At 64.4% G+C, this 111,682-nt stretch carries 105 protein-coding genes, 1 tRNA gene, 3 pseudogenes and 1 riboswitch (1 of these 110 cut by a window edge); of the genes and pseudogenes, 55 read left to right on the forward strand and 54 right to left on the reverse strand.

Annotation, left to right across the window (positions count from 1 at the left end):
* Nucleotides 1–98: 98 nt before the first annotated feature.
* Nucleotides 99–923, reverse strand: a complete 825-nt coding sequence (locus AC3WLX_RS30375; RefSeq protein ID WP_492338709.1) for an ArdC family protein — start codon at nt 921–923, stop codon at nt 99–101.
* Between the two features lie 517 nt (nt 924–1,440).
* Complete coding sequence (gene ku / locus AC3WLX_RS30380) at nt 1,441–2,367, reverse strand: non-homologous end joining protein Ku (protein ID WP_061020554.1); 927 nt, start codon at nt 2,365–2,367, stop codon at nt 1,441–1,443.
* A gap of 147 nt (nt 2,368–2,514) precedes the next feature.
* Between ku and AC3WLX_RS30385 the strand changes: the two genes are divergently transcribed.
* The 6 genes from AC3WLX_RS30385 (at nt 2,515) to AC3WLX_RS30410 (ending at nt 10,328) form a co-directional block, all read left to right on the forward strand.
* Nucleotides 2,515–2,910, forward strand: a complete 396-nt coding sequence (locus tag AC3WLX_RS30385; RefSeq protein WP_245325053.1) for a hypothetical protein — start codon at nt 2,515–2,517, stop codon at nt 2,908–2,910.
* Between the two features lie 46 nt (nt 2,911–2,956).
* Entirely contained in the window at nt 2,957–3,406 is a 450-nt protein-coding gene (locus tag AC3WLX_RS30390) for a hypothetical protein (RefSeq protein ID WP_061020552.1), read from the forward strand.
* Between the two features lie 3 nt (nt 3,407–3,409).
* Nucleotides 3,410–4,135 (forward strand): SOS response-associated peptidase, encoded by a 726-nt coding sequence (locus AC3WLX_RS30395; RefSeq protein WP_061020551.1) that lies wholly within the window; start codon nt 3,410–3,412, stop codon nt 4,133–4,135.
* Nucleotides 4,136–4,320: 185 nt separating this feature from the next.
* Nucleotides 4,321–7,779 (forward strand): DEAD/DEAH box helicase, encoded by a 3,459-nt coding sequence (locus AC3WLX_RS30400; RefSeq protein ID WP_082770329.1) that lies wholly within the window; start codon nt 4,321–4,323, stop codon nt 7,777–7,779.
* Nucleotides 7,776–9,515, forward strand: a complete 1,740-nt coding sequence (locus AC3WLX_RS30405) for a phospholipase D-like domain-containing protein (RefSeq protein WP_061020550.1) — start codon at nt 7,776–7,778, stop codon at nt 9,513–9,515. Before AC3WLX_RS30400 ends, AC3WLX_RS30405 begins: the two co-directional genes overlap by 4 nt.
* 129 nt (nt 9,516–9,644) lie before the next feature.
* On the forward strand, nt 9,645–10,328 hold the full coding sequence (locus tag AC3WLX_RS30410; protein WP_492338710.1) for a hypothetical protein: 684 nt from the start codon (nt 9,645–9,647) through the stop codon (nt 10,326–10,328).
* Between the two features lie 139 nt (nt 10,329–10,467).
* Here the strand turns inward: AC3WLX_RS30410 and AC3WLX_RS30415 are convergent, their stop codons facing one another.
* The 3 genes from AC3WLX_RS30415 to AC3WLX_RS30425 all read right to left on the reverse strand — a co-directional run bounded on the left by AC3WLX_RS30415 (nt 10,468) and on the right by AC3WLX_RS30425 (nt 13,318).
* Entirely contained in the window at nt 10,468–12,390 is a 1,923-nt protein-coding gene (locus AC3WLX_RS30415) for a hypothetical protein (RefSeq protein ID WP_061020548.1), read from the reverse strand.
* Nucleotides 12,391–12,473: 83 nt separating this feature from the next.
* Nucleotides 12,474–12,980, reverse strand: coding sequence for a type II toxin-antitoxin system YhaV family toxin (locus AC3WLX_RS30420; RefSeq protein ID WP_061020547.1), 507 nt, complete (start codon nt 12,978–12,980; stop codon nt 12,474–12,476).
* The gene (locus AC3WLX_RS30425) at nt 12,977–13,318 is read right to left on the reverse strand and encodes a type II toxin-antitoxin system PrlF family antitoxin (protein WP_061020546.1); all 342 of its coding nucleotides are present in this window, start codon (nt 13,316–13,318) and stop codon (nt 12,977–12,979) included. Before AC3WLX_RS30425 ends, AC3WLX_RS30420 begins: the two co-directional genes overlap by 4 nt.
* Before the next feature lie 160 nt (nt 13,319–13,478).
* Here AC3WLX_RS30425 and AC3WLX_RS30430 point away from each other — a divergent pair, with 160 nt between their 5' ends.
* Both AC3WLX_RS30430 and AC3WLX_RS30435 read left to right on the forward strand, forming a co-directional pair.
* Nucleotides 13,479–15,197: an ATP-dependent nuclease gene (locus tag AC3WLX_RS30430; RefSeq protein WP_061020545.1), complete on the forward strand. Its 1,719-nt coding sequence runs from the start codon at nt 13,479–13,481 to the stop codon at nt 15,195–15,197.
* Nucleotides 15,184–16,602 (forward strand): UvrD-helicase domain-containing protein, encoded by a 1,419-nt coding sequence (locus tag AC3WLX_RS30435; RefSeq protein ID WP_061020544.1) that lies wholly within the window; start codon nt 15,184–15,186, stop codon nt 16,600–16,602. The genes AC3WLX_RS30430 and AC3WLX_RS30435 overlap by 14 nt, the downstream gene beginning before the upstream one ends.
* Nucleotides 16,603–16,609: 7 nt before the next feature.
* Here AC3WLX_RS30435 and AC3WLX_RS30440 read toward each other — a convergent pair whose 3' ends face one another.
* The 3 genes from AC3WLX_RS30440 to AC3WLX_RS30450 form a co-directional block, all read right to left on the reverse strand.
* Complete coding sequence (locus tag AC3WLX_RS30440; RefSeq protein WP_245325050.1) at nt 16,610–19,891, reverse strand: UvrD-helicase domain-containing protein; 3,282 nt, start codon at nt 19,889–19,891, stop codon at nt 16,610–16,612.
* Nucleotides 19,888–22,455 (reverse strand): PD-(D/E)XK nuclease family protein, encoded by a 2,568-nt coding sequence (locus tag AC3WLX_RS30445; protein WP_245325048.1) that lies wholly within the window; start codon nt 22,453–22,455, stop codon nt 19,888–19,890. Before AC3WLX_RS30445 ends, AC3WLX_RS30440 begins: the two co-directional genes overlap by 4 nt.
* A 130-nt stretch (nt 22,456–22,585) precedes the next feature.
* On the reverse strand, nt 22,586–23,692 hold the full coding sequence (locus AC3WLX_RS30450) for a hypothetical protein (protein WP_156456690.1): 1,107 nt from the start codon (nt 23,690–23,692) through the stop codon (nt 22,586–22,588).
* 632 nt (nt 23,693–24,324) lie between these two features.
* Here AC3WLX_RS30450 and AC3WLX_RS30455 point away from each other — a divergent pair.
* The 3 genes from AC3WLX_RS30455 to AC3WLX_RS30465 are packed head-to-tail and all read left to right on the forward strand — an operon-like array spanning nt 24,325 to nt 26,365.
* Entirely contained in the window at nt 24,325–24,858 is a 534-nt protein-coding gene (locus AC3WLX_RS30455) for a hypothetical protein (protein ID WP_061020541.1), read from the forward strand.
* Nucleotides 24,859–24,863: 5 nt separating this feature from the next.
* On the forward strand, nt 24,864–25,445 hold the full coding sequence (locus tag AC3WLX_RS30460) for a hypothetical protein (RefSeq protein WP_061020540.1): 582 nt from the start codon (nt 24,864–24,866) through the stop codon (nt 25,443–25,445).
* On the forward strand, nt 25,442–26,365 hold the full coding sequence (locus tag AC3WLX_RS30465) for an SIR2 family protein (protein WP_061020539.1): 924 nt from the start codon (nt 25,442–25,444) through the stop codon (nt 26,363–26,365). The genes AC3WLX_RS30460 and AC3WLX_RS30465 overlap by 4 nt, the downstream gene beginning before the upstream one ends.
* 658 nt (nt 26,366–27,023) lie before the next feature.
* Here AC3WLX_RS30465 and AC3WLX_RS30470 read toward each other — a convergent pair.
* Both AC3WLX_RS30470 and AC3WLX_RS30475 read right to left on the reverse strand, forming a co-directional pair.
* Nucleotides 27,024–27,100, reverse strand: a tRNA-His gene (locus AC3WLX_RS30470).
* A 440-nt stretch (nt 27,101–27,540) separates the two neighbouring features.
* Complete coding sequence (locus tag AC3WLX_RS30475) at nt 27,541–27,975, reverse strand: phasin (RefSeq protein WP_492338711.1); 435 nt, start codon at nt 27,973–27,975, stop codon at nt 27,541–27,543.
* Between the two features lie 634 nt (nt 27,976–28,609).
* Between AC3WLX_RS30475 and AC3WLX_RS30480 the strand changes: the two genes are divergently transcribed.
* A complete protein-coding gene (locus tag AC3WLX_RS30480; RefSeq protein WP_492338712.1) occupies nt 28,610–32,038 on the forward strand; it encodes a PAS domain S-box protein in 3,429 nt (1,142 codons plus the stop codon).
* Between the two features lie 5 nt (nt 32,039–32,043).
* On the opposite strand, the gene AC3WLX_RS30485 is transcribed toward AC3WLX_RS30480, so the two are convergent.
* On the reverse strand, nt 32,044–32,604 hold the full coding sequence (locus AC3WLX_RS30485) for a YybH family protein (RefSeq protein ID WP_492338713.1): 561 nt from the start codon (nt 32,602–32,604) through the stop codon (nt 32,044–32,046).
* A gap of 88 nt (nt 32,605–32,692) precedes the next feature.
* On the opposite strand from AC3WLX_RS30485, the gene AC3WLX_RS30490 reads away from it, so the two are divergent.
* Nucleotides 32,693–33,673, forward strand: a complete 981-nt coding sequence (locus AC3WLX_RS30490) for a LysR family transcriptional regulator (RefSeq protein WP_492338714.1) — start codon at nt 32,693–32,695, stop codon at nt 33,671–33,673.
* A gap of 76 nt (nt 33,674–33,749) precedes the next feature.
* On the opposite strand, the gene AC3WLX_RS30495 is transcribed toward AC3WLX_RS30490, so the two are convergent.
* From AC3WLX_RS30495 to AC3WLX_RS30545, 11 genes are all read right to left on the reverse strand, one after another.
* Nucleotides 33,750–34,922 (reverse strand): thiolase family protein, encoded by a 1,173-nt coding sequence (locus tag AC3WLX_RS30495; RefSeq protein ID WP_492338715.1) that lies wholly within the window; start codon nt 34,920–34,922, stop codon nt 33,750–33,752.
* 236 nt (nt 34,923–35,158) lie between these two features.
* Nucleotides 35,159–36,748, reverse strand: coding sequence for a phosphoglycerate dehydrogenase (gene serA, locus AC3WLX_RS30500; protein WP_492338716.1), 1,590 nt, complete (start codon nt 36,746–36,748; stop codon nt 35,159–35,161).
* Nucleotides 36,749–36,918: 170 nt separating this feature from the next.
* Nucleotides 36,919–38,091 carry a phosphoserine transaminase gene (locus AC3WLX_RS30505; protein ID WP_492338717.1) on the reverse strand — a complete coding sequence of 391 codons (1,173 nt, stop codon included), beginning with the start codon at nt 38,089–38,091 and terminating at the stop codon, nt 36,919–36,921.
* Nucleotides 38,092–38,170: 79 nt separating this feature from the next.
* The gene (locus AC3WLX_RS30510; protein WP_492338718.1) at nt 38,171–38,440 is read right to left on the reverse strand and encodes a hypothetical protein; all 270 of its coding nucleotides are present in this window, start codon (nt 38,438–38,440) and stop codon (nt 38,171–38,173) included.
* Nucleotides 38,441–38,535: 95 nt separating this feature from the next.
* Nucleotides 38,536–39,000, reverse strand: a complete 465-nt coding sequence (locus tag AC3WLX_RS30515) for a GNAT family N-acetyltransferase (RefSeq protein ID WP_492338719.1) — start codon at nt 38,998–39,000, stop codon at nt 38,536–38,538.
* An 18-nt stretch (nt 39,001–39,018) separates the two neighbouring features.
* Nucleotides 39,019–39,609, reverse strand: a complete 591-nt coding sequence (locus AC3WLX_RS30520) for a glutathione S-transferase family protein (RefSeq protein WP_492338720.1) — start codon at nt 39,607–39,609, stop codon at nt 39,019–39,021.
* 72 nt (nt 39,610–39,681) lie between these two features.
* Complete coding sequence (locus AC3WLX_RS30525; protein WP_492338721.1) at nt 39,682–40,569, reverse strand: outer membrane protein; 888 nt, start codon at nt 40,567–40,569, stop codon at nt 39,682–39,684.
* Nucleotides 40,570–40,736: 167 nt separating this feature from the next.
* The gene (locus tag AC3WLX_RS30530) at nt 40,737–41,573 is read right to left on the reverse strand and encodes an outer membrane protein (protein WP_291629308.1); all 837 of its coding nucleotides are present in this window, start codon (nt 41,571–41,573) and stop codon (nt 40,737–40,739) included.
* Between the two features lie 236 nt (nt 41,574–41,809).
* On the reverse strand, nt 41,810–43,060 hold the full coding sequence (locus AC3WLX_RS30535; protein WP_492338722.1) for an MFS transporter: 1,251 nt from the start codon (nt 43,058–43,060) through the stop codon (nt 41,810–41,812).
* 449 nt (nt 43,061–43,509) lie between these two features.
* Complete coding sequence (glmM, locus tag AC3WLX_RS30540) at nt 43,510–44,853, reverse strand: phosphoglucosamine mutase (protein ID WP_291626396.1); 1,344 nt, start codon at nt 44,851–44,853, stop codon at nt 43,510–43,512.
* A 221-nt stretch (nt 44,854–45,074) separates the two neighbouring features.
* A complete protein-coding gene (locus AC3WLX_RS30545) occupies nt 45,075–45,242 on the reverse strand; it encodes a hypothetical protein (protein WP_492338723.1) in 168 nt (55 codons plus the stop codon).
* 118 nt (nt 45,243–45,360) lie between these two features.
* Here AC3WLX_RS30545 and AC3WLX_RS30550 point away from each other — a divergent pair, with 118 nt between their 5' ends.
* Nucleotides 45,361–46,497, forward strand: a complete 1,137-nt coding sequence (locus tag AC3WLX_RS30550; RefSeq protein ID WP_492338724.1) for an alpha-hydroxy acid oxidase — start codon at nt 45,361–45,363, stop codon at nt 46,495–46,497.
* 125 nt (nt 46,498–46,622) lie between these two features.
* Here the strand turns inward: AC3WLX_RS30550 and AC3WLX_RS30555 are convergent, their stop codons facing one another.
* The 7 genes from AC3WLX_RS30555 to AC3WLX_RS30585 all read right to left on the reverse strand — a co-directional run bounded on the left by AC3WLX_RS30555 (nt 46,623) and on the right by AC3WLX_RS30585 (nt 55,141).
* Nucleotides 46,623–47,249 (reverse strand): hypothetical protein, encoded by a 627-nt coding sequence (locus AC3WLX_RS30555; RefSeq protein WP_492338725.1) that lies wholly within the window; start codon nt 47,247–47,249, stop codon nt 46,623–46,625.
* 65 nt (nt 47,250–47,314) lie between these two features.
* On the reverse strand, nt 47,315–48,154 hold the full coding sequence (locus AC3WLX_RS30560; RefSeq protein WP_492338726.1) for a shikimate dehydrogenase: 840 nt from the start codon (nt 48,152–48,154) through the stop codon (nt 47,315–47,317).
* A gap of 52 nt (nt 48,155–48,206) precedes the next feature.
* Nucleotides 48,207–49,961, reverse strand: coding sequence for a SulP family inorganic anion transporter (locus AC3WLX_RS30565; protein ID WP_492338727.1), 1,755 nt, complete (start codon nt 49,959–49,961; stop codon nt 48,207–48,209).
* A gap of 98 nt (nt 49,962–50,059) precedes the next feature.
* Entirely contained in the window at nt 50,060–50,332 is a 273-nt protein-coding gene (locus tag AC3WLX_RS30570; RefSeq protein WP_492338728.1) for a helix-turn-helix domain-containing protein, read from the reverse strand.
* A 433-nt stretch (nt 50,333–50,765) separates the two neighbouring features.
* Complete coding sequence (locus AC3WLX_RS30575) at nt 50,766–52,814, reverse strand: elongation factor G (RefSeq protein ID WP_492338729.1); 2,049 nt, start codon at nt 52,812–52,814, stop codon at nt 50,766–50,768.
* Nucleotides 52,815–53,106: 292 nt separating this feature from the next.
* On the reverse strand, nt 53,107–53,589 hold the full coding sequence (locus tag AC3WLX_RS30580) for a DUF992 domain-containing protein (protein WP_492338730.1): 483 nt from the start codon (nt 53,587–53,589) through the stop codon (nt 53,107–53,109).
* A 349-nt stretch (nt 53,590–53,938) separates the two neighbouring features.
* Nucleotides 53,939–55,141: a pyridoxal phosphate-dependent aminotransferase gene (locus AC3WLX_RS30585; RefSeq protein WP_492338731.1), complete on the reverse strand. Its 1,203-nt coding sequence runs from the start codon at nt 55,139–55,141 to the stop codon at nt 53,939–53,941.
* A 534-nt stretch (nt 55,142–55,675) separates the two neighbouring features.
* On the opposite strand from AC3WLX_RS30585, the gene AC3WLX_RS30590 reads away from it, so the two are divergent.
* The 6 genes from AC3WLX_RS30590 (at nt 55,676) to AC3WLX_RS30615 (ending at nt 59,578) form a co-directional block, all read left to right on the forward strand.
* Nucleotides 55,676–56,326, forward strand: coding sequence for a glutathione S-transferase family protein (locus tag AC3WLX_RS30590; protein WP_291627121.1), 651 nt, complete (start codon nt 55,676–55,678; stop codon nt 56,324–56,326).
* A gap of 153 nt (nt 56,327–56,479) precedes the next feature.
* Nucleotides 56,480–56,656, forward strand: coding sequence for a hypothetical protein (locus tag AC3WLX_RS30595; RefSeq protein WP_291627123.1), 177 nt, complete (start codon nt 56,480–56,482; stop codon nt 56,654–56,656).
* A gap of 73 nt (nt 56,657–56,729) precedes the next feature.
* Nucleotides 56,730–56,888, forward strand: a complete 159-nt coding sequence (locus AC3WLX_RS30600) for a hypothetical protein (protein ID WP_492338732.1) — start codon at nt 56,730–56,732, stop codon at nt 56,886–56,888.
* A 128-nt stretch (nt 56,889–57,016) separates the two neighbouring features.
* Entirely contained in the window at nt 57,017–57,826 is an 810-nt protein-coding gene (locus AC3WLX_RS30605) for a PAS-domain containing protein (protein ID WP_492338733.1), read from the forward strand.
* Nucleotides 57,827–57,913: 87 nt separating this feature from the next.
* A complete protein-coding gene (locus tag AC3WLX_RS30610; protein WP_492338734.1) occupies nt 57,914–58,369 on the forward strand; it encodes a GNAT family N-acetyltransferase in 456 nt (151 codons plus the stop codon).
* 252 nt (nt 58,370–58,621) lie between these two features.
* The gene (locus tag AC3WLX_RS30615; protein WP_492338735.1) at nt 58,622–59,578 is read left to right on the forward strand and encodes an aldo/keto reductase; all 957 of its coding nucleotides are present in this window, start codon (nt 58,622–58,624) and stop codon (nt 59,576–59,578) included.
* On the opposite strand, the gene hmuQ is transcribed toward AC3WLX_RS30615, so the two are convergent.
* The 3 genes and pseudogenes from hmuQ to AC3WLX_RS30630 all read right to left on the reverse strand — a co-directional run bounded on the left by hmuQ (nt 59,575) and on the right by AC3WLX_RS30630 (nt 62,731).
* The gene (hmuQ, locus tag AC3WLX_RS30620; RefSeq protein ID WP_291627133.1) at nt 59,575–59,898 is read right to left on the reverse strand and encodes a heme-degrading protein HmuQ; all 324 of its coding nucleotides are present in this window, start codon (nt 59,896–59,898) and stop codon (nt 59,575–59,577) included. The two genes, AC3WLX_RS30615 and hmuQ, sit on opposite strands and share 4 nt — an antisense overlap.
* Nucleotides 59,899–59,970: 72 nt before the next feature.
* Nucleotides 59,971–61,187: pseudogene (locus tag AC3WLX_RS30625) on the reverse strand (DUF1501 domain-containing protein).
* 2 nt (nt 61,188–61,189) lie between these two features.
* The gene (locus AC3WLX_RS30630) at nt 61,190–62,731 is read right to left on the reverse strand and encodes a DUF1800 domain-containing protein (protein WP_492338736.1); all 1,542 of its coding nucleotides are present in this window, start codon (nt 62,729–62,731) and stop codon (nt 61,190–61,192) included.
* A gap of 113 nt (nt 62,732–62,844) precedes the next feature.
* Between AC3WLX_RS30630 and AC3WLX_RS30635 the strand changes: the two genes are divergently transcribed.
* Nucleotides 62,845–63,042, forward strand: coding sequence for a cysteine-rich CWC family protein (locus AC3WLX_RS30635; protein ID WP_492338737.1), 198 nt, complete (start codon nt 62,845–62,847; stop codon nt 63,040–63,042).
* 100 nt (nt 63,043–63,142) lie between these two features.
* Here the strand turns inward: AC3WLX_RS30635 and AC3WLX_RS30640 are convergent.
* From AC3WLX_RS30640 to AC3WLX_RS30650, 3 genes and pseudogenes are all read right to left on the reverse strand, one after another.
* Nucleotides 63,143–63,841 (reverse strand): annotated as a pseudogene (locus AC3WLX_RS30640) (glutathione S-transferase family protein).
* 322 nt (nt 63,842–64,163) lie between these two features.
* Nucleotides 64,164–64,394 carry a hypothetical protein gene (locus tag AC3WLX_RS30645; protein ID WP_492338738.1) on the reverse strand — a complete coding sequence of 77 codons (231 nt, stop codon included), beginning with the start codon at nt 64,392–64,394 and terminating at the stop codon, nt 64,164–64,166.
* A complete protein-coding gene (locus AC3WLX_RS30650) occupies nt 64,391–65,170 on the reverse strand; it encodes a sulfite exporter TauE/SafE family protein (RefSeq protein ID WP_291628179.1) in 780 nt (259 codons plus the stop codon). The genes AC3WLX_RS30645 and AC3WLX_RS30650 overlap by 4 nt, the downstream gene beginning before the upstream one ends.
* 119 nt (nt 65,171–65,289) lie before the next feature.
* Between AC3WLX_RS30650 and AC3WLX_RS30655 the strand changes: the two genes are divergently transcribed.
* The 4 genes from AC3WLX_RS30655 to uvrB all read left to right on the forward strand — a co-directional run bounded on the left by AC3WLX_RS30655 (nt 65,290) and on the right by uvrB (nt 69,896).
* A complete protein-coding gene (locus tag AC3WLX_RS30655) occupies nt 65,290–66,204 on the forward strand; it encodes a LysR substrate-binding domain-containing protein (protein ID WP_492338739.1) in 915 nt (304 codons plus the stop codon).
* Nucleotides 66,205–66,329: 125 nt separating this feature from the next.
* Entirely contained in the window at nt 66,330–66,554 is a 225-nt protein-coding gene (locus AC3WLX_RS30660) for a hypothetical protein (protein ID WP_291628183.1), read from the forward strand.
* A 52-nt stretch (nt 66,555–66,606) separates the two neighbouring features.
* Nucleotides 66,607–66,837, forward strand: coding sequence for a hypothetical protein (locus AC3WLX_RS30665; RefSeq protein WP_291628185.1), 231 nt, complete (start codon nt 66,607–66,609; stop codon nt 66,835–66,837).
* Between the two features lie 92 nt (nt 66,838–66,929).
* Entirely contained in the window at nt 66,930–69,896 is a 2,967-nt protein-coding gene (gene uvrB, locus AC3WLX_RS30670; RefSeq protein ID WP_492338740.1) for an excinuclease ABC subunit UvrB, read from the forward strand.
* 111 nt (nt 69,897–70,007) lie between these two features.
* Here the strand turns inward: uvrB and AC3WLX_RS30675 are convergent, their stop codons facing one another.
* Nucleotides 70,008–70,394 carry a hypothetical protein gene (locus AC3WLX_RS30675; protein ID WP_291630725.1) on the reverse strand — a complete coding sequence of 129 codons (387 nt, stop codon included), beginning with the start codon at nt 70,392–70,394 and terminating at the stop codon, nt 70,008–70,010.
* Nucleotides 70,395–70,974: 580 nt separating this feature from the next.
* Between AC3WLX_RS30675 and AC3WLX_RS30680 the strand changes: the two genes are divergently transcribed.
* On the forward strand, nt 70,975–71,427 hold the full coding sequence (locus AC3WLX_RS30680) for a nuclear transport factor 2 family protein (RefSeq protein WP_492338741.1): 453 nt from the start codon (nt 70,975–70,977) through the stop codon (nt 71,425–71,427).
* Between the two features lie 18 nt (nt 71,428–71,445).
* Here the strand turns inward: AC3WLX_RS30680 and AC3WLX_RS30685 are convergent, their stop codons facing one another.
* The gene (locus AC3WLX_RS30685) at nt 71,446–71,976 is read right to left on the reverse strand and encodes a hypothetical protein (RefSeq protein ID WP_492338742.1); all 531 of its coding nucleotides are present in this window, start codon (nt 71,974–71,976) and stop codon (nt 71,446–71,448) included.
* A 425-nt stretch (nt 71,977–72,401) separates the two neighbouring features.
* Here AC3WLX_RS30685 and AC3WLX_RS30690 point away from each other — a divergent pair, with 425 nt between their 5' ends.
* The 5 genes from AC3WLX_RS30690 (at nt 72,402) to AC3WLX_RS30710 (ending at nt 77,256) form a co-directional block, all read left to right on the forward strand.
* Entirely contained in the window at nt 72,402–74,258 is a 1,857-nt protein-coding gene (locus tag AC3WLX_RS30690; protein ID WP_492338743.1) for a YadA family autotransporter adhesin, read from the forward strand.
* 221 nt (nt 74,259–74,479) lie between these two features.
* Nucleotides 74,480–74,920, forward strand: coding sequence for a nuclear transport factor 2 family protein (locus tag AC3WLX_RS30695; protein WP_492338744.1), 441 nt, complete (start codon nt 74,480–74,482; stop codon nt 74,918–74,920).
* Nucleotides 74,921–75,264: 344 nt separating this feature from the next.
* Nucleotides 75,265–76,176, forward strand: coding sequence for a hypothetical protein (locus AC3WLX_RS30700; RefSeq protein ID WP_492338889.1), 912 nt, complete (start codon nt 75,265–75,267; stop codon nt 76,174–76,176).
* Between the two features lie 214 nt (nt 76,177–76,390).
* A complete protein-coding gene (locus tag AC3WLX_RS30705) occupies nt 76,391–76,813 on the forward strand; it encodes a hypothetical protein (protein WP_291627245.1) in 423 nt (140 codons plus the stop codon).
* A gap of 305 nt (nt 76,814–77,118) precedes the next feature.
* Entirely contained in the window at nt 77,119–77,256 is a 138-nt protein-coding gene (locus AC3WLX_RS30710) for a hypothetical protein (RefSeq protein WP_492338745.1), read from the forward strand.
* 32 nt (nt 77,257–77,288) lie between these two features.
* Here AC3WLX_RS30710 and AC3WLX_RS30715 read toward each other — a convergent pair whose 3' ends face one another.
* The 3 genes from AC3WLX_RS30715 to AC3WLX_RS30725 all read right to left on the reverse strand — a co-directional run bounded on the left by AC3WLX_RS30715 (nt 77,289) and on the right by AC3WLX_RS30725 (nt 78,566).
* The gene (locus AC3WLX_RS30715) at nt 77,289–77,435 is read right to left on the reverse strand and encodes a hypothetical protein (protein ID WP_212341797.1); all 147 of its coding nucleotides are present in this window, start codon (nt 77,433–77,435) and stop codon (nt 77,289–77,291) included.
* Between the two features lie 196 nt (nt 77,436–77,631).
* The gene (locus AC3WLX_RS30720; RefSeq protein WP_492338746.1) at nt 77,632–78,114 is read right to left on the reverse strand and encodes a MaoC family dehydratase; all 483 of its coding nucleotides are present in this window, start codon (nt 78,112–78,114) and stop codon (nt 77,632–77,634) included.
* Nucleotides 78,114–78,566, reverse strand: a complete 453-nt coding sequence (locus AC3WLX_RS30725; RefSeq protein ID WP_291627237.1) for a MaoC family dehydratase — start codon at nt 78,564–78,566, stop codon at nt 78,114–78,116. Before AC3WLX_RS30725 ends, AC3WLX_RS30720 begins: the two co-directional genes overlap by 1 nt.
* A gap of 181 nt (nt 78,567–78,747) precedes the next feature.
* Here AC3WLX_RS30725 and AC3WLX_RS30730 point away from each other — a divergent pair, with 181 nt between their 5' ends.
* Complete coding sequence (locus AC3WLX_RS30730; protein ID WP_018648333.1) at nt 78,748–79,044, forward strand: DUF4282 domain-containing protein; 297 nt, start codon at nt 78,748–78,750, stop codon at nt 79,042–79,044.
* A gap of 114 nt (nt 79,045–79,158) precedes the next feature.
* Here AC3WLX_RS30730 and ychF read toward each other — a convergent pair whose 3' ends face one another.
* From ychF to AC3WLX_RS30750, 4 genes are all read right to left on the reverse strand, one after another.
* The gene (gene ychF, locus AC3WLX_RS30735) at nt 79,159–80,256 is read right to left on the reverse strand and encodes a redox-regulated ATPase YchF (protein WP_291627227.1); all 1,098 of its coding nucleotides are present in this window, start codon (nt 80,254–80,256) and stop codon (nt 79,159–79,161) included.
* A 171-nt stretch (nt 80,257–80,427) separates the two neighbouring features.
* Entirely contained in the window at nt 80,428–81,039 is a 612-nt protein-coding gene (pth, locus tag AC3WLX_RS30740) for an aminoacyl-tRNA hydrolase (RefSeq protein WP_291627225.1), read from the reverse strand.
* A gap of 60 nt (nt 81,040–81,099) precedes the next feature.
* A complete protein-coding gene (locus AC3WLX_RS30745; protein ID WP_291627250.1) occupies nt 81,100–81,816 on the reverse strand; it encodes a 50S ribosomal protein L25/general stress protein Ctc in 717 nt (238 codons plus the stop codon).
* A 303-nt stretch (nt 81,817–82,119) separates the two neighbouring features.
* The gene (locus AC3WLX_RS30750; RefSeq protein WP_291625195.1) at nt 82,120–82,380 is read right to left on the reverse strand and encodes an accessory factor UbiK family protein; all 261 of its coding nucleotides are present in this window, start codon (nt 82,378–82,380) and stop codon (nt 82,120–82,122) included.
* Nucleotides 82,381–82,576: 196 nt separating this feature from the next.
* Between AC3WLX_RS30750 and lgt the strand changes: the two genes are divergently transcribed.
* The 7 genes from lgt to AC3WLX_RS30785 all read left to right on the forward strand — a co-directional run bounded on the left by lgt (nt 82,577) and on the right by AC3WLX_RS30785 (nt 89,579).
* Nucleotides 82,577–83,422 carry a prolipoprotein diacylglyceryl transferase gene (gene lgt / locus AC3WLX_RS30755; RefSeq protein WP_492338747.1) on the forward strand — a complete coding sequence of 282 codons (846 nt, stop codon included), beginning with the start codon at nt 82,577–82,579 and terminating at the stop codon, nt 83,420–83,422.
* A 20-nt stretch (nt 83,423–83,442) separates the two neighbouring features.
* Nucleotides 83,443–84,558 (forward strand): class I SAM-dependent methyltransferase, encoded by a 1,116-nt coding sequence (locus AC3WLX_RS30760; protein ID WP_492338748.1) that lies wholly within the window; start codon nt 83,443–83,445, stop codon nt 84,556–84,558.
* Entirely contained in the window at nt 84,558–85,325 is a 768-nt protein-coding gene (gene pgeF / locus AC3WLX_RS30765) for a peptidoglycan editing factor PgeF (protein ID WP_492338749.1), read from the forward strand. Before AC3WLX_RS30760 ends, pgeF begins: the two co-directional genes overlap by 1 nt.
* A 219-nt stretch (nt 85,326–85,544) precedes the next feature.
* Entirely contained in the window at nt 85,545–86,159 is a 615-nt protein-coding gene (locus AC3WLX_RS30770; RefSeq protein ID WP_492338750.1) for a hypothetical protein, read from the forward strand.
* A 193-nt stretch (nt 86,160–86,352) separates the two neighbouring features.
* Nucleotides 86,353–87,306, forward strand: coding sequence for a ribose-phosphate pyrophosphokinase (locus AC3WLX_RS30775; protein WP_291625204.1), 954 nt, complete (start codon nt 86,353–86,355; stop codon nt 87,304–87,306).
* Between the two features lie 213 nt (nt 87,307–87,519).
* Complete coding sequence (locus AC3WLX_RS30780) at nt 87,520–88,548, forward strand: putative zinc-binding metallopeptidase (RefSeq protein ID WP_492338751.1); 1,029 nt, start codon at nt 87,520–87,522, stop codon at nt 88,546–88,548.
* Nucleotides 88,545–89,579: a D-alanine--D-alanine ligase family protein gene (locus tag AC3WLX_RS30785; RefSeq protein ID WP_492338752.1), complete on the forward strand. Its 1,035-nt coding sequence runs from the start codon at nt 88,545–88,547 to the stop codon at nt 89,577–89,579. The genes AC3WLX_RS30780 and AC3WLX_RS30785 overlap by 4 nt, the downstream gene beginning before the upstream one ends.
* 140 nt (nt 89,580–89,719) lie before the next feature.
* Here the strand turns inward: AC3WLX_RS30785 and AC3WLX_RS30790 are convergent, their stop codons facing one another.
* Complete coding sequence (locus tag AC3WLX_RS30790; protein WP_492338753.1) at nt 89,720–90,280, reverse strand: 6,7-dimethyl-8-ribityllumazine synthase; 561 nt, start codon at nt 90,278–90,280, stop codon at nt 89,720–89,722.
* A gap of 78 nt (nt 90,281–90,358) precedes the next feature.
* Nucleotides 90,359–90,518: riboswitch (FMN riboswitch) on the reverse strand.
* Between the two features lie 458 nt (nt 90,519–90,976).
* Between AC3WLX_RS30790 and AC3WLX_RS30795 the strand changes: the two genes are divergently transcribed.
* Both AC3WLX_RS30795 and proC read left to right on the forward strand, forming a co-directional pair.
* A complete protein-coding gene (locus tag AC3WLX_RS30795; protein ID WP_492338754.1) occupies nt 90,977–91,477 on the forward strand; it encodes a type III secretion system chaperone family protein in 501 nt (166 codons plus the stop codon).
* 204 nt (nt 91,478–91,681) lie between these two features.
* Complete coding sequence (proC, locus tag AC3WLX_RS30800; RefSeq protein ID WP_492338755.1) at nt 91,682–92,506, forward strand: pyrroline-5-carboxylate reductase; 825 nt, start codon at nt 91,682–91,684, stop codon at nt 92,504–92,506.
* Between the two features lie 95 nt (nt 92,507–92,601).
* Here the strand turns inward: proC and AC3WLX_RS30805 are convergent, their stop codons facing one another.
* The 5 genes and pseudogenes from AC3WLX_RS30805 to AC3WLX_RS30825 all read right to left on the reverse strand — a co-directional run bounded on the left by AC3WLX_RS30805 (nt 92,602) and on the right by AC3WLX_RS30825 (nt 97,068).
* The gene (locus AC3WLX_RS30805; protein ID WP_492338756.1) at nt 92,602–93,006 is read right to left on the reverse strand and encodes a thioesterase family protein; all 405 of its coding nucleotides are present in this window, start codon (nt 93,004–93,006) and stop codon (nt 92,602–92,604) included.
* Nucleotides 93,007–93,119: 113 nt separating this feature from the next.
* Nucleotides 93,120–93,326 (reverse strand): annotated as a pseudogene (locus tag AC3WLX_RS30810) (tautomerase family protein); the annotation flags it as partial.
* 111 nt (nt 93,327–93,437) lie between these two features.
* A complete protein-coding gene (gene hisS, locus AC3WLX_RS30815; protein ID WP_492338757.1) occupies nt 93,438–94,958 on the reverse strand; it encodes a histidine--tRNA ligase in 1,521 nt (506 codons plus the stop codon).
* A gap of 159 nt (nt 94,959–95,117) precedes the next feature.
* On the reverse strand, nt 95,118–95,642 hold the full coding sequence (locus tag AC3WLX_RS30820) for a YegJ family protein (protein WP_492338758.1): 525 nt from the start codon (nt 95,640–95,642) through the stop codon (nt 95,118–95,120).
* 343 nt (nt 95,643–95,985) lie between these two features.
* Nucleotides 95,986–97,068 (reverse strand): branched-chain amino acid aminotransferase, encoded by a 1,083-nt coding sequence (locus tag AC3WLX_RS30825; RefSeq protein ID WP_492338759.1) that lies wholly within the window; start codon nt 97,066–97,068, stop codon nt 95,986–95,988.
* A gap of 341 nt (nt 97,069–97,409) precedes the next feature.
* Here AC3WLX_RS30825 and AC3WLX_RS30830 point away from each other — a divergent pair, with 341 nt between their 5' ends.
* From AC3WLX_RS30830 to AC3WLX_RS30840, 3 genes are read left to right on the forward strand one after another with little or no spacing between them, the layout of a single operon-like run.
* Nucleotides 97,410–97,952: a MarR family winged helix-turn-helix transcriptional regulator gene (locus AC3WLX_RS30830; protein WP_291624687.1), complete on the forward strand. Its 543-nt coding sequence runs from the start codon at nt 97,410–97,412 to the stop codon at nt 97,950–97,952.
* Complete coding sequence (locus AC3WLX_RS30835) at nt 97,949–98,680, forward strand: response regulator (protein ID WP_492338760.1); 732 nt, start codon at nt 97,949–97,951, stop codon at nt 98,678–98,680. Before AC3WLX_RS30830 ends, AC3WLX_RS30835 begins: the two co-directional genes overlap by 4 nt.
* A gap of 16 nt (nt 98,681–98,696) precedes the next feature.
* Nucleotides 98,697–100,085: an ATP-binding protein gene (locus AC3WLX_RS30840; protein ID WP_492338761.1), complete on the forward strand. Its 1,389-nt coding sequence runs from the start codon at nt 98,697–98,699 to the stop codon at nt 100,083–100,085.
* Nucleotides 100,086–100,148: 63 nt separating this feature from the next.
* Here the strand turns inward: AC3WLX_RS30840 and AC3WLX_RS30845 are convergent, their stop codons facing one another.
* Both AC3WLX_RS30845 and AC3WLX_RS30850 read right to left on the reverse strand, forming a co-directional pair.
* Complete coding sequence (locus AC3WLX_RS30845; RefSeq protein WP_492338762.1) at nt 100,149–100,679, reverse strand: DUF3617 domain-containing protein; 531 nt, start codon at nt 100,677–100,679, stop codon at nt 100,149–100,151.
* Between the two features lie 42 nt (nt 100,680–100,721).
* On the reverse strand, nt 100,722–101,021 hold the full coding sequence (locus tag AC3WLX_RS30850) for a hypothetical protein (protein ID WP_291624683.1): 300 nt from the start codon (nt 101,019–101,021) through the stop codon (nt 100,722–100,724).
* Nucleotides 101,022–101,204: 183 nt separating this feature from the next.
* Here AC3WLX_RS30850 and AC3WLX_RS30855 point away from each other — a divergent pair, with 183 nt between their 5' ends.
* From AC3WLX_RS30855 to AC3WLX_RS30870, 4 genes are all read left to right on the forward strand, one after another.
* A complete protein-coding gene (locus tag AC3WLX_RS30855; protein WP_492338763.1) occupies nt 101,205–101,666 on the forward strand; it encodes a hypothetical protein in 462 nt (153 codons plus the stop codon).
* A gap of 106 nt (nt 101,667–101,772) precedes the next feature.
* Nucleotides 101,773–102,477, forward strand: a complete 705-nt coding sequence (locus AC3WLX_RS30860) for a ribonuclease T2 family protein (RefSeq protein WP_492338764.1) — start codon at nt 101,773–101,775, stop codon at nt 102,475–102,477.
* A gap of 158 nt (nt 102,478–102,635) precedes the next feature.
* Entirely contained in the window at nt 102,636–103,502 is an 867-nt protein-coding gene (locus AC3WLX_RS30865; protein WP_492338765.1) for a 23S rRNA (adenine(2030)-N(6))-methyltransferase RlmJ, read from the forward strand.
* Nucleotides 103,503–103,754: 252 nt separating this feature from the next.
* The gene (locus tag AC3WLX_RS30870; RefSeq protein ID WP_063986700.1) at nt 103,755–103,970 is read left to right on the forward strand and encodes a cold-shock protein; all 216 of its coding nucleotides are present in this window, start codon (nt 103,755–103,757) and stop codon (nt 103,968–103,970) included.
* Between the two features lie 173 nt (nt 103,971–104,143).
* On the opposite strand, the gene AC3WLX_RS30875 is transcribed toward AC3WLX_RS30870, so the two are convergent.
* Nucleotides 104,144–104,767, reverse strand: a complete 624-nt coding sequence (locus AC3WLX_RS30875; protein WP_291624679.1) for an outer membrane protein — start codon at nt 104,765–104,767, stop codon at nt 104,144–104,146.
* Between the two features lie 249 nt (nt 104,768–105,016).
* Here AC3WLX_RS30875 and uvrC point away from each other — a divergent pair, with 249 nt between their 5' ends.
* The 7 genes from uvrC to AC3WLX_RS30910 all read left to right on the forward strand — a co-directional run bounded on the left by uvrC (nt 105,017) and on the right by AC3WLX_RS30910 (nt 111,321).
* Nucleotides 105,017–107,086 carry an excinuclease ABC subunit UvrC gene (gene uvrC / locus AC3WLX_RS30880; RefSeq protein WP_492338766.1) on the forward strand — a complete coding sequence of 690 codons (2,070 nt, stop codon included), beginning with the start codon at nt 105,017–105,019 and terminating at the stop codon, nt 107,084–107,086.
* Between the two features lie 97 nt (nt 107,087–107,183).
* Nucleotides 107,184–107,801 carry a CDP-diacylglycerol--glycerol-3-phosphate 3-phosphatidyltransferase gene (gene pgsA, locus AC3WLX_RS30885; protein WP_291624676.1) on the forward strand — a complete coding sequence of 206 codons (618 nt, stop codon included), beginning with the start codon at nt 107,184–107,186 and terminating at the stop codon, nt 107,799–107,801.
* Nucleotides 107,798–108,049, forward strand: a complete 252-nt coding sequence (moaD, locus tag AC3WLX_RS30890) for a molybdopterin converting factor subunit 1 (protein WP_492338767.1) — start codon at nt 107,798–107,800, stop codon at nt 108,047–108,049. The genes pgsA and moaD overlap by 4 nt, the downstream gene beginning before the upstream one ends.
* A gap of 3 nt (nt 108,050–108,052) precedes the next feature.
* Nucleotides 108,053–108,535: a molybdenum cofactor biosynthesis protein MoaE gene (locus tag AC3WLX_RS30895; RefSeq protein WP_291624674.1), complete on the forward strand. Its 483-nt coding sequence runs from the start codon at nt 108,053–108,055 to the stop codon at nt 108,533–108,535.
* Nucleotides 108,535–109,494, forward strand: a complete 960-nt coding sequence (gene prmB, locus AC3WLX_RS30900; protein WP_492338768.1) for a 50S ribosomal protein L3 N(5)-glutamine methyltransferase — start codon at nt 108,535–108,537, stop codon at nt 109,492–109,494. Before AC3WLX_RS30895 ends, prmB begins: the two co-directional genes overlap by 1 nt.
* A gap of 90 nt (nt 109,495–109,584) precedes the next feature.
* Complete coding sequence (locus AC3WLX_RS30905) at nt 109,585–110,190, forward strand: phage holin family protein (RefSeq protein ID WP_492338769.1); 606 nt, start codon at nt 109,585–109,587, stop codon at nt 110,188–110,190.
* Complete coding sequence (locus AC3WLX_RS30910) at nt 110,191–111,321, forward strand: YihY/virulence factor BrkB family protein (protein ID WP_291627421.1); 1,131 nt, start codon at nt 110,191–110,193, stop codon at nt 111,319–111,321.
* 46 nt (nt 111,322–111,367) lie between these two features.
* Here the strand turns inward: AC3WLX_RS30910 and AC3WLX_RS30915 are convergent, their stop codons facing one another.
* Nucleotides 111,368–111,682 carry the 3' portion of a class I SAM-dependent methyltransferase gene (locus AC3WLX_RS30915; RefSeq protein WP_291627423.1) on the reverse strand. It continues 525 nt past the right edge of the window, so 315 of the gene's 840 nt are visible here — the last part of the coding sequence; its start codon lies off the right edge, out of view; it ends in the stop codon at nt 111,368–111,370.

Here is a 111,682-nt window from a genome sequence, read left to right on the forward strand (position 1 = left end):
GGAGGAGATCGCACACCATCCCCGCATAACACCGGAAAGGTGGTGCTCCTTCACATTATGATCTGCTGCTGATTACTGGAGTAATGGCGAGCTCGCCATTACTCGAGCCAGGAGCCGATATAGTCGGCATGACGCACGGTCGGCACGATTCCGAGCGAGGCGCAGCCGAATGCGGCACTGAGCTCGGCGACCAGTTCCTCAAAGGCATATTTCTTGGTGCCGTAAGATCCACTGAGGTCGCGGTTGAGGCGCGAGCGATGCCCGGTCGCGTGGCCGAGTTCATGCAGCGCGGTGCGATGCCAATTGATCGGCTCGAAATAAGCCTGCGGCGGCGGGACTTGCACGAAGTCTTCAGCCGGTGCGTAGAATGCGCGATCGCCTCCAATCCGAAATGTAATCCCGGTGGCCTTGATCAGGGACTCCACCGTAGGCTCGATCAAACCAGCCGGCGGTGGCGGAGCCGCGGTCGCGATCTCGTCCGGAAGTCCGTCGCATTGATCCGTATTAAAGACGGTGAATCGCTTGAGAAATGGAATGGCCCGCGCTTCGTCGCCGGTCTCGGCGGCGCGCCGCTTTTCGTCGCTGGGTACGAAACGGTCAGCATAGACCACGGTGGTGCCGCGCTCGCCCTTGCGCACGTGGCCGCCAAGCGACAGCGCTTGCCGGAACGTGAGCCAGCTTTGACCGCTGTAACCATGCTCGATCGTACTTCCCCAGAGCAGCAGAATGTTGATCCCGCTGTAGGATCGACCGGTCGAAGCGTTTTTCGGCAGCGCTAAAGGCGCCTTTGCCGCGGCAGTGCCCCAAGGCTGGACCCAGGGCACGCGACCTGCCTCAAGCTCGGCAATGATCTTATCGGTGATTTCGTCATAGAGGGGCGCCCGGTCCTGACAGGCGCGCGCGCGAGAAGCATGGTTCGACATCGCGGGTCTCCGCGACGGGCGCCGCGAGCCTCTCTCGCAGCCAGTAACCCGTCACGGAAAAACCCAGCCTGCACTCTTACTCTCAGCCTCCTGCGCAAGGGCCGCAGGCCCTGACCAGGCGTGGGCCAAAGCGCATCGCCTTCAAGAAAATGGCACCCGCAGGAGCGTGAGCATAGCGACGCCGAAGGCGGCACGCGGGACCGAGTGCAGCGACGAGACCGGTTAAGAGGGCACCCGGGAACGGGGCAGTGATAGCGACGCCGGCATACTTCATGGCGGCGGGACCCTTTCCCGAGTGCCCCCGGCGAGGAGCTCCTTAAGCTCTGGCGCGAGGGATCGAAGCCATACGGCCGAGACGCTTTGCGGCTCGGTTCACGAGAGCCCGGTGCGGCGCAGCCGCACGCGCACTATCGCGGTTTCAGGACGCTGATCCGCCTCGCGCGACACGAGCCGCTTCCACTCTCCAAACCTAGAAGCATTGGGACGCGCATCGAGCAACTGAGTCTCGGCCCCACCGTCACGCCGATCTACGCTGCGGTTTCGCTGCCGGTTTCTTCGCCGCAGCTTCCTTCGCCGGCTTCTTTCCGGCAATTGGCATGAGCATTTCCTTCTGACCACTTGCGACCCTGCGCGGCTTCTTGGCCGGCTTGGAGCTCTTTGCCGCTACCTTTTCACTGCCAATGCTCTTGCGCAGCGCATCCATCAGATCGACGACGTTCTCGCCGCGGGGACGTGCTTTGGCGGTGATGGGCTTGCCGGCGCGCTTCTGGTTGATGAGATCGATGAGGGCGGTTTCGTACTGGTCTTCGAACTTGTCCGGCTCGAAGTGGCCCGCTTTCTGATTGACAATGTGTCTGGCGAGATCAAGCATGTCCTTGGTAACTTTGACGTCCTGGATGTCGTCAAAATATTCGTCCGCAGAACGTACCTCGTAAGGATAGCGCAGGAGCGTCCCCATCAGGCCCTTGTCCATGGGCTCAAGGGCGATGATGTGCTCACGGTTGGTCAGCACCACCCGCCCGATCGCGACCTTGTTCATTTCGCGGATGGTCTCGCGAATGACCGCAAAGGCGTCGTGACCGACCTTTCCGTCCGGCACCAGATAGTAGGGACGGATCAGATACCTCGAGTCGATCTCGCTGCGCTCGACGAACTCATCGATCTCGATGGTTCGCGTCGATTCTAGCGCGACATTCTCGAGCTCCTCCTTCGTCACCTCGATGAAGGTGTCGGTGTCGACCTTGTAGCCCTTGACGATGTCCTCGTTGGCGACTTCCTCGCCGGTGTCGGCGTCCACCTTGGCGTATCTGATGCGGTGGCCGGTCTTCCGGTTGAGCTGATTGAACGAGACCTTTTCGGATTCCGACGTGGCCGGATAGAGCGCGACCGGGCAGGTGACGAGGGAAAGACGCAGGAAGCCTTTCCAGTTAGCGCGGGGGGCCATGGCGGGGGAAACTCCGATACTAATGCCGGATTCAAGACGAACGGCCGGGCTTGGTTCCGACACCGCGCCCCTACCAAAAGGATGATTTTTTCTCGAATGCCAGCCCAAGCGGACTCGACTTTTGTTCTCTTTATGTTCTAATTCGGAATGCCCGACCGACCCGCGAGCTGGCGCATGCCGACCCCGAAGCAGATGGAAAAACTGGCTGCCGAAGCCGCCCGGAGGCCGGCTTCCCCCGGTGCGGCTCCAGATGTGCCACTCCCGGCCGAATATTGGGAATCGGTCCTCAAGGACCCTCGCGCCGGCACGACCGGGGCCCAGATACGACAGCGACGTCTTTCGGAAATTCAGCGCCATGTACTCCGCGTCTCCTGCCGCCGCTGCGAGCGGACCGTGGAAATCCAGACCGCCGATGCAGTCCGATTGTATGGCCGCAACGCAGTCTGGAAGGACGTGGCGCAGCGCCTGCTCGACAACACCTGCCAGCAGCGCACCGGCAGGCATGAAGAAGACGGGTGCTGGCCAGCGTTCGAGACGCCGTAGCCCCCTCTGGATTGCCGATCCGAACTGTTTGCGCCTGGATTTCCGGATGGCCCCGAAGTATCACCCTACGCCCCTGTCGGGCGGCGACCGCAAGGCTCTTGCGAAAGAGCTCGGCAAGGCGCGGGCAATGGCCAACATCTTGGCTACCCGATCGGCGGAGACGCGAGCGAAGGGGGAAGCGCTCATCCAGCAGGCCGACAAGCTGCTATGCGAGAGTTGGAACGAACGCATGTGGTCAGACGGAGAACCGATTGATCCGTCCCCGACGATCGATCAAGCGGTGAATGGCGGCTTCCCTTGGCTGGAGATCCAGTGCGCGCGCTGCAAGACGCCGAGCGACGTTGACCTCGCGGCGATGAAGCATCCACCGACCACCTTCGTGCACGACCTCGCCAGCCGGCTGCGCTGTCGCAAGTGCGCCAAGGCGGGCCGGCGTCCATCTGCGACTCTGCTACAATTGGCCTGGCAGCCGCGCCACCCTCGAACCGAAGCCTGACCCATGTGTAATCTCTATTCGATCACAACCAACCAGGCCGCGATCAGCGCGTTGTTCCGCGTCGTGAACCGATACGTCGGCAATCTGGCGCCGATGCCCGGGGTTTTTCCCGATTACAACGCACCGATCGTGCGCAACGGGGCCGAGGGCCGCGAACTCGCCACGGCGCGTTGGGGAATGCCGTCGTCGTCAAAAGCGCTGATGGACGCCACCAAGAAACGAGCCGAGAAGCTGCAGGCCAAGGGCAGGACCGTCGATTTCAAGGAATTGCTACGGATGGAGCCGGACGGCGGCACGACCAACATCCGCAACGTGAAGAGCAAGCACTGGACGAGATGGCTGGGAACCGAAAACCGTTGCCTAGTGCCGTTCAACTCCTTCAGCGAGTTCAACAAGGCCGAGGGCGGTGATATTTGGTTCGCGGTCGATGAGACCCGTCCCCTCGCCTGCTTCGCCGGCATCTGGACCAACTGGACGTCCGTTCGGAAGGTCATGGAAGGCGAGACCACCAACGACCTCTACGCGTTCCTCACAACAGAGCCGAACGCCGAGGTCGACGCCATCCACCCCCAGGCCATGCCTGTGATCCTGACGACGCCAGACGAAGTCGAGACCTGGATGACGGCGCCTCTGGACGAGGCCCTTAAGCTACAGCGGCCGCTTCCCGACAGCAGCCTTCGGATCATCGCCCGCGGCGTCAAAGAAGACCCTCCGGCTTGGCCGTCGTAACTGACGAGGCCGACGACCAAACAGGGCCGCGACCGCGTCCAATCCTCGGCGAATCAGACGATCGCGCGACACTGAAATACCCTGCAAAGTCCCAGTTTTTGGGTCGATAACTTCACTTCAGATCATATAGTTATCCTCCGCATACGAATCACGCTGTTGGAATCTGTCCAAAGGAATACGTCGCCATGGGGCGAGGTCCGAAGCTAGGAAAGGCGAAGCTCGACGCACGGTTTGCGTTTGCCGATACCGCGTTTTCTAGTGGCGTCGATGGCTGGCATTCTCAACTTCGCTTTGCCACCGGCATCGCCGACGGCGAAGACTATCTCCTCCGTCTGTTTAAGAAGACCGGATCTGCGCTCGACGAAGACCTGAAACGACTCATCACGCACGGGCTCAGGCGTGTCCGGCGCGTCCTGTCGTCACGCCGTGCACGACAGCTGTTGGTTGAGGTTCTTGAAATCGTCGAGGACCAGGATGAGATCGGCATCTTGATGGTCGATCCGGGCAGTCCGATCTCCGGGTCGTCGCACAGGGTTCGAGCGCGAGAAGGCCGGCTGCTTACGACGGCCGGTCGCAAGGTGTTTTGGCGCAATATCCTGCGCATAGCCGAAGGACTCGCGCTTTGTCATGATGCGGGAATTGTGCATGGCGCTATCAGCGAACATGCGATCTTCTCGCATAGCGATGAGAAGGAGGATTTCCGACTCGGCGGCTACGAGGCGTGTGTGCACATCGCCGACGGCGATATGGGCGGTGCGGGACATCTCCTGCGGCCCTCGGGCACCGTATCGTTCCGGCAGGACTGGAGCGATCTGGGGCAGACGGCGTCCCGTATCCTTGGCCTTACCGAGGACGGCGGTGGACCTTCCCTGCTGCCGATCGAACGGCGCATGCTCAATCGCCTTGCCAATCCACCACACCATCAGCTTTTCGACGGCAGTATTGTCCTGAGCGAGCTGACGGAGATCGTGGCCGATCTTGACCGGTCAGGATCGAGCGCCGAAGGCGAGCTTGTTCTCTATCCCTCGCCTCAAGTTATCCAAAGCGACCTTCCGGCTCTCACGTCGGGCACGATACAGGCAGATGACCGGGACGCAGTCCTCCGGTTTGTCGAAGACGATCTGAGCGGACCAACGGTACGTACTGTTGCTGTGGATCAGGCCTTTGTGCGTGTCGTCACTGATCTTGCCGCCTATGGCGTGAAAGTCGTCGATGATTGTGTCGGCATGATCGAGAATGCCAACAAAAGGCGGCCTGATGATCACATCTTCGATGCCGTCGAGGTTTCTCACAGGGTCTACCTCGCGCGAACGCGGAAAAGCGCTGAAGAGCGGGTGCGCAAGCTTGGTCCCGGTGCCAAGCGGTGGATCGACGCCAGTGGCAATAGCCGCGCGGCTCAACGACCCGACGATATTCCGACCTGGTACGCCCTCATCCTCCTCGAAGCCTTTACATGGTTGCGGGAGCAGTTTCGCATCTATCCCGTCGAAGTGCTTCATCCGCCATCGGACGGAGATACCGATTTGGCCTGGCTCGCATGCCGCGAGGATGACGAGCGCGACATCCGGCGCAAAATGATGGGACTGCGTCCGGCATACGATGCCTTAGGCCACGAGTTGAAGTACGACGACGGCAAGCCAAATTGGACGCTGTCACGCCTTGATGCGCTCGCCGGCGATCGCGAGCGGCTTCCCGAGCTCAGTTATGAAGGAACGGGCGGCCTCGTCGAGGGACGGCTGACTTACACATTCGCGACCAGCGAAGCGGTCGTGCCGGGGCAGACTCTCTATCTTCGCCCTAGACGCGATAGCGGATTTGAGCGCGCTATCCGCCGTCGCCTTCAAAATATCGTGGCGGCCCGGACCAATATTGAACTCTTAAGAGCGGTCGACGATCCGGCACAGGTCGCGCTCGACGATGTGCTGCGCGATATTGCAGCTCCCGGCAGCACGCCGCCGGACGACATGGATGCATCGAAAAAGTCGGCATGGGACGCGATTGTCGCCGGTAGATCCATCAATGTCGTTGTCGGCCCCCCTGGCGTCGGCAAGACCTTCCTGATCTCGCATCTCGTCAAGAGTATTTTGGGGAAAACACGGGACGCCAGGCTGCTGGTCTCGGCCCAAAACCACGAAACCTTGATTCAGATGGAGGACGAACTCAAAAAGACTCTGGCGGGAGGTCCGGAGATCGTGGTTCGTGTCGACCGCACGCGGCCGACCGACGAAGTAACCTCCCTGCGGACGAACTCCGTTGGCCTGCTCAATTCGGTCTCAGTCGCAGGCCACGCCGCGGAAAGTGCGATGGTCAACCAACGCCATCAAATCAAACAGGCCCTTCAACCCGTGGATCCGTCGGAAACGGTGGTTGCCGACCGCGTGTTTCGCGATACCGAAAATCTGTTGTTGCGATCATCGGATGTGACGCTTGCCACGACGTCGTCCCATATTATCGAAGAAATGATCGCTGACGGCGACCAGTTCGACTGGGTCATAGTGGAGGAGGCTGCCCGCGCCAATGGCGCGGAACTGATCGGCGCACTGTTGTTGGGCAACAGGAGGATCATGGTTGGAGACCATAACCAGCTGTCTCCATTCGATGCCGCGCAGCGGCAAAAGTTCTACGATCCTGAACGCGCGTCGGAGCTGCTGCGGGGCGCGAAAGAGCAACTTGAAACCATCTCCGATCTGCCGCCAGAAGTGAACGAGGCGCTCGATACTATTAAGTCGAACGACTTTCTGCTGAAAGAAGTGCTCGCCACAGCAGCCCGTCTTGAAGAACCCTTCCGATCAGTCGCAGAGCGCGAAGAGCAGCGGGAAAAGGACGCGCGACGGCCGAGTACGATCGTCAACACTCTCCTCGAGCAGAGCCGCATGCACCCCGCCATCGGGGACCTCGTCTCGAATACTTTCTACAACAGAAGGCTCGTTCCCTCCGAACGTGTCAAGCGTCGCGCGCTGACTGTCACGTCGACCGCGCCTCACCTCGCCGCGCCGATCGTTCTCCTCGATTTTCCGCCGCTCAGCGTGACGAAACGGCGCAATTTCGAAACGAAAGTGAAGCGATCGTACCGCAACGACCTTGAAGCTCAGGCTTTGATAGCAGCTTTAAAAGGCTTGCAGCCGGTCGTCGGCGACGACGGCCGCCGGCCCACGCTGGTGATCCTTTCGCCGTATCTGGCGCAGGTTAATTGGTTCAAACACCTGCTCAACCAACAAATCAAGAAAGACAAGACCCTGTTCGGCTTCGTCAGCCCGCGCAGCAATGGAGCGTTTATCTTTACGAGCGACAGCTTTCAGGGCGGTGAAGCCGACGTCGTCGTGGCCAGTCTCACGCGCAACAATGTCATGGTCGGATCGCGTGCGCTCGGCTTCGTTAAGAGCCCGCAACGCATGAATGTGCTGCTCAGCCGCGCCAAGCAAAAGCTGGTTCTTGCCACAAGCCAGCGCTTCATTCGAGAAGTGGTCGAAGGAATAGATCCCGATGGAAACAAAGATGAGCTTGAGTTCCTTCGCAAGATGCTGAAGGAGCTCGCGACGCTGGCCGGGACTGATTACGATCTCGTCAGGAAGGACGGCACCACCGTCAAGGTGAAGGGTGCTTCTATCATCACGGTCGATGAGAACGGGAGATTTCCCGCGTGAAAATCTACCTTCCCGCCTGGCACTATCGTGCGCGTGCCATCGTCCAACGCACCTGGGGATGGAGCCCAATCGAGGAGATGATCCTGCTCGCGCTCGATCGCGCCCCAGACACGATCGAGGGTGTTGCCGCGTCGCTCGGAGTTCCCGTCCAGGTCGCCGGCTCGACCATAGCGCGGCTGATGCAGTTCGGCTTAGTCGAGATTCGGCTGTCACCTGTTCCTCAACTGGCGACAAGCACTGTCGGTCACGACTTCATCCGGTTGGGGGGCGCTCTGCCAGAGCGAACCGAAGATCGCGAGATTCACATCAGTCTTGTGCTGGAAAAGGTCGGGCACTCCGTCTTTCGCAACCGCGACGTCGACACAGTCCAGCTCCATCGATTGTCCCACGCGGAGCACAAGGTCAACTTTCCTGCGGGGCCCGATGAGACCGACGACACGATGGTGGTTCGCGTCACCCAGTTTGTGACGAACATGCTTCGCCCAGGTGAATGGTTGCGCGGCGTGCAAACCATCAATTCGGTCCTCGAAAGGAAATATCTCGCCATCGAACTCAATGATGTGAAAAACGGTCTGCTCCCCGAGGGAGCCAGTCAAGATCTGATTGAATCCCTCCGAGCAACCCTCAAAACCGGCATCCTTCCTGAAGCCAGCGATCCACAACCAGACCGGTCACCGACCATCGATACGGCGATATCCACTGACGACTTGATCATGGGCGGCGACCAGCATCTGGAGACCTTCGAGCGCATCGTCGGCCAGGCCGAAGAAGACGTCTTTGTACTTTCGACCTTCATTACGCCGCACGAAGGAAAATACACGGAGCGCCACGAACGTATCCGCATCGCGCTTGAGCGGGCTTGTCTACGTGGCGTACGTTGCCATTTGTTCTATGGCACCGTGCTTGACGCCGAGAGAAAAAATGCAATCGCAATGCAGGAGCTGAACGTTCGACTCTCCTCAGTGCGCAACGCGCGTGGTTTTGTGCTTGCACACCGCGACTCGGTTCGAAGCCACGTGAAATGTCTCGCCGCAGATGACGGCCAAGGAGGGGCTGTCGTCTTGCTGGGCTCCTCCAATTGGCTGTCGTCGCCTTTTTCGGCCGTGGAGCTTTCTGTCGAGCTCACCGAAAATCAGGCGGCAGCGGCCGGCTTGGATCTTTTGCGTTCGATCATCTCGCCTCTTTCGAGCGCAAGTCGTTCGATCGAAACGCTACAGTTCATGGCATCGGACTTGAGGCGCACCAGAAGCCCCCTATCACCCACTACCGATACCGGCCAGAGCGTGCCGGTTCGGATGACTTTCCTGCAGGCTGACGATCACGAGCGATTGCTACGGCAGGTGGCGCACGAGGCCGATGAACGGTTCGTTTGCTGCAGCAACAAGGTCGGTGCACCCATGGTGCCCGGGCTCTTCAACCCGGCCGAAATCGCGGGCCGCCGCCTCGGCGACGTCCGTGTCTATTATTCGCGCTCGTCTGGACCCATCAAGCGGCGGCATGTCAGGGCCCACCGCGATCGGCTGAACGGCGTCGTCGATCTGATTGCCGTGGAGGATCCGCAAGTCCACGCGAAATTCCTGCTGTGGGGCAATGATGATGTTGTCGTGAGCACGATGAATTGGGGCTCTCAGACAGGTTCGCCCGACAATCCTCTCGACGAGATTGGCCTACATCTGGAAGGGGAAGGCCTGGCTACATCCCTTTTGGCAAAATTCGAGGGAGAGCTCGAGGGCTGATCGACCCATATAGCGGGTTACATGAGCTTAGTATGCGCAATGATCTGCATCTGGTGCCTAAACGAATTTGAACGCCTTTCGACCGAGCACGGCATCCCTGAGGCTCTCGGGTGCCCGGAAGACTTGGTCTTGCGCAACGTGATGTGCGTAAACTGCAACAACGCCTTGGGGACGGTGGATCAGGCCCTATTAAAGCAGTTCGAGGTGGCGACTGTCGTCTATGGCGTGCCCCGAAAGGGCGGGCGTAGACCTTCAATTGATAGCTGGCGCGCCATCAGCAGCAAACACTCGGCGACTGGACAGCATATTTTTCTCAACGCTGGGCCTCAAATTGTGGAAGCAGAGGGAAAGCGCCTGCACCCAGCGGCCAAGTCCAACGGTATTTTTGACACGTGGATAGAGCCGGAGGCCGGACGGCTCGGATTCAGCCAGCAGTTCGGGAATGACCCTCGTTTTGTGCGTGCACTCTACAAGATCGGGCTCAATCTTATCGCCAGGCACTATGGCGTAGCCGAAGCAGCTGACACACGATACGAACATGTTCGTGCGTTTGTATGGGGCCGACCTGACGCGCCAGCACTGCGTGCGGCGATGGACACAACTCAAACCCTAGGACCTGTTACGGGTGCGTCCACTCCGATCGCAAAAGACGGACGTAATTTTCCGCTGTTCAGCGTAACTATCCTTGGTCTGACGTTCTTGATCGACATGTCACCGCAGCAGCTGGGCCTTCGTGATTTGGAAGCCGCGGCGACTGTCCGTAATGAATTTCTCGTTTTTCTGCCGCCAGGGCGCCCATCATCAAATCGCTGAACTTCCAGGCTGGCGAGAGCGTTTTGCTCGCCCTAACCCTGATTGGTGCCTTGAAGGTTCAAGGCAAACCTCGAAGTTGGCAATGCGATGGCGCGCAATACAACAATAGTTCTTGAGCTCGATTCAGTGCATATCGACACTACCGCTTGCCGTAACGACGCCTCAAGAGCGCCAAACACTGCCGCATCGTTTGCTCGTCCTTTGTGTGGACGGTCGGGGAGACCAGGCCGGGCAGCTCTGGATCGCCCGCTGTCATGTAGAGGCGAAGCATGTCGAGCCGCGGAAGCAGCTTCGATGCTTCTCGCTCCAGTTCATCAACCCATTTCGCTTTCTTGATCAACTCTGCTTGAAAGCTGCGCAAAAGACGGGTTGCAATTTCGAGATGCCCTCCAGACAGTTCAGCGGCTTCGCGCGGCGACATCCCGTCAAGGTCCGAGTGTGGTGCCTCTAGCCAATTCGAATGGGCATCGCCGATCCGCGAGATTGAAAGAGCCGTGATTGTCCTTAGCCGCTCCAAACGCTGAAGTCGCTCTGCTTCCTCCTCTTCGGCCTTGCGCTCGGCGGCCCGGCTGTCGTGGATCGAACGCATCGCCTGAAGCGCACCGCGAACCGGCAGCCCGAGATCATCGGCCTTCTGCTCAGATTCATCTTTGAGAACTGCAAGGGTGGTCGCGAGAGCTTTTTTTAATGCCTGCCAAGCGGCATCGCCCTTGGTGGCGATTTGCTTCAGGGATTGCTGGCCATCCGGCGCATGCTCCATCCAAGATGCGACGTCGAAGCCCTGTCGCTCAATATCGGATCCAAGGAGGGCAATACTTTTGCCGAGACCGCTTAGGGATGCCAGCCGCGCCGCCAGCTGTGCAGCCTCTCGATCCGCACGATCCTGCTCAATGCGGCGCTGATGCAATTCAGCGGATCGCCGCTGCGTCTGCTTCCAGGCCCAGCCTGTATCCTCCACAATTCCTTTGACAGCAAGAGAACGCAGGAACTTAAGGACGGCTCGTTCGGCACCACCTTTAGGAAGGTTGGCGTCAACCAGAAGTGGATCCTGGTGCTGCCCGCTGAATTCCTCTGTGATCCAATCGCGCGTGCGAAACTCTCCGATCACGGAGAACGGGATTACGCCACTGAAACGCGGTACCATGTCACACAGGATGGCCGCCTTCCACACCTTGGGATGAACCGTGAAATATCCCTCTCCGATGGAAGGCCCGTCAAGGAGCGTGCCGTCTCCCGCCGCAGCAACAGCTTGTACCTGGGGCGATTCCCGCCAGTCAGACGATAATGCCCTTTGTCGTGCGGAAGCATAGGTTGCTTTGACCTTCTCGATCTGGATGCGACGTCTCTCCTCTGCTGCAGCTGCTTCCTGTTTCTCTATTTGCTCCAGTTCATCTCTGACGTGGGCGGCCTTGCGATTATAAATCCATTCACGCGGAGCCGACGTTAGAATCGCCTCGTCGAGACCTGCTATCGTCGTGTCTCGGGACAGCGCAGATAGATCAATTTCTACTGCCGAGATGCCAGCGCCCGAGATCTTGGCCCGCTTCTCGTGGCCGCAGCGATGCGTCACATAGACCTCGACCTGCATTCGATCATCGCCTTTTTGCAGGATAACATCCGGAATGGTTTCACCATCCATGGTCTCCAGCATAGCTGAGTCAAAGACGAAAGGCTTTGCCTGGCGAATTGTCCTGATGTGCGCGCCGTACGTGGCCTGCACGGGGGGAAGAACGAGGCTTTTGCGGCTATTGAGCAATTGCTCGGCATAATGATGGAGCGCCGTCATATTGCCGTGCTTGCAACTCGGGGCGATACCTGCTTCTCGCTCCGCCGCCGTGAGTGGCGCATGCGCGAAGTGGTGGGCCATGTCACTATCAGGCTTTCGCGCGACGAGCTTTCGGCCGCAATTTCTGGCCGGACACTGACAGCCACATGACGAGCCACGCGACGCCTGCGAAATGTGGATGATCTCCCCATCCCAGCGCTTGCCAAAGGCAAGCCTAACGCCATCTCGGGCGAAGAAGGCGTGGCCAATTTTTGACAATGCAGCCAACGGATCCATGGCGTCGCCATCAATTGCAGTGAGGTATTTATGTACGCGATCTATCGTTCACTGGCATCGTCGCAGTCGCGAATCCGAAGCTGCTATTTCTTCGGCTCTGCTGCGCTCCGAACACGTCGCATCGCGTCAGGCGATCGAGCGGATTCGCTAAGTTTCGTCCAATCGTCCGGAGGGTTGCCGCGCTTCAGCATCTTCCGAAATACGGCGTAGGCGTCGTTGGCGCTCTCGTAGGCGCGCAACGTTGAGTCGTCGTTGACCCAGGCCAGGATGATGACGTTGCCACCGGCTGATTGTTGGTAGCGAAAAAACAGGCGAAACTGCTGCAAAAACTTTGCACGGAACCAGTGCTTGTATTCACTGCCCAACGTCGAACCCTGACGGTAGGTGTCTCGAGTCGGATCGCTGGGAATATCCTCGAATGCGACCTTCAGCACCGCCGCAAGGAGCTTTGCGGCGCGCTTCTTTTTATAGTCCTTCGGATCTTTTTTGCGCGCTTGCTCGACCTTTTCGATCATCGCCTCGAGTTGATCGAGGAAGAGCGGGTGCGCATAGATTTTCCAACCATTGATTTCGGTGGTGTCGTCGCTCACCCTTCGTCATCCGGGAGCGCTGCGTCGAGATCTACCTTGACACCCCGGACCAACCCCTTGCCGCGCGCAACCAGCGACTGCGGCACCGACCGAATTCGTGCTGGCTCGTGAGCCATGTCACGTGCCAAGAATTTGAGGAACGTACCGATCACAGGGTCAGCTTCGGCTTCACGCCTCTGCTTCTTCGCTATGACGACAGTGCCGTCGGCGAGGCCACGGAACACGACCTTGTCCCGCTTGCCGAGAGCCAGCATCTTACGGATAGCGGCCGGCACTGTCGTCTGACCGCGCTCGGTGATGGTGGCGGGGATTTCGAGGATTTCAGCCGTTTTGGCCATAACTGACTCCTTGCATCATCACACCTTCCGATGTAATGCATTTGCATTGTAAGTCAAGTCCTGCCAAGTCGTTGGGCTGGCGCTGGATTGACAAAGAGCTGCGGAATTCTCCCCGTTGGTGGATGTTTCCGGCGACGCGCGAGCGGAAGGAGAACGCAGCATGGCTCTTATCCGTGTGGTTGAAATTGAGAACTTTCGAGCGGTGAAATCCCTTCGCTGGCTGCCTAGTCCGGGCATAAATTGCCTGGTCGGACCGGGCGACAGCGGCAAGTCGACGATCCTTGATGCAATCGATCTTTGCCTCGGTGCACGCCGATCGCTTTCGTTCACTGACGCGGATTTCCACGCCATAGATTTCGGCCGACCGATCCGCATTGCGCTGACCCTTGGTGACCTCGACGACCCTCTGAAGAACATCGATGCCTATGGTGACTTCCTCGTGGGCTTCGATGTGGACACCGGGCTCGTGGAGCCGGAACCCGGCGCCGGGCTCGAAACCGCCCTGACGCTCCAGCTCACAGTGCATGACGACCTCGAACCAGAATGGAAACTTGTCTCGCCGCGTGCCCAGGCAGCAGGTCGGACACGTAATCTCAACTGGGCGGACCGCACGCGTATCGCTCCGGCGAGGCTTGGCGTCACCGGGGACATGCATCTGACTTGGCGGCGAGGATCCGTGCTGACAAAGCTCAGCGACGGCAAAGCAAACGCATCAAAGGAGCTGACGCGGGCAGCTCGCGAGATGCGCGACGCCTTCGACAAGAAAGAGCTCGAAGAGCTTGCGGAACCGCTCAAGATCGTTACGGTCGCTGCAGATAATATGGGCGTACCGGTCGGAAAGGCTGTACAGGCGCTGATCGATGCCGGTTCTGTCACGTTCACCGGCGGCACGATCTCGCTGCATGACGATGACGGAGTGCCGCTGCGCGCTCTCGGACTTGGTTCTTCGCGGCTGCTGATCGCTGCCCTGCAGCGGAAGGCGGCCGAAAAGGCGACGACGTTTCTGATCGACGAGCTGGAATATGGGCTTGAGCCGCACCGGATCATCCGCTTGCTCGGCGCACTGGGAGCCAAGGAAGACGTGCCGCCGCTGCAGGTCTTTGCAACGAGCCATTCACCAATTGCCGTCACCGAGCTGAGCGCACACCAGCTTCATATCGTCCGCAAGAATGACGAGCAGCATACGGTCCGCCGCGCGAGCGACGCCGGGGACGTACAGGGCACGATCCGGGCCCACGCCCATGCATTGCTCGCCTCGTCCATCGTGGTGTGCGAGGGTGGCAGCGAAATCGGCCTATTGCGCGGCCTAGATCAGCATTTCACTAGCCTTGGCGAAAAATCGCTCGCAGCAAATGGCGCAGCCCTGGTCAACGGCAACGGCGACGAAACCTTCAGCCGCGCGGTCGCTCTGCAGTCTCTGGGTTACCGGACGGCTATCCTGCGAGACAGCGACAAACCCGCCCCAGCGGAGAAGGAAGCTACATTCATTGCGAGGGGCGGCAGCGTGTTTGCATGGGATGGCGGGCGAGCGCTGGAACAGGAATTGTTCGCCGCACTTCCGGACGGCCCCGCTGCTGATCTTCTGGATCTCGCCATCGAGGTGAAGGAACGCGCGTTGATCGAAGCGCATATCCAAACGATTTCGAACAACGAGGCGAGCCTCACGGATCTGGAAAACGAGGCATTGATAGATGGCCTCGGCCTCGATACGCGAACGCTTCTCGGAAATGCAGCGGCGCGCTTTGGATGGCTAAAGACCATCAGCACGATGGAGACGGCGGGCCGGACTATCGTGGGCCCCGCCTATAGCGAGACTGACGACAGTCTCACCGACGTGATGGACGGCGTTCTGGACTGGGTCGAAGATGGCGGCCGCTGACATCGACCTGCGCACGATTGGGCGTGGACTGGTGATAGCGCCAGCCGGCTGCGGCAAGACCCAACTTATCACGGATGCTCTCGCGAGGCATGACGGCTCAAAGCCAATCTTGGTGCTGACTCACACAAACGCTGGCGTCGCCGCACTACGCGGCCGCCTCGAAAAAGCGAGTGTAAAGCCGAGCGCTTACCGCGCAGCAACGCTGGACGGCTTCGCCATCAAACTTATTTCGACATTTCCTCAGCGAGCGGGGCATGATCCGCGCATCGTCACCGGTGCCCGACCGAACTATGAGGCGATCCGTGACACGGCAACCCGTCTCGTCGCCGCCGGCCACCTCAATGACATTCTCGCCGCCAGTTTCGCGCAACTATATGTAGATGAGTATCAGGACTGTTCGACCCGACAGCACGCGCTGGTAACGTGGTTAGCTCAGAGTCTACCCACAGCCATCGTCGGGGATCCGTTTCAGGCCATCTTTGGATTCGGCGCCGATCAGTTGGCGGATTGGCAGACGGACGTACTGGCGTTCTTCCCAAAGGCGGGAGAACTTACCACACCGTGGAGGTGGAACAACGCAGGCGCGCACGATCTGGGTCAGTGGCTGCTATCGATAAGACCCGACCTTGCAGCAGGGAAACCGATCGATCTTCGGACCGCACCGGGCAGTGTGCAGTGGGTTCAACTCGATGGCCGCCAGGACGATGCCTTGCGGCAGGCGGCGGCTTCGGTCGCCGCACCGGGCGACACGAAGGTTTTGATTATCGGCGACAGCACGGACCCTCGGGGACAACGTCGTTTCGCCCGGCAAGTCGAAGGAGCCGTCACCGTCGAGGCTGTGGACCTGCGCGACCTCACGGAGTTTGGCAGTGCCCTCGACCTTGCCAGACCAGACGCGCTCTCGGTCGTGGCCGGCTTTGCAGAAAACTTGATGAGCGCTTTTTCAGCAAGCGATCTGGTCAAGTCTGTTTCGACCGCACACGCCGGTAAACTCGGGCGGGCTCTCACGGCCATCGAGCAAGCGGCCGTAAGATTTGACAATTCGCGGTCGCTTGCAGATGTTGCGGATCTACTCACCACCATCAACCGCGCCGGCGGAGTTCGCTGCTACCGTCCTGCAGTTCTGGCAGCCGCACAGCGCGCTCTTCAACTTGCAACCTCACCGGAGGGACCATCGTTTCGAGAAGCGACTGTGACGATCCGAGAGTACTCGCGGCTCATCGGACGGCCGCTTGCGAAGCGTTCGGTCGGAAGCACCTTACTCCTGAAAGGTCTCGAAGCCGACATCTCGGTCGTCCTCAATGCCGGCGCTCTCAACGCGCGCAATCTCTACGTCGCGATGACTCGTGGATCGCGCCGGGTCTTGGTGTGCTCGCCGTCGCCAATCCTCAACCCTCCCTGGTAAATCGGGGCTACGGCGGTTCGACCCAAGACACTTGCGCCGCCGACATGTAGACGATCGCGCCCCGCTCGGCACCCGTGACACGCAGATAGTCGCGCAGTTGCGCCACATGCGCACTGTGTGTCGTCGCCGCGGGATTCACGTCTGACTTCCAGTCGACGACGAGTGTGATGCGCTCTCCCTCGATTGCGGCTGCATCTGCACGACCCGCAAGAAAACGCGGCGGATTTGCCGTCCAGAGCGAGACTTCGGGCACCAGTTTCGCGAGGAAGGGCGCGAGCTCAGGCAGGGCCAACGTGCTCAGCGCCGTCTCGGCCATCTCGATCGCGTCGGGCCTTGCGGCATCCGTCGGATCATCGGATTGCAGTTGAGCAAGCAGCTCGGTCGCGCGAAGGGTAGCCTCTTCACGAAATTGCTCAAGTTCCCCCGTGAGTAGCTCTTCCATAAGCTTGTGCAGGATCGTACCTCGGAGAGCGCCCGCTCCTACAATCCGCGCCGTCACGTCGGTCGCCGCATCGACTACGAATGCATCAACAAGGTCGGCGCTGCGATCAGCATCGCGGTCGCTCGGACGGTCCCATACGATCGGCGGTGAAGCGGCGGCTAGTCGCTGGCTTTCTGCAGAAAATACCGCCACTGTCTGATCATTGGCGATGGGTTGCGAAGCGCTCATCACAGGCTCGGGCAACGCGTCAGCTCGGATCTCGGAAAGTCGCTTTTGCCCCAGATTCATCACCCGCGACCACGATCGCGAGGGAGCGCCGGGCAGATCAGGGATCACCAAGAGATCTCGGGCACGCGTTGTTGCGACATACCAGAGCCGCTCGCGCTGCCGCGCCTCGCGAAATTCCTCCTCTTCACGGGCGGTAGCCAGTTCAGGCGGCTCGATCCCTCCGACGATCCAGTGAATTGTATCGTCTGACTGCCTATAGACGAACTGATCCTGGGGCTTGAACTGCGTCGACGAGTTCACGGTGATGACCACGGGCCATTCCAGCCCCTTGGCGCTGTGCATGGTGACGATCTCCACCGAGTCCTCGGACGCGTCGACTCTCCCTTCCGGATGCCGGCGCTTGCTCTGCCATCCGCGCTGGAGATCGAGCGCGAACGCGCGCAGCCCGGCAACGTTGTAGGGTCTGGCGAGTTCGACGATGGCATCAAGGTTTGCGAGCGCGCGCGCGTTGCGCTGGCCATGCCGAGCCGCCATGATCACTCTCAAGTTGAGGCGCTCGATTGCGAAAGCGACGAGCTGCATCGGCGTGAGTTCAGCGGCAAGGCGATGCAGCGCCTGGAGCTTCAACAGAACATCTTTTGCGAGGGGGTTGACTACGTCGTCCGCTGAGGTCCGCAACTGGAAGCGCCGGCGCCCATCTTGGTCGGGCGAGAGAGCCGCCGTAATATCAAGAAGGTCTTCATCGGTGAGTCCGAGGACGGGACCTCGCATGAGCGCGCCGAAAGCCAGAGTGTCGAGCGGGTCCGACAGCGCACGAACCAGGACGAGCATATCCTGAAGCTCCTGGCGCCGGAAGAGCGCGTGACCTGCCTGGGAGGCGACCGCGATGCGTTGCGCTTCGAGGGCGCGTTCGTAACGCCAGAGATCGGTGTGTGTAGGAGCAAGCAGCGCTATGTCGCCTGCGCGCAAATAGCGCTCAGTTCCATCCGGATGATGGATTTTCAGGGCGCCGATCAGGCGCGCGCACAGCTTGGCAACAGCTTCCGCCTCCGCTTCGCGCTGTTCCTCCGCGTTGGCATCACGTGGCACATCGATCGTCAGCTTCGCCGCCGCACTGATCGGCATTGGCGGCAGCGTAAGAGTCGGTGCGAGCGGGACGAAACCCGGTTGTCCCGCCTTTCCAAGAACGTCGCTGAACACGTGGTTTACGTGCGTGATGACATCCGGCCGGGATCTGAAATTCGCGGTGATAGAGAGTACGCAGCCATTGCCGGCCTTTCCAAGTACGGACTTCGCGAGGGCGTAAGACTCAATGTCAGCACCACGAAATCGATAGATCGCCTGTTTGGGGTCTCCTACCAAAAAGAGCGCTCCAGGGCGCAATGTTGCGCTGCTCCAAGTCGCTGGCTGCGAACGCGCAGCGAGGCAGAAAACGATCTCCGCCTGCACGGGATCAGTATCCTGGAATTCATCGACCAGCAGGTAAGCATACCGGCCGGCGAGCCAAGCGCGAATATCGGGGTTCTCGCAAACAAGCGCTCGCGCCTGACGTAACAAGTCATCGAAATCGAGAACGGCCGCCTCTCGCTTGCGCCGGTCGTACGCCTCGATCACCCCGGTCAGATGCGCAGCCAATTCATGCGCCAGACCTTGCGCAATGCAGCCAATCAACGTTCGATACGCGGTGCGAACCGTCTCGAAGTGTTCGACCGCTTCATTTGCGCGACGCCGTCCATCCTTCTCGCCAAGACTCTGCTTCCAAGCGCGCATCCTGTCATAAGACAGCAAGTCGATGCTTCTTTGCCGCATCATACCGATACGGGGCGGCTGGGTCAGGCGCCACAACGCGGAAAAACTCGCAGTGGCGTGATCGCCTGCAAAAAACGCAGAAAGGCGCTCAAGATCCGCGATGAGGCCTGCCGTCCACGGCTCTCCTGGTCCCGCGACATGCCAGCGGGCAAATGCAGAGACGGCGTCTGCGAACGTTTTGTCCGGGCGAGTTGAGAAATCCGGCGCCGGCACGGTCGCGGTGCGATGCTCTCGCCGGAGGATGGCAAGTTCGCGGACCCGCTCGACCACCCCCAGCGGGTCATCCTTGGCAAGGACACCGATGGGACCGCCGTCTGCTTCGTCAGAGACCAGCATCTCCTTCAGCCAATTCGCGAGCACTTCGTCAAAGAGTGCATTGGCAATGATCGCGTCCACAACACGCGAACCGGGATCGAGGCCCACGTCTATCCCGTGCGAACGAAGAATTCCTTGGCAAAACCCGTGGATGGTCGTGGCGGTGATTTCTCCGATGCGTGGTGCTGCCTCATCAAGATGCGCCCGCTCTGCTGGGTCTAACGGCAGTGAGAGAATTCCGGCAAGTGCGGGCGGAGTCCTTCCGTGGCGAAGCTCCTCGACCGTCCAGCGTATCCGCGCCTCCAGCTCGCTCGCCGCCGGTTCGGTGAAGGTGATCGCTGCAATCTTTGAAGGACCAATCCCGCTTGCGATCATCATCGCGACGCGCGCGGCCATCAATGACGTCTTGCCAGTGCCAGCCGCAGCCTCGACCAGCATGTTGGTCTCAAAATCAGTGAGCGCGCGTCTGCGGGCATCGAGGTCAGGCACGCTCACGGGCTACTCCAAAGTTTGTCTAGCGCGCTGTTCGCTCCAGCAAATAGACGCCGCTTTACGCGACGGTAAGAATCGAGCTCGGCTGGCAGGGCGATAGCAAGCGGATCAAAGAATATAGGCGCAGGTCCTGGCGCAATCTGGCCATTGCGTTGCAGCCGAACGCCGGCCGCCGTGAATGCGACCGCCTGGTCAATCGCCTTCTCAAGTTCCTCGTTCGTAAGGCTTAAAGTCCGCGCCGGGTCGTGCTTTAGGTAAGTCAATTGCGAGCTCACGCTCCGAACATCAGCAAGGAGAGACCGCACGGCGAGGCCGTAGAAGACACGCTGGAGTTCTGCGCCACGATCGAACACGACTAACTTCTTCCGCTCGGGCGCCGTCCCAACTTTATAGTCCGTGACGACTGCCGCGCCGCGTGCCGCGTCTTCGTCAAGGCGATCAATTCGTCCACGGAAGACAATTCCGGTCTTTCCGATCTGGACCGGTGAGAGTGTGGTCCATGGATGAGGTCCGTCATTGGGCTCGCCAAACGAAAGCTCGGTCCAGCTCCTGCCGCGCGGCTCATCGATTGTATCTTTGAGTCCTCGCAGCGCTCGCTCGCGTGCCATCTCCACTGTATGACGCCAGAGAAGCCCCGGTGGAACGGCTCTGGTGATTAGCCATCTTTCGGTAAGAAGGGCGGCCTCTCGATCCAGGGCAATCTCAATCTCATCGATGTTTTTTGGCGCGCCATTCCGCAACACGCCCGCAATAAGAGCGTGAACGAGCTCGCCGAAGGCGCGATGGTTTAGAGCGAGGGGCTGAGGGTCTAGATTTGGCTCGCGCCAGTGAAGGGCGTACTCCCAGACGAACCCCAACGGATCGCATAGAAGGCGATGGAGAGAGGTCGTGGATTGGACTTCGGAAAGGGCATCGACAACGAGCGGGTGGTTGGCACGAACCTTCCCATCATGAGCCGTGTGTTGCTCACCATCCCACCATGCGCGCCAACACGCACGACTTGCACGCACTTGGGGATCTTTGCCGGCGTCGCCAGGTCTGGCGTACAGACGATCGCTTTCGCTGAAAGCATGCGGGGGTATCGCGCTCCGCCCGACGACACGTTCTGCTTTTCTCGGCCACAATGTGCTGGCTGCTTGTAGAGATCCAGTCGCACTCCGATGGGCGCGTGACAGCGAGTAGTTGGTCGATTGGCCGACAATGATGTCATGCGTCATCCGGTCAATTTCGGCTGCTTCAGCGGACGGAAGTCGTAATTGCCCAAGCAGATGTTGCGGTAGCAACGCGTTTTCGTTCGACCGCCTGGGCCACGCGTTCGCATCCAGCCCGACGAGGCGAACATATGCGCGCGGGGCCGCCGCCACGTGACGGGCGGGTCCCCACGCGATAGAATTTCCCGGCTCGCGTCCGTCGGCAACGCGAAGAGCCTGCAAGGAGAGCTCGATTGCCTGTGGGGGCGCCATGCGCAAAGCATCCCGCCACAGGCTCAGCGCCGGCCCATTCAAAAGACTGCGCCCTACTCCCTCTGCCGACGCAATCCCGCCGGCCAAGTCTTCGAGAATCGGCAACAATGTCCGTTCCGCAAGGTCACCATTTGCCCTTTCGTCTCGAGTTTGCTCCAGAACATGCCGCCAAAGGGTCGGACTGGTCAGCGCCGCGCTTCGCCGCAAGCCTTTAGCCCAGTCGCTGGGCACGTTTTCCTTGGCTGGGCTGCGCGGCAGCCGGGCAAACAGGAGCCTCACGCGTTCCTGAGACAGCCCGCGTAGCAGGATGTCCGCGAGTGCAGCGCAGGCCTGCCCTTCACGGGTCGCTAGCGCCGGAATGCCGTGCGTGAAATGCACGGGCATACCTGCCTCGCGCGAGAGAACCAGAAACGCATCGTCCCAAGCCGACGGCGAGGCAGCCGAAATGGCGACCTCGTGGGGAGCGGCTTTTCCGTCCGCCACAAGCGCGCGCGCCCAACGCAATGATTCCCGCACTTCGTTTCGTGGATCGGCACAGAGATCTGCGGAGCCAAGCAATGCTGTGCCGGATGGGCGCGTTTGGGTCTTCCCAGAGAACCAGTCGCGCCGACTATGCTGCGATGCAATCCATCGCACCGGCACGACATCGCAGAGCGCCTGAATGAGCGGATACCAAACGGCTTGGATATTGGCGACGTCTTGAATAGTGACGGCGCCGAGTACTTTTGGAGCGAAACGAAGTCGCGCCAGGGCAGCTTTGACCAAATCGGGAGGCGTCAGCATTCCAGACGGCAGTTCGTCTCGGACGCGGCGTTCGAGCAACACAAAGTCCCTAAGGCGGGCATTGTCGGGCAAAGAAGCCGGGGCCTCCATGTCCCACCAGTCCCGGAGCGCCGATAGCGCAGCCGCGGGCATCCCCGGCAGTTCGGAAACCTTGCCAATGTCCTCGTATCCGCCCGCCTCGAGCGCCTGCCTGATAGCCAGATACAGGACCTCGTGCGAGGCTGGCGACACGAAGCCGCCGGCAAGGCGTGCGGCGAGAAGCGGCAGCGTCAGGACCTGCCGACCCGTGGCCCCTTCGCGAGCCGCATCAAGGCGCCGCATTCGCAGCGCTAAAGGCCCATCGACGACTACAGTATGGATTAGCATTTCGCGCCCTATCGCCGGACTGAAGGCAGCGATACCCGATCGCTGCCGAAATCGCGAATCTTAAGGGCGACGCAATTCCCGCCGTCTAACGCGTCGCCGCTATCGCGTCAGCCATCTCGTCGACGGTCTTCTTGAAGTGCGCCGGATCGTTCAGGGCGGCCTTCGCCGCTTCTGCCCATTCCGATCTTGTCGACATCCACCCGACCATCCTCCCGGCATCGATCCCGCGGTTTCGGGCGAGATAGGGTGACAAGATCTTAGCCGGCACCGATTCGCGCAGTAAGTCGGCGCTCTCTGGATGGATCATGTTAAACACGCGCCAAGCCCGGGAAACGGCAACCAGTTCTCCATTCTCTGCAAGCTTGGACAACAGTTCGAGGATTGGCCCAGGCGGTGTGATTTGTGTCTCCGAACCTTTGTCGACGACGGCTTCCGCTACACGCGTAGGCTGCTCAATTCCGGTTGCGGAGAGCGCCACGGAGAGCGCTTCCACTGCCTCGTCGCCTCCGACGCCAGCGAAATACTGTGCGCGGTCGGTGAACCCTCTGGCCGCGTGCGCAGCGACCTCGTCCTTGTCCGCCGGCAGGACCCGCAGGATGCCATCTTCGTATTCGAATATGCCGGCCGCCACGAGGGAGGCGAAATCCTTCTCGAACCGAGGATGCTCCGCATCGACGCCGAAAAGACTTGCGGTGTCGCCGGAAACGACGAGCGCTAAGGTGTCCGGCTCGAGCTGCGGGATCAATCTCTTGCTGCCTTTTCCTCCGAGCAAGAGAGAGACGACCATCGATTCCCGCAACCGCTGTCCCGCACCGGAGCCAGGCCGAAGCAGAGCGGACTTGCTTCGGTGAATGACGGACGATGAAAAAACGTAGGGCACGACGGCGCGGTAGTAGTTGTGCGAGAGTCCGTCGCCATCCGATATCTCCAGTTTCCCCTCATCCAACCAAAACAATGCGGGGATCCAACATGGCTGGGGCAGAAACGCGATCAGCCTCCGGCGAAATGCGCCAGGATCGACGGGCCGTTCCGACCCTGCCAACGATCTGCTGAGGTCGTGCCAATCTCGAAAGCCGCCCGCGATCGCGGCGGCTTGCTGGCAACGATTAAGCGGAAAAATGATCCCGCTGTCGTCGAACAAAGATTTGAGGTTCTTAGCGAATTTCTTCGCGCCTTCGAGGGTCGAGAACATGCGAGCGTCCTTCATCTCGGCCGGGTCAAGACGCGCTGCTCGTCTCATCGGCCGAATGAGGGGAATCGGTCGCGAGAGCTGGATGATGAAGTAGTCGTTGGACCAAAAGTCCTTTGCCGAGGCAGCGGCCTAGCCGACGAAGGCGGCGTGAGGCGAATCTATTGCCGTTCGCCGAACTTTTCAACAATTAGTGTGAATTGTCCCGTGATCTTTGCTCGTCCGAGATTCCCTTCCGAGGACTTCGGTCTGCGACCTTGGCGCATTGTAGACGTCACTCCGAACTGTCCGCGAAAGCAAGGCACGAAGCATGGAACTAACGTAGCAGGAGCTCCGCGACGCCGGCTTCATTGTAATCGCCAGCGATGCCAGCATCTAATCAGCGGACAGCACCGGTAGCGGTTTGTCGCATACACTTTCGTGACGCGATCGCTCGAGACACGTCAGGCAGGTGCATCTGCCGCGACCAGGATTTCCTGGACGCCTATCGAAGATAGTATCCGCCGGGCGGTACGGCGCGGCGGAAGAGATAAGCTCGACCCTTTCGGGCCGAGAGCAGTTTCACGCCGATAGCCGCTTGCCGATCTCACGCTCTATGATGCGCACGGCGCCGAATCGTTCGACAGGAATCAGCGATGAAGATCGCATATCGTTCCGACCATCGGAAACCGTTCAAGAGCGCGGACGTCATGGAAACGGGCGGTGACCATCTCGACGTCGCCGATTTTCCGGACATCTCGCGCAAAGCCGAGATGGCGTTGCGGAACAGCCCCGAGCATAGCGATATCCGCGCCAACGCGCTCTATCTCTACTCGGATCCGCAAATGGCCGAACAGGACTGGCGGCACCGCGGCAAAGGCGTGCGCACCCTCTACAAGGTGTCTTTCGAGGACGACGACCTGCTCCACACCGGGGACTTGGATACATTCGATCGCGTCGCGAAGGACATCGCAGCGGGGAATACCCCGTCCGTCAACGTCGAGAAGTATTGGGCCGGATGCAGCCCTTCCAGATATTCGGAGCATCTGGTCCGCAAGGCAACCGTCATCGAGATCGTGCGGGAAGCCGCAAGCTGGAAATCGTTTTATCGGACCGCGGTCGAGAGGCTTCGCGACGAGCCCGGCAACGCGGACTGGTACCGCAATCAGACGCTGGACCGGAAGGATTAGGGATCATGGGCCAGGCGAAGCACCGGCGCACGCAGATTGACGGTTGGAAAGCCACCCTCTCGCCCACCGAGGTCCAGATCGCCGAAGCGGCGCAGCGCTTGCTCGAACGTTTCATCGAGCCCGATGAAGCCACCGGCATGTGCTATCGCATGACGTTCCTGCTGCACCTGTACCTCGCAGAGCGAGGCATCGGCACGACGCCGGTCGTGGGCTACGTCAACGACGGGACGGACGACGCGATGATATCCCACGCGTGGCTCGGGTACGAAGGAAAGAAGACCGATTTGACCCTTGCGCGGGCCGAGCGCCCCGACCTCAATCCGCTCGGCGAGGTACTGATCCTGGATTTTCCTGTTCGGCAGGGGCACAAGTACACCTATCACATCACCAAATCGGAGGCGGCAACTGCGTTGGAGGAGAAGTGGCTCGCCCAGCCGCGATCGGCCGGCGTCGTTCTGAGCAAGCGCACCGAGCATGAAATGATGGCGGGACTTGCGCAGAGCCGGCAACGAATGCGGGTGTATCTCGACAACGCTCCTGATAGGCTCACCTACAGATTCTTTTCGGACATGTTGGATAGGCCATGACCTTCATGCTGCTCACCGGCGCGGGGTTCTCCCATAACTGGGGCGCACCGCTGGCATCGCAGGTGTTCAGTTCGGTCTTGAGCGATCGCGATATCGATGGAGAGACGCGCGAGAGGCTGATTGCTTCGGGCGGCGCTTTCGAGGGCGTTATGGCCGATTTTCAGATTTCGAGCGATCCTGAGGACCAGAAGCGCTACGAAGCGCTGCTCACGTCGGTGGTCGGGATCTTCAACGGCATGAACCAATCCTTCATGCAGACCCAGTTCGAATTTGAGAACCCGCCAAGCGTCCAGCATTCCATGGCTGCTTTCCTGAGCCGGTTTCACGCCATCTTCACGCTCAATCAGGACACTCTGTTGGAGCAGCATTACAATCCGCACATCGGGCCGCCGATGAACTGGGGTCATCTCCAATGTCCCGGCATGCGTTACATGCAGCCTTATACGCCGACCGGCTCGCGACACGACAAGTTCGCGATCATGGAGCCCCATCCACCCTTCGCCACCATCCCCGGGAGCGGCGCGCAGCCTTACGTGAAACTCCACGGTTCCGTGAATTGGGTAGAGTCCAATCGCGGCAAGCGCATCATCATCATGGGCGGTGCAAAAGCCGTCAGCATAGGCCGCTTTCCGGTTTTGACCTGGTACCACGATGAGTTTCGCAGAATGCTCGCACGACCATCGGCTCGGTTGATGGTGATCGGCTACAGCTTCAGCGACGAGCACATCAACGACGCCATCGTCGATGGCCTTGCTTCCCATCTGAAGCTGTTCGTCGTCGATCCCACCCCATTCCAGGCCATCGATCGAGACAAGCGCATCGACCGGAAGCAGATTATAGGGATGATGAATACGCCGCTGAAAGACATCTTCGGCGGCAACCGCTACGCCCACACCGAGATCTCGAAGTTCTTTAGCTGAAGTCCGGAGATCCGGCGCATTCTCGTCGTGGCTCGTCTCCTGCAATTGTCTCTCGGTTCGACACTCGGCGCAACGACGAACATTTGAGGAAGCAGACTGGCCGTCACCGTCACTGCGAAGATATTCAAGAAGCCGTTTTCAGGGGCGAACGGCACGAACATGCTCGGCGCCGCGCGCTGACATCATCCGTTCGTTAGTCGAGGTCGGCTAAAGCTAGCACCGCGCACCACACGTCGGTGTTGTTCATTGCGATGCATGCTTGTTCGGCCCGCTCTGCGAAGAGCCTTGTTGCCTTTGATCCGTTCAAGCGGATCCTTTGACAAGTCTCAATGATGTTCTGACGGTCAGAGAGCTAGGCGATCGGATCACTGAAATGGCGTGGAGGAGTTCGCCGATGTTCGCTGGCGCTTATTCGACGGATATTCGACGACTCTTCGAGAGAAGCCGTAAGTTGTTGAAATCTCTGGCGCTCCCTAGGGGAATCGAACCCCTGTTTCAGCCTTGAGAGGACGACGGCAAAGCGCAGGCGGGCGATAGCGCGAAGTCACTCACAAACGAGTGACGTCCAGTCGCCCAAGATCACCGTCGTCGCGGTAGCTAGTTGGTAGCTATGAGGGTATTTAAAACTACGGAGATTTCTTTAACCGCTTGATTTGTCTGGTACAGTTGGGTGGGCTCGAACCACCGACCTCCTGTTCCACAGACAGGCGCTCTAACCAACTGAGCTACAACTGCATCCTGGCGAGCCGCGCCCTGGGACGCCCTGCGAGAGGGCCGGTGCCGAGGGGAGCTGGACGGGGCGGAAACTAGGTGCAACGGCCCGGTTTGGCAAGGCCGCAATGGGGTGGAAAACCGGGTGAAATCACCGGACGTGCGATGAAATCGGGCGGGATCCCCGTGCCGCTTGCGCCGGCCGCATATGACGCGCTCGACGTTATGGCGCTTCGCCTCCACATCGTCATGGCCGGGCTTGTCCCGGCCATCCACGTCTTCGCTCCCGAGGCACCAAGAACGTGGATGCCCGGGCCTTCGCCTCGCCGAAGCGGCTTCGGCCGCGCAAGCGGGACAAGCCCGGGCATGACGACCTTCCTGGATTCCGCGCGTGGAGCCAGAGCGGCAAAGAAAAAACCCGGGCGCTTGGCCCGGGCTTCTCCAGTTCAATCCTGCCTCACCGCTCAGGCGGCCGGCGGCATGTACTTCGAGGCGGTGGCCTTGATCGGCTCGGCGGTCGCGGTGGCGACGCGCTGGGTGAGCTCGACCAGCTCCTTGGCCTGGGACTGGAAGGTCTCGACCTGCTTGCGGGCGTGCCCGGTCCAAAGCTCCAGCGCTTCGGTCGGCGACTTGGCGCCGAACAGCTGCTGGGCGAAGTCGAGCTGGGCCGAGGTGTTGGCCTTCATGAACTCGACCAGCTTGGCGGTGTATTCGCTGGCGCCCTTGGAGGCCGAGGTGAACACGGCTTCGACGGTGCCGTTATGGGTCTCGGCGGCGTCCTTGAACTTGGCGTAGTTCTCGCGAGCCTGCGCCGCGCCCTTCTCGGCGAACGCACGCATCTGCTCGGGAACCTCGAACGGGATGATCGAGGCAGAAAACGGATCAGTCGCACCTGTCATGGTTGTCCCTCACGCTAATTGAAAAAATGGAGTGAGCCTTCTGGCGCGCCCGCCGGCCCCCAAGATGGGCCCTTGCCTTCAGCGGGTACGAAGACTGGAAACGCAAAACGATGAGATGGCTCGCCCAGCGCCCAGACTATGGCTGCCTATCATGTCAACATTGTGCATCGCAACGCGGCAGACGGGTGCATTGCAAAATTTAATCTAGGTCAGGATGAGGTTCCGATACGGGGGAACCGGGGGTTGAGGCGGGGTGATGCGCGGCACGCTGTCGAGCGGCTTTTTTACCCTCCCCTGGAGGGCCCCCTGGAGGGGGAGGGTCGATCGCGCAGCGCGAGCGGGGTTGGGTGATCTCTCCACACGGGCAGCGCCTGTGGGGAGAGACTGTCACCCCACCTCGGTTCGCGCTGCGCGCGAACCGATCCTCCCCCTCCAGGGGAGGATGGGCACCGCCCGTGCGGAAAGCGAATCCCTTGGATGAACCCGGCGGCGGCTTGCAGGGTTGCCGGGATTAAGGTTATCGCCGCTTGGAGGCTTTGGGCCGTGGACCTGCCCGTCCCCGCGGGCGATACTAACTCTTTCTTAAGGCTGCCATTCCCGGCAGCGCAGCATGCGCGAGTGACAAGCCGGCCCGATGACGCGTTCGGATTTCCAGTTGCGAGGGGTGGGCGATCCGCGGCTGGCCGTGCATGCGACCTCCCCCATGCCCGCCTGGCTGTGGTCGGCCGACGGCGCGCGCGTGCTGTGGGCCAATCCGGTCGGGGCAAAACTGTTCGGGGCCGCCAACAGCGCCGGCCTTGCCGACAAGGTGTTCGGACCCGCCGATAGCCATCGCCGCCAGATCGTCAGGCTCGCGCGTCAGCTGCCGGCAGGCGGCAGCGTGCGGCTGCAACGGCTGCGCGGCTTCGGCGCCCGGCTCGGCACGCTGATGACCTGTGCCTGCAGCCGGCTCGACTTTGCCGATGGCAGCCACGCGCTGCTCGTGATCGCGATGGACCCGACGCTGCGCCCGATGCCGCTGGTCGAGCGGCTGCATCGGCTCGTGGCCGGCGCCGAGGTGCCGATGGCCGCGTTCGCTCCCGATGGCTTGTTCGCCGGCGCGAGCGAGGCCGCCCGCGCCCTGCTCGGCTTCCGCGATCTGTTCGAAGCCGGACTCGAACGGGCCCGCGGCGATGCGCTGCGCGAGGGGCGCGCCGCGACGCCGATCGGGATCGGCCAGATGGTGCTGCAACGGGTCGGCACGGGCGCCGATGTCGGCCTGGTCGCGCTGATCGAGCCGGCCGCCACGACAGCGGCGCCGCGCGATCCCGCGCCCGAGGCCACGCCAGACATCGCGGCTCCGCCCGCAACGCCGGAGGACGCACAGCCTGCGCCACCGGAGGAGGCTCCGTCCGGGGTCGCGCTGTTCGACGCCTTCAGCGATCCGCCCGAGACGCCGACCGAGACGGCCGCGCCCACGCTGCCGGCCTGCGCGGCGGCGGCGGACGCTGCGGGCAAGACTCCGGTTGAAAACCAGCCGCAAGCCATTGCATCGCCACAGGCCGAGGCGATCAATGCGGGCATGGTCGAGCCGCCATCGGGCCAGCAGTCCTTGGGACAGGAGTCCATGGATCAAGAGTCCCTGGATCAGCCGTCCTTGGATCAGGCGTCCTCGGGCAAGGAGCCCGCGGGCCGGCAACCGCCGCCCGCACCGCGTCAGCATCCGCTGCGCTTTCTCTGGCAGATGGATGCAGATGGCCGCTTCGTGCTGCTCTCCGACGATTTCATCGGCCTGATCGGCGCGCGCACCGCGAGCGGCTTCGGCCGTCCCTGGCGCGAGATCGCCGCGGACTTCTCGCTCGATCCCGATGGCCGCGTGGCCAAGGCGCTGGACAGCCAGGACACCTGGGCCGGCATCACCGTGAACTGGCCGGCCGACGGCGGCGAGCACCTTCCGGTCGAGCTCGCCGGTCTGCCGGTCTACGACAACGCGCGCAACTTCGCCGGCTTCAAGGGCTTTGGCGTCTGCCGCGATCTCGATGCGCTCAACCGGCTGGAAGCGCTCCGCCGCTTTGCGCAGCTCACCGAGCCGCCGGCGCCGCAGGGACTTTCGGCCGACGCGGTCGAGCCCAAGAGAGACTCGGAATTAGAGTCAGAGCCCGAGCAAGAGCCGCAATCAGAGCCGGAGCCCGAAGCAGCGGCGGCGGCGCCGATCGAGCCGCCCATACCCGAGCCGATCGCCGAGCCCGACTTGCCAGAGCCCACAACCGACGCGACTTCACACCCAACCGAGCTGGACACGCCCGTGGAAACGCCTCCCAATGTCGTGCCGTTCCGTCCGCACGGCGACACGCGCGCGCCGACGCTGACGCCGGTCGAGAACAGCGCGTTCAACGAGCTCGCGCGGCAATTGTCCGAGCGGCTCGAACGCGAGCGCGAGACCATCGCGGCCGACGCATCATCCGAGCCGCCAGCGGAGATCGCAGCCGAGCCGGCGGCGCCGGAGGTGGAGGCGCCGCAAGCCGCCGCCGAATGGCTGACCGAGCCCGCACCGCCGGCCCGCGGTATGAGCACGCGCGACCGCACGCTGCTCGACCTGCTGCCGACCGGCATCCTGATCTACAGGCTCGACCGCCTGCTCTATGCCAACCCCGCGTTCCTCGCGCGCATGGGCCATGCCAGCGTGAGCGCGCTGGAGCAGGCCGGCGGCCTCGACGCGCTCTATGTCGAGCCGGGCGTGTCGCCCGCGAGCAGCACCTCGCAAGCGGGCACGCCGGTCACGATCAGCGCGGCGGTCGCGGACGGCGAAGCGCCGCCGGCGACGACGGATGCGCATCTGCACACGATCGACTGGGACGGCGAGAGCGCGCATGCGCTGATCTGCGCGCTGCCGCAGGCCGTCGCCGCACCGCCCGTCGCAGCGGCGCCTGTTTTCGCAGAGCCCTTCCCGGATCCCGATCCCGAGCCCATGGCCGGCGATGCCGAGGCGGAAGATCTCGCCGCGATCCTCGACACCACCGCCGAAGGCATCGTGATGTTCGATGCCGAGGGCAACATCCACGCCTGCAACCGCAGCGCGGAGGCGCTGTTCGGCTATGACGGCGCGGCGCTGCTCGAGCAGAACCTGCTGACGCTGTTCGCGCCCGAGAGCCAGCAGATCGTCGCCGACTATCTGCAAAGCCTGAAGAGCCAGGACATCGCGAGCCTGCTCGACCACGGCCGCGAGGTGCTGGGGCGCGAGAAGAAGGGCGGCGTGATCCCGCTGGCGATGATCATGGGCCGCACCCGCCCCGACGGGCCGAACTTCTTCGCCGTGTTCCGCGACCTCTCGCAGGCGAAAAAGGGCGAGAGCGAATTGACCCAGGCGCGCCGCCTGGTCGACGGCGCCGCAAACGCAAAAGCCGACATGCTGGCGCGGATCAGCCACGAGATCCGCACGCCGCTCAACGCCATCATCGGCTTCGCCGAGGTGATGATCTCGGAACGCTTCGGCACGCTCGGCAACGAGCGCTACGGCGAGTACATGAAGGACATCCGCGCCTCCGGCGAGCGTGTCATCGCCATAATCGACGACCTGCTGGAGCTGTCGCGGATCGAGACCGGCAAGCTCGACCTGGATTTCGCCAACCTCAATCTCAACGACCTCGTCGAGGCGTGTGTCACGGTGATGCAGCCGCAGGCCAACCGCGAGCGCATCATCATCCGCACCTCGCTCGCCCATGCGCTGCCGCAGGTGAACGTCGACGCGCGCGCGATGCGGCAGATCACCATGAACCTGATCTCGAACTCGATCCGGCTCGCCAGCGCCGGCGGCCAGGTCATCGTCTCGACCGCGCTGAGCGACCGCGGCGAGATCGCATTGCGCATCCGCGACACCGGTCATGGCCTGTCCGAGCGCGAAGTCGCCGCCGCGATGGAGCCGTTCCGCACTCCGCCGCCGGGCGATGCCGCCGACAGCTCGGCGCTGAGCCTGTCGCTGACCAAGGCACTGGTCGAAGCCAACCGCGCGCGGTTCAACATCAAGAACGCAGGCCACGGCACGCTCATCGAGGTGGTGTTCGCGCCGGCGCTGGCGAAGGCCTGAGGCGCTCACTGGCTTGCGGGAAGGCCGCGCCCAAGCGCCGCCGCCTGCTGCAGGCTGATGCCGTTGGCCAGCGGGTCGGCGTGGCGATGCGCCAGGTGCCACTCGGTGCCCACGCGCCGGTAGACGAGCGTCACGCGCAGAGCCCATTCCTGCGCGGGCAGCCCTCCGACCTCGACGCTGTCCCGCTCGATCAGCGCCAGGACGACCATGTCCTGCGAGCCAAAGGTCTGGACGACCTCCTGCCTGTGCGTTCCGTTCCTGAAGAACCGGCCCATCCGCTCCCACCTTTCGGGCGTGTACTCCGCGGCCTTTGACGGGACCCCGCCGAACGGCGACATCAGCACGAAATCGTCGGTGATGGAGATCATCTGCCGATAGGCCCCGACGTCACCGCGCATCAGTGCCGCGTTCGACTGCTGGGTCTGGGCCAGCAGCTTTGCGATGACGTCATCGGCCCGTGCCGCCTCGGCGACGACGAGCGGCATGCACGCCATGCCTGCGAGCGTGTTGCGCCTGGACATCGGCGCGGGTGCTGCCGGAGAATGCGGATCGCGATCGTTCTTCATGAGAAGAGCTCCATGATGGTTCATGCGGTTTCGCTAGCGCTGGATGCCGCTTTGACCGTCGTGAAGCTACTGATAAGATCGCAGCATCATGCTGAATCCTGCTCAGCTTGCTCGCGTCGACGTCACGCTCCTCGTGGTGTTCAACACCGTGCTGGAGGAGGGTCAGGTGTTGCGTGCGGCAGACAAGCTCAATCTCACGCCGTCCGCGGTGAGCCACCAGCTGCGGCGGCTGCGGCGCATTTTCCACGATCCCTTGTTCCTGAAGACGCCGACCGGCGTGAAGCCGACGGAGCGCGCGCTTGCGCTCGTCGGCCCCGTCGCCGAGCTGCTGTCCCGCCTCGACGCGATCGTGTCGGCCGCCGCGCCCTTTGACCCGAGAACTGCGAGACGCTCGTTCACGATCGGCGCACCGGATGCACTGGCCGCGGTCTTTCTCGATGCTCTCCTCAAGATCATCGCCCGGGAAGGACCGGGGATCGACATCCGGCTGCTGCAGTTGATGCCGCAACGGCACAGCAAGTCGTCGAGCCAGGTCTGGCAGGACACGCTCTCCGAGCTCGATTCGCACCGGCTCGATCTTGCCGTGCTGCCGGTCGGTCCGCTGCCGTCACGTTACGCCGAACGGTTGCTGTTCGAGGAAGACTTCGTCGTCGCCATGCGCAAGGGCCACCGCATGGCCCGCAAGGTCACGCTCTCAGCCTATCTTGCGGCACCGCATCTGCTGGTTTCCGCCATCGGCGATGCGCTCGGCATCGTCGACATCAAGCTGGCCGAACGCGGCCATTCGCGCCGCGTGGCGCTGACCGTGCCCAGTTTCATGATGGCGCTGGCGCAGCTCGCCGAGAGCGATTTCATCGGGACGTTGCCGCGTCACCTCGTCGAGCGCCATGCCGCGCGCTTCGACCTCGTGATGCGCCCTGTGCCGTTTCCGTGGACACCGGACCCGGTGCGTGTCGTCGCCTCACGAGCTGCGATGGCGGACGCCGGGGTCGCCTGGCTGTTCGAGACGGTGGCGCGCTGCATGGGTCCGACGAGGCCTATAGCGTCCAAGCGCCGCGCGCCCGCCTGAAGCTGAAAAGCGAGCGGAAGCAAAAAAGGGGCACGGCCTGCGCCGTGCCCCTTTGCTTCAGACCGCTTGCCTGGTCTCAGCTGTAGATCTCGAACAGGCCGGCGCCGCCCTGGCCGCCGCCGATGCACATCGTGACGACGCCCCACTTGGCCTTGCGGCGGGCGCCTTCCTGCAGGAGGTGGCCGGTGAGACGCGCGCCGGTCATGCCGAAGGGATGGCCGATCGCGATCGAGCCGCCGTTGACGTTGTACTTGGCGGGATCGATGCCGAGCTGGTCGCGGCAGTAGAGGCACTGGCTGGCGAAGGCTTCGTTGAGCTCCCACAGGTCGATGTCGTCGACCTTGAGGCCGGTGCGCTTGAGCAGCTTCGGAATCGCGAACACCGGGCCGATGCCCATCTCGTCGGGCTCGCAGCCGGCGGTGGCCCAGGCGACGAAGCGGCCGAGCGGCTTCAGCCCGCGCTTCTCGGCGTCCTTGGCTTCCATCAGCACCACCGCGGCGGCGCCGTCCGAGAGCTGGCTGGCATTGCCGGCGGTGACGAACTTGCCGGGGCCCTTCACCGGCTCGAGCTTGGCGAGACCTTCCAGCGTGGTCTCGGGCCGGTTGCACTCGTCGCGGTCGACGACGTAGTCGACGATGCTCTCGGCCTTGGTCTGCTTGTCGACGACCTTCATCTTCGTCTTCATCGGGACGATCTCGTCCTTGAACTTGCCGGCCTGCTGCGCCGAGGCCATGCGGCGCTGCGATTCCAGCGAGAACTCGTCCTGGTATTCGCGGCTGAGCTTGTAGCGCTCGGCGACGATGTCGGCGGTGTCGATCATCGCCATGAAGATGTCGGGCGCGACCTTGAGCAGCTCCGGATCGACCGATTCCTTCGGCGTGGCACCGCCGGGGATCGAGATGCTCTCGACGCCGCCGGCGACGATGCAGTCCGCGCCGTCAGAGCGGATCGAGTTGGCGGCCATCGCGATGGTCTGCAGTCCCGAGGAGCAGAAGCGGTTCACCGAGACGCCGGCGGTGGTCTTCGGCAGGCCGGCGAGCAGCGCGGCCTGGCGGCCGATGTTCGGCGCGCCGTGGGCGCAATTGCCGAGATAGCAGTCCTCGACATAGTCCTTCTCGACGCCGGCGCGATCGACCGCGTGCTGGATGGCGTGGGCCGCGAGCGACATCGGCGGCGTGATGTTGAACCCGCCGCGGCCGGATTTTGCCAGGCCCGTGCGCGCATAGGAAACGATGACGGCTTCACGCATGTGTTTCTCCCTTATCGAACGATTTGAACGGAGCGTAGATACGAGGCGTTCTGGGCGCCATTGGTACACAAAGTCAGGAGGTCGCGGGAAAATAAAACGCCGCCTCCATTGACGGAGGCGGCGTTGTTCCGCGGGTCGGAATTTGGTGCTCGTCATTCCGGGGCGATGCGCCAGCATCGAACCCGGAAGCTCGAGATTCCGGGTTCTCGCTTCGCGAGCCCCGGAATGACGGCCTCTCAGAACGTCAGCGCCTTGGCCTGCTTGACCTGCGGCAGGGACTGAACCTTGGCGAGCAGGTCGGCCGGTACCGCGCCGTCGACCTCGACCAGCGCAATGGCATCGCTGCCGGGCGCGACGCGACCGAGGTGGAACGTGGCGATGTTGATCTTGGCATCGCCGAGCAGGCTGGCGAACTTGCCGATGAAGCCCGGCTTGTCCTCGTTGGTGACGTAGATCATCGACTTGCCGAACTCGGCATCGACACGGATGCCCTTAATGTCGACGAGGCGCGGCTTGCCGTCGGCATAGACGGTGCCCGAGACCGACCGCTCCTGCCGCTCGGTGGTGACGGCGACGGTGATCAGGCTCTCATAGTCGCTCTGGGCGGCGCGCACGATCTCGTCCACCACCATGCCGCGCTCCTTGGCGACGACGGGCGCGGACACCACGTTGATCTCGCCCAGCATCGGCCGCAGCAGACCGGACAGCACGGCGGAAGTGATCGCCTTGATCTTCATCTCGGCGACCTGGCCCTCATAGGTGATCTCCACCTTGAGGATGCCGGTCTCGGTGAGCTGGCCGGCAAACGAGCCGAGCTTCTCGGCGAGCGCGATGAACGGCTTCAGCTTCGGCGCCTCTTCGGCCGTGATCGAGGGGAAGTTGACGGCGTTGGAGATCGCCCCGGTGAGCAGATAGTCCGACATCTGCTCGGCAACCTGGAGCGCGACATTCTCCTGGGCTTCGGTGGTGGAAGCGCCGAGATGAGGCGTGCAGATCACGTTGGGATGGCCGAACAGCACGTTCTTGGTGGCGGGCTCCTCGACGAAGACGTCGAAGGCGGCGCCGGCGATGTGCTTGGCGTTGAGCGCATCGACCACCGCCTGCTCGTCGACGAGACCGCCGCGGGCGCAGTTGATCAAACGCACGCCCTTCTTCATCTTGGCGATCGCGGCTGCGTCGATGATGTTCTTGGTCTTCTCGGTGAGCGGGGTGTGCAGCGTGATGAAATCGGCGCGCTTGAGCAGGTCGTCGAGCTCGACCTTCTCGACGCCGATGTCCTTGGCGCGCTCCGGCGACAGGAACGGATCGAACGCGATCACCTTCATGCGCAGGCCGAGCGCACGGTCGGCGACGATCGAGCCGATATTGCCGCAGCCGACGACGCCGAGCACCTTGCCGGTGATCTCGACGCCCATGAAGCGGTTCTTCTCCCACTTGCCGGCCTGGGTCGAGGCGTCCGCCTGCGGGATCTCGCGGGCAAGCGCCAGCATCAGGGTGATGGCGTGCTCGGCCGTCGTGATCGAATTGCCGAACGGCGTGTTCATCACGATGATGCCCTTGGCCGTCGCGGCCGGGATCTCGACATTGTCGACGCCGATACCGGCGCGGCCGATCACCTTCAGCTTGGCCGCCTTCTCCAGGATCTTGGCGGTCGCCTTGGTCGCGGAACGGATCGCGAGGCCATCGTAATTGCCGATGATCTCGGCCAGCTTGTCCTTGTCCTTGCCGAGGTTCGGCTGGAAGTCGACCTCGATGCCGCGGTCCTTGAAGATCTGCACGGCGGCGGGCGAGAGCGCGTCGGAAATGAGAACTTTGGGTTTGGTCATGGGGATGTGTCCTTCACACCCTCCCCTGGAGGGGGAGGGTCGGCGCGCCGCGCCGGGGTGGGGTGAAGCCGCAACGAAGAAAATCGCCGGTGTGCCGTGTGGAGAGATCACCCCACCCCGCCGCACCTGGCGGTGCGTCGACCCTCCCCCCTCCAGGGGAGGGTAAGAGCTTACGCCGCCTTCGCGAGCGTGGCCTTGGTCTCGGCAAAAGCCCAGTCGATCCACTGAGTCAGCAGCTCGACGTCCTTTGCTTCCACCGTGGCGCCGCACCAGATGCGGAGGCCAGCCGGCGCGTCGCGGTAATAGGCGAAGTCGTAGCCAGCGCCTTCCTTCTCGACGAGGGCGACCAGCTTCTTGGAGAACTCGGCTTGCGCATCCTCGGAGAGCGAGGTGATCGCGGGATCGGTGAACTTCAGGCACACCGAGGTGTTGGAGCGGATCGAAGCGTCCTTGGCCAGGAAGTCAATCCAGGGCGTCTTCGCCTTCCAGTCGGCGAGCACCTTGGTGTTGGCGTCCGCACGCGCGATCAGCGCCTTGAGGCCGCCGATCGACTTGGCCCAGTTCAGCGCATCGAGGTAATCCTCGACGCAGAGCATCGACGGCGTGTTGATGGTCTCGCCGACGAAGATGCCTTCGTTGAGCTTGCCGCCCTTGGTCATGCGGAAGATCTTCGGCAGCGGCCAGGCCGGCTTGTAGGTCTCGAGACGCTCCACCGCGCGCGGCGACAGGATCAGCATGCCATGCGCGGCCTCGCCGCCGAGCGCCTTCTGCCAGGAGAAGGTAACGACGTCGAGCTTGGGCCAGTCGAGCGCCTGCGCGAACGCAGCCGAGGTCGCGTCGCAGATGGTCAGGCCTTCGCGGCTGGCGCTGATCCAGTTGGCATCAGGCACGCGCACGCCGGAGGTGGTGCCGTTCCAGGTGAAGACGACGTCGCTCTTGGGATCGACCTTCGACAGATCGGGGATCTCGCCGTAAGCCGCGTTGAGCTTGGTGACGTCCTTGAGCTTCAACTCCTTGACGATGTCGCTGACCCAGCCTTCGCCGAAGGATTCCCAGGCGAGCGTGGTGACGGGACGCGCACCCAGCAGCGACCACAGCGCCATCTCGACCGCGCCGGTATCGGAGGCCGGCACGATGCCGATGCGGTAGTCGGCGGGGACCTCGAGCACCTCGCGCGTCAGATCGATCGCGAGCTTGAGCTTGGTCTTGCCGATCTTCGCGCGATGCGAGCGGCCGAGAGCTGCGTCCTTGAGATTTTGGGCGTTCCAGCCGGGGCGCTTGGCGCAGGGGCCGGAAGAGAAATGCGGCACGTTCGGCCGCGAAGCGGGCTTCGCTACAGTCATGATCTACCCTTCCAGATAGTAAGCCTCCCGTTGGGGGGAGGTGTCCCGCCGCGGCTGATACGGGAATCGGAAAGGGCCGTCAAGGAAGTTCCGATGCCTCACGGGCCAGTGATGGGGATTCCGGCGCAGTCTCAGGGGCTTCGACGACGGCGAGCGCATTCAGCAGGTCCGTGGCATCGCTGATCAATTGTGCCGCCTTGCGACGGCTGCCGACCTTCAAAATGCATTTGTCATTGGCCTGCACGACATAGCCGTTGCCGACCTTGATCATCGAATAGCTTGGCATCGAAATCCCCGAACCAACCGAGCCCGGTGTCAGATGCCCCCGTAGCACCGTTCGTTCCTTCATCAAGGTGAACGACGCAGCGGTAGTTTACCAGCTCTTAACGTGAACGAATGTGAAGCCCGATTTCGCTGACAGCGCAGCAATCAGGCCGCGCTGCTTCAAAAGCGGACAGTCATGCCGACGTGACTCGCCGTGAAGCCGAGCCGCTTGTAGAAGCGCTGCGCATCGACGCGCGTTTGATGCGTGAGCAGTTCGACCAGATTGCAGCCGCGCGCCTTCGCTTCGGTCACCGCCCACTGCACCAGCTGCTCGCCGATGCCGCGGCTGCGGCAATCAGAGGCAACGCGAACGTCCTCGAGCAGGCCGCGCGATCCGCCTTGCGAGCTCAGGCCCGGCAGGATCGCGAGTTGCAGGCAGCCCACCACCCTGCCCGCGCTCTCGGCGACCACAAGCGTGAGATTCGTATCGCGCTCGACCCGCGCGAATGCCTCGTAATAGGAAGCCGGCAACGGATCCTCCACGCGCTCCCGCGCGCGGCCGAGATGGTCGTCGGCGAGCATCGCCACGATCGCGGCGACGTCCTCGCGGCGCGCGGGACGAATGGAGACGGCTTGGGCGTTCATGTCGGACAACTCCGCACCTCAGCGCGCCGGCGGAAGACCGAGAAACGCCTCCGCTTCGCCGATCCAGCGGCGGACGGAGGCATGGCGGCCGAGATCAAAACCACCCTCATGGGCGACACGCGTATAGGCGAGCAGCGACACGTCGGCGAGCGAAACCGCGTCGCCGGCGAAGAAGCGGCTATCGGAGAGATGCTGCTCCATGCGGTCGAGCGCCGCATAGCCGCGCTTCACTTTTTCAGGATCGAGCTCGGAGGCGTCCTTGCCGATATAGACGAGGAGGAAGCGGCACACCGCGACATAGGGCTCGTGGCTGTACTGCTCCCAGAACAGCCATTCGTCCATCTTGGCTGCCGCGAAGGCGTCGCGCGGGATGAGCTCGCTGCCGCGGGCGAGATAGCGGATGATGGCGTTGGACTGTGCCAGCGTGCGGCCGTCGTCGAATGCGACGGTCGGCACCTGGCCGGCGCCGTTCATCTTCAGAAATTGCGGCGTGCGCGTTTCGCCCTTGCGGGTGTCGATCTCGATCCATTGATAGGGCACCGCGAGCTTGTCGCAGACCCACTTGACCTTCAGACAGTTTCCGGAATTGCCGTCGCCGTAGATCTTCATCGCTGCCGCCCCATTTGGAGCGACAGAGCATCAGGACGGAGCGAAGCTGTCAACGGCGGCGTGAGCGCCGCGTCAGAACTTGTAACCGACGCCGAGGCGCGCGTTGTTCAACGTCACCGACGTGTTCATGACGGGCGAGAACTTGACGTACTCGTATTCAACGCGCGCGAACAGTCCTTCCCAAATGCAGTATTCGAGACCGAGGCCGGCGGTCCAGCCCACCGCGAAGGTATTGGTGCGGTGCTGGCCCTGTGTCCCCGACTGGGCCGGAACGGGTAGCCACGCTCCGAGCGTGGTGTTCTGGTTGCCGAAGACGTCCGTCGTCGTCACATCCGTGCGCAATCTCACGTCGCTCGTCACCGTGCGGTTGACGTCCATCCGCCCGACGGCGGCGCCAAAGAATGCGTAGGGCATGAAGGGGCCACCGTCCCAACCGACGCGGCCACGAAGCGTGATCATGTCCTTGACCCGGGCCGTGGCCGTACCGGTGAGCGACACCGCATAGTTGGTGGTGATGCCGGCCGGCCGTACCTCACCGGCCGGGTTGACGATCACGAGTGCGTTGGAGCCCGTCGAGCCCGTAGAAAGGTTGTCGAAATAGGTATAGCTGCCTTCGAGGCTGAGAATGGCATCGTACCACTGCCAATTGCGTCCGATGAAGCCCCCGAAGTTGACGCCTTGCGTGTTGGCCTTCTGCAGCAGCGACCACGTCGACGTCGGCGCCTGGAGCACGCTATCGCGGAAGATGTAGTTCGTCAGGCCGACCACGCTCTGACCGAAATCGGAGGAATCGGCCGTGTAGCCGGCGGTGCCGCCGACATAGAAGCCGTCCCAATTGTGCCTTGTGCTCGACAGCCCCTCGGAGACGCTGCCACGCAGGATCGGCAGATCCGGCATGTCGGCCGCGTTCGCGGCGGACACCGTCCCCAACATCGCCGCTGCCAACACCAGCCTACGCATCACCACGCTCCATCGGACCCGAACTGTTGCGATGATCATCGCCTGTTAACCTTAACCAATGGTTGCGCCAGGCACTTTCGTGGCTGCGCGCCATGAAAAATCCGCAAAGCAAAACGGCGCGGGATGATCCCGCGCCGTTAAGAAGTCCTAACCGATCGGTGTGTCGATCAGCCCTTGGTGACCAGCGGCGGCGGCATGTAGGCCGGCGGGCTGTTGAGATCCCAGCGTACGCCGAGCTTGATGTCGTGCGAGGTGATGTCCTTGACCTTGATCGTCGAGGTCCCCGAGATGCTGCCGTCGAACGCGCGGAAGTTGCCGGGGGCGGCATCGCCGAGGTCCATGTAGCTGTAGGCCAGTTCGACCGTGAAGCCGGGATTGACCTTGTAGGCGAGACCGGCGTGAGCGGCCCAGGCGAAGTTCCACTTCCCGTTGGTGTCGAAGTAGGTGACGCTGTTGGACAGCACGCCGCCGGTGTAGCGGACGCCGTCGTCGCGGAAACCAGTGAGCTTGTTGTAGGAGCCGCCGACGCCGGCGCCGATGAACGGGGTGATGCACCACCAGGTGCCGAGATCGACATAGGCGTTGGCCATGACGACCCACTCCGACTTGCTGCCGGAGTAGTTGTTGACGTTGATGTCGCCGGGTCCGAGCAGGACGGTGTCCGAACCGTGCAAGGTGGCCTTGCCGCGATACTGGCCGGTCACGTCGCCGCGGAACCAGTTGTTGAAGCGATAGCCGACGCCGAGGCCGAACAGCGGCGAGGAGTCGAAGCCGAGGCCGGTCGTCGTGGTCGGGAATGCGGCTGCGGTCGCGCTGTCGATGCGCTTGGCGCTCTGGTTGGTCATGCCGATGTCGCCGCGCAGATACCAGCCGCCGAAGTCGGCGGGCGGCGCCGGCGGCGCGTACATGGGAGGGGGCGCCGCGATCGGCATATCGGCGGCGAACGCCATCGAAGAGATCAGGGTCGCCGCGCCCGCGGCAAGGAGAGACTTAACGCTACGCATTGGCTTCGTCCTTATGGCCGGTGAGGCAAATGCAGATGCCCCACGTTCTGGAAACTCACGGGGGGACGATGCCAGCAAATGTTTAAGCGCCACTTAACCCTAATTTTTAAGGTTGATTTTTTCTCACCGCACACACTAGCGCCACGCGCGCGTTGCAGAAACGCCGCGCGAAATGAGGCACGCCCGCCGCATTCCCTAACGATGTGTGAAGCCGCAAGGCGGCAGGAGAGAATGCGTTAACGCACGTGCCGCGGCAGCTTGGGCAAGAACACCGCGAGCAGCCCGATCGCCGGCAGATAGGCGCAGACCTGGTAGACGAACTCGATCGAGGTGTGGTCGGCGAGCTTGCCGAGCACGGCCGCGCCGAGGCCGCCGATGCCGAAGGCGACGCCGAAGAACACGCCGGAGATCATGCCGAAGCGGTGCGGCACCAGCTCCTGCGCGAACACGATGATCGACGACGTCGTGGAGGAGATGATCAGGCCGATGATCACCGACAGCACCGCGCTGGCGTAGAGGCCCGCATAAGGCAGGGCGAGCGTGAACGGCAGCGCGCCGAGGATCGAGATCCAGATCACGATCTTGCGGCCGAAGCGGTCCCCCAGGGGACCGCCGAGAAACGCACCCACGGCGTTCGCCGCGAGAAAGACGAAGAGATAGATCTGGGCCGCCTGCGTCGACACGCCGAAACGGTCGATCAGGTAGAAGATGTAGTAGCTCGACAGGCTCGAGACGTAGAGCTGCTTGGAGAACAACAGCGCGACCAGCACGGCGAGCGCCACCGCGACACGGCGCGAGCTCGGACCTCCCGGCTGGGTGTGGATGGGCGCCGCCCGCTTCGTCGCGATCTGCGGCGCGTACCAGCGCCCGATGCGCCAGAGGATGAGGATCGCGAGGAAGGCGATCGAGGAGAACCAGGCGATGCTGCCCTGCCCGAACGGCACGACGATGAGCGCGGCGAGCACCGGCCCCATCGCGGTGCCGAAACTGCCGCCGAGCTGGAACACCGATTGCGCAAAGCCGTAGCGACCTCCGGAGGCGAGCCGCGCGATGCGCGCCGACTCCGGGTGAAACACCGCCGAGCCCAGGCCGACCAGAGCGGCGGCGACGAGGATGACGAGATATTGATGCGCGGCGCTGAGCAGCAACAGGCCGAAAAAGGTCGAGGCCATGCCGATCGCCAGCGAATAAGGTTGCGCCTTCTTGTCGGTGTAGTGCCCGACCACCGGCTGCAGCAGCGAAGCGGTGAACTGGAACGCCAGCGTGATCATGCCGATCTGCGCGAAGTCGAGCGCGTAGGTGTCCTTCAGGATCGGATACACCGAGGCGATCAGCGACTGCATGGTGTCGTTGAGAAAGTGCGAGACGCTGATGCCTGTGAGCACGACGTAAGCCGGCCCGGCGGCCTTGCCGGCGGCGGGCGTCACGTCGCTGAGGACGACGGGCTCGGTCAGCGTTTCCTCGGAGACGAGGACAGGCTTGTTCAAGGCAGCAATCCCGGCGCGGCAGATTGGCGCGACGTGCTGATTACGATGCGAGCGGCAGCGGGACCATCGTCAATCGCAAATGGCTGGGATGCAGGGGCGCTCTCGTCGCTTACCCTCCCCTGGAGGGGGAGGGTCGGCTCACATTGAGCGTAGCGAAATGTGAGACGGGGTGGGGTGATCTCTCCACACGCGACACTGCCCGTGCGGAGCGATCACCCCACCCCGCTCGCGCTGCGCGCGATCGACCCTCCCCCTCCAGGGGCTACTATGTTCACACATCTCTGTCGGAGCCTTCTGCCCGCCAATCCGGAAATGCGAGTCATTCGAGTCACTTGCTTCGATTCCGTCGCATGTGAGTGCCCAATATTGGCCTTCAGCTAACTCATTGAAGAAGATTCTCTTTTCGAGATGTGTGAATCCGATAGCCCTCCAGGGGAGGGTAAGAGACCCTACGCCGCGGCCTGCCCCAGTGCCGAGACGATGGTGTCAACGACGTCCTCGACCAGGATACGGTCTTCGCCTTCGCCCATGACGCGGATCACCGGCTCGGTGCCGGAGGAGCGGATCAGGAGACGGCCGTGGCCGTTGAGACGCTTCTCGCCGTCGGAGATCGCCGATTTGACGTCGGAATCATCGAGCGGCTTGCCGCCCTTGTGGCGGACGTTCTTGAGGATCTGCGGCAGCGGATCGAAGCGGTGGCAGACCTCGGACACCGGACGGCGCAACTTCTGCACCACCGCCAGCACCTGCAAGGCGGCCACGAAGCCGTCGCCGGTGGTGGCGTAATCGGACAGGATGATGTGGCCGGACTGCTCGCCGCCGAGATTGTAGCCGCCGCTCAGCATCTGCTCCAGCACGTAGCGGTCGCCGACCGGCGTGCGGACGAGGTCGATCCCCTGCCCTTGCAGGAAGCGCTCGAGGCCGAGATTGGACATCACGGTGGCGACGATGCCGGGACGCGAGAGGCGTCCGTCCTCCTTCCAGCTCTGCGCGATCACCGCGAGCAGCTGGTCGCCGTCGACGACATGGCCGCGCTCGTCGACCAGGATGACGCGGTCGGCGTCGCCGTCCAGCGCAATGCCGATGTCGGCGCGCATCTCCCGCACCTTCTTCGACAGCGCTTCGGGCGAGGTCGAGCCGCAATCCTTGTTGATGTTGAATCCGTCGGGCTCGACGCCGATCGGCACGACGTCGGCGCCGAGCTCCCACAGCGCTTCGGGCACGACCTTGTAGGCGGCGCCGTTGGCGCAGTCGATCACGACGCGCAGGCCCTCGAGCGAAAGGTCGCGCGGCAGCGTGCGCTTGGCGAACTCGATGTAGCGGTCGTGCACGCCGTCGATACGGCGGGCGCGGCCGAGGCTCGCGCTTTGGGCGAGCCTCTTGTCGATCGGCTCGTCGAGCAGCTGTTCGATCTGCTTCTCGACGTCGTCGGACAGCTTGAAGCCCTGCGGGCCGAACAGCTTGATGCCGTTGTCCTCGAACAGATTGTGGGAAGCGGAGATCATCACGCCGAGATCGGCGCGCATCGACTTGGTCAGCATCGCGACCGCCGGCGTCGGCATCGGGCCGACCAGCAGCACGTCCATGCCGACCGAGGTGAAGCCCGCGACCATCGCATATTCGATCATGTAGCCGGACAGGCGGGTGTCCTTGCCGATCACGACCCGGTGCCGGTGGTCGCCGCGCTGAAACGCAAGGCCGGCGGCCTGGCCGACCTTGAGCGCGAGCTCCGGCGTGATCAGTCCGTTGGCGCGGCCCCGGATCCCATCCGTCCCGAAATATTTGCGGCTCATATCGTCCCCCAAGGCAACAACCAGGGGATCCCCTCGACAACTACGCAGTGCCCGAACGGGCCCCGCATCCCTGATTTGCTGGGCGTCTTATAATCCCTGCGCGGCTAACTTGGCTTCAAAAAATATGATGAATCATTACGGAACCCCGGGGGCGCCCGGCCGATATTGCCTTGTTAACGTTATAGTTCCTGCCGGAACGGCGCACCGAAGCGGAACCGGCTCTAGCCGCTGCGCTTCACGTGCCCGTCCGCGCGGCTCGGCGCCGGCTGGGTGACGCTGACGGGATCGGAGCCCGGAAAAGTCTCTTCCAGCCCCTCCTCCAGCGCGTCCTCGAGAGCGCGCTTGTCCTTGATCTCTTCCGGCGACGGTCCGGCGTGCGGCTTGGTCATTGGCGCCCTCCTGCAAAAGATTTGGCTGCGCATCCAACCATGCTAGATGACCCCGAAATCTTCCGATGCAAGGCGTCGGGTAAGACTATTGGGTCAAGGACGGGGCCGGGGAACGAGCATGAAACACATCACCTGTATCGACGATCTTCGCGCGCTGCATAAGCGCCGCGTGCCGAAGGCGTTCTTCGACTATTGCGACCGCGGCTCCTATGCCGAGGAGACGCTGCGCGCCAACCGCGAGGACATGCAGGCGATCAAGTTCCGCCAGCGCATCCTGGTCGACGTCTCCACGCGCGATACCTCTACGACGATCCTCAGCGAGCCCTCGACGATGCCGCTGATGCTCGCACCTGTCGGCCTGCTCGGCATGCAGCATGGCGACGGCGAGATCCATGCCTGCCGCGCCGCGCAGGCCGCCGGCATCCCGTTCACGCAGTCGACGATGTCGATCTGCTCGATCGAGGACATCGCCGCCAGCGTCGAGAAGCCGTTCTGGTTCCAGCTCTACGTCATGAAGGACCGCGGCTTCATCAAGGAATTGATCCAGCGCGCGATGGCGGCCAAGTGCAGCGCATTGGTGCTGACCGTCGACCTGCAGGTGATCGGCCAGCGCCATGCCGACATCAAGAACGGCATGACGGTGCCGCCGGAATGGTCGCTGTCGAAGCTGCTGGATTTCGCCAGCAAGCCGGCCTGGGTCTCCGGCGTGCTGCAGGGCAAGCGCCGCACCTTCGGCAATCTCGCCGGTCACCTGAAGGTCAGCGACGACATCACCTCGCTGTCGACCTGGATCAGCTCGCAATTCGACACCTCGCTGAACTGGAACGACATCGACTGGATCCGCTCGATCTGGCCGGGCAAGCTGATCCTGAAGGGCATCCTCGACGTCGAGGACGCCGAGCTCGCCGCAAAGACCGGCGCGCAGGCGATCGTGGTCTCCAACCACGGCGGCCGCCAGCTCGACGGCGCGCCGTCCTCGATCGAGGTGCTGCCGGAGATCGTCGACACGGTCGGTGACAGCATGGAGATCATGTTCGACGGCGGCATCCGCTCCGGCCAGGACGTGATGCGCGCGCTGGCGCTCGGCGCAAAATCCTGCATGATCGGCCGCGCCTATGCCTACGGCTTAGGTGCCGGCGGCCAGGCCGGCGTCGCCAAGGCGATCGACATCATCCACAAGGAGCTGCTCACCACCATGGGCCTGTGCGGCGTCAACCGGGTGGACGAGATCGACGATCACATCATTGCGGTCTAGCCGCGGAGACGCTGCGGTAGGGTGGGCAAAGCGGAAGCGTGCCCACCACCTTTCGCGAGCGAGAAAAGACGTGGGCACGGCGCAAGGGCGCCTTTGCCCACCCTACGAGTTCAGCGCTCGATCATTCACATCGGCGGCGCCAGGCCGTCGCGGCCGACGCTGACGCGGTTGGCCTCGAACGAGCCGTCGGGCAATTGCTTGATGAAGGCGATGACCTTCGCACCCGGCTTCAACTCGGATTTGTCGCTCGGCACGAAGGTCACCACGGGCGTGTTGTCGGCAACGAATACCTTCTTCTCGCCGTCCTTGTACTTGACCAGCAAGGTGTGACCGTCATTGCCGACAACGCTCTCGGCAACCGTCGCATTGGTCATGCTGGAGTTGGGCTTGAGGTCCCAGGGACGCGAGCCCTCGCCGGTGCCGCGCATGCTTTCCGGAAACACGTGCACCTCGACCGCGTTCTGGCTGCCATCCGGTCCCGGCACGGTGGTCGCGCCGATGAACGAACCCGGCTTGATGTCGGCGAGTGAAATCCTGGTAATGCCCGACACGTTGACGTCAGGCGCGATGTGAAGCTTGACGTCCTCGCCAGTGCGCGACTTCACCTGCATGGTGTCGCCGTTAACGGCTTCGATGGTGCCGCGCACGCGCGTCGGCACCGGCGCTCTCTGGGCGAAGGCGCAGTAGGTCGAGACGGCCACCATCGCGATGGCGATCAGGGGGCGTGTGAAAGTTGCACGTTGAAAAGACATGACGGTCTCCGATTGTCCCACGACGGTAGAACTCCGGAAGTAGTGTGCTATTCGCCGCGCCCCTCTCAAGATTTTGTGAGATCGGCCTCGACCAGTGCGCGCAGCTCGGCCGTGACCTCGGGCCGCCGGCCGAACCACAGCTCGAAGCCGCGCACCGCCTGGTGCAGCAGCATGCCGAGCCCGTCGGCGGTCTTCAGGCCGCGCGCCGTCGCTGCCGCGAGCAGCGGCGTCAGTAGGGGAACATAGACGAGGTCGGCAACGACCGCCGTTTGCGGCAGGCGCGCGACATCGATATCGAGCGAAGGCTGGCCGTGCATGCCGAGCGAGGTCGTGTTGACGAGAAGCCTTGCACGACGCAGCACGTCGTCGATCGCATCCCACGCCAGCGGATGCACGTTCGGCCCGAACTGCCTCGCCAGCGTCTCGGCCCGCGCGATGGTGCGATTGGCAACATGCACGCGGCCGATGCCGCGTTCGAGCAGGCCGAACACCACCGCGCGCGAGGAGCCGCCGGCGCCTAGCACCAGCGCTTCCTCGGCCGCATCCCAGCCCGGCGCGCTGGCGTCGAGATTGTTGATGAAGCCTTCGACGTCGGTGTTGGTCGCGCGCAGCTCGCCGTCGGCAAACCACAGCGTGTTGGCGGCGCCGACCGCCCTTGCACGCGCATCCGGCGTCGACAGCGCCAGCACGGCCTCCTTGTGCGGGATGGTGACGTTGGCACCGACGAAGCCGCGCAGCGACAGCCGCAGCACGAAGTCCCTGAGATCCTCGGGCGGCACCGCCTCGATGACGTAGCCGCCCGCGATCCCGAGCGTGCGCAGCCAGTAATGATGGATCAGCGGCGAGCGTGAATGCGCGGCCGGCCATCCGATCAGACAGGCTAAGGGAGCTTTGGGCGCGGTCATCTTTCCCTCGGGTCGTTTCCGAGGCGATCCATTTCGCGTCCCGCAGGCCCTGTCAAGCGCGCGGCGAGCCCGCGGTAGCCTCTTCGGCGGCCTTGCCCTTGATGTCGGCGATGGCGCGCTCGAGGCTCGTGCGATAGCGCGCGCGCGGCGGCGTCACGCCATGGGTGAGCAGCGCGCGCCGGACCGTCGGCGAGGCCCCTGTGATGAACAGGCGGATGCCCTGGCGGTGCGCCTTGGCGGCGACGCGGCCGAGCACGTTGGCCGCCGTCGAATCCAGGAACGGCACCGCGGCGAAGTCGACCACGAAGGCCTTTTGCCGGTCGGCGATGCCGTCGAGCACGCTGCCGATCGCCGAGGCCGCGCCGAAGAAGAACGCACCGGTGATGCGGTAGACCAGCACGTCCCGATCGACCGCCAGCGCAGGATCGTAGCGGACGCGATCGCCGTTGCCGTCGTCGGGCCGGTCGTCCGCGACCAGCGGCGTGCGCTCCTCGATGCCGGTCATCTCCGCCATGCGATGGATGAACAGCACCGCGCCGAGCGCAAAGCCGACCAGGATGCCTTCGGTAAGATCGCGGAAGATCGTGAGCAGGAAGGTCGCGAGCAGCACGACGGCATCGCCCCATGACGAGCGCAAGAGCGTCGCGAATTCGTGCTTCTCCGCCATGGTCCAGGCCACCACGACCAGCACCGCGGCGAGTGCGGCCAGCGGAATGTAGCTTGCGAGCGGCGCTGCGATCAGCATGAACAGCAGCAGGAACACCGAATGCAGCATGCCCGCGAGCGGCCCGCGCGCGCCGGCACGGATGTTGGTCGCGGTGCGCGCGATCAGCCCGGTGACGCAGATGCCGCCGAACAGCGCCGAGCCGATATTGGCAGCGCCTTGCGCCACCAGCTCGCAATTGGAGCGGTGACGGCGACCGGTCATGCCGTCGGCGACCACCGCCGACAGCAGCGATTCGATGGCGGCCAGCAGCGCGAAGGCGATCGCGTCCGGAAGCACGGCCTTTGCCTTCTCCAGCGAGAACGCGGGCAGCGCCGGCGAGGGCAGCTCGCGCGGAATGCCGCCGAAGCGCGAGCCGATCGTTTCCACCGGCAGCGACAGCACTGCGCTGGCGACGGCGGCAAACACGACCGCGATCAGGATCCCGGGCCAGGACGACCGCCAGCGGCGCAAGGCGGCGATGATGACGATGCTGACGACGGCGACTGCGACGGCCGACGGATTGATGGTGTTGAGGCCGCCGGCGAGCGCGACGAGCTTGGGCACGAACTCGCTGGGCTCCTTGCCCGCGAGCGTGATGCCCGAGAGATCGCGGAGCTGGCTGGCAAAGATGATGACGGCGATGCCGGCGGTGAAGCCGACCGTGACGGGATAGGGAATGAACTTGATGTAGGTTCCGACCCTGAGCAGCCCCGCGGCGATCAGGAACAGGCCCGCCATCAGGGTGGCGAGGATCACGCCGTCGACGCCGTGACGCTCCGCGGTGGCTGCGACCAGCACGATGAACGCGCCGGCCGGCCCGCCGATCTGGAACCGGCTGCCGCCGAGCATGGAGGCGATGAAGCCGCCTGCGACAGCGGTGTAGAGTCCGCGGTCCGGCGTCACGCCCGAGGCAATCGCGATGGCCATCGACAGCGGCAGCGCGACGATCGCAACGGTCAGGCCGGCGAAGACGTCGGCGCGGAAATCCGAAAGGCCGTAGCCTTCACGCCAGACGGTGACGAGCTTCGGCATATACAGTTCGGCAAAGGTCGGCTGACGCAGCTGGTGCAGCCGGCTTGCCTGATCGGTCGTGATGCTCATCTCAGCAACGTGCTCCGCTGGCCCAACAATGCTCCGGCGCATCGTGCAGCGCGCGACGAAGCGCCAGTTCGTCCTATCCCGGCACGATCAACGCGCGATCATGCTCCAATCCGTCGCGGCGGTCCCGGCTCCTTCAGGCGAACGCCACGCCCGCCGCTGTCGCTGCGCGCCTGCTCGCCGATCAGCTCGACGCCGGCCCGCTCGAATGCGTCCACCACCTTCATCAGGGTCTCGACCACGCCCCGAACATTGCCGGTCGAAGCCTCCATGCGCTGGATGGTCGGCAGCGAAACGCCGGCGAGTTCGGCCAGGGTTTTCTGGTCGATGCCGAGCAGCGCGCGCGCCGCCCGCATCTGAAACGACGTGATCACCGTGCCTCACTTGCCAGGTGTTATAAGTGATACATAGAACATATACAATGATGTATAATACATCATATAAGGGCGTACGCAAGAGGCTGCCTTCTCTCTCCTCCGCCGCTGCTAGGAGCTCTTGCGATAAGCAATCCAGCCTGTTTCCGCAGAAAAGGCCTGATTGCTTTGCGGCGATGAGGGAACGATGCAGTTGTGCGCGAACACCAAAATCTCGTGCCCCGGACGCGGCTCAGCACGAAGTGATGCGCTGCAGAGCCGGGGTCCATGCAGCAGCTAGCTCTGCGGCTTCCTGGGTCCCGGCTCTGCGCTGCAATGCTACGCATTGCAGCGCGTCCGGGACACGTTGGGAAGCGGTGGCTAACCCTACCCTCTCCCCTTTAGAACGAGGAGAGGAGCGAGATGGCGTGCGACTCACTGCGCGCGAGTCGACTCACGCCGCGTGCTGATGCGCGGCGATGATCTGGTCGGCGGCGCGGCCGGTGACTTCGGCCATGTGATCGAACTGGCGGGTGAAGCTGCCGGCGCCGGCGGTGGCTGAACGCAGCTCCACGATCAGCTCGCCGATCTCGGCTTCGGGCATCATGGCGCGGACGCAATCCCAGCCGCTCCAGCCCTCGCGGGTGTCGAAGCCGAGGATCTGGCCACGCCGCGCCGACAGGATCGCGTTGATCTTGGCCGTGGCGTCGGTCGGGCAGACGATCTCGACCACGTGGATCGGCTCCAGCAAGACCGGCTGGCATAGCGGCAGGCCTTCGTTCAGCCCGATCCGCGCCGCGGTGCGGAAGGCGAGATCGGAGCTGTCGACGCTGTGATAGGAGCCGTCGGTCAGCGTCACCTGCACGTCGGTGACGGGAAAGCCGAGCGGGCCGCGCGTCAATCCGTCGACGACGCCTTCCTCGACCGCCGGGATGTAGTTGCGCGGCACCGCGCCGCCCACCACCTTCTCGGCGAACTTGAAACCGTCGCCGCGCGGCAGCGGCTTGATGTCGAGCACGACGTCGCCGAACTGGCCGTGGCCGCCGGACTGCTTCTTGTGACGGCCGCGCTGGATGACCGGCTTGCGGATCGTCTCCTGGTAGCCGATGGCGGGCGGATGGGAGGTGACCTTGACGCCGAAGCGGTCGCGCAGCCGTTCGCTGGCGACACGCAGATGCATCTCGCCCTGCCCCCACAGCACGGTGTCGTGGGTCTGGGCATTCTGCACGACCATGAGCGAGGGATCCTCCTCGTGCAGACGCGTCAGCGCCTGGCCGAGCTTGACGTCGTCCTTGCGGTCGGTGGCCGCGACCGAGATCGCGAGCACAGGCGGCGTCGGCGCGATGGTGATCAATGCCGCTGGCGGCGTCTTGCCGGCCGACACGGTCTCGCCGGTCTTGACCGGGTCGAGCTTGGCGAGCGCCACGGTTTCCCCGGCCTCGGCCGCGGCACGCTTGGTGTCGTAGGCCCCATTGACGGCGAGGATTCCCGAGATGCGCCCGGCGCCGCCCGAGGATGATTGCAGCGTCGCGCCGTCGTCGAGATGGCCGGCGAGTAGCCGCGTCAGCGACAGTTTTCCGCCGTGCTGCGAATGCAGTGTCTTGAAGACGTAGCCGAGCGCATCCCTGGTCTCGGGAACGCCGAGACGTTTCGCCGTTTCCGCCACACCGGGCGCCTCGTGACGCAGTGCCTTCATCAAGCGCAGCACGCCGTTTTCGCGCAAGGCAGACCCAAGCAGCACCGGGCAGATCAGGCCCTCGCGCAGTTCGCGGGCGAGGTCGTCGAACACGGCGTCGCGCGGCGGCTGGATGTCCTCGAGCAGCTGCTCCATCAGCGCATCGTCGTGATCGGCGAGCTTCTCCAGCATCGAGAAGCGGGCTTCCTTCTCGCGATCGAGATCGCCGCCTTCGAGCGCGATCACCTCCGAGGCCTTGTGCTCGCGATAGATGAAGGCGCGCTCCAGCGCGAGATCGACGAAGCCCTCGATCAGCTCGCCTTTCCAGATCGGGATCTGGCGCAGTACCAGCGGCACGCGCGAGGCGGGTTGCAGCATTGCCAGCGTCTCGCGGATGCGCTGGCTGGCGCGGTCGATCTTGTTGAGGAACAGGAAACGCGGGATCTTCAGCTCCTCCAGCTCGCGCAGGATGATCTGAAGCTGCGGCAGCTTCTTCTCGTCGGCTTCGCAGACCACGATTGCGGCGTCGACCGCAGGCAACGCGGCGCGCATGTCGTGGGCAAACTCGACGGAACCGGGACAATCGAGGAAGGTGTAGCTGTCGCCCATGAAACTCGTGGTGGCGGCAGTGAGGCCGACGGTCATCTTGTGATGTCGGGCCTCGGGCGTGGCGTCGCCGACGGATGTTCCGGCATCGACGCTGCCGGCGCGCGGGATGGCGTTCGTTCGCGCCAATATTGCTTCGAGAAGTGTGGTTTTACCGCTTTGGAAAGGGCCCACCAGCGCGATGCACCGTGGACCTCGGGGACTTCTGACGTCTTGTCCCATTCGCCGCCTCCTTGGTGTGGAGCTCGGCCCGTGATTGGGTCGGCAACTATGGATGCTCCGCCCGTCCAGACGATTTGGCAAGCATCAAACGTCGCTGCGGTGCGTCGTCATTGTTCCACCTCTCCCCGACGGGGAGAGGTCGGATTGCTATGGCGCGCAGTACGCGCCTGAGCAATCCGGGTTAGGGGCCGCAGCGTACGGAGGGACTGTAACCCCTCACCCGGATCACATCTTCGATGCGATCCGACCTCTCCCTTCGGGAGAGGTGAGCCAACACCGCCGCTGGCGCTCGCTAACGGCCCGGACGGAGTTCCAGGCTCTCGAGGCCGGCGGCGATGTTGAGGCCGACCTGGCCCTGCACGCTCAGCGGCTGCAGCGCGATCGAATTGTTGGAGCCGCCGACCAGCACGTTGCCGCCCAAGCCGACACCGACCGAGGCGCTGCCCTGCGCGCCCACGTAATTGCCGGAGAGGTCGCCGGGGCCGAGCCGATCGACCGGTGCGAACACGCCCCAGGCCAGCGCCGTCTCCTGGGTGATGCCGATGTCGAGTCCCACTTTCCGGATCGTCGCGACATAACGGTCGTCGGGCGAGCCATCGGCGCGCAGCACGCAGCCGAGATGGGTCACCGATCCCACGATGAAGCCGACGCTGGCGCCGCCGCGGCATTCCAGTACGCCGACCCGCGCCACCCGCTGCTGCTGCGCTCCGCCGTTCGCGATGGTGGCGACGAGGCTGGCGACGGTGAGGCCGGCGAGTAGGAACGAACGGCGCATGAAATATCTCCCGCGATGATGTGATGCGAGCAGAGAGAGCGCCCCACCCGTGTTGCGCGATGGTCTATGCCACAACAGCCGCGGCCGTGCCAGATCACACGCCGCAAATCGGTGCGCGGTCTTGCCTTCGACCCTTGTGGGAGAAGGTGGCATAGGCGGCCTTCGGCCGCCGTTCTTGAGAACGCCGAAGCGGAGCTTCGGCTATGGCGCCGGATGAGGGGTTGTCTCCGAGAAACGCTGTCGCGAGAGAATCACACGCCGAGAGAACCTCTCACCCGTCTCGCCGCTTCGCGGCGATCCACCCTCTCCCACAAGGGAAGAGGGGTTCACCTCATTTGCCGCAACAGCCTCAGCGAAGATTGCCGCAGAAACGCTGGATGCGCTTGCAGGCGTCTTCGAGGTCCGAGGTTTTGGTCGCGTAGGAGATGCGGAAGGCCGGGCCGAGGCCGAAGGCCGAGCCCTGCACCACGGCGACGCCTTCGGTCTCCAGGAGCTCGGTGACGAAGTCCTCGTCATTGCCGATCACCTTGCCCGACGGCGCGGTCTTGCCGATCGTGCCGGCGCAGGACGGGTAGACGTAAAAAGCGCCCTCGGGACGCGGGCACTCGATGCCCTTGGCCTGGTTGAGCATGGAGACGACGAGGTCGCGCCGCTCCTTGAACACCTTGTTGTTGGCGGGGATGAAGTCCTGCGGACCGTTCAGCGCTTCCACCGCCGCCCATTGCGCAATCGAGGAGGGATTCGAGGTCGATTGCGACTGGATCGTCGCCATCGCCTTGATCAGTTGCGCGGGGCCGCCGGCATAGCCGATGCGCCAGCCGGTCATGCAATACGCCTTCGACACACCGTTCACGGTGAGCGTGCGATCGTAGAGTTTCGGTTCGACCTGCGCGACGGTGGTGAACTGGAAGTCGTCATAGACGAGGTGTTCGTACATGTCGTCGGTCATCACCCAGACATGCGGATGCTTGAGCAGCACATCGGTGAGCGCCTTCAGCTCGGCCCTGGTGTAGGCCGCGCCGGTCGGGTTCGACGGCGAGCACAGGATGACCCATTTGGTCTTCGGCGTGATCGCGCGCTCGAGCGCGTCGGCCTGGAGCTTGAAGCCTGTCGCGGCGGTGCAGACCACCGGCACCGGCTCGCCGCCGGCGAGCGCCACCATCTCGGGATAGCTGACCCAATACGGTGCTGGAATGATCACCTCGTCGCCCGGATTGATGGTCGCCATCAGCGCGTTGTAGAGCACCTGCTTGCCGCCGGTGCCGACGATGATCTGGTTCGGCTTGTAGGTGACACCGTTCTCGCGCTGAAACTTCGCGATGATGGCGTCCTTCAGCTCGGGAATGCCGTCGACCGCGGTGTACTTGGTCTTGCCGGCTTCGATGGCGTGGATCGCCGCCAGCTTGATGTTGGCGGGCGTGTCGAAGTCGGGCTCGCCGGCACCGAGGCCGATGACGTTGCGGCCCGCCGCTTTCAGCGCGCGTGCTTTGTCCGTGACCGCGATGGTCGCGGACGGCTTCACACGGTCGAGCGCAGCGGCAAGGAAGGACATCGTCATCATCTCCTGACAAGCGTCGTGAAGCCTTTCGCCTCGCGACCTGGATTGTGGGAATGAGCCACCCTAAAACGTGCGCCGCTGCGCCGCAAGAAACTTCGCCCGAATCCCGGAAAAGTTTGCGGATCCGGAGCGGTTCAAGGCGCGATTTCCCGCAATTTTCCGCAACTTTGCCGGCTAAACCCCTCATATCAGGCAAGGCCTGTCCTCGGAGCAATTTTGCGTGTTTTGAGTGAGGTTCTTCCCCCGTCATGGCCGGGCTTGTCCCGGCCATCCACGTCTGGCCACGCAGCACGAAGAACGTGGATGCCCGGGACAAGCCCGGGCATGACGACGCGGCTCCGCATTGACGTACACGTGATCTGATTTGCATCGTCGCGCGAAAATGATCTTCCGCGTCATTGCAGTGCGGTAGGGTTTTCGAGTTTTTCTATCGGCTGGCTCTTGCGGCAGATTCGCATCGGCATCATTGTTTATCCGCCTCGGGACAGCGAGCGCCGCGTCATCCCGTCCTCGGATTCGAACCGCAGAATGTACAAGCTCTATTCGATGCAACGTTCGGGCAACAGCTACAAGGTCCGCCTTGCGCTGGCGCTGCTCAACTTGCCCTACGAAGCCGTCGAGGTCGACATTCTGCGCGGCGAGAGCCGCACGCCGGACTTCCTCGCCAAGAACCCGTCGGGGCAGGTGCCGTTGCTCGAGGTCGGCGAGAATCGCTATCTCGCCGAGTCCAATGCCATCCTCTGGTACGTCGCCGTCGGCACGCCGCTCGCGCCCGAGAACCGCATCGACCGCGCCGAGGCGCTGCAATGGATGTTCTTCGAGCAGCACGCGCTCGAGCCGAATATCGGCGCCGCCTATTTCTGGCTGTCGCTGGTCAAGGGCGGCCGCGATCTCCAGACCCATTCCCTGGAGGACTGGATGGAGCGCGGTTATGGCGCGCTTCAGGTGATGGAGAACCATCTCAAGACCAACGCCTATTTCGCCGCGCGCCAACTCACGGTCGCCGACATCGCGCTATACGGCTACACCCATCTAGCCGACCGCTGCGACTTCGACCTCTCCACCTTCCCGGCGATCCGGGACTGGCTGCAGCGCGTCGAAGCGTCGCCCGGCTTCGTGGCGATGGACTGGCGCGCAGCCGACGTCGACGACCACGCCAGCATCGCGGCGGGCGCCTGACGGCTATCCGCTCAGGCGAATAGCGGGCATAAGGGCTGTCTTTGCCGCAATCCCGCCATTTTCGGCACGGCAACCGCCGCAATATTGCCGGTTGAAACTGGGACTTTCCGGAAAGTCGCGGGTGATTCGCTCGCGTGTTGAAGGATTTAGACCATGATTCGGGCGTCCGGCACGGCAGGCTTTCAAAGCCCACCCGCTACCGTCGCGTCTTCCCGGCTTACCCAGGCGGTCGCGGCCTCGCTTGCCGTCGCCGCGCTCTCGCTGTGCCTGATCGTCACCCTGACTGTGCTGTCGACCAAGGCGACCATGGCGATGGGATTGCCGGTCTGATTCCCGTTTCATCCTGGACCAGCCTTCAGGGCGCCGTGAGGCCCGCGCCGACCGGCATCGCGACGGGACGTCGATGAAATCACCTGTGGTCATCGTTGCAATCACCCTGACTGCGGCCATCCTGGTCGCGGCGTCGCTGTTGATCATCGTCGGCACGCGCAAGGGCACAGGCACGTCGACGCTGAATGCGCCGGCGCTGCAACAGCGCGTCAAGCACGCGCACTTGGTCTAAAATCATCCGAAAGCCTTAAGCTTGCGCGCAGGCCCAGCTTAAGCACACCGCACGAAACTGCATCGCGGTCGCGCAACAATCAGTCAGTGTTGCGGCCTTACCTCGTTCGGGAGGAGCGAGACTGGTCCATGCGGTTCGGATGGCGTGCGATCTCCGGTCCGGCGCTGACGGCAGCGTCCCTGCTGCTGATGATGCTGCTCGATCGCGTGATCCCCGCCCCCTCACCTGCGCCGCTGTTCGTTGGCATCGTTGCGCTCGCCGGTGCGCTGTCGGGCCTCGTCCCCGCCATGATCACCGCAGCAGCCGCGGTGCTCTGCGCGGCGCTGCTGTTTCTGCACCGGCACGGCGTGTCCTACGTCGCCGCGGATCTGATCCGGCTCGGCCTCCTGGCCATGATCGCCGCCGTCACCGCTGGCGTGACCGGCCTGATGCGCCAGCGGCTGCTCGGCACGTTCGCGGCGGAGCGCCGCAGCCACGCCATCGCCACGCGGCTTTCGGCCGCGCTGGACCGGGTCGATATCGGCATTGTGCTGCTCGATGCCGAGACCCGGGCCGAATTCATCAACCGCGCGTTCCGCGATTACTTCGCGGTGCCGGACGACATCGCCGACGGCAAGCCGCCCTTCATTGCGCTGATGTATCACGGCCGCGACACCGGCGCGTTCGAATTGCCGGAGGACGAGCTCGGCACCTTCATCGCGCAGCGCATGGAGATGGTGCGGGTCGGCGATGCCACGCCGATCAACATCAAAATGCGCAACGGCGAGGTGCTGCGCTTTGTCTGCACCGCGTTGCCCGATGGCGGGCGGATGCTGAGCTACACCCCGGTGACCGACCTCGTGCGCCACACCGACGCGCCGGCGCAGGCCGACTATTACCGCTCGCTGCGCGATCCCGCCGGCCGCAAGCTGATCGGGCATCTGCGCGTCGCGGAGTGACGCGACTCCGCGATTGATCGGCAATGCCGTCATCACGTATGAAGAATCTCGCTTCGTCGCGCAGCTCCGAAACTTGCGGAAATCCACATGTCCCTCACCATTCGCCCGGTCGTCCGGCAGGACTACGATCAATGGCTGCCGCTGTGGGACGGCTATAACGCCTTCTACGGCCGCTCGGGCCCGACGGCGCTCGCGCCCGAGATCACGCGCATGACGTGGCAGCGCTTCTTCGACGCCTATGAGCCGATGCACGCGCTGGTCGCCGAGAGCGACGGCCGCCTGCTCGGGCTGACGCACTATCTGTTTCATCGCAGCACCACCGCGATCGAACCGTCCTGCTATTTGCAGGACCTGTTCACGTCCGAGGCCGCGCGCGGCAGAGGCGTCGGCTCGGCGCTGATCCATGGCGTCTACGAGCGGGCAAAGCTCGCGGGTTCGCCGCGGGTCTACTGGCAAACGCACGAGACCAACCTCACCGCGCAGCGCCTCTACGACAAAGTCGCGGAGCGCTCCAGATTCATCGTCTATCGCAAGGTGTTCTGAGCCTGCCGGCGTCGCCTGTGGATAACTTCGCCTGTCACTGGCGCGTAACATAGCCGGCCTACGCTGTCCCTGCGTCTGGTCAGGCCCCCCGTCACCGATCAAGCGCCCAAGCGGTCCCCGTCAGTCGCCGCGTCTGACAGGGGCCGCATTTTTTTGTCCGGGGTTGTCTGCATGGCAGCAGCGCAGGCATCGGCTTGCCGATGCGCCGCGCGGTGGTCACAATGCGACGCTGCTCATCTGACAGGATCTCCCATGGAAATTCGCAATCTCGGCGCCTCCGGCCTTCGCGTGTCTGCGGTCGGGCTCGGCTGCAACAATTTCGGCCAGCGCACAGATCTGGAGACTTCGCGCAAGGTGATCCATCGCGCGCTCGATCTCGGCATCACGCTGTTCGACACCGCCGACATCTATGCCGGGATGGGCGGCTCGGAAACGGTGCTCGGCACCGTGCTCGGCGACCGCCGCAAGGACATCGTGCTCGCCACCAAATATGCCAAGCCGATGGCGACCGACGGCACCAGGCAGGGCGCCTCGCGCCGCTACATCATGGATGCGGTCGAGGCCAGCCTGAGGCGGCTCAAGACCGATTACATCGACCTCTACCAGCAGCACGACTACGACCCGCTGACGCCGATGGAAGAGACCTTGCGTGCGCTCGACGACCTCATCCGGCAGGGCAAGGTGCGCTACATCGGCAACTCCAACTTCCCGGCCTGGCGGATCGCGGAAGCCGAGTTCACCGCACGCGCGATGAATGCCAGCCGCTTCGTCTCCTGCCAGGACGAATACTCACTGCTGGTGCGCGACATCGAGAAGGACCTGCTGCCGGCGGCGCAAGAGTACAGGCTCGGCCTGCTGCCGTTCTTCCCGCTCGCGAGCGGCCTGCTGACGGGCAAGTACCAGCGCGGCGCGGCGGCCCCCGCCGACACGCGCTTCGCCAAGGCGCCGGCGCTGCGCGACCGTTACGTCACGCCGCGCAACGAGGACATGGTCGAGAAGCTCCAGGCCTTCGCCAAGGCGCACGGCCGCTCGATGCTGGAGCTCGCCTTCTCCTGGCTCGCCGCGCGCCCGCAGGTGTCGAGCGTGATCGCAGGCGCCACGCGCGTCGAGCAGATCGAGGAGAACGTGAAGGCGATCGCCTGGAAGCTTAGCGCGGATGAGATGGCGGAGATCGACAAGATCACCCTGGCTGAGCGCTGCGCGCGCTAGTTCGCGCCGCGCCCGACCGTCTGCACCACCTCGAAGCCCTCGAACTGGGGATGGCCGAGATAAAGCGGCTTGTTGTCTCCCGCCTTGTGATGCGCCGCGCGAAACGCCTCCGACTTGGTCCAGGCCTCGAACGCGGCGTGGTTCGCCCACACGGTGTGGGAGGCGTAGAGCGTGTGGTCCTCGAGCTCGGGGCCCTTCAGCAGATGGAATTCGACGAAGCCCGGAACCTTGTCGAGATGGCTGTCGCGCGAAAGCCAGACCTGCTCGAAAGCAGCCTCGGAGCCCTTGGCGACGCGGAAACGGTTCATGGCGATGTACATGGTGGTCTCTCCTGATGCTCGGCCCATCATGTCGTCATTCCGGGATGCGCCGCAAGGCGCAGGTCTGACGTCCTAGGCCACCAGCCCCTTCATCGGCCGTGCTGCCGCGCTATCCGGAAATACCGTCTCCGCTAGCACGCGCTCGGACAGGCCGAACTGGTCCTGCAGCACGCCCTTGATGACGGAGCGCAGATCCGTGGTCGGCTTGAGGTCGCGGCCCTCGTACAAGCTCGCAAGCTTGAGGCCCGGCCAGTTGGCGATGACGCGCCCGCCCTTCACCGCGCCGCCGGCGAGCAGCGCGACGGTGCCGGTGCCGTGGTCGGTGCCGTCGGTGCCGTTGATGCGCGCGGTGCGGCCGAACTCGGTGACGACGACGACGACGCTGTCGCGCCAGCGCGCGGCGAGCCCGCTCTCGAATTCTGCCAGCGCGCCGTCGAGCCCGCCGAGCAGGAAGGCGAGACGCCCCACCGGACCGCCTTCATTGGCATGCGTGTCCCAGCCGTCGAAGGCGAGCGCGGCGATGCGCGGGCCATCATCGGCCGCCATCAGTTTCGCAGCGCCGCGCGCCACCTGTCGCATCTGTGCGGCGGCGTTGCCGCGTGTCGCCTTCATGTCGTCGCCGCTCGCGGCCTTGTCGAGCTGGAGGCCTTGCGACAACGCGGAGGCCAAAGCGGGATCGCGATGACGGTAGAGCTCGACGAGGCGCATCGCGGTGTCGTCATCGGCCTGCGGCAGCGCGACCGGCGCCCAGCCGACGGTCGGCGCATTGCCGCGCAGCACCAGCGGCGTGGTGGGGCCGACCGCAAGGCCACTCGTTACCCGCTCGCCGCGCGGCAGCGCTTCCAGCGCGCGGTTGAGCCAGCCGGACTGCACGCGGCCAGGGCCGGCATAGCCGCTTTCGAGCACGTCCTGGCCGTCGAAATGCGAGCGGTCGCGATAGGGCGTCGCGACCGCGTGGACGACTGCAGCCTGCCTGTCGCGGTACATGCGCGCAAATTCCGGCATGGCCGGATGCAGCGCGAAGAAGCCGTCGAGCATGACCGCGGGATGCGCACCGTCGCAGTGAGCGCGATCGAGCCGTGCAGGCCGGCATAATCGGGATCGCCGATCGGTGCGACGGTCGCAAGGCCGTCCAGCGCCCCGCGCAGGATCACCACGATCAATCGCGGATCGCGCCCGTCGGCCGCGCGGGCGAATTTCGGCAGGTAAGCCCAGGCGGCAAAAGAGACGCCACCGAGCAGCAGGTGACGGCGCGAGGTGAGGAGTCGGTTCTCGACGCAGTCGATCATCATCATCTCCTCTGCATTTCCGGCGACATCAGCAGCAGCGCCAACGCCTGCTGCCGCGACTCCGCGCGCGCGACGGTCCGCCGCGTCTCGGTCGAGGCCGCATCGGCAGCTGCGAACTCCAGCAGGTCGAGCGGATCGATGTTGTTGCCGAGGCGCGCGCCGATCTGCGCGGCGATGTCGAGCCTGAGCTTCATGCCCTCGGGTGCGGCCCAGGCGGCATTGCTGTCGGGAAAGCCGTTGGGGCCCGGCGGCGCCCATAACGGTTGCCCGAGCAGGTTGAGGCCGTTGAGATAGCGGCTCGGATCCTCCGGCACGCGCGCGAGCAGCCTGCCGCTGGCGACCAGGAACTCGTAAGGGCTGCGCATCTTGGTCAGCGGCGCGCGCCAGGCCTCGTCGGAATCGACCAGCGCCGACGCGAGCGCCTTGAGATCGCCGTCGGTCTTGACGAAGACATCGCGCAGGCGTGCCACCAGCGCCGGCGGCGGATCATCGGCGACGAAGTGACGGACGAATTTGGTGGCGATGAAATTCGCGGTCGCGGGATGCCGCGCGAGATCGGCGAGCGCGGCTTCGCCCTGGGCGAGCCCGGTGGCCTCATAGGTCTTGCCGAGCAGGATCTGGGACCCGGGCTGATGCGCATTGGCGTTGAAGACAAAGGAGCCGGGAGGGCCGAGCTGGCCCTGCCGCCCGGCAAAGGCCCAGCCGGTGATGATGCGCGCGAGCGAGGTGACGTCGCCTTGCGTGTAGCCGCCGCCGACGCCGAGCGTATGCAGCTCCATGATCTCGCGCGCCAGATTTTCGTTGAGCCCGCGCTTGCGGTTCTGCCCGGCGCGCGAATCCGGCCCGAGCGATTGCTGGTTGTCGAGGAAGAACAGCATCGCCGGATGCTGCTCCACCGCCTTCAGCATGTCGGCGAAGCGCCCGAGCACGTGCGGCCGGATCGCCTCGCGCTCGAACGCGCCCGCCCAGATCCGCGCCAGCTCGCCTTTGCTGGCGGAAATGCAGAAATGGTTGGACCAGAACGTGACCAGACGCTCGGCGAAGCCGCATTCGGCCAGCGTGGCGCGCTGCAGCCGCGCGAGCGCCTCGGCGCGAAACGTCTTTTGAATCACGTTGAGCGGCTGCGGTGCGGGCTTTGCGGCTGGCGGCGCGGCCATATTCGGCTGCATGGCGTCGCGCTTCGCCGCAGTGTCGGCGGGCTTCGTCTCCGCCATCTGGCCGGTGATCTCCGCCGCAGCGTTGAGCGAGAGATTACGGCGCAGCGCGGGCTTCTGGTCGGCCGGCACTTCGGCAGGCGCAGCAGCCCTCGCAGCCTCGCGCGCCTGCCTGACCTCGTCCTGATAGGCAAACACGGCCTGCCCGAGCTGCGGCGTCGATTGCAGGCCCGGCGCTTCCAGCAGCACGCCGCTCGCACGCGCGAGCTCTGCCTTCACGAAGCCGCGCGGGTCGGAGCTTGCATTGACGAGATCACCCGATGCACCGCCGCGGGCGCCAAAGCCGAAGCGGTTGAGCGCGACGAGGGCGGCTTGCGTGTCGCGGGCCATCAATTTGTCCTTGGCGCGTTGGAGCCGCTTTCCTGATACGGGTGCGGCGCGTAATATACCGCAGCGACAAATGAACCCGACATGAAAATGACGGCGAAGCTTCGGCGTAGATCATGACACATCCGAAAGAATCCGCGTTGCAGCAACCACGCCGCCTCGCCTGCTCCCGCTGCGGCACCGAATTCGGCTGCGACCTCTCGGGCAATTGCTGGTGCGCGGAGGAGACGGCAAAACTGCCGATGCCGCTCGCGGGCGAGGATTGCCTGTGCCGCGAGTGCTTGAGGAAAGCGGCGGCGGAGGCCGTGTCGTAGGGTGGGGCAAAGCGGAAGCGTGCCCACGTCTTCCTTCGTATCACTGAGCGATGGTGGGCACGGCGCTTTGCGCCTTGCTCACCTTGCGAAACTACGCAGCTTATACCTCATGCCCCGGCGACTTCCGCGCCATGCCGTCGAACGCATCGAGGAGTCTTTCGCGCCAGGCATAGACCGGATCGTCCGCCTGCAGCAGCTTGAAGGGGCTGACCACACGCGCCCATTGGAAACCGCCGAACACGATGTAATCGGCATAGTCCGGCGCATTCCCGCCGATGAAGGGCTGCGTCTTGAACGTTTGGCGCATCACCTCGAGCGACTTGCGGAACGCGACCACGCCGGCGTCGCGGCTCGCCTGGACCTCTTCCAGGCTCCTGCCGCCGAAGCGCGCCTCGCGCGACTTGCGGAAATAGGCGGCGTCGACCTCGGCGAGGTTGTTCGGGATATCGGCGACGATCAACGGAAAGATGCCGCCGACGATGGCGATGTCGCCCCATGCGTTGATCATGCGCGCCATGGCGCGGCCGCCCTCGCCGCCGAAGAGGGACGGGCGATCCGGAAAATTGTCTTCCAGATAATTCGCGATAGTTCAGGAATCGACCACGGCCTTGCCGTCGTGCAGCAGCACCGGCACCTTGTCCGAGCCGTGCGGCGCGATCGCGCTCTTCTCGGTGAAGCGCCAGGGCAGCGACTCCGCCGCAAGGCCCTTGTGCGCCAGCGCCATCCGCGTGCGCCAGCAATACGGGCTGAAGGGGCGCGTAGAGTCAGTGCCGACGAGTTCGTAGAGCTTGAGCGACATGAAGGGTCTTTCTGCCAGACCCTCAGCCTGAGGAGCGCGGAACGCGCGTCTCGAAGAATGAAGGCCCGATCTCGGCCTCGCCCTTCGAGACGCGCGCAAGATGCGCGCTCCCCAGGGTGAGGGTCTCCTATTCTGGATGGCTTCGCTTGCGCCCGCAATGACGATGTGGAGAGAGGTCCACACACCAATATCCATCGTCGTGCCCCGCGAAGGCGGGGCATCCAGTACGCCGCGGCAGTCGTGTAACACGCCACCGCTGGTGATTACTGGATCATCCGCCTTCGCGGATGATGACAGCGAGGACGGGGGGAGAGGCGAAGAACTACCGCCCGTTCGTGCGCAGCAACCTCTCGCCGTCTTCCGTCACCGCGATCACCAGACCGAGGCCTGGCCGCGTCTCGCGCGAAACGAGCCCGCGGTCCGCGGCATCCTCCCAGATGGTGAGGCGTGGGCACGAGGTCTTCCAGGTCGCGACCACCTCGGCATAGGCGCGTGGCTCGCGCGCGACCCATTCGACGAAGTCCAGCACCAGCGGATCGGCGGTCTTGCTCATGGCAAACCTCCCTTGTCGAAGGCGGCCAGGACCGGGGCACGAAGCAGGAGCCAGCCGCCATAGGCGATGTAGTAGCAGGCGATGGTGGTGATCAGCCTGTTCGACCAGGCCAGGAATTGCTGATCGGTCATCGCCTCGAGGATACGCCGTGCCAGCGTGGTGCCGAGCATCGAGGCGAAAATGGCGACGCCGGCGAGTACGGGATCGAGGCCTGCGGCCTGGTCGATGATGCCGCCGAAATAGAGGAGCTTGGTGAAGTGGCTGACGAGCTGGCACATCGCCTTGGTCGCCACCTTCTCGCGCCGGCCGAAATCGCCGCCGAGGAAGAAGGTGTCGAGCAGCGGGCCGGAGACGCCGGTCATCAGCATCAGGCCCATGCAGATCGTGCCGTACACTGTGCCCTGCCAGAGACGGTCGGGATCGGGCTTGATGTTCGCCGGCAGGAGCCGCGCCATGAACGGCGTGATGCCGAGCAGCAGCAGCGCCACCGGCTTGTCCGGCACGTAGCGGGTGAGCGACCAGGCCGCGAGCGCGACGGCGGCGCCGACCATGTAGTTCGCGACCGGCCGCCAGCGGATATGCGCCCGCCACAAGAAGGCGCGCCAGCCGTTCGAGGCCATCTGCGTGATCGCGTGCAGCACCATCGCGGTCGGCAGCGGCATCAGGGCCAACAGCACACCGATCAGAACCAGCCCGCCCGCCATGCCGAACAGCCCCGACAGGAAGGCGGTGGCCACCATCAGCAATCCGAGGGCCGCGATCATGAGGGGTGTCACGCGCAGGATCTCCAGGGTGGGTCAGGGGAGCGGGCAGCTAAGGTGAACGTGCCTCGCTTGCCCCCACTCCGCAAACTGAGTTATCTTGCCCTGCATCAGCTTTCCTGAGGGTCAGGCATTTGCGGCGGCTGCTGTTTCTTAACGGCATCAAGGCGTTCGAGGCGGCGGCGCGGACCGGCAGCTTTGCCGCGGCCGGGCTGGAGCTGAGCGTGTCGGCGGCCGCGGTGAGCCGCATGGTGCACCTGCTCGAAGAGCGGCTCGGCGTCGCGCTGTTCGAGCGCAAGGCCAACCGCCTGGTGTTGACGCAGGCCGGCCGCGCCTATCAGAGCGGGCTGACGCCGATCTTCGATGCGCTGGCGAGCCTCACCGCCCAGGTGACGGCACCGGCGAGCGTGCGGGTGCTCACCATCGGCGTCGGCCATACTTTTGCGATGCGCTGGCTGATCCCGCGCCTGTCGGAGTTTCGCAGCGAGGAGCCCGACATCGAAGTGCGCTTCACCACCGGGGGCGCGGCGGTGCCGTTCGGCGAGGACTGGAGCTGCGGCATCAAGCTCGGCACCGGCGACTGGCCCGGCCTCGTCGCCGAGCCGCTGTTCGCTGGCGATCTCACGCCGGTCTGCGTGCCGCGGCTTGCGAGCGGCCTGAAGCGCCCGGCCGACCTCAAGTCTCCGAGTCTGATCCGCGTCGCGCATTCGCCCGAGGACTGGCCGATCTGGCTGAAGGCCGCGAACCTCGCCCGCATCGGCGCGCGCGGACCCGAGTTCCAGTTCTACGGTCAGGCGCTGCAGGCCGCCGCCGACGGGCTCGGCATCGCCATGGGCATCCGCCCCTACATCGACGACGATCTGGCGGCCGGCCGGCTGGTGGCACCATTCGATCTCTCGGTGCCCAAGGGCATGCGCTGGTACCTGGTCTATCGCAGCTTCCAGACCGAGCAGCGCGACTTCGCCGCGTTCCGCCGCTGGATCATGCGGGTGGCGTCGGAACCCGCGGCACGCCCGCGGCGGACCGGCCGCGCTGCGGCCCGGAGCTGAAGCCCCGGGTTCCGCGGCAACCCGGCTTTGCGACAAAAAGCCGGCCGTTTGTGAACCGCTTCACATCCCGCATTCCGCAAATGTGGTCTCCTGACTCTCCGAAAAGAAACGTGGGACCTACACTGATGACGACCCTTTACGACGGCTTTGACATCGAATCCTTCGAAGCTGGCAAAGGCCTTTGGCACGCGCGGATCCGCCGCGCCGATCTCAGCCCGGTGGCGATCGACGGCGTGCTGTTTCCTGCCATGGAAGTCGGGTTTGCCTGGCCCGACCGCGATGCCGCGATTGCCGACGCCAAGCACCACATCGACCGCTTCCGCCGGCGGGCCGAGGAGGAGGACGAATAGGCGAGCAGTCTGCGGGGCCGACAGGGGCGCCAAAACGGGGGGAAACCAATCCATGTCCACCATCACCGACATCGACGCGGCACGGCCACGGATCTATGCCCGCGCGGTGCTGTCCAACTGCCCGGAATGCGACGGCGATCTCGACGTGCTCAGCGTGATCGGCGGCCGTGCTGGATGCGAGTACTGGGCCTTGCGCTGCAACGATTGCGGCGACATCCATCTCGACATCCTCGAGCCGAATGTCACGGCCGAGAATGACGCGGGGCCGACGCCGGCGGCGTGAGCCGCGGGCTGCTGCCAATCTGCTGTCAGCAGCCTCCACGGAGGCGGCCATTCGCCCTTTATTGCGGGGCGGACTCATCCCATATTCGCGGGATGGCGAAGAAACCTGCTCCCCCCGCAAAATCCCCGAAGACCAAGGCTCCGAACTCGAAAGCGCATCGCCCCGATGTGCAGCCGATCGGACCGGCGCTGGCCGAGCTGCTCAATCCCGCGATCAATCGCGGCGACGCGGGCCTGGGGTCGGGCACCGGGCTGCAGCCGCCGCCGGACAATTCGCGCGACCGCCGCGCGGGAGGCGAGGCCGCCGCGCATCGCGCGCGCGCTTCGACGCCGAAGGAGTTCCCGCAGGATACCGCGCGGCCGATGCCGCTGCGGCCCAATCCGCAGCCGCCGGGCGCCCGTCAGTCCAGTGAGCTTGCAGGACTGGAGGAGGCGCCGCAGGCCAATTACGGCACGGCCGCCACGATCCCGACGCTCGATCCGGAACTGGCGCGGCAGCTCGGACTGCCGACCGAGGAGGACGACGCCGAGGCGCTGGCGCGCCCGCCGCGGAGCAAGATGGAGGCGCTCGGCGTCAAGGCCACGGCGGATGCGCTGGAATCGCTGATCCGCGAGGGCCGGCCGGAGTTCCGCAAGGGCGACGGGTCTATGAAGGTGTGGACACCGCACCGGCCGCCGCGCCCGGAAAAGTCCGAGGGCGGCGTCCGCTTCGAGATCAAGTCGTCCTACGAGCCCAGGGGCGACCAGCCGACCGCGATCGCCGAGCTGGTCGAGGGCATCAACCGCAACGACCGCTCGCAGGTGCTGCTCGGCGTCACCGGCTCGGGCAAGACCTACACCATGGCCAAGGTGATCGAGGCGACGCAGCGCCCCGCCCTGATCCTGGCGCCGAACAAGACGCTGGCCGCCCAGCTCTATGGCGAGTTCAAGAGTTTCTTTCCCGACAACGCCGTCGAATATTTCGTCAGCTACTACGACTACTACCAGCCCGAGGCCTACGTCCCGCGCACCGACACCTATATCGAGAAGGATTCCTCGATCAACGAGCAGATCGACCGCATGCGCCATTCGGCGACGCGCGCGCTGCTCGAGCGCGACGACGTCATCATCGTGGCGTCGGTGTCCTGCATCTACGGTATCGGCTCGGTCGAGACCTACACCGCGATGACCTTCGCGCTGAAGAAGGGCGAGCGCATCGACCAGCGCCAGCTGATCGCCGACCTCGTGGCGCTGCAGTACAAGCGCACCCAGGCCGATTTCACGCGCGGCACGTTTCGCGTGCGCGGCGACGTCATCGACATCTTCCCGGCGCACTATGAGGACCGCGCCTGGCGCGTTAACCTGTTCGGCGACACCATCGAGGCGATCGAGGAATTCGACCCGCTCACCGGCCACAAGCAGGACGAGCTCGAATTCATCAAGATGTACGCAAATTCGCACTATGTGACTCCGCGGCCGACGCTGGTGCAGGCAATCAAGTCGATCAAATCAGAGTTGAAGCAGCGGCTGGACCAGCTGCACGACCAGGGACGCCTGCTCGAAGCGCAGCGGCTGGAGCAGCGCACCACGTTCGACCTCGAGATGATGGAGGCGACCGGAAGCTGCGCCGGCATCGAGAACTATTCGCGATATCTCACGGGTCGCCGCCCCGGCGAGCCGCCGCCGACGCTGTTTGAATACGTGCCCGACAACGCGCTGATCTTCGCCGACGAAAGCCACGTCACCGTTCCGCAGATCGGGGCCATGTTCCGCGGCGACTTCCGCCGCAAGGCGACGCTGGCCGAATACGGCTTCCGCCTGCCCTCCTGCATGGACAACCGCCCGCTCCGGTTCGAGGAGTGGGACATGATGCGGCCGCAGACCGTCGCGGTGTCGGCGACGCCGGGCAGCTGGGAGCTGAACGAGAGTGGCGGCGTGTTCGTCGAGCAGGTCATTCGTCCGACCGGGCTGATCGATCCGCCCGTCGACATCCGCCCGGCGCGCACGCAGGTCGACGATCTCGTCGGCGAGGTCCGCGCGACAGCACAAGCGGGCTATCGCTCCCTAATCACGGTTCTTACCAAACGCATGGCCGAGGACCTCACCGAATATCTGCACGAGCAGGGCATTCGCGTCCGCTACATGCACAGCGACATCGACACCATCGAGCGCATCGAGATCATCCGCGATTTGCGCTTGGGTGCATTCGACGCGCTTGTCGGCATCAACCTGCTCCGCGAAGGCCTCGACATCCCCGAATGCGCGCTGGTCGCGATCCTCGATGCTGATAAGGAAGGCTTTCTGCGCAGCGAGACCTCGCTGATCCAGACCATCGGCCGCGCCGCACGCAACGTCGACGGCAAGGTGATCCTCTATGCCGACCAGATGACGGGGTCGATGGAGCGCGCCATCGCCGAGACCAACCGCCGCCGCGAGAAGCAGGTCGAGTACAACACCGCCAACGGCATCACGCCGGAGAGTGTGAAGAAGCAGATCGGCGACATCCTCAACTCGGTCTACGAGCGCGACCACGTGCTGATCGAGGTCGGCGGACATGACATGACCGACGACGTCATCTCGATCGGCCACAATTTCGAGGCCGTGCTCGCCGATCTCGAGACACGGATGCGCGAGGCCGCCGCCGACCTGAACTTCGAGGAGGCCGCCCGCCTGCGCGACGAAGTCAAGCGCCTGCGCGCGACCGAACTCGCCGTGGTGGACGATCCCACGGCCAAGCAGCGCATCGTGCAGGGCAAGGCCGGCGCCTATGCCGGCACGAAGAAGTACGGCGATGCCGCCAATTTGCCCGTCAGCGCCATGAAAAAGAAAACGGTTAGCTCGGCGCTGAAGGCGAGCGGCGGCGGCTCCGGCTCGAAGGTGCACAAGCCGCATCTCGACGAGATGCACGGCCCGGAATCGCTGCCCTATCGCGAGAAGCCGACGCTGCCGGCAAAGCCGTTCGGCGGAAACAGCCGGATCATCCAGCCGACGGATTCGCGGCAGTCGGGGCCGGAGTTCGGCCCCGCGCCGAAGTCGACGGGTGGGATGCCGGGGCGACGCGGGGGATGGAAGAAGAGGTAAGCGCGGCCACGCCTGTCATTGCCGCTCGTCGCTATGGATTCTCAGATGCGCAATTGCGCGTCATAGCTCGTCTCTGCGGCGTCCCGGAATGACGGCGAAGAGCCTACCCCCTCACCCCACGCTCGCGGTCACCACGGCCATCACCGACAGCAGCAGCACGATCGTCACGAGTTGCAGCGAGGCGACCGGGTGGGTGCGCCACGCCGTGATCTTGTCGGACAGCGACAGATGGGCCTCGAAGAATTTCGGCTCGTAGACGGTCTTGAACAAATGCGGGAAGCGCGGGCCCAGCGTCACCGCGATCAATGCGTGGGTGAACGAGGCGAAGGCGACGAAGATGGCGACGCCGGGATCGCCGGAGAGGTCGTGGTCGCCGGCGAGCTTGAGCAGGAAGGCTGCAGCGGCGAAGGTCGGGAAACTCTGGAGGGTCGCGGTCAGCGCGAGGCCTTCGAGCGCGTTGTGCAGGCGGGACTTTCTCGTGGCGGCGATGGTGGCCATGGCACGTCTCCTGATGACATGCGGATGACGGTAGGTGCGCTGCCGGTGGGGCGATGTGAGATGGGTCACGCGAGGCGGCGGTCCGGGACTTCGCCTTTCCCGCAAGCGGCAGGGCAATCGCATACGACTTGTGGCGATGGCCTTCGTGCACGCCTCGTCCTTCGAGACGGCGCTGACGCGCCTCCTCAGGATGAGGCTAATCAGCGTCAGTGCCCGTTGAGACTGCTGCCGCGCGCACCGCCCTCATCCTGAGGAGCCCGCTCAAAGCGGGCGTCTCGAAGGATGGCCGCAGGGAAGCATTCGCAAATGCGATAGCCCTGCCGCGAGCGGGCAAGAGAGACCACGGCGCGGTTCCATCCCTCTGCGTCAAGCTGAGATTGCGCGTTGCTCCATGCGCGTTGCGCGCCAGGCGCTAATTTCGTGCAGTCCTTCCGCAACTCGTGATTGCACCGCCATGAACCGGTCATTGCGCTCGGACGTCAAAACATCTGCAACCTCCCTGTGTTCTTGCGGGTTGCCGATGCGTGACCCATCGCGTTAGCCTTGTGCAACGCCACAGGAACCAAAAAGGACGGGCGGAATGACGGTGGAGAAGCTGAATCGCCAGCGTGTCGTGCATCTGCTCGAGGCCTTCGCGCGCGGCGATATCGAGACGGCGCTGTCCTGCTGCACCGAGGACGTCGACTTTCTCACCCATGCGCCGATCGACGTGCTGCCGCACATGGTGCCGCGCCACGGCAAGCAGGAGCTGCGCGAGCTCTGGCAGACGATCTGGTCGCGCTATTCGGAAGTTCGCTACAAGGCGCCGCACATCGTCGCCGAGGGCGAGGTCGTCGCGACCTACGTGCAGGTCTATTTCAAGAAGCGCAGCAACGGCCGCATCGTGCAGTTCGACATGGCGGTGTTCTACACGTTCCGCGGCGGTCTGGTGGCGGAGATCCGCGAGATCACCGATTCCTACGACCTGGCGCAGCAGGTGCTGGAGCGCGAGATCGGGCCGTTGATCACGGGCGCGCGGACCTTTCCGGACTGAGCCCCTCCAGCCCACGCGCTAGTTGGGCGTCGCCCGGGCGGGTGGCTTGGCATCTTTCGCTTCCGGCGGCCGCTTGGCGGACACAGTCCCCTTGGGAGCGGCGGGCTGCGGCGACGGCGCGACCGGCCCCGACTGTCCGACGTTGACCGATAGCCCGAACAGCCGCCACTGGCCGTTCACCGGCTCGTACAGCAGCTCGAAATTCACCTGCGACGGCACCGATGGAAAGAAACCCGCCATCCGCATCATCCCGGTCGGCTCGATCTGCGGCAGCAGGCTGAGCTGGGGATCGATCACGGCGACGCCAGCCAGGTCGAGCTTGTCGTTGCGCTGAGACGCGAAGATCTCGGCCAGACGCGCCGCGGTGTTTGCGGCCTGAAATCCCGGGGCGCCGAGATCGCGCAGGACCGTGTAATTGCCCGACTTGTTGGCGTGGTCGAGCGCCAGCAGCGTCGACCTCACCAGCATCAGGACGCCGTTGCGGTCGATATTGGCCGGCTTTGCCGCAGGCTGTGCGGGTTGAGCCAGCACGGCCCACCCCATCGACATCAGGAGGACGAGCGCGATGCCTGCGCCTCGCGCTCGCCTTTGGAAGACGTTTCCAGTCACAGCAGCAAAGCCCCACGATTTACTTGCGCCTGCGCGCCAAGCGTCGGCCCCAGCCTCTCGCAACTCTATATCAGCGCGCTTTCGCCGAACAAAACCCGTCGCCGCCGCCCGATGGTCTCAGCGGGCAAGTCGCTGGGCCAGGGAAGCAAGTGACTGTGTTTGGCAAGTCACACTCTCCGAACCATTGGAGCACGGCAACGCCGCCGCGGTTTCAGACGCGGGAACATGGATTAGCCTTCCCGAGGAAACGTACTGGAGTAATACTCGTGTTGATTGCCAAATTTTCCCGACATGTTGCGACTTTGCGAAGCTGGTCTCCGCTTGCACTCGCGTGCGCGCTACCGCTGCTTGTAAGCGTCTTTGGTTTGATTGATCCTGCCGCGGCTCAGGCCGTTTGCGGCGTGAGCGCCAATGGCGGCGAGCCTCAGAGCGGCCAGAGTTCGCTCGCCACCAACGTCCACGATACGGCGTGCGGGTTTGGAGCTCTTGCCGCCGGCGCAACTTCCGGCATCTCCGGCGGAGCCACGGCGTTCGGCTATGGCGCCTTCGCCGTCGGAGAGAACTCGACCACTGTCGGGAGTTTCGGAGGGACCGCTGCCAACGTGGCCGGCGTCACCAGTATCGGCGCCAATGCCAATTCGACCACCGGCCTCGTCGGGATCTACTCGACGGCGATCGGTGCCGGATCCGATCCGAGCGCGCTCCTCGAGGTGCTGTCCCGCGGCAACTACAGCGTCGCCATTGGTGGCGGCGACGGCGTCGGCGCCACGCCGGCGCGATCCCAGGGGACGCGCAGCGTGGCGATCGGCGGAAGCACCGCCGCCAACAGCACAGACTCCACCGTGGTCGGGTCCAACTCCACCGTGACCGGCAACAACAGCGGCTCTTTCGGCACCGGCAATACGATCAACGGCACGTCCAGCATCGCGAACGGCAGCAGCAATTCGATCACGGGCGGCAGCAGCGGCGCCTTCGGCACCTCGAACACCGTCAATGCCAACGGCAGTTACGCGATCGGCGTCTCCAATACCGTCACCGGGCCCCGCGCCATCGCGGTCGGCATCTTCACGACCGTGCTCGGCGACAGTGCGGCCGGCGTCGGCGACACGGCCACCGCCTCGGGCCGGATCGCCAGCGCGTTCGGCGCCCTCGCCAATGCTGGCGGCCTCTTCGGAAACGAGGGCACCACGGCGCTCGGAAGCGGCGCCCAGGCGGGCACTGGAGCATCCGGCCAGACCTACGCCACCGCGATCGGCGGCAATGCGCAGGCGCAAGGGGCGAATGCGGTCGCGATCGGGGGCAATATCGGCAGCGGGGCCGGCTTCGCCGCCTATGCGTCAGCGAGCAACGCCGTCGCGATCGGCAACGGCTCGCAAGCAACGGGCACGAATGCGGTCGCACAGGGCAGCGGTGCGGTCGCCAGCGGGAACGGCGCCGTTGCGCTCGGCACGGGCGCGCAGGCGACGGCCGTCAACGCGATCGCCCAGGGCAACGGCGCCGTCGCCAGCGGCGCCAATGCGATCGCGGTGGGAACAGGCGCCGTCGCCACCGGCTCCGTCGCGGTCGGAAATGCCGCCCAGGCCGCCAATGGCGGCGCCGCATTCGGCGACTTTGCGGTGGCGACCGGCGGTACGGCTAACGTGTCGTCGTCGACCGCTCTCGGCAATTCGGCCGTGGCCACGACGGCCAATGCCGTTGCGGTCGGCCAGAGCGCCACGGTCGCAGCCGTCGGCGGTACGGCCCTTGGCGCGGGCGCCGTCGTGCAGGCGGCGGCCACGAATGCCGTGGCCATCGGCACGGGCTCAGTCGCAGCTGCTGCGAACACGGTGTCGGTGGGATCAGCAGGCAATGAACGTCGCGTCGTCAACGTGGCCGCCGGCATTGCGCCGACTGACGCCGTCAATGTCAGCCAGCTCAACGGCATCACGTCCGGCTTCCAGAGCCAGCTTAGCGGGCTGCAGAGCCAGATCACGACCAACCAGCTCGAGGCGCGCCGCGGTATTGCGGCCACGGCGGCTCTTGCCGTCGCCGCCACGCCGTCCGGCCCCGGCCGCACCACGGTCTCGCTCAACACCGGCTTCTTCCAGGGGCAGACCGGCGTCGGCGTCGCCGTCGCCCACCGTCTCAGCCTCTCTTCGGCCATGCCGCTGATGGTGCAAGGCAGCTTCGCGAATGCCGGCGGGATGAACGTCGGCCGCGCCGGGGTGGCGGTGGAGTTTTAGGACCATTGTGGCCCGGTCTTTCGTCGATGGGCCGGGGAAATACGGGGTTCCGTTGCAAATCCCACAAAGCCCGCTCAATGCTGCATTGCGAAAACGTGAATTGCGTTTTGGCCGAATGGCACTACATTGTTCGTATACAAATGAATTGTGATCGCCCCGGCGCCTCGATTGTGCATGGGGTCGTTTTTCGTTTTCGCAAGCCAGCTTCAGGACTGCCCCAAATGACAGAGCACAGCCTCTGGCGTTTCTCGCGCGCGTTGCACCGCGCGATCAACGACCGGCATTTCGAGGACATCGAAGCGCTCATCGACGAGGACGTCGAGTGGGCGCTCTACGGCCCGATCGACATGTTTCCGTTCCTCGGCGCGCGCCAGGGCAAGGCGGCCGTGCTCGACGTCGTCCGTCAGCTCGCCGACAATTTCCACGTTCGCCGCTTCGACCGCGAGAGCATCATGCTCGGCGTCGACTCCGCCGCCTCGATGCTGCGCTATTCGTTGACGGCGCTCGACTCCAACAAGCCCATCAGCCTGCGCGTCGCGCAGTTCGCCCGGTTCAGGGCGGGCAAGCTCGTCAGCATGCGCGTGCTGATCGACACCTTCGACCTCGTCGAGCAGGCACTCGGCCGCGCGATTCATCTGCCGAAGATGACCCGCGTCGGCTGACGTATGATCGGGACTAAGTGCGACGCGGTCTGAGAAGACCACGCGCAGACAACACCTGAAGCGCGATGACGATCATCGCGCTTCAGGGGGGACGCCAACGGGCCCCGCTTGTCGGGACCGGTGACGAGGCGATCGCGACGTCCTGGCCTCCAGCCCCGCCGGATGCCGTCGCATCACAAACCCGTCATCGGGCGCGCGCCTTTCGCGCGGCCCGTTGGTTCGCGCCCATTGAGAACCGCCACAATTCCGTAAAGATGGATCAGCATCCTGTGAGCGGAATGGCGCATGGCCGCACGCCGATGTATGTTGTCGGCAAGCATGCGCTGGGGTTCGCGGGCAGGACGATGGAATTCTCGACAGGGTTTGGCTGGACCAGGCTGCCATTGCTGGCGGCTGCATTCATTCTCGGCTCGGTGCTGACGTTACAGGCGCAGATCATTCCGCCCGCGTCGGCCGCGCCTGACGACGAGGCCGAGATCGAGGCGGCCGAGGCTCCCGACGCGAACGACCCCGACGTGCTCAAGGGCATCGATGTCGACAAGCTCGACTGGAGCCAGCTCGCAGTCGATGCCGGCACCGGCATCGACCCCATGGCCGCCAAAAAGCGCGCCCAGGCCGCCGCCAAGGAAGGCCTGGACTGGTCCTCGAACTCCAATGCCAACGGCTCCTCGGCGGTGACGGTGAAGCAATCCGTGTTCTCATTCTGGGATACCCGTGTCGGCGCCGACATGACGGTGGCGAGCGAGCCCAGGACGATGTCCGAGCTGCTGGCGCAGAAGGCCACCAATGGCGGCAGCCTGCCGCAATCCTCCGGCAGCGCCTGGGCCACGGCGACCGCACCGGGCGCGGGCGCGATCTGGGACAAGACCGCGGTGGAAGCCCGGGTCGATCCCGGCGCCGAGCACAGCAAGATCGGGGCATCGCTGACCAAATCGGTGCCGCTGTCCGGCGACACGTCGCTGACGCTCCAGAACGGCTACAGCGTCAACCAGCAGGGCACCACGGCTGTCCCCGGCATCGGCGGCCACATCACGCGCAATTACGAGACAGACCAGACCGCCAAGCTCACCCTCACCGACACCGGCACCAGCGTCACCGCCGGCCAGACATTGTCGACCACCGACGACAAATGGCTGCGGAAGTTCGGCGCCGAGCAGAAGCTGTTCGACAACGTCACGGTGTCAGGCTCGGTCGGCGAAACCGCGCAAGGCGCGCTCAACAAGAGCGTGACGGCCGGCTTCAAGAAGAGCTGGTAACGCGAAGGGCGCGCTCCTCACCATGAGGGATGGATTTGGTGCGCGCAGCGCCGTTCATACTCTCCTAACCATAAGCCACGGCAAAACCCCCGAATCGTCCGCCCTTGCCGTATCTCGGCCAAGTTGCGGTCAAAATCCGGCGCCCTAGTCGGATTACCGAATTCGTCGTGCGGGGGACACTCGCGCTGCGCTCAACGCGAAAAGGGGAACAACGATGAACGCCATGCGTCCCGAAAAGATCGAGACCACCGAGACCGAGACGGTCGACACCAACCTTGCCGCCGTGACCGAGGTCGAGGCCGGCATCCGCGATTTCGTGCGCAACGACATCGCCTATCTGCGCCGCCCGGCAGCCGCCACGACCGATGCGCCGCCGCTCGACCCGAGCGCGGAAGCCACCGTCAACAACGTCAACTCGCTGATCCAGCGCGTCGCCGGCACCTCGCTTGCCGAGATCGAGAACCTGGTCTCCGAGCTCGAGAGCCTGCGCGACCTGCTGCACGCCGAAGGCCAGCGCGTCCAGCGCGAGATCTCCGGCTACGCCCAGCTCAGCCAGGCCGCGATGAAGTCGACCCGCATGATCGCCGACAATGTCGCGCAGTGGAAGCGCGCCGCCGACGGCCTGCGCAACAGCTGACCGCCGCGAACAGCATCATTGGCCGCCGCGCTTCCGGACGGGAGCGCGGCGGTTTTGATTCGTGCGGGGGCACGCAAGCGTTTCTCCGACCCGGGTGTCATCACCCGCGTAGGCGGGTGATCGAGTGTTCCACCAGCGCCGGTCATTGAATCGAGAGGCCGCGGCGTACTGCATTCCCCGCCTGCGCGGGGAATGACAGCGGAGAATGTGGAGTGGCCAACAGCCACCTTTGAACCCATCACCCCTCACCGGCGACCAAAGGCCGAGCGCCCGCAGCCTCTGCGGCCGGGCTTGGGGGACATCTCATGGAAAGCATTCGGCCCGACACCACGGACCCGATCCCGTTGCGGCCCGCGCCGAATCAGCTGGGCACGATCATGTTGCGCTTTGTCGGCCTGCTTGCGATTGCGGTCGCGGTGCTGGCGTTCGTCTATAGCCGCTGAGGCGGGCCTGCCCCCGGGACGTTAACAATTCCTTACCGGTCCGCTTCCACCGTCGAGGCTTCCAGGGTGTAGCCGCCATCGGCATAGCCCTTCACCACCATGCCGGCGACCAGCATCACCGCGAGCGTCGCGGTGGCGAAGATGAATCCAACGAATTTGAGTGCGCCGCGGTCTGCCATGGTCCTCGTCCCCTGTCTCTGCCTGTTCGTTTCAAATACGCAGCGACAGGTTCATAATTAGTTAGCAACTCACTGGTTCCGCCGAACTGCGTCGGGGCAACCATGTTGCGCAGGCTTATGGCAGGCACCCGGAATCGCGTCCATAGCGCGCGGGCAACACTCGCGCAGTCATTTGACCGTTCATCTTGGAACGGCTCTAGGCGCTCTTCGCGCGCATCGGAACGAAGGCCGAGGCGGTGATGGAATAGACTTCCTCGCCGCGCTGATTGGTGCCGGTGGTGCGCGCGGTCAAGATGCCCCAGCCGGGGCGCGAGGCGGATGTGCGCTTGTCGACGACGACGTTGACGTAGGCGACGGTGTCGCCGGCGAGCACCGGCCTGATCCAGCGCAGATCGCGAAAGCCCGGCGACGGGCCCCACACGGCAACCTCCTCGCCGCGCGCTGCGGCTTCGCGCGCCAGGCGCTGGCCATCGGCGACAAGCAGGCTCATGCAGGCGGAGCCGACATGCCAGCCGGAGGCGGCGAGCCCGCCGAACAGCGAGTTCTTGCCTTCCTCCTCATCGAGGTGAAAGCGCTGCGGATCGAACTTGGCGGCAAAGGTCTTGATGGCCTCCGCCGTGAACATGTAGCTGCCGATCTCGCGGCGCTGGCCGATCGCGATGTCTTCGAAGAAGCGCATCAGGCCGCTCCCTCGCGCCGCTTGATCAGGATCGGCGAGGTCATCTCGGCAAGCGCCTGCCCCGCTGCGTTACGCGCGGTGCATTTGAACTTGACGATGCCGAGCTCCGGCCGGCTCTTCGAGCCACGCGCCTCCAGCACGTCGACGTCGAGCGTGAGATCGTCTCCGGGGCGCAGCGGCGACAACCAGCGCACCTCGTCGACGCCGGGCGAGCCGAGCGAAGCGGCGCGGGTGATGAAACCGTCGGCCATCATCCGCATCATCAGCGAGCAGAGATGCCAGCCCGAGCCGGACAGGCCGCGCAGCATGCTCTTGGCTGCCGCCTCCTCGTCGAGATGCATCGGCTGCGGATCGAACTCGGCGGCAAAGGCCAATATCTCGTCGCGGGTGACGTGGCGCGGGCCGAACGTGCCGAACCGGCCGGGCGGGAAATCTTCGAAGGTCAGGGTCATCTTTGGAAAGCTTTGAGGAATGACAGATTGTGGCCGCACTTTGCGGCAATCTCAACCCGCCGGCCCGCATGGCACGTGCTACATATCAGGCGGCGGCTTTGGCCTTGAGTCGCATCAGCCGCGGGCCAGTATCCCGGGCTTCGTCCCGCCTTGAAGTCCCGATTTGCCCCTGGGGAGAGCAATGTTTTCATTCAGCGACCTGTTTCAATGGGACCGCTTCATCACGCCGACGATCATCAAGACCTTCTACTGGCTTGTGATCGCGCTGATCTGCCTGTTTGGCCTCTCCGGCATCTTCTCGGGGCTCGCTGCGATGGCGATCAGCCCGTTCGGCGGTTTCCTGGTGCTGCTGTCGTCGATCGCGAGCGTCGTGGTCGGCATCGTGTTCTCGCGCATCGTCGCGGAGCTGATCCTGATCGTGTTCCGCATCAACGAGCATCTCGGCGCGATAAGGGATCAGGGCGGCGGGATGCGGTGAGGCCGGTCTCGTAGGGTGGGCAAAGCGAAGCGTGCCCACGATCTTTCTCAACAGCGACAAATGGTGGGCACGGCGCGATGCGCCTTTGCCCACCCTACGGCATCGGTTTTCAGCTTACGTATTAAACCTGAAATGCATCACGTCGCCGTCGGCGACGACGTAGTCCTTGCCTTCGAGCCGCAGCTTGCCGGCATCGCGCGCGCCGGCTTCGCCGCCGAGCGCGACGTAATCCTCGAAGGCGATGGTCTCGGCGCGGATGAAGCCCTTCTCGAAATCGGTGTGGATCACGCCGGCCGCCGCGGGCGCCTTGGTACCGCGATGGATGGTCCAGGCGCGGGCCTCCTTCGGGCCGACGGTGAAATAGGTGATGAGGTCCAGCAGCGTGTAGCCGGCGCGGATCAGGCGGTCGAGGCCGGCTTCCTCCAGCCCCAGCGTCTCCAGGAACTCGGCGCGCTCCTCCCGCGAAATGGTCGCGATCTCGGATTCGATCTTGGCGGAGATGACCACGGCGACCGCGCCTTCCTTGGCCGCCTGCTCCTCGACCGCCTTGGAGAAAGCGTTGCCGGTCGCGGCCGAGCCTTCCTCGACGTTGCAGACGTAGAGCACGGGCTTCGACGACAATAGGCCGAGCATTCCGAAGGCGCGCTCCTCCTCCGGCTTGCGTTCGACGAGGCGCGCGGGCTTGCCCTCGCGCAACAGCACCAGGGTGCGGTTCACGAGGTCGAGCTGCTCCTTGGCGTCCTTGTCGTTGCCCTTGGCCTTCTTGGTCAGGTTGTCGACGCGCTTCTCGAGGCTGTCGAGATCGGCGAGCATCAGCTCGGTCTCGATGGTCTCGATGTCGGCGAGCGGAGCGATCTTGCCCTCGACATGGGTGATGTCGGAATCCTCGAAGCAGCGCACCACATGCGCGACGGCGTCGACCTCGCGGATGTTGGCGAGAAACTGGTTGCCGAGGCCCTCGCCCTTGGAGGCGCCGCGCACGAGGCCGGCGATGTCGACGAAGGTCAACCGCGTCGGGATGATCTGTCCGGACTTGGCGATGGCGGCGAGCTTCTCCAGCCGCGGATCGGGGACGGCGACCTCGCCGACATTCGGCTCGATGGTGCAGAACGGATAGTTCGCAGCCTGCGCCGCGGCTGTCTCGGTCAGCGCGTTGAACAAGGTCGACTTGCCGACATTGGGCAATCCGACGATCCCGCATTTGAATCCCATGGTCTCTTCCAGTCTTCGCGCCGCGGGCGCGTGCGTTCGTTGAAGTCGTCATGCCCGGCCTTGTGCCGGGCATCCACGTCCTTCGCTCCGCGGAGAAAGAAAGGCGTGGATGGCCGGGTATCTGACGCAAAGACGCGCTTCGCGCTTGTGCCCGGCCATGACGGAGAGAGATCAGTTCGATTTCTCTCCGTTGTCGTCCTTGGTCAAAAATCCCTTGGCCTGCATGGCCAGATGAACCCTGTTGGCAAAGGTCGCGTCCGTGCCCTTGGCGACGAGACCTGCGTGCTCGGCGACCGCCTCGCACAGCGTCATCACCCAATCGTTGTCGGCCTTGGCGAAGTCCGACAGCACGTGGCCGTGCACCAGTTCCTTGACGCCGGGATGACCGATGCCGAGGCGCACGCGGCGGTAGTCGTTGCCGATATGCGCCGAGATCGAGCGCAGCCCGTTGTGTCCGGCGATGCCGCCGCCGATCTTCACCCGCACCTTGCCCGGCGGCAGTTCGAGCTCGTCGTGAAACACCGTGACGTCGCCGGCCGCGATCTTGAAGAAGCCCGCCGCCTCCTGAACGCTACGGCCGGACTCGTTCATGTAGGTGGTCGGCTTGAGCAGGATCACGCGCTCCGTGCCGAGCGCACCTTCCGAGGTCTCGCCCTGAAAGCGGCGGCGCCACGGCGCGAAGCCGTGACGTCGCGCAATCTCGTCGACCGTCATGAAGCCGATATTGTGCCGGTTACGTGCGTATTTCGCGCCGGGATTGCCGAGCCCAACAAAGAGTCGCATGACGCGGCGCGCCCCTCGCTCGGCGCGCGGTCAGGGACCGCGCGCGCCAGCCTTGAGAGATTACTTCTTCTTGTCGCCGCCGGCGGGAGCCTTGGCAGCCGCAGCCGGAGCAGCAGCGCCCGCAGCCGGAGCTGCCGCAGGAGCAGCGCCCGCGGCCGGAGCCGCGCCACCAGCAGCCGCCGCAGCAGCAGCCTTCTGCTCTTCGGCGTAACCGGACGGCGGCACGATGGTGACGAGGGTCGCGTCCTCGCGGGTCAACGCCTTCACGCCGGCCGGCAGCTTGATGTCGGTCAGATGCAGGGAGTGACCAATCTCGAGGGAGCCGACATCGGCCTCGATGTATTGCGGAATGCTCTCGACGCCGCATTCGAGCTCGATCGCGTGAGCGACGATGTTGACGGTGCCGCCGCGCTTCACGCCCGGAGACGTTTCGGCCTTCACCACGTGCAGGGGCACGCTGATGCGGATGGTGGCGCCTTCGCCGAGCCGCATGAAGTCGACATGGATCGGGAAGTCCTTGACCGGGTCGAGGTGATAATCGCGCGGAATGACGCGGTGCTTCTTGCCCTCGAGGTCGATGTCGACCAGCGTGGTCAGGAACCGGCCGGCGAGGATGCGCTGGCGGAGCTCACGATCCGCGATCGAGATCGTGACGGGGGGCTGGTTGTTGCCGTAGATCACTCCGGGCACTCTGCCGGCGCGACGCTCAGCCCGGGCGGCCCCCTTGCCGCTCTTCGGACGTGCGGTCGCCTTCAATTCCTTGACGGTCGTCGCCATGTCGTTAAGTCCTTGTTTTTGCAAAAGTTAATGGGCCGCAGCGCGGCCCATGACATTGTCCGCAGCAAGCCTCCAGGGGTGCGGGGGCCGCGGACGTGGCGGGCTTTTACCCGGAAGATGCGGAAATGACAAGGAGAATGGGCTGGCACCCTCCCCTGGAGGGGGAGGGTCGATCGCGCGAAGCGCGAGCGGGGTGGGGTGACAGTCTCTCCATCGAGGCGGTGCCCAAGTGGAGAGATCACCCCACCCCGGCGCTGCGCGCCGACCCTCCCCCTCCAGGGGAGGGTTCAGAGAGACCGCGCCTTACGTCGGGGTCCCCCCGAGCTTGGCCTCCAGCGCCGCGATCCGCGCCTTCAGCGCCTCGTTCTCCTCCCGCGCCAGGCGCGCCATGTCCTTGACCGCCTCGAACTCCTCGCGCTTGACGAGGTCCATGTCGCGCAGGAATTTTTCGGCCTGGGTGCGCATCACCGTGTCGAACTCGCGCTTGACACCCTGGGCGGCACCGGCGGCATCGTTCATCAGGCGGCCGATCTCGTCGAAAAACCGGTTGTTGGTCTGGGTCATGTCGGTCTCCGATAAACTTTGCGCGAACGGTCGAGAGACAATGGCAATCTGGAGGGAATGGTTCAAGGGCCGATCGGCGGTATCCTTGTCATCGACCGGTTTCCTTGCAATCGTATTCAACTGCCCTGCATAAGAAGAATCACACGCGTCTGCCGGCGCGCTATCGCCGCAATCCCGTCTGGACATAGAAGGCGCGATGCCCTTCCTGCTGATCGATTTTCCCGCCTTCCAGCCGATCGCGTTCGAGATCGGTCCGTTCGCGATCCGCTGGTATGCGCTGGCCTATATCTGCGGCATCGTGTTCGGCTGGCTCTATGCGCGCGCGCTGCTCAAGAACCGGCGGCTGTGGGGTGGGCCGGCGCCGATTTCGCTGGTGCAGATCGACGACTTCATCCTCTGGGTGACGCTCGGCATCATCCTCGGCGGCCGCACGGGCTACGTGCTGTTCTACAACCTGCCATTCTTCATCGATCATCCCGCCGCGATCTTCAGATTGTGGGAGGGCGGCATGTCGTTCCATGGCGGCTTCCTCGGCTGCGTCGTCGCGGTGATGGTGTTTGCCTATCGCAACGGCATCTCGATCCTGTCGCTCGGCGACATCACCACCGCAGTCGCGCCGGTGGGGCTGCTGCTCGGGCGCATCGCCAATTTCATCAACGGCGAATTGTGGGGACGCGCCACCGATGCGAGCCTGCCCTGGGCGATGATCTTCCCCAACGACCCCACGCAGCTGCCGCGGCATCCGAGCCAGCTCTACCAGGCCGGCATGGAAGGCATCCTGCTGTTCACCGCGCTCGCGGTCATGATCCGCTTCGGTGCCTTGAAGCGGCGGGGCATGATCCTCGGCGCCTTCATCCTGCTCTACGGCCTCGCCCGCATCGCCGGCGAGCATTTCCGCGAACCGGACGCGCAACTCGGCTTCCTCTGGGGCGGATTAACCATGGGCATGCTGTTGTCGATCCCGATGCTTATCGTCGGCCTCATACTTATCGTATGGGCTGTCAGGCGCGGTGCGCCGAAACCCGTCCGGGCCATTCGTTAATTCATTTCGAGAAGATAGCCGTGAGCGAACAGCCGCTACTCAACGAGATCAAGGCGCTGATCAAGTCCTCCGGGCCGATGCCGGTCTGGCGGTACATGGAACTGTGCCTGATGCATCCGCGCCACGGCTATTACGTCTCGCGGGATCCGCTCGGGCGCGAAGGCGACTTCACCACCGCACCCGAGGTCAGCCAGATGTTCGGCGAGCTCCTGGGGTTGTGGACCGCCTCGGTCTGGAAGCAGATGGGCTCGCCGCAATTCCTGCGGCTGATCGAGATCGGTCCCGGCCGGGGCACCATGATGGCGGATGCGCTGCGCGCACTCCGCGTGTTGCCGCCGCTCTACCAGGCGCTTCACATCCATCTGGTCGAGGTCAATCCAATCCTGCGGGAACGGCAGAGCGCGACGCTCGCTAACGTGCGCAACATCGCCTGGCACGACAGCATCGACGAGGTGCCGGAAGGCCCCAGCATCATCCTCGCCAATGAATATTTCGACGTGCTGCCGATCCACCAGATGATCCGCCACGAGCACGGCTGGCACGAGCGCGTGATCGAGCTCGATGCCAATGGCAGGCTTCAGTTCGGCGCAGCGCCGGAGCCGACGCCGCGCTTCGAGGTGCTACTGCCGCCTTTGGTGCGCGCCGCCCCCGTGGGCGCCGTGTTCGAGTGGCGCCCCGACGGCGAGATCATGAAGCTCGCCACGCGCGTGCGCGACCAGGACGGCGCGGCGCTGATCATCGACTACGGCCATCTGCGCAGCGATGCCGGCGACACCTTCCAGGCGATTGCGCGCCACACCTTCGCCGATCCCCTGAAGGCGCCAGGCCAGGCCGACGTCACCGCCCATGTCGATTTCCAGGCGCTGGCGCGCGCAGCCGAGGATGTCGGCGCGCGCGTGCACGGGCCGGTGACGCAAGGCGACTTCCTCAAGCGGATCGGCATCGACACTCGCGCGGCCGCCTTGATGCAGAAAGCCGCGCCCGAGGTCGCCACCGACATCTCGGTCGCGCTCAAGCGCCTGACCGATACCGGGCGTGGCGGCATGGGCTCGATGTTCAAGGTGCTCGGCATCTCCGAGCCGCGGCTGACGGCCCTTGCCGGCCTCAGCGATCTCGAACAGGCGGGAGAGACCTGATGACGCTGGCTTCGTCGCTGCTGTCCGCCGTGCCCGGCCTGCGCCATGCCTTCTTCACCCGCGAAGGCGGCGTGTCCGGCGGCATCTATTCCGCGTTGAACGGCGGGCTCGGCTCCAACGACGACCAGGCCCTCGTCGCGGAAAATCGCCGCCGCATGGCCGAGCATGTCGGCGTTGCGCCGGAGCGCTTCCTCAGCCTGCACCAGATCCATTCACCCGACGTGCTCGTGGCTGATGCGCCATGGCCGGGCGGTCCGCGGCCGAAAGGCGATGCGCTGGTGACGAAGACGCCCGGCATCGCGCTCGGCATTTCCACCGCCGATTGCGGCCCGGTGCTGTTCGTCGATCCCCATGCCCGCGTGATCGGCGGCGCCCATGCCGGCTGGAAGGGCGCGCTGACGGGCGTGCTGGAGGCAACGATCTCGGCGATGGAGACCCTCGGCGCCACGCGTGGCGGCATCATCGCCGCGATCGGCCCCCTGATCCGGCAGGACAGCTACGAGGTCGGCAACGAGTTCGTGGCGCGCTTCATCGAGGCGGATGCGGACAATGCAATGTTCTTCATCCCGTCGGTGCGCGAGGGCCATGCGATGTTCGATCTCGCCGGCTTCATCCGGACGCGGCTGGAGGCCGCCGGCATCCTGATGATCGACGATCTCGGGCTCGACACCTATTCCGACGAACGCTTCTTCAGCTATCGCCGCTCGGTGCATCGCAAGGAGCCGGATTACGGCCGCCACGTTCACGCGATTGCGCTGGAGGGGTGAACACAGGGGCAACCCCGTGTCATTCCGGGGCTCGCGACTTGTCCGCCGAAGCTCGAAGAGCGAAGGCGGAAGCGAGAACCCGGAATCCATTGTGCAACAATCGATGCGGCGAAATGGATTCCGGGCTCGCGCCAAGTGGAGCGCCCCGGAATGACGGTGGGGATGTGTCGCGCCTGCCCTAGACGTTAATGCGTTTTAACGATATCGCTGCCCTCCATAATGAGGGACGCGTCATTCATCTTGGGCCGCGCGGGTTCGCGCGTGCTGGCGGTCATGCTGGTGGCCGCGGCGACCGCGCTGGGCGGCTGCGCTGGGGGCGGCGGTGCCGCCAATTCCTATGCGATGGCGCCGGGCGGCGGCAGCGGGGCGACTGTGGCCTTCGAATCGATCGACGGGCCGCCGCCGCAGGTGTTCGACCGCATGGTCGGTGTACTCGACAGCGAATCCAAGCTGCGCAGCCTGTCGGTCGTTTCCCGCGAGGGCGCGGCTGCCTATCGCGTGCGCAGTTACCTCTCCGCCCAGGTGGTGCGCGGCAAGACCGTGATCGCCTGGGTCTGGGACGTCTACGACGCCAACCAGCAACGGGCGCTGCGCCTCTCCGGCGAGGAACCGACCTCGGCCAAGGGCGGCCGCGATCCCTGGCAAGCCGCCGACGATCTGGTGCTGCGGAAGATCGCCCAGGCCGGATTCAGCGGACTTTCCAACATGATCAACGGAACGCCGGATGCGCCCGGCGCCGCTCCGGCGTTGCGGGGACCAGCCGTGGCAAGCGTCATGAGGGACGCCCCGGCGCCGGACATGCCGGCATCAGTGCTCGGCTATGCTGAGCAATAACCTCCGCTCAACCACGGCCTCAGTTTGCGGCCAAGCCGTTGGCCCGACTCGGGATTTCAAAGGGAAAACGTAGCATCCCGGGTTGCCATTGCAGCCTTCCGCCTGATATTGCCTCGCCCGTCGTAACCGTGCTGCCTGTGGGTATTCTCCGATGTTGAATGTCGTATCCAGCAAAGCGCGGGAGGAAGCGTCCATGTCGGCCAAAAACGGCTCCATCAAGCTCGTCGCCGGCAACTCCAATCCGGCCCTCGCCCAGGCCATCGCGCAGGGCCTGGATTTGCCGCTGACCAAGGCGGTGGTGCGGCGCTTCGCCGACATGGAGATCTTCGTCGAGATCCAGGAGAACGTCCGCGGCTCGGATGCCTTCATCATCCAGTCGACCTCGTTCCCGGCAAACGACCATCTGATGGAGTTGCTGATCATCACCGACGCGCTGCGCCGCTCCTCGGCGCGCCGCATCACCGCGGTGCTGCCCTATTTCGGCTACGCAAGGCAGGACCGCAAGTCCGGTTCACGCACGCCGATCTCGGCCAAGCTCGTTGCCAACCTGATCACGCAGGCTGGCGTCGACCGCGTCATGACGCTCGACCTGCATGCCGGCCAGATCCAGGGCTTCTTCGACATCCCCACCGACAACCTCTACGCGGCGCCGCTGATGGTGCGCGACATCAAGGACAAGTTCGACCTGTCCAAGGTGATGGTGATCTCGCCCGACGTCGGCGGCGTGGCCCGCGCGCGCGGCCTCGCCAAGCGCATCAACACCCCGCTCGCCATCGTCGACAAGCGCCGCGAGCGTCCCGGCGAGTCCGAGGTCATGAACGTGATCGGCGACGTCGCCGGCTACACCTGTATCCTCGTCGACGATATCGTGGACTCCGGCGGTACGCTGGTGAATGCGGCCGACGCACTGCTCGCCAAGGGCGCCAAGGACGTCTACGCCTACATCACCCACGGCGTGCTCTCGGGCGGCGCGGCGGCGCGCATCTCCGGCTCCAAGCTGAAGGAGCTGGTGATCACCGACTCGATCCTGCCGACCGATGCGGTGACCAAGGCGCCGAACATCCGCACGCTGCCGATCGGCAGCCTGATCTCGGACGCGATCGCGCGGACGGCGGCGGAAGAATCGGTGTCGAGCCTGTTCGACTGATCGTTTCATCCCGTCATTCAGTCCCCTCGGAGAGACGAGCCGGGGGCTTCAGCTCACCGTGCGCCCCAATGAAATCCGGGCTCGCGCTTTGCACGTCCATGATAACCGTCCGGCCTACGCCGCGGTCCTCGCCGCAAGTCGCTGCGGGTTGTTGGCGGCGGCGGCCCATGACATCATCCAGTTACCGAACCATTTCTGCCCTCTGGATGCCCGATGCCGCGCCGGAAATTTGCCTGGGAGAAGCTGTCGGATGACGCGTTGCTGAAGCAACGCCTCCGCAGCCTGAAGGTCACGATCGAGGGCACCTGGCTCGAGGACTGTGTCGGGACTCTCTATGAGGAGCTCGAAGAGCGGGGCATCCGGCTGCGGCCGCACACATGGATATCGAGTGAATGGTTCAGCCCGGGCGACGTGCCCGGCATCGCCATCCCCTTCTATCTCGCCCATCCGCGTTTGATGAAGATCGAGAAGAAGATGATGTTCGACGTCGAGGGCGGAACCTGGCGCGAGTGCATGGCCATCCTCCGACACGAGGCCGGGCATGCCTTGCAGCACGGCTACCAGTTGCAGCGGCGGCGGCGCTGGCAACAGCTGTTCGGCCCCTCCTCGAAACACTACCCGCGCTACTACCGGCCTAATCCGGCGAGCAGGCGTTACGTGCAGCACCTTCGGCTCTGGTATGCACAGAGCCATCCGGACGAGGATTTTGCCGAAACCTTTGCAGTGTGGCTGCGGCCGCGCTCAAACTGGCGGACGCGATATGCCGGTTGGCCGGCACTGAAGAAACTCGAATATGTCGACGAGTTGATGGGCGAGATCGCAGGAAAGCGGCCGCAGATCACGACGCGAGAGCGCGTCGACCCGTTGAGCCAGCTCAGCGAGACACTCGAAGAGCACTACAAGAAAAAGCAGGCATTCTACGCGTTCACGCCACCGAAAACCTACGACCGCGACCTCTCCCGGCTGTTTTCGGCCGACGCTCGGCATCATCGGTCGATGCCAGCCGCGACCCTGATCAGGCGGCACCGAGCGCAAATCCGGCAATTGGTCGCGCGGTGGACGGGCGAGAACCAGCTCACGCTCGATGCCGTGCTCGATGACATGATCTCCCGCTGCCGGGATCTCGATCTGCGGGCCGTAGGCCCCGAACAGAAGCTCGTGCTCGATTTCATCGTCCTCGTGACCGCCAAGACGATGCATGCGTTGTTTGGCCCGTCTCGGCGCAAATGGATCGCACTATGAGACGTCTCCGCATTCTGGTGCTGATGCACCCGGACTTCATGCCTCCCGACTCTTCCGAGGGATACACCGCACAGGAAATCAACGTGTGGAAGACGGAGTACGACGTGGTGAGCACCTTGCGCGAGGCCGGCCACGAGGTTCGCCCGCTCGGAGCGCAGGAGGAGATCAAGCCGGTCCGCGAAGCAATCGAGCAATTCAAGCCACACGTGGTCTTCACGCTGCTGGAGGAATTCCACAACAACGTCGCCTTCGACCAGCACATCGCGAGCTATCTCGAACTGATGAAGGTCCCTTATACCGGATGCAATCCGCGCGGCCTTATCCTGGCGCGCGGCAAAGACCTGTCAAAGACGCTGGTGCACCACCGTCGCATCGCGGTGCCGGCCTTCGCCGTTTTCCCGATGCGGCGCAAGGTCAAGCGGCCGAAGCATCTCGCGCTGCCGCTGATCGTCAAGAGCCTGAACATGGATGGATCTGCCGGCATTTCCCAAGCCTCGATCGTCGACACCGACGAAAAGCTCGCAGAGCGCGTCGCCTTCATCCACGATCGGAGCGAAACCGCCGCCATCGCCGAGCAATTCATCGAGGGACGCGAGCTTTACGTCGGCGTGCTCGGCAACAACCGCCTGCGCGTTCTGCCGGTCTGGGAACTGAAATTCGGCAGCATGGGCGGTCGCAGGTCACGCCACATCGCCACCGAAAAGGCCAAGCACGACACCGACTATCAGGAGAAGGTCGGCATCGTCGACGGGCCGGCGAAAGACCTCTCGCCGGAAGTCACCGCGCGCATCCAGCGCGCCGCAAAACGCATTTATCAGGCACTAGGGCTCGACGGCTATGCGCGCATCGACTTTCGCCTCACCGCCGACGGCACGCCGTATTTCATCGAAGCGAATCCAAATCCCGAAATCGCCAAGAGCCAGGAGTTCGCCACGGCGGCTCATCATGACGGGTTCAAATATCCGGATCTTCTGCACCGCATTTTGAGTCTCGGGATCAGCCGGGCAAAGGCGGGTGTATCCTTGGGTTGAGGAAGGGCAGGTAGAGTCCGGTATTGGGCGAAGTTCGGTCCGGGCGGCGCGTCAGCGCCGAACCCGGAATCCTTCTTGCCCAACCCTGTCGATCAATGGATTCCGGGCCCGCGCGACGCGCGCCCCGGAATGACCATCGCCTACCCCACGATCCCCGCTGCGACCTGGCCGCGCAGGCGCTCCAGGCCGTGCAGCGTCTCCGCACAGGCGGCCGCGACCTCGACGCCCTTGATGGCGAAGTGCTTGCGGAAGAAGTCGTAGTGCACCTCGGTCTCGTGGAATTGCTGCGGGGTCAGCACGGCCGAGAACACCGGCACCTCGGTGCGGAGCTGCACGTCCATAAGCGCCTTGATCACGGTGTCGGCGACGAACTCGTGACGGTAGATGCCGCCATCGACGACGAGACCAGCCGCTACGATCGCGGTGTAGCGCCGCGTCTTGGCGAGGATCTGCGCGTGCAGCGGGATCTCGAACGAGCCCGGCACCTCGAACACGTCGACATGGGTGAGGTGGCGGGCTTCCGCCTCCTTCACGAAGGCGATGCGGGCCTCCGAGACCACGTCGCGGTGCCAGCAGGCCTGCACGAAGGCAACCCGCTGCGGCTTGGCGAAGCGCGGATGCTCCGGCACCGGCCCCTGCGGAACCGGCGGCGGCGTGGGTGGGGACGTTTCGGTCGGGGGATCTTGCAACATCTGATTCATGGCTTTCCTCGGTTCAAGGACCAGAATCAGGGCACACGGAACGACAAACAGCCGCATCCTCGCGATGCGTCTGCCAGCGACCGTTCTCTTTCATCCGGACTTTGACCGTCGGCTTCGGAGTTGCACCGAATCTGCTGACCCTTCCGTTCAGGATACCCCTCGCGGAAGGCGCTCGCGGGCTTCAGGCCTTTCGGCCCTTACCGCCGGTGGGGACTTTCACCCCGCCCTGAGAACATCGGCCGCTCGGGATGAACAGCCTGATGGAAATATGCCGCCGGCGAGCAGTCGCGGCAAGCGTGTTCCGCATAGGCAAACCGCATGGTGCCATGCCGCCGCGGCGGTTCGGCCCTCGCAGGGCGGAATTAGCAATGAAGGTCTCTACCCCGCGATTTGATTCCGGTTTGTTCTCCCTGGGGCGGGAATGGCACGACGCCCCGTTAACAATTGTGGCGGAGATGAGCTGTGGACGAACGAGTCCTGGCTTGTGGACGGACTCGCGACCCCGTTGCGCAGATTCCGCAAATCACATCACTTGATCCGCGACAGGCCCGCGCCGATCCGAGGGATCGCAAGAGCGACTCCGAGGGGATTGCAAAGGCTGATCCGAGGGAACGCCGCAGCGACGTTGAGGGAGTGCGCGCCGGGCCCAACCGCGTGCGTATCAAAGACAACAAGAAGGCAAGAGGTCGAGACGGCATGTCCCTGCTCGAAGGCACCATCGATTCCAGAAGCCATCCGCTCGCGGTGGTCGAGGATATCGCTGCCAGCAACAACTGGCCGTTCGAACGCTCCGGCGAGGACGAACTCACGATTGTCTCCAAGGGACAATGGACCGACTACCAGCTCTCCTTCACCTGGATGGGCGAGATCGAGGCGCTGCATCTGGCCTGCGCCTTCGACATGAAGATTCCGCTCGCGCGCCGCAGCGAGGTGCAGCGGCTCGTCGCTGCCGTCAACGAGCAGCTGTGGGTCGGTCATTTCGATTTGTGGACCAACACCGGCATGGTCATGCACCGCCAGGCCCTGGTGCTGCCGGGCGGCCTCACCGCCTCGACCGCGCAGTGCGAAGCCATGCTCGCCGGCGCCATCCACGCCTGCGAGCGCTACTTCCCGGCGTTCCAGTTCGTGGTGTGGGCCGGCAAGACCACGGCCGAGGCGATGGACGCCGCGATGTTCGACACGGTCGGCGAGGCTTAGGGCCTCTACGACGTCGGAGCGCCGACCCTCCCTCCCCACGTCATCCCGGGCAAGCGCGCATAAAGCGCGCGCAGATCCGGGATCCATCCGCGTGATGTCGCTTGTGGCACGCGGCTTGTTGCCGACACCTCGATCCACTAGAACCGCCCGTGGTTATGGATCCCCGCCTTCGCGGGGATGACGCCTGAGTGTGTGGCAGTGGCGATGGCAGACAACCCCCTCCAAAACATTACCGGCACCATCCTGCTCGCCGGCGCCGGCAAGATGGGCGGTGCGATGCTGACCGGCTGGCTGGCCGGCGGGCTCGATCCGCGCCGCGTCGCGGTGATGGATCCGCATCCGTCGCCCGAGATCTCCGCGCTGGCGGCCAAGGGTGTCGTGCTCAATCCCGATGTGACCACCGCCGGCAAGGTCGAGACTCTGGTTGTCGCGGTGAAGCCGCAGATGTTCCGCGAGGCCGGCCCGAAGCTGAAGCAATTCGTCTCGGACGCGACCTCGGTGGTCTCGATCATGGCGGGCACCACGATCGCCTCGCTTGAGCAGGTCTGCGGCGGCGCCGTGGTGCGTGCGATGCCGAACACGCCGGCCGCGATCGGCCGCGGCATCACCGTCGCCGTTGCGGCGAACAAGGTGAGCGCCGCGCAGTGCGCGGTGGCCGATGCGCTGCTGCGCGCCACCGGCTCGGTCGAATGGGTCGAGGATGAAGGTCTCATGGACGCGGTCACCGCCGTGTCCGGCTCGGGCCCTGCCTATGTGTTCCTGCTCGCCGAAGAGCTCGCCAGCGCCGGCGTTGAAGCGGGATTGCCCGAAGCGCTGGCGACAAAGCTCGCGCGCGAAACGGTCGCCGGCTCCGGCGAGCTGCTGCACCAGTCGCAGCTTCCGTCCGCGACGCTGCGCCAGAACGTCACCTCGCCCGGCGGCACCACCGCCGCCGCGCTCGGCGTGCTGATGGGCGAGACGGGCCTGCGCGATCTCATGATCCGCGCCGTCGCGGCGGCGACGCAGCGGTCGAAGGAATTGGCGAAGTAGAAGAATGCAGTAGGGTGGGCAAAGCGAAAGCGTGCCCACGATCTTTATCCATCGTGGAGGAATGGTGGGCACGGCGCTTCGCGCCTTTGCCCACCCTACAATTTCGAGCCTGCGGCTAGCCGCTTGTTGAACATCTCGACATTGACGAGACCGCGGGCATGACGGCCGTCGCCGAGCTTGCGCGTGCCCTCGAACGCCTCGACCTCGAAGCGGATGACGCGGCGCTCGACGGCGACGACCTTTGCCGTGGTGCGTACGGTAGCCCCAACCAGCGCGGCGGCAAGATGGCGGATGTCGACCTCGATGCCGACCGTGACCCAGCCCGGCTGGAGCGCCGAGCGGATCGCATCGCCCGCGGTCATCTCCATTTCCAGGATCATCATCGGCGTGGCGTAGACAAAAGGCATGCCCGGCACGAAATGCCCGACCGTACGCTCGGTCGGGACTACCAGCGTGCGCTCCGCGCTCATGCCAGGCTTAATAAAGTCGCGTGCGTCCATGGTGCTTGCTCGTCATTCCGGGGCGCGCAAAGCGCGAACCCGGAATCCAGAAGTTTGTAGCGCGAGATTCCGGGTTCAGCCCTGGCGGGCTGCCCCGGAATGACGCTAACGCGTCACTTCTTCGCCGCCGCCGCGCGCTCCACGAAGGTCTTGCCGCCCTTCATCTTGTGGCGGAGCGGGGCTTCGTTGATCTGGATGACGACGGCATCGGCGTCGACGCCGAGATTCTTGACCAGCGCCTGGGTGATGTCGCGCATCATGCCGGCCTTCTGCTCGTCGGTGCGGCCCTCGGCCATGCTGATGGTGATCTCAGGCATCGTCGTCTCCCTGCTGCTCTGCTGCTGTCGTCATGGCCGAGCTTGTCCCGGCCATCCATCATTTTGAAGATGGATGCGCGGGTCAAGCCCGCGCATGACAACTGGGGCGAATAGCTATCCCCACGTCACGTCATGGCGCGCCAGTACCTCGCGCACCTTGGCGACGAGATCGACCTCGCTGCACGAGAACTGCGCCGGCCGGCTTTCTCGCCATTCCTGGTTGGAGGCGATCGCAGCCGCCGCCTTGGCGCCCTCGATCAGGTCCTTGACCTGCACCTCGCCCCGCGCCTTTTCATCGGAGCCCTGGATGATCACGCAAGGCGAGTTGCGGCGGTCGGCATATTTGAGCTGGTTGCCCATGTTCTTGGGATTACCGAGATAGAGCTCGGCGCGAATGCCGGCGGTGCGCAAGGATGCCACCATCTTCTGGTAGTCGGCGACCCGGTCGCGGTCGAACACGGTGACGACGACGGGGCCGAATTCCGGCTTGGTGTCGAGCTTGCCGAGCAGCGTCAGCGCGGCCTGCAGACGCGACACGCCAATCGAGAAGCCGGTCGCCGGCACCGGCTCGCCGCGGAAGCGCGAGACGAGGCCGTCGTAACGTCCGCCGCCGCCGACCGAGCCGAACCGCACCGGGCGGCCCTTCTCGTCCTTGGTGTCGAGCAGCAGTTCGACCTCGTAGACGGGGCCGGTGTAATATTCGAGGCCGCGCACGACGGAGGGATCGATCTTGATGCGATCGGCGCCGTAGCCCGATGCCGCTACCAGTTTTGCAATCTCGTCCAGCTCGCTCACGCCGGCCTGCCCCACCTCGCTCTTGGCCAGGTAGGTTTCCGCAGCGGCAATCGCCTCTTTCCAATCGTCGCGCGGCTTGGTGATGGCGAGAACGACGTCGGCTTCAGGCGCGCTCAGATTGGCGCCCTTGGTGAAATCGCCCTTGCCTTCTTCGCCGCCATCCCAGCGTCCGGGCCCGAGCAGCTTGCGCACTTCGTCCGCGGAAAACTTGTCGAGCTTGTCGATCGCACGCAGCACGGTCAGCCTGCGCGCCGCATTTTCCTCACCCGCGAGGCCGATGGCTTCCAGAACGCCATCGAGCACCTTGCGGTTGTTGACCTTCACCACGTACTGGCCGCGCGCAATCCCAAGCGCTTCCATCGTGTCCGCCGCCATCATGCAGATCTCGGCGTCCGCGGCGGGCGTCGCCGAGCCGACGGTGTCGGCGTCGAACTGCATGAACTGGCGGAAGCGGCCCGGGCCGGGCTTTTCGTTGCGGAAGACATAGCCGACGCGGTAGCTGCGATAGGGCAGAACCAGCGCGTCGGTGCCGTAGCGCTCGCCGACATAGCGCGCCAGCGGCGCGGTGAGATCGTAGCGCAGGCTGATCCACTGCTCATCGTCGTCCTGGAACGAGAACACGCCCTCGTTCGGACGGTCCTGGTCGGGCAGGAACTTGCCGAGCGCGTCGGTGTATTCCATCGCCGGCGTCTCCACCGGCTCGAAGCCGTAGAGCTCGTAGACGGCGCGGATCTTCTCGACCATCTCGCGAGTCGCCCGGATCGCGGCGGGATCGCGATCCTCGAGCCCGCGCGGCAGGCGCGCCTTCAGCTTCTGGGGTTTTTTGGGTTTCTCGGCCATGCGCGGCGTTTACCAGCCGGGGCGCGAGGCGGCAACGGGGTGTTAGAGGGCGACGTCATACCGGGGCTCGCGAAGCGAGAACCCGGAATCTCGAGATTCTCAGGTGCGCAATGGCGCACCATAGTTCGCCCCGTGGGCGCCCCGGAATGACGGCCAGCCTCACGGAGTCTCCATCCGCGCCCTCAGGGCATCCGCATCCGCCTTCGGCAGCGATTTCAGCGTCGGCTTGATGGTCTCCCCGCCGACGATCTTGCCGTTGCGCATGAACATCCAGTCCGAGATGTCGGCCTCGGCGAACTTGACCTTGTCGCCGGCCCGCTTGCCCGGGATGTCGCGCGGCTCGTTGGCGAAGCGGCCGGAATAAGTGCCATCCGGCAGCTTCTTCACCTCGCCGATCCAGATATGCTCGCCGCCCTTGCGGGTCGGGAAGCGCACCTTCAGGGCGTGCCCGGTCTCCGTCGGCTTCGCCGAGTCGTAGGAGGCCCAGAACGTCGGCAGCGTGCCGCGGGCGCGCGCGATCGCCGCGTTCATCTCGGGATCGCTGGTGCGCACGTCGACGATCGGCGAGCGGTCTTTAGCTGCGACCTCGGGCGCGGAGCCGATGGTCAGAATGCCAAAGACGGAGACGCTGGTGATGGCGGCGAGAACGATCCACTTGAAGTGCTGGGAGAGCTTGGTTGGCATGATCGCGATGTCCAGGATGCTCGTTGTGTCCTGGCTTTGTCGCATGTCGGCAGCAGCGCGTTCAGTGCGCAAAAGTCCACAAACGCTGCGCTTTTCACCCTGCCCGGAGGGCAGGGGAATCGCATGTAGCTTTTTGAAAGACCTGGGCGCGCGCCTCGCCCTTCGAGACGACCGCTTCGCGGTCCCTCAGGGTGAGGCTGAGCGGCACCGGTGCCCGTCAAAACCAGCGCACGCACGCGGTCCTCGTCCTGAGGGCCTGCCAACGGCGGGCGTCTGGAAGGATCGCCACAGGCGAGATCACTCATATATGCGATTGCTCTGCCCTCCAGAGGAGGGTAGGCGATCAAAACACCTTGCGGATCCAGTTGTGGGGATCGTTGGTGCGGCCGTATTGGATGTCGACGAGCTGCTTGCGCAGGCCCATGGCGACCGGGCCGGCGGCGCCGCCCGAGATCTCGAAGTCGCCGCTGACCGAGCGCACCTTGCCGATCGGCGAAATCACGGCCGCCGTGCCGCAGGCAAAGGCTTCCTTCAGGCGGCCGCTTGCCGCATCCTTGCGCCATTGCTCTATCGAATACGGCTCCTCGCGCACGGTCTTGCCGGCATCGCGGGCAAGCGTGATGATGGAGTCGCGGGTGATGCCGGGCAGGATGGTGCCGAGCGGCGGCGTCGAGATCGAGCCGTCGTCGAACACGAAGAACACGTTCATGCCGCCGAGTTCCTCGACGTAGCGGCGCTGGATCGCATCGAGGAAGACGACCTGATCGCAGCCGTGCTGCATGGCCTCCGCCTGCGCACGCAGGCTGGCGGCATAATTGCCGCCGCACTTGACGGCGCCGGTGCCACCGACCGAGGCCCGCGTGTAGTTCTCGGACACCCAGATCGAGACCGGCGCAGGGCCGCCCTTGAAATAGGAGCCGACGGGCGATGCGATCACCGCGAAGATGTATTCGGATGACGGCTTGACGCCGAGGAAGGTCTCGCTCGCGATCATGAAGGGACGCAAGTAGAGGCTGCCCTCGCCGCCCGGCATCCAGGCGCGATCGATGCGCACGACCTGCTCGACGGCCTCGATGAAGACGTCTTCGGGCAGCTGCGCCATCGCCATGCGATCGGCCGAGTCCTTGAAGCGCCGCGCATTGGCGTCGGGGCGGAACAGGTTCACCCCGCCATCGTCGCGCTTGTAGGCCTTCAAGCCTTCGAAGATCTCCTGGGCGTAGTGCAGCACCGCACCGGCCGGATCGAGCTGGAAGTTGGCCCGCGCCTCGATCTTCGCCTCGTACCAGCCGCCCTTGGCCTGGTTGTAGCGGACGATGGCCATGTGATCGGTGAAGACCCGTCCGAAGCCGGGGTCCACCAGCTTGGCGACGCGATCCTTCTCGGGCGTCGGATTGGATGCGGGCTGGATGTCGAATGTCATGCTCATGTCCTTGCCTCCCGCTGCCGGTGGCGGCGCTGTTGCTGGCGCCGGCCTTGCCCCCGCTTCGGAGCCCGGCTGGCTTGATTGTTTCTGCAGACCGCCACCAGCCTTGTTACGGCCGGTTTCCCGTGGCCAGCATGTCGCCGAGGACATGCTTTTGCGGAAGGCGGAAGTCCAGTATGTTTTGCCGAAATGCCGCTCGACAATCGCACGGTAGATCTGCTTTGGCCGTCGCCGCCTGTCCGGCTCTCTCAGGCCGCCCCTGCTACGATGCCACCCGGTGCGAAACGATCTAAAATTTCGTACTGGTTGATCGTTTTGTAACATTGAACCCAAGATACGTCAATATGCCTGACATAAATTTCGCAAGTGCCGCTCAAGACGCTGCTACGCCTCGGCCGGCCGCAGGCGATGGAGGCAATTTGCGCTGGGATATCATCGAGCTGCTGTTCTTCGCCTACCGCGACTTCGTCGGCGATCCCGACCAGGAGCTGGAGGCTTTCGGCTTCGGCCGCGCCCATCACCGGGTCATGCACTTCGTCTACCGCTATCCCGGGCTCAAGGTCGCCGACCTGCTCGACGTCCTGCGCATTACCAAGCAATCGCTCGGCCGCGTGCTCAAGCAGCTGCTGGACGAAGGCTACATCGTGCAGAAGACCGGCGACAACGACCGCCGCCAGCGCCTGCTCTATGCGACGCCGAAGGGCGAGGCCCTGGTGCAGAAGCTCGCCGGGCTGCAGACCACGCGGATCACCAGGGCGCTCGCCGAGATGGCGCCGCAGGACGCGGAGACCGTGAAGCGCTTCCTCCGCGCCATGATCGACCGCGACGATCCGGACAAGGTGCTCGAGACGATCTTCGCTTCCGTCAACAACGACGCCAAGGAGTGACCGTGCCGCTCGCTGCCACGCTCGCCCGCGGGCCGGTGCAACCGGCCGACGATGCCCCGCATCTCTTGCTGGTCGACGACGACCGCCGCATCCGCGACCTGCTCTCGCGCTTTCTCGCGGCCGAAGGTTATCGCGTGACCACGGCCGCGAGCGCCGGCGATGCACGCTCGAAACTCATGGGCCTGCATTTCGACCTCCTGATCCTCGACGTGATGATGCCCGGCGAGACCGGCTTCGATCTCGCCCGCTTCATCCGCACCTCGTCCTCGGTGCCGATCGTGATGCTGACGGCGCGGCACGAGGCCGAAGCCCGCATCGAGGGCCTGCAGATCGGCGCCGACGACTACGTGGCGAAGCCATTCGAGCCGCGCGAGCTGGCGCTGCGCATCAACAACATCCTCAAGCGCGCCGCCCCGCCGCCGCAGGCCACGACGATCGAGAAGATCGCCTTCGGTCCCTACGTCTACCATCTCGAACGCGGAGAATTGCGCCAGGGCGAGGAGGTCATCCACCTCACCGACCGCGAGCGCGAGATGCTGCGTATACTCGCGGAAACACCGGGCGAGACCGTGCCGCGCAGCGCGCTGACCGGCAATGGCAGCGTCAACGAGCGCGCCGTCGACGTGCAGATCAACCGCCTCCGCCGCAAGATCGAGACCGACCCCGCCAATCCGCTGTTCCTGCAGGCGGTGCGCGGCATCGGCTACCGGCTGGTCGCCTCGCCATAAAATTGAAGCGCGCCAGATGAGCACGATCGACACCGGCCTGACGCTTCTGAAGAGCGCTGCCGGCCGCGTCTCCGCCGTCAATGGCTGGATGGGCAACGCGTTCAAGGGCTGGATGCCGACCGGCCTCTATGCCCGTGCGCTCCTCATCATGATCGTGCCGATGGTGATCCTGCAATCGGTCGTCGCCTTCGTGTTCATGGAGCGGCACTGGAACACGGTGACGCGCCGGTTGTCCGCCGCGGTGGTGCAGGACATCGCCGCGCTGATCGACGTCTACAAGGGTTACCCGCAGGACAAGGACCGCAACGAGATCCGCCGCATCGCGCAGCAGCGGCTCGGCCTCGTGGTCGATTTCCTGCCCGCCGGCGACATGCCGCCGCCGGGGCCGAAGCCGTTCTTCTCGCTGCTCGACCAGACCCTGTCAGTGCAGCTCGGCCGCCAGATCGGCCGCTCATTCTGGATCGATACCGTCGGCCGCTCCAACCTCGTCGAGATCCGCATCCAGCTCGACGATGCCGTGATGCGCGTGTTCGCGCAGCGCAGCGCCGCCTATGCCTCCAACTCGGAGATCTTCCTGTTCTGGATGGTCGGAACGTCCTCGATCCTCCTGATTGTGGCGGTGCTGTTCCTGCGCAACCAGATCAAGCCGATCCTCCGGCTGGCCGACGCCGCCGAGAGTTTCGGCAAGGGGCGCGAGGCCCCGAACTTCAGGCCGCGCGGCGCGCGCGAGGTGCGGCGCGCGGCAGTCGCCTTCCTGGAAATGAAATCGCGGATCGAGCGAACCATGGAGCAACGCACCGCGATGCTCGCCGGCGTCAGCCACGATTTGCGCACCATCCTGACCCGCTTCAAGCTCGAACTGGCGCTGATCGGCGACAGCCCCGAGCTCGACGGCATGCGCAAGGACGTCGACGAGATGTCGATGATGCTGGAGGACTATCTCGCCTTCGCCCGCGGCGACACCGGCGAGCAGTCGCAGCCGACCGACATGGCGCAGGCGCTCGAGGAGCTGCGCAGCGACGCCGAGCGCCACGGCCATACCGCGACGGTCGCTTTCCACGGCTTGCCCGTGGTGACGGTGAAGCCAGCCTCGTTCAAGCGGTGCCTGGCCAACCTCGTCACCAACGCGGCGCGCTACGGCAAGAACATCGCCATCGCCGGCCAGCGCGATCACCGTTATTTGACCGTGACGGTCGACGACGACGGCCCCGGCATTCCCCCGCATTTGCGCGAAGAGGTGTTCAAGCCGTTCCTACGGCTCGACAACGCCCGCAACCAGGACGAAGGCGGCACCGGCCTCGGCCTCGCCATCGCCCGCGACATCGCCCGCTCGCACGGCGGCGACATCACGCTCGGCGACAGCCCGATGGGCGGATTGCGGGCGAGCGTGCGAATACCGGTGTAGCCCTTCTAACTCCTCCCCGTAAGAACGGGGCGAGGGAGCGCACCGTCCGCGCGGCGAGCAGGCCTACTTCGGCAGCAGCGCCTTCAGCTTGTCCATGTCGCGCACGTTCATCTTGAAGCCGCCGGGCATCACGATGTCACCGGGCTTCTGATCCGGCTTGCAGGCTCCCAGCCATTTCGCTTGCAGGGTCGTGGTGGTGTCGCGCCCCGCTGCGCCGGCGACGCCGCCTTGCGCATGCGAGGTCGTCTTCATCGTGTAGGCCGAGTTGAAATCGCCCGTGATCTCGGCATGCGAGGTGGTGGTGACGCCGGCGACGCTGCACTGGGAATCGCTGACATAGCCGGTCGCGGTCTTCTTGATCTCCTGCTTGGCGCAGATCTGCTTGGCCATCGGGGAGACGTTGTTGCTCATTTCCTTGTCGACGGTCTCGTCGGTGCAGTGCTGCATGGTCATCTCGGGCACGGGCGAGCCTGATGTGACCAGCTTCATTTCCCAGAGACCGGCCTTGCGCACCGGCAAATCGTCGGCGCCGGCGCGGCCTGCCGACAGCACAAGGCAAAGCGTCCAGCCGAGCAAAGCGAGTTTGCGCGTCATGCGGAAAATCTCCCGGCAGAGATCAAGTGCGGTTACGACGCCTCAGTACAGCGTGCGGATCGGGCGCTCGGCGGCGCCATAGGGCACCCAGCGGCAGGAAAAGGAGATGTAGCCGCCCTCATAGGCCTGCACGCCGAGGAATTTCACGACCTTGCCGTAACGCGCGCAGTGATCGACCGCGACCTGGCGGGCATCGACCTGGGCGGCCATGGAATAGGCGATGATGCCGCCGGTGTCGTTGCCCTTGAACGGCGGCACGATATCGGCGCGCGCCGGCTGGCTCGCCGTCAGGCCCGAGGCAACCAGGCTGGCGAGAAGACCCGCGGCCGCAATGATTCGCATTACCGTTACTCCAATTGGCTGGTGCCAGTTTACGGTGCCGTGATCGCCATGAAAAGAACTGATGCCCTGCCGGCGGCATCGTTGCAGTCAACTCCCGGCGAAGTGTTGCCGCGCTGCACTTGACCTCCCCCGGCCTTCGCGGCACCGTCCGGGCTTCGCAAGACCTAGCTGTCTGGATTGACCATGCGCGCCTCCTCCCTGAAATCGCTCCGCTTTGCCGCCGTGCTCGGCCTCATGTTCGGAGCGCTGTCGCTCGGCGAGGCCAAGGCCGCCAATCCGCTGGAGCTGAATTTCTGGCTGAGCGGGCCGCGTTATGACGGTGCCGTTGCTCCTTGCGACTGGGCCCTGCCGAGGATCGTGCACGAGTTCGCCGAAAAGGAGTCCACGTTCTGGAATTCTTCGTTGCAGATCACCGGCTTCTCCGCCGTTCGCGAGACCGCGTTCCGGCCCTGGCAGTCCGACAACATTCCGCGCCGCTATTGCAGCGGCGAGGCCATGCTCAATGACGGCAAGCCGCGCAAGGTGCATTTCTCGATCATCGAGGATGGCGGCTTTGCCTCCTACGGCAACGGTGTCGAATGGTGCGTCGTCGGCGTGGATCGCAACTGGGCCTACAATCCGGCCTGTCGGGCCGCAAAACCCTGATTCGGGTTGGTCTGGCCCGCGACGCGGCGGGCCGCCTGAATTTTGTTCTTGAAATGTTCTCATCGCCTGCTAGGCTCGCTGCACAGTCTAGTTGAGGGGCGTCGCCATGTTTCATGCCAGATTGCATTCGTTCTCCCGCCTCGTGATCTCGCTGACTTTGTCGCTGATCCTGTCCGCAAGCCTCGCCTTCTTCGGCAGTGACGCACGGGCCCAGGACAAGCGGCAGAACGCGCCGGGCGAGTTCGACTTCTATGTGCTGGCGCTTTCATGGTCGCCCTCGTTCTGCGAGGAAGCGGCCGAGCGCGGCGGCCGCTCCCAGATGCAGTGTGGCGGACGCCCCTATGCCTTCGTGGTGCACGGGCTGTGGCCGCAATATGAGAACGGCTTCCCCGAATATTGTCAGCGTCCGGCACCGCGGCTGAACCGCAACATCGTTTCCTCGATGCTCGATTTGATGCCGGCGACGGGCCTGATCTTCAACGAATGGGACAAGCACGGCACCTGCTCGGGCCTCGAGGGCCGGAGCTATTTCGAGACGATCCGCAAAGCACGCGCCGCGATCAAGATCCCGGCCGAATATCTCGATCTGTCGCAGGCCAAGACCGTCGCGCCGGCGGAGGTCGAGGAGGCCTTCGTCAAGGCCAATCCCGGCCTCAGCAATGCCGCCGTCTCGGTCACCTGCAACCGGACGCGGCTCTCCGAGGTCCGCATCTGCCTGAGCAAGGACCTGCAATTCCGCGCCTGCGACGAGATCGAGCGCCGCGCCTGCCGCCGCGAGCAGGTGACGATGCCGCCGATCAGGGGCGGTTGAGGCCGACTTCCCAGATCGTCATTCCGGGGCGCGCAAAGCGCGAGCCCGGAATCCTTGGCCAGCATAGCCCGCGGTAAAGTGGATTCCGGGTTCGGTGCTGCGCACCGCCCCGGAATGACGGGAGTTGCTTTCATCGCGCGATGTCGTAACTCTCCGCCATGAACTACCGCCACGCCTTCCACGCCGGCAGCTTCACCGATGTCATCAAGCACATCGTGCTGGCGCGCATCCTCACTTATTTGCAGGACAAGCCGGCGGCGTTCCGCGTCATCGACACCCACGCAGGCGCCGGCCTCTACGATCTCGAGGGTGAGGAGGCACGCCGCGGTGGCGAATGGCTGACCGGCATCGCACGGCTGATGCAGGCGCGCCTGTCGAATGAGAGCGCGGCACTGACCAAGCCCTATCTCGACATTGTCCGAGCCTACAATCCGAAGGGCGAGCTCAGGGCTTATCCGGGCTCACCGCTGATTGCGCGCGGCCTGCTCAGGCCGCAGGACCGGCTCGTCGCCTGCGAGCTCGAGCCCAAGGCGCGCAAGGCGCTGATCGACGTGTTGCGCCGCGACGAGCAGGCGCGTGTCGTCGATCTCGACGGTTGGTTGGCATTACCGGCCTTCGTACCGCCGAAGGAGCGGCGCGGGCTCGTGCTGATCGATCCGCCGTTCGAGGCCAAGGACGAGTTCGAGCGGCTGAGCGAAGCGTTCTCGGCGGCCTTCGCGAAATGGCCGACCGGTATCTACGTAATCTGGTATCCGGCCAAGAGCCGGCGCGCCACCGACACGCTGGTTCAAACGGTCGCGCGGCTCGCAGCTGCAGCAAAGCCGCCGGGGAAATGCTTGCGCCTCGAATTCAGCGTCGCGCCGCAAGCCGGCAGCGCTGCCCTCACCTCCACCGGACTCCTGATCGTCAATCCGCCCTATACGCTGCAAGGGGAGCTCAAGACGATCCTTCCCGAACTGGAGATGCCGCTCGGCCAAGGCGGAGCTGCCAGATTCCGATTGGAAGTGCCCAAGCCATCGCCGTAACAGCCCGGCATTCTTGGGAAAAATATGCAGTACCGGTAGTCAATCTGTGAAGAACCGTATTATGCTGTTTCCGTGACTGGCTTTACGTTCCGCTTCCGCGAATGGTTGCGGCGGAGTGAAGGCCCTAAGAAAGATCCCGTCGGACCGATAAGGTCCGTCCAAGGATGGCCAGCTCCCGGGCTCCGTAAGGCCCGGTCATGCCGTGACGTGAGTCTGCGTCGCGGCGGAGGAGCAATGAGGGGGAGTTTCCCGATGGCCATGACGGGAACGGTCAAGTTCTTCAACGGCGAGCGCGGCTACGGCTTCATCAAGCCCGACGACGGCGGTCGCGATGTCTTCGTTCACATCACCGCGGTGGAGCGGGCGGGACTGAAGGACCTTGCCGAAGGACAGCGTATTACTTTCGAGGTTGAGCCGGACAAGAAGGGGAAGGGACCAAAGGCGGTCAATTTGGTGATCGTCTCCTAGAGCCTTTGCCGTTCCGATCGAATCGGAACGGCGCTCTAGACTCTCGTATTTGACGCGTTTTCTTGACGCGAACCGGCGTCCACTTCGCTCGAAAACGCTCTTGCGAAACTGGCGTAAAAAAATCCCGGCCGCGAGCGGCCGGGAGGCTGGTCCGGTATTTTCTTCTTTGGATATCAGAAGCGGTAGTTCACGCCTGCGCGGACAACGCTGGCGCTGTAGCCGTTTGACACGCCCGTGATTGCGAACTGGCTGGTCGACAGATCGATGTAGAGATATTCGAGCTTGGCGCTCCAGTTCGGCGCGAGGCCCACTTCCGCGCCGGCACCGATGGTCCAGCCTGCGGTTGTGTGCGACTCCGACCAGCCGAAGGTCTGCGCGCGCAGCTCGCCGAAGGCGAGACCGGCGGTGCCGTAGAACAGCACATTGTTGAACGCATAGCCGGCGCGGCCGCGCAGGGTGCCGAACCACGGATTGGAGAACTTCCACGGCGCAAAGGTGTCGTCGGCGCCCGCTGCCTGGATGTCGCCCTCGACACCGAACACCCATGGGCCGTTCTGGAAATTGTAGCCGGCCTGCACGCCGCCGACGAAGCCGGACGGCTTGGTGGGGTTGTTGTCGACCGAGCCCCATCCATAGCCGATGTTGCCGCCGAGATAGGGACCTGCCCAGCTATAGGCATTGAGCGGCTGGTTGACCGTATAGGGCGCCCGCTGCCCGTAACTGAGATCGGCGGCCTTTGCCGAAGCTGTCCAGCCGGCAGCAGCCAACGCGGCTGCGCCCACAACGAGCCTCTTCATCACTCACTCCAACGCAACTGCCGCAACCCTTGCGATGCCTGCGCCGCCGCGCCGGCCCCCGTCGCTTGGTTACGGAACCAAGAACCTTTCGCGTAGGATTTATCGAGAGTTTTAAGTTAAAGGGCTGTTAAGTCGGGTTACCGCGCGCTTAACAGACTTAAGGAAGTGTTACCGGGAACTGGCCTCCATCTCGGGCGCGCCGCCTGCCCGGAACTTCAAATCGGCACCCCCAGCGCCTAAATTCGCCCCATGGTTCACGATTCCTCCGACAATCCGGACGACCACGCGCGCAAGTCGCCGCCGGCCGCTGCGGGCGATGCGCCGCCCGAAGCGCTGGCCGCGCCCGACGTCGACCCCGCAGCAGCCGGGGACGACGAGGACGATGCGCTGCTGCCGGATATCCTGGAAGAGAGCGGCGCCGTCGGGGAGGGCCCGCTCGCGACCGGGCACGAGGCGATCGAGCGCGCGGTCCGCCTCGCGCCGACATCGCCCGGCGTGTACCGCATGCTCAACGCCAATGCCGACGTGCTCTATGTCGGCAAGGCCAAGAACGTCAAAAAGCGCCTGTCCAGTTACGCGCGCCAGAGTGCGCCGTTGCCGGCCCGCATCCTGCGCATGATCGCGGCCACCGTCACCGTGGAGATCATCTCGACCACCACCGAGACCGAGGCGCTGCTGCTGGAGGCCAACCTCATCAAGCAGCTGCGGCCGCGCTTCAACGTGCAACTGCGCGACGACAAGTCGTTTCCCTATATCCTGATCACCGGCGACCATTGGGCGCCGCAGATCCTGAAACATCGCGGTGCGCAGACCCGCCCCGGGCGCTATTTCGGCCCGTTCGCCTCCGCCGGCGCGGTCAACCGCACCATCACGGCGCTGCAGCGCGCGTTCCTGATCCGCTCCTGCACCGATTCCTTCTTCGAGAGTCGCACCCGGCCCTGCCTGCTCCACCAGATCCGACGCTGCGCCGGTCCCTGTACCCGCGAGATCGATTTCGGAGGCTATTCGACGCTGGTGCGCGAGGCGAGCGACTTTCTCTCCGGCAAGAGCCATGCGGTGAAGCAGGAGCTTGCCGGCGAGATGGAGAAGGCGGCGGGTGAGCTCGAATTCGAGCGCGCCGCGCTGTACCGCGACCGCCTCGCCGCGCTCTCGGCGATCCAGTCGCAGCAGGGCATCAATCCGCGCACGGTGGAGGAAGCCGACGTTTTCGCCATCCACCAGGAGGGCGGCTTCTCCTGCGTCGAGGTGTTCTTTTTCCGCACCGGACAGAACTGGGGTAACCGAGCCTATTTCCCGCGCGCGGAAAAGACCTATACCCCCGAAGAAGTGCTCGGCTCGTTTCTCGCGCAGTTCTACGACGACAAGCCGCCGCCAAGGCACATCCTGCTCTCGCACGAGATCGAGGAGAGCGAACTGCTCGCCAATGCGCTCTCGATCAAGGCCGGCCGCAAGGTCGAGGTCACCGCGCCCAAGCGCGGCGAGAAGAAGGAGCTCGTCACCCACGCGCTGACCAACGCGCGCGAGGCGCTGGGCCGCAAGCTCGCGGACACCGCCACCCAGAGCCGCCTGCTCGACGCCATGGCCGCAACGCTGAGCCTGCCGCATTCGCCCAAGCGCATCGAGGTCTACGACAACAGCCATATCCAGGGCACCAATGCGGTCGGCGCCATGATCGTCGCAGGCCCCGACGGCTTCGTGAAGAACCAGTACCGCAAGTTCAACATCAAGTCGGAAGGGATCACGCCCGGCGACGACTTCGCCATGATGCGCGAGGTGCTGGAGCGCCGTTTCAAGCGCCTTATCAGTCCGCCCGAGGACGCCGGCACCAAGGAAAGCAACAAGGCCAGGGACGACGATTTCCCGCAATGGCCCGACCTCGTGATCATCGACGGCGGCCGCGGCCAGCTCAACGCCGTGCGCGAGATCTTCGCAAATCTCGGCCTCACCCAGGTGTCGCTGATGGCGGTCGCCAAGGGACCGGACCGGGATGCCGGCCGCGAGACCCTGTTCATGCCGGAGCGCGAGGCGATCAAGCTGGAGCCGCGCGATCCCGTGCTCTATTTCATCCAGCGCCTGCGCGACGAGGCCCACCGCTTCGTCATCGGCTCGCACCGCAAGCTGCGCAAGAAGGACATCCGCGAGGCCGGTTTGCAGGAAATTCCGGGCATCGGCCCGTCACGCAAACGTGCCCTGCTGCATCATTTCGGGACCTTGAAGGAGATCGAACGGGCCTCGATCGCCGATCTCGGCAAGGTTCCGGGGGTCAGCGCGGAGAGCGCCCGCAGGATTTTCGAGTATTTCCATCCGCAGCCGGGATGAATTAAAGGGGGATCGCAGTCATATGATCGTCGTGTCCGCACCTCATTTGGAGAGTGGAACGGTTGACCTTCAGGCTTGAGCGGTATTGGTAGCACGGATGAACATCGCCACCACACGAGGGACCACCAGCCGCGCGATGTCCCTCCCCAACATCCTGACCTATGGCCGGATCGCCGCGATCCCGGTCGTGGTCGGGTGCATCTATGCGCAGTCGATCCTCGATCAGCCGCTCTGGCTGCGCTGGCTCGCGGTCGCCATCTTCATTGCCGCTGCGATCACCGATTACCTCGACGGCTACTATGCGCGAATCTGGAATCAACAATCGGCCTTCGGCCGGATGCTCGATCCGATCGCCGACAAGTTGCTGGTCGCGTCCTGCCTCTTGATGCTGGCGGCCGACGGCATCATCCACGGCTGGTCGCTGTGGGCCGCCATCGTGATCCTGTGCCGCGAGATCCTGGTTTCGGGCCTGCGCGAATACCTCGCTGCGCTCCGAGTCAGCGTTCCCGTGACCAAGCTTGCGAAGTGGAAGACCACGGTCCAGCTGATTGCGATCGGCTTCCTGCTCGCCGGTCCGGCGGGTGACATCGTGGTACCCGTCGTCTCGATGATTGGCCTCGCTCTGCTGTGGGCCTCGGCGATTCTCACCATGTACACCGGATACGATTATTTCCGAGCCGGCATCCATCACCTCATCGAGGAGGACGAGGGATGAAGGTGAAGTATTTCGCCTGGGTGCGCGAGCGCGTCGGCAAGGCGGAGGAGACGATCGAGCCGCCGGCCGGCGTGCGCACCGTCGAGGAGCTGATCGCCTGGCTGTCCGCCCGGAGCGAGGCCTATGCCTATGCGTTCGAGAAGCCGAAGGTGATCCGCGCCGCGATCGACCACGCGCATGTCAAATCGGACGCTGTGATCGCAGGCGCCCGCGAAATCGCTTTCTTCCCGCCGATGACTGGTGGCTAGGCCATGGCATCGCCTGACACCGCCTGCCCCGTCACCATCCGCATCCAGGAGGCTGATTTCGACATCGCCCGCGAGATCGCCGTCCTGACCCAAAGCCGGACCGACATCGGCGCCGTCGTGAGCTTCTCGGGCATCTGCCGTGCCGATGAGGACAGCGCCAAGGTCGCCGCGCTGACGCTCGAACATTACCCCGGTATGGCCGAGGAAGAGATCAGGCGCCATACCGACGAGGCCGTGTCGCGCTGGCCGCTGAACGGAATCACCGTGATCCACCGCGTGGGCCGCTTCATGCCGGGCCAGAACATTGTGCTGGTGCTGACCGCCTCGCAGCACCGCCAGGCCGCGTTCCAAGCGGCCGAGTTCCTGATGGACTATCTCAAGACCAACGCGCCGTTCTGGAAGAAGGAAGAGAGCGCCACCGGCACCGGCTGGGTCGTGGCCCACACCCGCGACGACGAAGCCGCCGCACGCTGGACCAAACCCTGATGGCAAAAGCTGCAAAAAAGTCCGCGCGCGGCCGCGCCGCGCCGCAGCTTGCGAAGGTGCGGCCCGGCGAGCTCCTCACCCTGCTCGACCTCGTCCGGTATGCGGTGAGCCGCTTCGTCGAGGCCAGGCTCGCTTTTGCTCACGGCACCACCGATCCAGTGGCGGAAGCCGCCTTCCTGGTCTGCGAGGCCCTGCATCTGCATCCCGAGCAGCTCGACACCTTCGCCAACGCGCGCGTCACCGCAGCGGAAGGCAAAGCCGTCCTCGATCTCATCCATCGGCGCGTCACCACCCGCAAACCGGCCGCCTATCTCGTCAACAAGATCTATCTGCGCGGCCTGCCCTTCTATGTCGACGAGCGCGTCATCGTTCCGCGCTCCTTCATCGGGGAGCTCCTGGATTCGCATTTCGGCAGTGAGGGCGAGGCCGGGTCGCTGATCGACGACCCCACGGCGGTCGCGCGCGTGCTCGACCTCTGCACGGGATCGGGATGCCTCGCGATCCTCGCCGCGCATCGTTTCCCGAACGCCACCATCGACGCCGTCGACATCTCCAAGGGCGCGCTCGAAGTCGCCGCGCGCAATGTCCGCGAATACGGCCTCGAGGACCGGATCAGCCTCCATCGCGGCGACCTGTTCGCCCCGCTTGGCGGCAACAGATACGACCTGATCATCACCAACCCGCCTTACGTCGATGCCGAAGGCATGGCGGCGCTGCCGCCGGAATGCCGCGCCGAGCCGAAGCTCGCCTTCGACGGCGGCGCCGACGGCCTCGACGTGGTGCGCCGGATCCTGCGCGAGGCGCCCGACCACCTGACGCCGGATGGCGGGCTGATCTGCGAGATCGGCCGCGGCCGGGAATTGGTCGACGAGGCGTTTCCGGAGCTGCCGCTGCTCTGGCTCGACACCGAAGATTCCGAGGGCGAGGTGTTCTGGGTCGCGGCCGCCGATCTCGGCTGATTCATCACGGCGGACCGCGCGCAGTCGGAACAAGTCAAATAGCGCCACGTTCATCCCCCGATAACTTTCTCGCTCTCGGAGGATGTCCGCATGCTCGCGCCATCGGGCGAATTGCTGCGCGCCGGCATGGCGCTCAAGGTCAACCATCTCAAGCGCGCCGCGCAATCGTATATGCGTGACCGCACCAGCCAGGCCACGGGGCGGGTCACGTCCTATGCGGTCGCGGCCGGCCTGTTCGCAGCCGCTGGATTGTTCGCAATCGCGACTTTCTTCGTCGGCCTGATTGCCCTGTATCGCTGGGTGGCCATCACCTATGGGCAGTTCTGGGGTTTTGGCGCCGTCGGCGCGGTGCTGCTCGTGCTGGCCGGGATCTGCGTCGGCGTCGCCATGTCCATGATGAAGCGGCCGACCAAGCCGATCGTGCCGCTGGCCAGCCGAATGCGGGTAGCCATTGCCAGCCCGCGGATTCCCCGCGGTACGGTCAAGCAGGCCGTCAAGGAGGTCGCGACGTCAATTCCCCTGGCACCCCTCGGCCCCGGCGAGCGCGGCCATGGCAGGACCGCCTGGCATGGCAGGACCGCCTGGTCCGTCCCGACCAGCAGGCCTGTGCAACTCGGCCTCATGCTCGCGGCGATTGGGCTGGCGGGGTTCACAGCGGCGCGGCGAAGGCGTCACAACCAGAGGCAGGACGACTGAATGCCGCCGCGGCGCTCCGATCAGGTGGACTCCTGGGTGCTGGTGGCGGCGACGGCGCTCTTCGTGCTGACCGCGGAGCGCTACTTCAGGGATTCCGGCCTGATCGGATCGGGGCCTCCGCAAGAGCACCGGAGAGGGGAAGCGAATTCCCCTGAAACGCACCCGGCCGGTGCGGCGCTGCAGCCCGGCCGAGGCCGCAAGGCGAAAAGTCCCTTCGAGATCCCCTGGGCAGGCTGGAAGGACATCTTCTGGCGGACCTACCAGCGCATCGACGACGATCGCCTGCTCGCGACGGCAGGCGGCGTCGTCTTCTTCGGCCTGCTTGCGATCTTTCCGGCCGTGACCGCGCTCGTGTCATCCTATGGCTTGTTTGCCGACCCCGCGACGATCAGCGCCAATCTGCATACGCTCGCGACCATGCTGCCCGAAGGTTCCTTCCAGATTGTCGAGGAGCAGGTCGCCCGCGTGGTGTCGAACGGCAATGCGACGCTTGGTGTCACGTTCCTGTTTGGCCTGCTGCTCGCGATCTGGAGCGCCAACGCCGGCGTCAAGGCGATCTTCGACGCCCTCAACGTCGCCTACGAAGAACGCGAGAAGCGCAGCTTCATCCGGCTCAACATGGTGTCGCTGGCCTTCACCGTCGGAGGCATCGTGGCGCTGCTGTTGATGGTGGGGGCCGTCGTCGCCTTCCCGCTGGCGCTTGATCATCTCGGCATGGCGCCCGAGAACAAGGTGATCGTGGCGCTGGCACGATGGCCGCTGCTGTTCCTGATCCTCCTCGGTGCACTCGCCATCCTCTACCGCTTCGCGCCCAGCCGTGACGCGCCACGCTGGCAATGGCTGAGCCTCGGCGCCTTGATCGCCGCGCTGCTCTGGATCGCCGGGTCGGCCCTGCTGTCCTGGTACCTCTCGGAATTCGCCAATTACAATGCGACCTACGGCTCTTTGGGCGCTGCGATCGGCCTGATGACATGGATGTGGATGTCGGCGATCGTCATCATGTTCGGCGCCGAGCTGAATTCGGAGATCGAGCGGCAGACGCTGCAAGACACCACCACCGGGCGGCCGAAGCCGCTCGGCACCCGCCAAGCCGTCTCGGCCGACACGGTCGGCGCCAGCGCGCCATCCTGACCGGTGCGGCCAGGCAGGAGCCTGCCTGACCGCATCTCGTGCGCCGTCAACGCTTGGTGATCACCGCTTCCAGATATTCGCTGTGCACCACGATCGTGCCGTCGTCAGCATGGTTGAACTCCCCGAGCAACGCCAGCAGATCGCGCCGCAGCGCGGCCTGGCCGCTGTCGTCGAGCGCGGCAAACGCCTTCAGCGTGGGTCCGTAGAAGGTCTTGAAGATTTCGAGCCAGTGGTCCGGCGAGCGATAGCGGAACACGAACATGCGCGGCTCGGCGGCGATGTCCGCGGCGACCGCGCCGAACATCTCCTCGAGCCGTGCGGTCGTGCCCCACAGCGCCGGTGATTTCACGCCCGCCGGCGG

Source organism: Bradyrhizobium sp. FW305-F6 (genome assembly GCF_058782905.1).

Bases quoted from the DNA above. Each gene is read 5' to 3' on its own strand.
- AC3WLX_RS30375 (WP_492338709.1), bottom strand. From the start codon at position 923: ATGTCGAACCATGCTTCTCGCGCGCGCGCCTGTCAGGACCGGGCGCCC.
- ku (WP_061020554.1), bottom strand. From the start codon at position 2,367: ATGGCCCCCCGCGCTAACTGGAAAGGCTTCCTGCGTCTTTCCCTCGTC.
- AC3WLX_RS30385 (WP_245325053.1), top strand. From the start codon at position 2,515: ATGCCCGACCGACCCGCGAGCTGGCGCATGCCGACCCCGAAGCAGATG.
- AC3WLX_RS30390 (WP_061020552.1), top strand. From the start codon at position 2,957: ATGGCCCCGAAGTATCACCCTACGCCCCTGTCGGGCGGCGACCGCAAG.
- AC3WLX_RS30395 (WP_061020551.1), top strand. From the start codon at position 3,410: ATGTGTAATCTCTATTCGATCACAACCAACCAGGCCGCGATCAGCGCG.
- AC3WLX_RS30400 (WP_082770329.1), top strand. From the start codon at position 4,321: ATGGGGCGAGGTCCGAAGCTAGGAAAGGCGAAGCTCGACGCACGGTTT.
- AC3WLX_RS30415 (WP_061020548.1), bottom strand. From the start codon at position 12,390: ATGGATCCGTTGGCTGCATTGTCAAAAATTGGCCACGCCTTCTTCGCC.
- AC3WLX_RS30425 (WP_061020546.1), bottom strand. From the start codon at position 13,318: ATGGCCAAAACGGCTGAAATCCTCGAAATCCCCGCCACCATCACCGAG.
- AC3WLX_RS30430 (WP_061020545.1), top strand. From the start codon at position 13,479: ATGGCTCTTATCCGTGTGGTTGAAATTGAGAACTTTCGAGCGGTGAAA.
- AC3WLX_RS30435 (WP_061020544.1), top strand. From the start codon at position 15,184: ATGGCGGCCGCTGACATCGACCTGCGCACGATTGGGCGTGGACTGGTG.
- AC3WLX_RS30445 (WP_245325048.1), bottom strand. From the start codon at position 22,455: ATGCGGCGCCTTGATGCGGCTCGCGAAGGGGCCACGGGTCGGCAGGTC.
- AC3WLX_RS30450 (WP_156456690.1), bottom strand. From the start codon at position 23,692: ATGTTCTCGACCCTCGAAGGCGCGAAGAAATTCGCTAAGAACCTCAAA.
- AC3WLX_RS30455 (WP_061020541.1), top strand. From the start codon at position 24,325: ATGAAGATCGCATATCGTTCCGACCATCGGAAACCGTTCAAGAGCGCG.
- AC3WLX_RS30460 (WP_061020540.1), top strand. From the start codon at position 24,864: ATGGGCCAGGCGAAGCACCGGCGCACGCAGATTGACGGTTGGAAAGCC.
- AC3WLX_RS30465 (WP_061020539.1), top strand. From the start codon at position 25,442: ATGACCTTCATGCTGCTCACCGGCGCGGGGTTCTCCCATAACTGGGGC.
- AC3WLX_RS30475 (WP_492338711.1), bottom strand. From the start codon at position 27,975: ATGACAGGTGCGACTGATCCGTTTTCTGCCTCGATCATCCCGTTCGAG.
- AC3WLX_RS30480 (WP_492338712.1), top strand. From the start codon at position 28,610: ATGACGCGTTCGGATTTCCAGTTGCGAGGGGTGGGCGATCCGCGGCTG.
- AC3WLX_RS30485 (WP_492338713.1), bottom strand. From the start codon at position 32,604: ATGAAGAACGATCGCGATCCGCATTCTCCGGCAGCACCCGCGCCGATG.
- AC3WLX_RS30490 (WP_492338714.1), top strand. From the start codon at position 32,693: ATGCTGAATCCTGCTCAGCTTGCTCGCGTCGACGTCACGCTCCTCGTG.
- AC3WLX_RS30495 (WP_492338715.1), bottom strand. From the start codon at position 34,922: ATGCGTGAAGCCGTCATCGTTTCCTATGCGCGCACGGGCCTGGCAAAA.
- serA (WP_492338716.1), bottom strand. From the start codon at position 36,748: ATGACCAAACCCAAAGTTCTCATTTCCGACGCGCTCTCGCCCGCCGCC.
- AC3WLX_RS30505 (WP_492338717.1), bottom strand. From the start codon at position 38,091: ATGACTGTAGCGAAGCCCGCTTCGCGGCCGAACGTGCCGCATTTCTCT.
- AC3WLX_RS30510 (WP_492338718.1), bottom strand. From the start codon at position 38,440: ATGAAGGAACGAACGGTGCTACGGGGGCATCTGACACCGGGCTCGGTT.
- AC3WLX_RS30515 (WP_492338719.1), bottom strand. From the start codon at position 39,000: ATGAACGCCCAAGCCGTCTCCATTCGTCCCGCGCGCCGCGAGGACGTC.
- AC3WLX_RS30520 (WP_492338720.1), bottom strand. From the start codon at position 39,609: ATGAAGATCTACGGCGACGGCAATTCCGGAAACTGTCTGAAGGTCAAG.
- AC3WLX_RS30525 (WP_492338721.1), bottom strand. From the start codon at position 40,569: ATGCGTAGGCTGGTGTTGGCAGCGGCGATGTTGGGGACGGTGTCCGCC.
- AC3WLX_RS30530 (WP_291629308.1), bottom strand. From the start codon at position 41,573: ATGCGTAGCGTTAAGTCTCTCCTTGCCGCGGGCGCGGCGACCCTGATC.
- glmM (WP_291626396.1), bottom strand. From the start codon at position 44,853: ATGAGCCGCAAATATTTCGGGACGGATGGGATCCGGGGCCGCGCCAAC.
- AC3WLX_RS30545 (WP_492338723.1), bottom strand. From the start codon at position 45,242: ATGACCAAGCCGCACGCCGGACCGTCGCCGGAAGAGATCAAGGACAAG.
- AC3WLX_RS30550 (WP_492338724.1), top strand. From the start codon at position 45,361: ATGAAACACATCACCTGTATCGACGATCTTCGCGCGCTGCATAAGCGC.
- AC3WLX_RS30555 (WP_492338725.1), bottom strand. From the start codon at position 47,249: ATGTCTTTTCAACGTGCAACTTTCACACGCCCCCTGATCGCCATCGCG.
- AC3WLX_RS30560 (WP_492338726.1), bottom strand. From the start codon at position 48,154: ATGACCGCGCCCAAAGCTCCCTTAGCCTGTCTGATCGGATGGCCGGCC.
- AC3WLX_RS30565 (WP_492338727.1), bottom strand. From the start codon at position 49,961: ATGAGCATCACGACCGATCAGGCAAGCCGGCTGCACCAGCTGCGTCAG.
- AC3WLX_RS30575 (WP_492338729.1), bottom strand. From the start codon at position 52,814: ATGGGACAAGACGTCAGAAGTCCCCGAGGTCCACGGTGCATCGCGCTG.
- AC3WLX_RS30580 (WP_492338730.1), bottom strand. From the start codon at position 53,589: ATGCGCCGTTCGTTCCTACTCGCCGGCCTCACCGTCGCCAGCCTCGTC.
- AC3WLX_RS30585 (WP_492338731.1), bottom strand. From the start codon at position 55,141: ATGTCCTTCCTTGCCGCTGCGCTCGACCGTGTGAAGCCGTCCGCGACC.
- AC3WLX_RS30590 (WP_291627121.1), top strand. From the start codon at position 55,676: ATGTACAAGCTCTATTCGATGCAACGTTCGGGCAACAGCTACAAGGTC.
- AC3WLX_RS30595 (WP_291627123.1), top strand. From the start codon at position 56,480: ATGATTCGGGCGTCCGGCACGGCAGGCTTTCAAAGCCCACCCGCTACC.
- AC3WLX_RS30600 (WP_492338732.1), top strand. From the start codon at position 56,730: ATGAAATCACCTGTGGTCATCGTTGCAATCACCCTGACTGCGGCCATC.
- AC3WLX_RS30605 (WP_492338733.1), top strand. From the start codon at position 57,017: ATGCGGTTCGGATGGCGTGCGATCTCCGGTCCGGCGCTGACGGCAGCG.
- AC3WLX_RS30610 (WP_492338734.1), top strand. From the start codon at position 57,914: ATGTCCCTCACCATTCGCCCGGTCGTCCGGCAGGACTACGATCAATGG.
- AC3WLX_RS30615 (WP_492338735.1), top strand. From the start codon at position 58,622: ATGGAAATTCGCAATCTCGGCGCCTCCGGCCTTCGCGTGTCTGCGGTC.
- hmuQ (WP_291627133.1), bottom strand. From the start codon at position 59,898: ATGTACATCGCCATGAACCGTTTCCGCGTCGCCAAGGGCTCCGAGGCT.
- AC3WLX_RS30630 (WP_492338736.1), bottom strand. From the start codon at position 62,731: ATGGCCCGCGACACGCAAGCCGCCCTCGTCGCGCTCAACCGCTTCGGC.
- AC3WLX_RS30635 (WP_492338737.1), top strand. From the start codon at position 62,845: ATGACACATCCGAAAGAATCCGCGTTGCAGCAACCACGCCGCCTCGCC.
- AC3WLX_RS30645 (WP_492338738.1), bottom strand. From the start codon at position 64,394: ATGAGCAAGACCGCCGATCCGCTGGTGCTGGACTTCGTCGAATGGGTC.
- AC3WLX_RS30660 (WP_291628183.1), top strand. From the start codon at position 66,330: ATGACGACCCTTTACGACGGCTTTGACATCGAATCCTTCGAAGCTGGC.
- AC3WLX_RS30665 (WP_291628185.1), top strand. From the start codon at position 66,607: ATGTCCACCATCACCGACATCGACGCGGCACGGCCACGGATCTATGCC.
- uvrB (WP_492338740.1), top strand. From the start codon at position 66,930: ATGGCGAAGAAACCTGCTCCCCCCGCAAAATCCCCGAAGACCAAGGCT.
- AC3WLX_RS30675 (WP_291630725.1), bottom strand. From the start codon at position 70,394: ATGGCCACCATCGCCGCCACGAGAAAGTCCCGCCTGCACAACGCGCTC.
- AC3WLX_RS30680 (WP_492338741.1), top strand. From the start codon at position 70,975: ATGACGGTGGAGAAGCTGAATCGCCAGCGTGTCGTGCATCTGCTCGAG.
- AC3WLX_RS30685 (WP_492338742.1), bottom strand. From the start codon at position 71,976: ATGTCGATGGGGTGGGCCGTGCTGGCTCAACCCGCACAGCCTGCGGCA.
- AC3WLX_RS30695 (WP_492338744.1), top strand. From the start codon at position 74,480: ATGACAGAGCACAGCCTCTGGCGTTTCTCGCGCGCGTTGCACCGCGCG.
- AC3WLX_RS30700 (WP_492338889.1), top strand. From the start codon at position 75,265: ATGGAATTCTCGACAGGGTTTGGCTGGACCAGGCTGCCATTGCTGGCG.
- AC3WLX_RS30705 (WP_291627245.1), top strand. From the start codon at position 76,391: ATGAACGCCATGCGTCCCGAAAAGATCGAGACCACCGAGACCGAGACG.
- AC3WLX_RS30710 (WP_492338745.1), top strand. From the start codon at position 77,119: ATGGAAAGCATTCGGCCCGACACCACGGACCCGATCCCGTTGCGGCCC.
- AC3WLX_RS30715 (WP_212341797.1), bottom strand. From the start codon at position 77,435: ATGGCAGACCGCGGCGCACTCAAATTCGTTGGATTCATCTTCGCCACC.
- AC3WLX_RS30720 (WP_492338746.1), bottom strand. From the start codon at position 78,114: ATGCGCTTCTTCGAAGACATCGCGATCGGCCAGCGCCGCGAGATCGGC.
- AC3WLX_RS30725 (WP_291627237.1), bottom strand. From the start codon at position 78,566: ATGACCCTGACCTTCGAAGATTTCCCGCCCGGCCGGTTCGGCACGTTC.
- AC3WLX_RS30730 (WP_018648333.1), top strand. From the start codon at position 78,748: ATGTTTTCATTCAGCGACCTGTTTCAATGGGACCGCTTCATCACGCCG.
- ychF (WP_291627227.1), bottom strand. From the start codon at position 80,256: ATGGGATTCAAATGCGGGATCGTCGGATTGCCCAATGTCGGCAAGTCG.
- pth (WP_291627225.1), bottom strand. From the start codon at position 81,039: ATGCGACTCTTTGTTGGGCTCGGCAATCCCGGCGCGAAATACGCACGT.
- AC3WLX_RS30745 (WP_291627250.1), bottom strand. From the start codon at position 81,816: ATGGCGACGACCGTCAAGGAATTGAAGGCGACCGCACGTCCGAAGAGC.
- AC3WLX_RS30750 (WP_291625195.1), bottom strand. From the start codon at position 82,380: ATGACCCAGACCAACAACCGGTTTTTCGACGAGATCGGCCGCCTGATG.
- lgt (WP_492338747.1), top strand. From the start codon at position 82,577: ATGCCCTTCCTGCTGATCGATTTTCCCGCCTTCCAGCCGATCGCGTTC.
- pgeF (WP_492338749.1), top strand. From the start codon at position 84,558: ATGACGCTGGCTTCGTCGCTGCTGTCCGCCGTGCCCGGCCTGCGCCAT.
- AC3WLX_RS30770 (WP_492338750.1), top strand. From the start codon at position 85,545: ATGAGGGACGCGTCATTCATCTTGGGCCGCGCGGGTTCGCGCGTGCTG.
- AC3WLX_RS30775 (WP_291625204.1), top strand. From the start codon at position 86,353: ATGTCGGCCAAAAACGGCTCCATCAAGCTCGTCGCCGGCAACTCCAAT.
- AC3WLX_RS30780 (WP_492338751.1), top strand. From the start codon at position 87,520: ATGCCGCGCCGGAAATTTGCCTGGGAGAAGCTGTCGGATGACGCGTTG.
- AC3WLX_RS30785 (WP_492338752.1), top strand. From the start codon at position 88,545: ATGAGACGTCTCCGCATTCTGGTGCTGATGCACCCGGACTTCATGCCT.
- AC3WLX_RS30790 (WP_492338753.1), bottom strand. From the start codon at position 90,280: ATGAATCAGATGTTGCAAGATCCCCCGACCGAAACGTCCCCACCCACG.
- AC3WLX_RS30795 (WP_492338754.1), top strand. From the start codon at position 90,977: ATGTCCCTGCTCGAAGGCACCATCGATTCCAGAAGCCATCCGCTCGCG.
- proC (WP_492338755.1), top strand. From the start codon at position 91,682: ATGGCAGACAACCCCCTCCAAAACATTACCGGCACCATCCTGCTCGCC.
- AC3WLX_RS30805 (WP_492338756.1), bottom strand. From the start codon at position 93,006: ATGGACGCACGCGACTTTATTAAGCCTGGCATGAGCGCGGAGCGCACG.
- hisS (WP_492338757.1), bottom strand. From the start codon at position 94,958: ATGGCCGAGAAACCCAAAAAACCCCAGAAGCTGAAGGCGCGCCTGCCG.
- AC3WLX_RS30820 (WP_492338758.1), bottom strand. From the start codon at position 95,642: ATGCCAACCAAGCTCTCCCAGCACTTCAAGTGGATCGTTCTCGCCGCC.
- AC3WLX_RS30825 (WP_492338759.1), bottom strand. From the start codon at position 97,068: ATGAGCATGACATTCGACATCCAGCCCGCATCCAATCCGACGCCCGAG.
- AC3WLX_RS30830 (WP_291624687.1), top strand. From the start codon at position 97,410: ATGCCTGACATAAATTTCGCAAGTGCCGCTCAAGACGCTGCTACGCCT.
- AC3WLX_RS30840 (WP_492338761.1), top strand. From the start codon at position 98,697: ATGAGCACGATCGACACCGGCCTGACGCTTCTGAAGAGCGCTGCCGGC.
- AC3WLX_RS30845 (WP_492338762.1), bottom strand. From the start codon at position 100,679: ATGACGCGCAAACTCGCTTTGCTCGGCTGGACGCTTTGCCTTGTGCTG.
- AC3WLX_RS30850 (WP_291624683.1), bottom strand. From the start codon at position 101,021: ATGCGAATCATTGCGGCCGCGGGTCTTCTCGCCAGCCTGGTTGCCTCG.
- AC3WLX_RS30855 (WP_492338763.1), top strand. From the start codon at position 101,205: ATGCGCGCCTCCTCCCTGAAATCGCTCCGCTTTGCCGCCGTGCTCGGC.
- AC3WLX_RS30860 (WP_492338764.1), top strand. From the start codon at position 101,773: ATGTTTCATGCCAGATTGCATTCGTTCTCCCGCCTCGTGATCTCGCTG.
- AC3WLX_RS30865 (WP_492338765.1), top strand. From the start codon at position 102,636: ATGAACTACCGCCACGCCTTCCACGCCGGCAGCTTCACCGATGTCATC.
- AC3WLX_RS30870 (WP_063986700.1), top strand. From the start codon at position 103,755: ATGGCCATGACGGGAACGGTCAAGTTCTTCAACGGCGAGCGCGGCTAC.
- AC3WLX_RS30875 (WP_291624679.1), bottom strand. From the start codon at position 104,767: ATGAAGAGGCTCGTTGTGGGCGCAGCCGCGTTGGCTGCTGCCGGCTGG.
- uvrC (WP_492338766.1), top strand. From the start codon at position 105,017: ATGGTTCACGATTCCTCCGACAATCCGGACGACCACGCGCGCAAGTCG.
- pgsA (WP_291624676.1), top strand. From the start codon at position 107,184: ATGAACATCGCCACCACACGAGGGACCACCAGCCGCGCGATGTCCCTC.
- moaD (WP_492338767.1), top strand. From the start codon at position 107,798: ATGAAGGTGAAGTATTTCGCCTGGGTGCGCGAGCGCGTCGGCAAGGCG.
- AC3WLX_RS30895 (WP_291624674.1), top strand. From the start codon at position 108,053: ATGGCATCGCCTGACACCGCCTGCCCCGTCACCATCCGCATCCAGGAG.
- prmB (WP_492338768.1), top strand. From the start codon at position 108,535: ATGGCAAAAGCTGCAAAAAAGTCCGCGCGCGGCCGCGCCGCGCCGCAG.
- AC3WLX_RS30905 (WP_492338769.1), top strand. From the start codon at position 109,585: ATGCTCGCGCCATCGGGCGAATTGCTGCGCGCCGGCATGGCGCTCAAG.
- AC3WLX_RS30910 (WP_291627421.1), top strand. From the start codon at position 110,191: ATGCCGCCGCGGCGCTCCGATCAGGTGGACTCCTGGGTGCTGGTGGCG.